The sequence below is a fragment of the Vibrio sp. J2-3(2022) genome, assembly GCF_021725735.1.
Classification (GTDB): domain Bacteria; phylum Pseudomonadota; class Gammaproteobacteria; order Enterobacterales; family Vibrionaceae; genus Vibrio; species Vibrio diabolicus.
The window spans coordinates 1-115,343 of the sequence record NZ_JAKKCK010000002.1 but is presented as its reverse complement, the minus strand read 5'-3'; the positions used below and the strand labels follow the sequence as shown (position 1 = coordinate 115,343).

General features: G+C 43.5%; 121 protein-coding genes and 2 pseudogenes. 34 read left to right on the top strand and 89 right to left on the bottom strand.

Features of this window, described 5'->3' with window-relative positions; all coding sequences use genetic code 11:
• Positions 1 to 113: 113 nt before the first annotated feature.
• From L3V27_RS08735 to L3V27_RS08695, 9 genes are all read right to left on the bottom strand, one after another.
• Positions 114 to 1,445 carry a trypsin-like serine protease gene (locus L3V27_RS08735; protein ID WP_237311635.1) on the bottom strand — a complete coding sequence of 444 codons (1,332 nt, stop codon included), beginning with the start codon at positions 1,443 to 1,445 and terminating at the stop codon, positions 114 to 116.
• Positions 1,446 to 1,639: 194 nt separating this feature from the next.
• On the bottom strand, positions 1,640 to 2,116 hold the full coding sequence (locus L3V27_RS08730; RefSeq protein ID WP_005395063.1) for a GNAT family N-acetyltransferase: 477 nt from the start codon (positions 2,114 to 2,116) through the stop codon (positions 1,640 to 1,642).
• 190 nt (positions 2,117 to 2,306) lie between these two features.
• Entirely contained in the window at positions 2,307 to 4,184 is a 1,878-nt protein-coding gene (locus L3V27_RS08725) for a propionyl-CoA synthetase (protein WP_085343809.1), read from the bottom strand.
• A 57-nt stretch (positions 4,185 to 4,241) separates the two neighbouring features.
• On the bottom strand, positions 4,242 to 5,438 hold the full coding sequence (gene prpF / locus L3V27_RS08720) for a 2-methylaconitate cis-trans isomerase PrpF (protein WP_048626435.1): 1,197 nt from the start codon (positions 5,436 to 5,438) through the stop codon (positions 4,242 to 4,244).
• A gap of 9 nt (positions 5,439 to 5,447) precedes the next feature.
• Complete coding sequence (gene acnD, locus L3V27_RS08715; protein WP_176319609.1) at positions 5,448 to 8,039, bottom strand: Fe/S-dependent 2-methylisocitrate dehydratase AcnD; 2,592 nt, start codon at positions 8,037 to 8,039, stop codon at positions 5,448 to 5,450.
• Between the two features lie 155 nt (positions 8,040 to 8,194).
• Positions 8,195 to 9,337, bottom strand: coding sequence for a 2-methylcitrate synthase (prpC, locus tag L3V27_RS08710; protein WP_012841784.1), 1,143 nt, complete (start codon positions 9,335 to 9,337; stop codon positions 8,195 to 8,197).
• A gap of 130 nt (positions 9,338 to 9,467) precedes the next feature.
• Positions 9,468 to 10,364 carry a methylisocitrate lyase gene (gene prpB / locus L3V27_RS08705; RefSeq protein WP_005395068.1) on the bottom strand — a complete coding sequence of 299 codons (897 nt, stop codon included), beginning with the start codon at positions 10,362 to 10,364 and terminating at the stop codon, positions 9,468 to 9,470.
• A 12-nt stretch (positions 10,365 to 10,376) separates the two neighbouring features.
• Complete coding sequence (locus tag L3V27_RS08700) at positions 10,377 to 11,090, bottom strand: GntR family transcriptional regulator (protein ID WP_005395069.1); 714 nt, start codon at positions 11,088 to 11,090, stop codon at positions 10,377 to 10,379.
• Positions 11,091 to 11,355: 265 nt separating this feature from the next.
• Positions 11,356 to 11,754, bottom strand: a complete 399-nt coding sequence (locus L3V27_RS08695) for a GFA family protein (protein WP_237311633.1) — start codon at positions 11,752 to 11,754, stop codon at positions 11,356 to 11,358.
• A 259-nt stretch (positions 11,755 to 12,013) separates the two neighbouring features.
• Here L3V27_RS08695 and L3V27_RS08690 point away from each other — a divergent pair, with 259 nt between their 5' ends.
• The 5 genes from L3V27_RS08690 to L3V27_RS08670 all read left to right on the top strand — a co-directional run bounded on the left by L3V27_RS08690 (position 12,014) and on the right by L3V27_RS08670 (position 16,910).
• Positions 12,014 to 12,985, top strand: a complete 972-nt coding sequence (locus tag L3V27_RS08690; RefSeq protein WP_005395072.1) for a tripartite tricarboxylate transporter substrate binding protein — start codon at positions 12,014 to 12,016, stop codon at positions 12,983 to 12,985.
• A gap of 239 nt (positions 12,986 to 13,224) precedes the next feature.
• Positions 13,225 to 13,719 (top strand): tripartite tricarboxylate transporter TctB family protein, encoded by a 495-nt coding sequence (locus L3V27_RS08685; RefSeq protein ID WP_048626438.1) that lies wholly within the window; start codon positions 13,225 to 13,227, stop codon positions 13,717 to 13,719.
• Positions 13,720 to 13,738: 19 nt separating this feature from the next.
• Positions 13,739 to 15,265 carry a tripartite tricarboxylate transporter permease gene (locus L3V27_RS08680; RefSeq protein WP_048626439.1) on the top strand — a complete coding sequence of 509 codons (1,527 nt, stop codon included), beginning with the start codon at positions 13,739 to 13,741 and terminating at the stop codon, positions 15,263 to 15,265.
• Between the two features lie 277 nt (positions 15,266 to 15,542).
• A complete protein-coding gene (locus L3V27_RS08675) occupies positions 15,543 to 16,058 on the top strand; it encodes an adenylate kinase (RefSeq protein ID WP_104971761.1) in 516 nt (171 codons plus the stop codon).
• Positions 16,059 to 16,139: 81 nt separating this feature from the next.
• Entirely contained in the window at positions 16,140 to 16,910 is a 771-nt protein-coding gene (locus tag L3V27_RS08670; protein ID WP_237285257.1) for a sulfite exporter TauE/SafE family protein, read from the top strand.
• A 305-nt stretch (positions 16,911 to 17,215) separates the two neighbouring features.
• Here L3V27_RS08670 and L3V27_RS08665 read toward each other — a convergent pair whose 3' ends face one another.
• The 14 genes from L3V27_RS08665 to sctW all read right to left on the bottom strand — a co-directional run bounded on the left by L3V27_RS08665 (position 17,216) and on the right by sctW (position 28,927).
• Positions 17,216 to 18,187: a TAXI family TRAP transporter solute-binding subunit gene (locus L3V27_RS08665; protein WP_006741544.1), complete on the bottom strand. Its 972-nt coding sequence runs from the start codon at positions 18,185 to 18,187 to the stop codon at positions 17,216 to 17,218.
• Positions 18,188 to 18,479: 292 nt separating this feature from the next.
• Complete coding sequence (locus L3V27_RS08660) at positions 18,480 to 18,845, bottom strand: hypothetical protein (RefSeq protein WP_031780445.1); 366 nt, start codon at positions 18,843 to 18,845, stop codon at positions 18,480 to 18,482.
• 401 nt (positions 18,846 to 19,246) lie between these two features.
• Positions 19,247 to 20,251: a type III secretion system translocon subunit VopD gene (gene vopD / locus L3V27_RS08655; protein ID WP_005377262.1), complete on the bottom strand. Its 1,005-nt coding sequence runs from the start codon at positions 20,249 to 20,251 to the stop codon at positions 19,247 to 19,249.
• Positions 20,252 to 20,261: 10 nt separating this feature from the next.
• Positions 20,262 to 21,461, bottom strand: a complete 1,200-nt coding sequence (gene vopB, locus L3V27_RS08650; protein WP_046874932.1) for a type III secretion system translocon subunit VopB — start codon at positions 21,459 to 21,461, stop codon at positions 20,262 to 20,264.
• A gap of 7 nt (positions 21,462 to 21,468) precedes the next feature.
• A complete protein-coding gene (gene vcrH, locus L3V27_RS08645; protein WP_005377258.1) occupies positions 21,469 to 21,954 on the bottom strand; it encodes a SycD/LcrH family type III secretion system chaperone VcrH in 486 nt (161 codons plus the stop codon).
• 12 nt (positions 21,955 to 21,966) lie between these two features.
• On the bottom strand, positions 21,967 to 23,790 hold the full coding sequence (locus L3V27_RS08640; protein ID WP_275949291.1) for a virulence-associated V antigen: 1,824 nt from the start codon (positions 23,788 to 23,790) through the stop codon (positions 21,967 to 21,969).
• A gap of 10 nt (positions 23,791 to 23,800) precedes the next feature.
• The gene (locus L3V27_RS08635) at positions 23,801 to 24,085 is read right to left on the bottom strand and encodes an LcrG family type III secretion system chaperone (protein WP_005395092.1); all 285 of its coding nucleotides are present in this window, start codon (positions 24,083 to 24,085) and stop codon (positions 23,801 to 23,803) included.
• A 60-nt stretch (positions 24,086 to 24,145) separates the two neighbouring features.
• Entirely contained in the window at positions 24,146 to 24,577 is a 432-nt protein-coding gene (locus L3V27_RS08630) for an LcrR family type III secretion system chaperone (RefSeq protein WP_134646553.1), read from the bottom strand.
• Positions 24,577 to 26,703 (bottom strand): SctV family type III secretion system export apparatus subunit VcrD, encoded by a 2,127-nt coding sequence (vcrD, locus tag L3V27_RS08625; RefSeq protein ID WP_104969413.1) that lies wholly within the window; start codon positions 26,701 to 26,703, stop codon positions 24,577 to 24,579. Before vcrD ends, L3V27_RS08630 begins: the two co-directional genes overlap by 1 nt.
• Complete coding sequence (vscY, locus tag L3V27_RS08620; RefSeq protein ID WP_005395110.1) at positions 26,687 to 27,028, bottom strand: type III secretion system chaperone VscY; 342 nt, start codon at positions 27,026 to 27,028, stop codon at positions 26,687 to 26,689. The genes vcrD and vscY overlap by 17 nt, the downstream gene beginning before the upstream one ends.
• 5 nt (positions 27,029 to 27,033) lie before the next feature.
• Complete coding sequence (gene vscX, locus L3V27_RS08615; protein WP_237311629.1) at positions 27,034 to 27,411, bottom strand: type III secretion system protein VscX; 378 nt, start codon at positions 27,409 to 27,411, stop codon at positions 27,034 to 27,036.
• Positions 27,408 to 27,782, bottom strand: coding sequence for a type III secretion chaperone SycN (gene sycN, locus L3V27_RS08610; protein ID WP_237311627.1), 375 nt, complete (start codon positions 27,780 to 27,782; stop codon positions 27,408 to 27,410). Before sycN ends, vscX begins: the two co-directional genes overlap by 4 nt.
• Positions 27,769 to 28,053, bottom strand: coding sequence for a TyeA family type III secretion system gatekeeper subunit (locus tag L3V27_RS08605; RefSeq protein ID WP_012841775.1), 285 nt, complete (start codon positions 28,051 to 28,053; stop codon positions 27,769 to 27,771). The genes sycN and L3V27_RS08605 overlap by 14 nt, the downstream gene beginning before the upstream one ends.
• The gene (gene sctW, locus L3V27_RS08600) at positions 28,034 to 28,927 is read right to left on the bottom strand and encodes a type III secretion system gatekeeper subunit SctW (RefSeq protein WP_048626445.1); all 894 of its coding nucleotides are present in this window, start codon (positions 28,925 to 28,927) and stop codon (positions 28,034 to 28,036) included. Before sctW ends, L3V27_RS08605 begins: the two co-directional genes overlap by 20 nt.
• A 185-nt stretch (positions 28,928 to 29,112) precedes the next feature.
• Between sctW and vscN the strand changes: the two genes are divergently transcribed.
• From vscN to L3V27_RS08555, 9 genes are all read left to right on the top strand, one after another.
• Positions 29,113 to 30,435, top strand: a complete 1,323-nt coding sequence (gene vscN / locus L3V27_RS08595) for a SctN family type III secretion system ATPase VscN (protein ID WP_005395117.1) — start codon at positions 29,113 to 29,115, stop codon at positions 30,433 to 30,435.
• Positions 30,432 to 30,893 carry a type III secretion protein gene (locus tag L3V27_RS08590; RefSeq protein ID WP_152814918.1) on the top strand — a complete coding sequence of 154 codons (462 nt, stop codon included), beginning with the start codon at positions 30,432 to 30,434 and terminating at the stop codon, positions 30,891 to 30,893. Before vscN ends, L3V27_RS08590 begins: the two co-directional genes overlap by 4 nt.
• A gap of 9 nt (positions 30,894 to 30,902) precedes the next feature.
• On the top strand, positions 30,903 to 32,051 hold the full coding sequence (locus L3V27_RS08585) for a type III secretion system needle length determinant (RefSeq protein WP_237311625.1): 1,149 nt from the start codon (positions 30,903 to 30,905) through the stop codon (positions 32,049 to 32,051).
• The gene (sctQ, locus tag L3V27_RS08580; RefSeq protein WP_237311624.1) at positions 32,048 to 33,016 is read left to right on the top strand and encodes a type III secretion system cytoplasmic ring protein SctQ; all 969 of its coding nucleotides are present in this window, start codon (positions 32,048 to 32,050) and stop codon (positions 33,014 to 33,016) included. The genes L3V27_RS08585 and sctQ overlap by 4 nt, the downstream gene beginning before the upstream one ends.
• On the top strand, positions 33,013 to 33,663 hold the full coding sequence (gene vscR / locus L3V27_RS08575; protein WP_005377232.1) for a SctR family type III secretion system export apparatus subunit VscR: 651 nt from the start codon (positions 33,013 to 33,015) through the stop codon (positions 33,661 to 33,663). The genes sctQ and vscR overlap by 4 nt, the downstream gene beginning before the upstream one ends.
• A gap of 13 nt (positions 33,664 to 33,676) precedes the next feature.
• Entirely contained in the window at positions 33,677 to 33,943 is a 267-nt protein-coding gene (gene vscS / locus L3V27_RS08570) for a SctS family type III secretion system export apparatus subunit VscS (RefSeq protein WP_005377227.1), read from the top strand.
• Positions 33,940 to 34,725, top strand: a complete 786-nt coding sequence (gene sctT / locus L3V27_RS08565; protein ID WP_031780447.1) for a type III secretion system export apparatus subunit SctT — start codon at positions 33,940 to 33,942, stop codon at positions 34,723 to 34,725. The genes vscS and sctT overlap by 4 nt, the downstream gene beginning before the upstream one ends.
• Positions 34,726 to 34,740: 15 nt before the next feature.
• Positions 34,741 to 35,796: a SctU family type III secretion system export apparatus subunit VscU gene (gene vscU, locus L3V27_RS08560; RefSeq protein ID WP_048626449.1), complete on the top strand. Its 1,056-nt coding sequence runs from the start codon at positions 34,741 to 34,743 to the stop codon at positions 35,794 to 35,796.
• A gap of 284 nt (positions 35,797 to 36,080) precedes the next feature.
• A complete protein-coding gene (locus L3V27_RS08555; RefSeq protein WP_047009923.1) occupies positions 36,081 to 36,683 on the top strand; it encodes a TetR/AcrR family transcriptional regulator in 603 nt (200 codons plus the stop codon).
• A gap of 51 nt (positions 36,684 to 36,734) precedes the next feature.
• On the opposite strand, the gene L3V27_RS08550 is transcribed toward L3V27_RS08555, so the two are convergent.
• A complete protein-coding gene (locus tag L3V27_RS08550) occupies positions 36,735 to 38,267 on the bottom strand; it encodes an MFS transporter (protein ID WP_237311623.1) in 1,533 nt (510 codons plus the stop codon).
• 5 nt (positions 38,268 to 38,272) lie between these two features.
• The gene (locus L3V27_RS08545) at positions 38,273 to 39,286 is read right to left on the bottom strand and encodes an HlyD family secretion protein (protein WP_104974067.1); all 1,014 of its coding nucleotides are present in this window, start codon (positions 39,284 to 39,286) and stop codon (positions 38,273 to 38,275) included.
• A 446-nt stretch (positions 39,287 to 39,732) separates the two neighbouring features.
• On the opposite strand from L3V27_RS08545, the gene L3V27_RS08540 reads away from it, so the two are divergent.
• The 3 genes from L3V27_RS08540 (at position 39,733) to L3V27_RS08530 (ending at position 41,793) form a co-directional block, all read left to right on the top strand.
• Positions 39,733 to 40,185, top strand: coding sequence for a MarR family transcriptional regulator (locus L3V27_RS08540; protein ID WP_145473964.1), 453 nt, complete (start codon positions 39,733 to 39,735; stop codon positions 40,183 to 40,185).
• Between the two features lie 63 nt (positions 40,186 to 40,248).
• Positions 40,249 to 40,992 (top strand): SDR family oxidoreductase, encoded by a 744-nt coding sequence (locus L3V27_RS08535; protein ID WP_150918792.1) that lies wholly within the window; start codon positions 40,249 to 40,251, stop codon positions 40,990 to 40,992.
• Positions 40,993 to 41,589: 597 nt separating this feature from the next.
• Positions 41,590 to 41,793 (top strand): hypothetical protein, encoded by a 204-nt coding sequence (locus L3V27_RS08530; protein ID WP_005395134.1) that lies wholly within the window; start codon positions 41,590 to 41,592, stop codon positions 41,791 to 41,793.
• A 75-nt stretch (positions 41,794 to 41,868) separates the two neighbouring features.
• Here L3V27_RS08530 and L3V27_RS08525 read toward each other — a convergent pair whose 3' ends face one another.
• From L3V27_RS08525 to L3V27_RS08430, 20 genes are all read right to left on the bottom strand, one after another.
• A complete protein-coding gene (locus L3V27_RS08525) occupies positions 41,869 to 43,347 on the bottom strand; it encodes a CesT family type III secretion system chaperone (protein WP_237311622.1) in 1,479 nt (492 codons plus the stop codon).
• Between the two features lie 9 nt (positions 43,348 to 43,356).
• Positions 43,357 to 43,815: a CesT family type III secretion system chaperone gene (locus L3V27_RS08520; protein ID WP_237311621.1), complete on the bottom strand. Its 459-nt coding sequence runs from the start codon at positions 43,813 to 43,815 to the stop codon at positions 43,357 to 43,359.
• Positions 43,816 to 44,045: 230 nt separating this feature from the next.
• The gene (gene vopR, locus L3V27_RS08515; RefSeq protein WP_193448436.1) at positions 44,046 to 45,020 is read right to left on the bottom strand and encodes a type III secretion system effector VopR; all 975 of its coding nucleotides are present in this window, start codon (positions 45,018 to 45,020) and stop codon (positions 44,046 to 44,048) included.
• A gap of 10 nt (positions 45,021 to 45,030) precedes the next feature.
• Positions 45,031 to 45,477, bottom strand: a complete 447-nt coding sequence (locus tag L3V27_RS08510) for a type III secretion system chaperone (RefSeq protein WP_031780449.1) — start codon at positions 45,475 to 45,477, stop codon at positions 45,031 to 45,033.
• 264 nt (positions 45,478 to 45,741) lie between these two features.
• On the bottom strand, positions 45,742 to 46,905 hold the full coding sequence (locus tag L3V27_RS08505; RefSeq protein WP_237311620.1) for a VopS family T3SS effector adenosine monophosphate-protein transferase: 1,164 nt from the start codon (positions 46,903 to 46,905) through the stop codon (positions 45,742 to 45,744).
• A gap of 3 nt (positions 46,906 to 46,908) precedes the next feature.
• Positions 46,909 to 47,394 carry a CesT family type III secretion system chaperone gene (locus tag L3V27_RS08500; protein ID WP_226421728.1) on the bottom strand — a complete coding sequence of 162 codons (486 nt, stop codon included), beginning with the start codon at positions 47,392 to 47,394 and terminating at the stop codon, positions 46,909 to 46,911.
• A 132-nt stretch (positions 47,395 to 47,526) separates the two neighbouring features.
• A complete protein-coding gene (locus L3V27_RS08495) occupies positions 47,527 to 48,165 on the bottom strand; it encodes an HrpE/YscL family type III secretion apparatus protein (RefSeq protein ID WP_006741524.1) in 639 nt (212 codons plus the stop codon).
• The gene (gene vscK, locus L3V27_RS08490) at positions 48,144 to 48,809 is read right to left on the bottom strand and encodes a SctK family type III secretion system sorting platform protein VscK (protein WP_109170223.1); all 666 of its coding nucleotides are present in this window, start codon (positions 48,807 to 48,809) and stop codon (positions 48,144 to 48,146) included. Before vscK ends, L3V27_RS08495 begins: the two co-directional genes overlap by 22 nt.
• A complete protein-coding gene (gene sctJ / locus L3V27_RS08485) occupies positions 48,802 to 49,548 on the bottom strand; it encodes a type III secretion inner membrane ring lipoprotein SctJ (protein ID WP_118781028.1) in 747 nt (248 codons plus the stop codon). Before sctJ ends, vscK begins: the two co-directional genes overlap by 8 nt.
• Positions 49,548 to 49,892 carry a SctI family type III secretion system inner rod subunit VscI gene (gene vscI / locus L3V27_RS08480; RefSeq protein ID WP_005377202.1) on the bottom strand — a complete coding sequence of 115 codons (345 nt, stop codon included), beginning with the start codon at positions 49,890 to 49,892 and terminating at the stop codon, positions 49,548 to 49,550. The genes sctJ and vscI overlap by 1 nt, the downstream gene beginning before the upstream one ends.
• Before the next feature lie 8 nt (positions 49,893 to 49,900).
• Complete coding sequence (locus L3V27_RS08475; protein WP_237311619.1) at positions 49,901 to 50,536, bottom strand: YopR family T3SS polymerization control protein; 636 nt, start codon at positions 50,534 to 50,536, stop codon at positions 49,901 to 49,903.
• A complete protein-coding gene (locus tag L3V27_RS08470; RefSeq protein WP_237311618.1) occupies positions 50,533 to 50,892 on the bottom strand; it encodes a YscG family type III secretion system chaperone in 360 nt (119 codons plus the stop codon). Before L3V27_RS08470 ends, L3V27_RS08475 begins: the two co-directional genes overlap by 4 nt.
• Positions 50,893 to 50,895: 3 nt before the next feature.
• Complete coding sequence (gene sctF, locus L3V27_RS08465; protein ID WP_047009831.1) at positions 50,896 to 51,144, bottom strand: type III secretion system needle filament subunit SctF; 249 nt, start codon at positions 51,142 to 51,144, stop codon at positions 50,896 to 50,898.
• 17 nt (positions 51,145 to 51,161) lie between these two features.
• A complete protein-coding gene (locus tag L3V27_RS08460; protein ID WP_012841766.1) occupies positions 51,162 to 51,365 on the bottom strand; it encodes an EscE/YscE/SsaE family type III secretion system needle protein co-chaperone in 204 nt (67 codons plus the stop codon).
• Positions 51,352 to 52,653 carry a type III secretion system inner membrane ring subunit SctD gene (gene sctD, locus L3V27_RS08455; RefSeq protein WP_012841765.1) on the bottom strand — a complete coding sequence of 434 codons (1,302 nt, stop codon included), beginning with the start codon at positions 52,651 to 52,653 and terminating at the stop codon, positions 51,352 to 51,354. Before sctD ends, L3V27_RS08460 begins: the two co-directional genes overlap by 14 nt.
• A gap of 5 nt (positions 52,654 to 52,658) precedes the next feature.
• Positions 52,659 to 54,542: a type III secretion system outer membrane ring subunit SctC gene (gene sctC, locus L3V27_RS08450; protein WP_237311616.1), complete on the bottom strand. Its 1,884-nt coding sequence runs from the start codon at positions 54,540 to 54,542 to the stop codon at positions 52,659 to 52,661.
• Entirely contained in the window at positions 54,530 to 54,958 is a 429-nt protein-coding gene (locus tag L3V27_RS08445; RefSeq protein WP_074191269.1) for a YscB family type III secretion system chaperone, read from the bottom strand. The genes sctC and L3V27_RS08445 overlap by 13 nt, the downstream gene beginning before the upstream one ends.
• Before the next feature lie 12 nt (positions 54,959 to 54,970).
• Positions 54,971 to 55,951: a T3SS regulon anti-activator ExsD domain-containing protein gene (locus L3V27_RS08440; RefSeq protein ID WP_006741518.1), complete on the bottom strand. Its 981-nt coding sequence runs from the start codon at positions 55,949 to 55,951 to the stop codon at positions 54,971 to 54,973.
• Between the two features lie 148 nt (positions 55,952 to 56,099).
• Positions 56,100 to 56,960 carry an AraC family transcriptional regulator gene (locus L3V27_RS08435; protein ID WP_006741517.1) on the bottom strand — a complete coding sequence of 287 codons (861 nt, stop codon included), beginning with the start codon at positions 56,958 to 56,960 and terminating at the stop codon, positions 56,100 to 56,102.
• A 615-nt stretch (positions 56,961 to 57,575) separates the two neighbouring features.
• On the bottom strand, positions 57,576 to 57,983 hold the full coding sequence (locus L3V27_RS08430; protein ID WP_237311615.1) for a YscW family type III secretion system pilotin: 408 nt from the start codon (positions 57,981 to 57,983) through the stop codon (positions 57,576 to 57,578).
• Positions 57,984 to 58,370: 387 nt separating this feature from the next.
• On the opposite strand from L3V27_RS08430, the gene exsC reads away from it, so the two are divergent.
• Both exsC and exsE2 read left to right on the top strand, forming a co-directional pair.
• Complete coding sequence (exsC, locus tag L3V27_RS08425; RefSeq protein ID WP_237311614.1) at positions 58,371 to 58,817, top strand: type III secretion system regulatory chaperone ExsC; 447 nt, start codon at positions 58,371 to 58,373, stop codon at positions 58,815 to 58,817.
• Between the two features lie 8 nt (positions 58,818 to 58,825).
• A complete protein-coding gene (exsE2, locus tag L3V27_RS08420; RefSeq protein WP_005397379.1) occupies positions 58,826 to 59,131 on the top strand; it encodes a T3SS regulon translocated regulator ExsE2 in 306 nt (101 codons plus the stop codon).
• A gap of 133 nt (positions 59,132 to 59,264) precedes the next feature.
• Here exsE2 and L3V27_RS08415 read toward each other — a convergent pair whose 3' ends face one another.
• Positions 59,265 to 60,785: an aldehyde dehydrogenase family protein gene (locus tag L3V27_RS08415; RefSeq protein WP_226421737.1), complete on the bottom strand. Its 1,521-nt coding sequence runs from the start codon at positions 60,783 to 60,785 to the stop codon at positions 59,265 to 59,267.
• Positions 60,786 to 61,024: 239 nt separating this feature from the next.
• Between L3V27_RS08415 and L3V27_RS08410 the strand changes: the two genes are divergently transcribed.
• Positions 61,025 to 62,785 carry a sigma-54-dependent Fis family transcriptional regulator gene (locus L3V27_RS08410; RefSeq protein ID WP_237311613.1) on the top strand — a complete coding sequence of 587 codons (1,761 nt, stop codon included), beginning with the start codon at positions 61,025 to 61,027 and terminating at the stop codon, positions 62,783 to 62,785.
• Positions 62,786 to 62,845: 60 nt separating this feature from the next.
• Here the strand turns inward: L3V27_RS08410 and L3V27_RS08405 are convergent, their stop codons facing one another.
• Positions 62,846 to 62,983 (bottom strand): hypothetical protein, encoded by a 138-nt coding sequence (locus L3V27_RS08405; protein ID WP_005464410.1) that lies wholly within the window; start codon positions 62,981 to 62,983, stop codon positions 62,846 to 62,848.
• Between the two features lie 575 nt (positions 62,984 to 63,558).
• Here L3V27_RS08405 and L3V27_RS08400 point away from each other — a divergent pair.
• A complete protein-coding gene (locus L3V27_RS08400; RefSeq protein ID WP_005397371.1) occupies positions 63,559 to 63,762 on the top strand; it encodes a hypothetical protein in 204 nt (67 codons plus the stop codon).
• 10 nt (positions 63,763 to 63,772) lie between these two features.
• Here the strand turns inward: L3V27_RS08400 and L3V27_RS08395 are convergent, their stop codons facing one another.
• From L3V27_RS08395 to zwf, 4 genes are all read right to left on the bottom strand, one after another.
• Positions 63,773 to 64,300, bottom strand: coding sequence for a hypothetical protein (locus L3V27_RS08395; RefSeq protein ID WP_237311612.1), 528 nt, complete (start codon positions 64,298 to 64,300; stop codon positions 63,773 to 63,775).
• Between the two features lie 231 nt (positions 64,301 to 64,531).
• Positions 64,532 to 65,980 carry a decarboxylating NADP(+)-dependent phosphogluconate dehydrogenase gene (gene gnd / locus L3V27_RS08390; protein ID WP_114322279.1) on the bottom strand — a complete coding sequence of 483 codons (1,449 nt, stop codon included), beginning with the start codon at positions 65,978 to 65,980 and terminating at the stop codon, positions 64,532 to 64,534.
• A 37-nt stretch (positions 65,981 to 66,017) separates the two neighbouring features.
• The gene (gene pgl, locus L3V27_RS08385; protein WP_005397368.1) at positions 66,018 to 66,734 is read right to left on the bottom strand and encodes a 6-phosphogluconolactonase; all 717 of its coding nucleotides are present in this window, start codon (positions 66,732 to 66,734) and stop codon (positions 66,018 to 66,020) included.
• Positions 66,731 to 68,233, bottom strand: coding sequence for a glucose-6-phosphate dehydrogenase (zwf, locus tag L3V27_RS08380; protein WP_005397367.1), 1,503 nt, complete (start codon positions 68,231 to 68,233; stop codon positions 66,731 to 66,733). Before zwf ends, pgl begins: the two co-directional genes overlap by 4 nt.
• A 539-nt stretch (positions 68,234 to 68,772) precedes the next feature.
• Between zwf and L3V27_RS08375 the strand changes: the two genes are divergently transcribed.
• Both L3V27_RS08375 and L3V27_RS08370 read left to right on the top strand, forming a co-directional pair.
• Positions 68,773 to 69,705 (top strand): AraC family transcriptional regulator, encoded by a 933-nt coding sequence (locus L3V27_RS08375; RefSeq protein WP_237311611.1) that lies wholly within the window; start codon positions 68,773 to 68,775, stop codon positions 69,703 to 69,705.
• Between the two features lie 117 nt (positions 69,706 to 69,822).
• Positions 69,823 to 71,958 (top strand): TonB-dependent siderophore receptor, encoded by a 2,136-nt coding sequence (locus tag L3V27_RS08370; protein ID WP_237311610.1) that lies wholly within the window; start codon positions 69,823 to 69,825, stop codon positions 71,956 to 71,958.
• Positions 71,959 to 72,049: 91 nt separating this feature from the next.
• On the opposite strand, the gene L3V27_RS08365 is transcribed toward L3V27_RS08370, so the two are convergent.
• Positions 72,050 to 72,736 carry a response regulator gene (locus L3V27_RS08365; RefSeq protein WP_053807992.1) on the bottom strand — a complete coding sequence of 229 codons (687 nt, stop codon included), beginning with the start codon at positions 72,734 to 72,736 and terminating at the stop codon, positions 72,050 to 72,052.
• Positions 72,733 to 74,352, bottom strand: a complete 1,620-nt coding sequence (locus tag L3V27_RS08360; RefSeq protein WP_176320627.1) for a sensor histidine kinase — start codon at positions 74,350 to 74,352, stop codon at positions 72,733 to 72,735. The genes L3V27_RS08365 and L3V27_RS08360 overlap by 4 nt, the downstream gene beginning before the upstream one ends.
• Before the next feature lie 477 nt (positions 74,353 to 74,829).
• On the opposite strand from L3V27_RS08360, the gene L3V27_RS08355 reads away from it, so the two are divergent.
• From L3V27_RS08355 to L3V27_RS08325, 7 genes are all read left to right on the top strand, one after another.
• Entirely contained in the window at positions 74,830 to 75,057 is a 228-nt protein-coding gene (locus L3V27_RS08355; protein ID WP_005377125.1) for a hypothetical protein, read from the top strand.
• Between the two features lie 130 nt (positions 75,058 to 75,187).
• Entirely contained in the window at positions 75,188 to 76,603 is a 1,416-nt protein-coding gene (locus L3V27_RS08350) for a TolC family protein (protein ID WP_048626476.1), read from the top strand.
• Positions 76,604 to 76,606: 3 nt separating this feature from the next.
• The gene (locus tag L3V27_RS08345; RefSeq protein ID WP_005377122.1) at positions 76,607 to 77,587 is read left to right on the top strand and encodes an HlyD family efflux transporter periplasmic adaptor subunit; all 981 of its coding nucleotides are present in this window, start codon (positions 76,607 to 76,609) and stop codon (positions 77,585 to 77,587) included.
• 28 nt (positions 77,588 to 77,615) lie between these two features.
• Complete coding sequence (locus tag L3V27_RS08340) at positions 77,616 to 78,782, top strand: ABC transporter permease (RefSeq protein ID WP_237311957.1); 1,167 nt, start codon at positions 77,616 to 77,618, stop codon at positions 78,780 to 78,782.
• Positions 78,779 to 79,930, top strand: coding sequence for an ABC transporter permease (locus tag L3V27_RS08335; protein ID WP_237311609.1), 1,152 nt, complete (start codon positions 78,779 to 78,781; stop codon positions 79,928 to 79,930). The genes L3V27_RS08340 and L3V27_RS08335 overlap by 4 nt, the downstream gene beginning before the upstream one ends.
• Before the next feature lie 259 nt (positions 79,931 to 80,189).
• Positions 80,190 to 81,254: an HlyD family secretion protein gene (locus L3V27_RS08330; protein WP_104974043.1), complete on the top strand. Its 1,065-nt coding sequence runs from the start codon at positions 80,190 to 80,192 to the stop codon at positions 81,252 to 81,254.
• Positions 81,244 to 82,236: a DUF2955 domain-containing protein gene (locus L3V27_RS08325; RefSeq protein ID WP_237311608.1), complete on the top strand. Its 993-nt coding sequence runs from the start codon at positions 81,244 to 81,246 to the stop codon at positions 82,234 to 82,236. The genes L3V27_RS08330 and L3V27_RS08325 overlap by 11 nt, the downstream gene beginning before the upstream one ends.
• Before the next feature lie 219 nt (positions 82,237 to 82,455).
• Here the strand turns inward: L3V27_RS08325 and L3V27_RS08320 are convergent, their stop codons facing one another.
• Positions 82,456 to 83,373 (bottom strand): LysR family transcriptional regulator, encoded by a 918-nt coding sequence (locus tag L3V27_RS08320; RefSeq protein ID WP_109170209.1) that lies wholly within the window; start codon positions 83,371 to 83,373, stop codon positions 82,456 to 82,458.
• A 302-nt stretch (positions 83,374 to 83,675) separates the two neighbouring features.
• On the opposite strand from L3V27_RS08320, the gene L3V27_RS08315 reads away from it, so the two are divergent.
• From L3V27_RS08315 to L3V27_RS08305, 3 genes are read left to right on the top strand one after another with little or no spacing between them, the layout of a single operon-like run.
• Entirely contained in the window at positions 83,676 to 83,888 is a 213-nt protein-coding gene (locus L3V27_RS08315) for a DUF1656 domain-containing protein (protein ID WP_012841753.1), read from the top strand.
• Between the two features lie 10 nt (positions 83,889 to 83,898).
• The gene (locus L3V27_RS08310; protein WP_237311607.1) at positions 83,899 to 84,762 is read left to right on the top strand and encodes an HlyD family secretion protein; all 864 of its coding nucleotides are present in this window, start codon (positions 83,899 to 83,901) and stop codon (positions 84,760 to 84,762) included.
• Positions 84,763 to 84,776: 14 nt separating this feature from the next.
• On the top strand, positions 84,777 to 86,132 hold the full coding sequence (locus L3V27_RS08305; protein ID WP_237311606.1) for an FUSC family protein: 1,356 nt from the start codon (positions 84,777 to 84,779) through the stop codon (positions 86,130 to 86,132).
• 47 nt (positions 86,133 to 86,179) lie between these two features.
• On the opposite strand, the gene L3V27_RS08300 is transcribed toward L3V27_RS08305, so the two are convergent.
• The 25 genes and pseudogenes from L3V27_RS08300 to L3V27_RS08125 all read right to left on the bottom strand — a co-directional run bounded on the left by L3V27_RS08300 (position 86,180) and on the right by L3V27_RS08125 (position 106,287).
• Positions 86,180 to 86,521 carry a hypothetical protein gene (locus tag L3V27_RS08300; RefSeq protein ID WP_074191397.1) on the bottom strand — a complete coding sequence of 114 codons (342 nt, stop codon included), beginning with the start codon at positions 86,519 to 86,521 and terminating at the stop codon, positions 86,180 to 86,182.
• 151 nt (positions 86,522 to 86,672) lie between these two features.
• Positions 86,673 to 87,137, bottom strand: a complete 465-nt coding sequence (locus L3V27_RS08295) for a DUF2846 domain-containing protein (RefSeq protein WP_005397344.1) — start codon at positions 87,135 to 87,137, stop codon at positions 86,673 to 86,675.
• A gap of 169 nt (positions 87,138 to 87,306) precedes the next feature.
• A complete protein-coding gene (locus L3V27_RS08290; RefSeq protein WP_237311604.1) occupies positions 87,307 to 87,933 on the bottom strand; it encodes a LysE family translocator in 627 nt (208 codons plus the stop codon).
• 298 nt (positions 87,934 to 88,231) lie between these two features.
• The gene (locus L3V27_RS08285) at positions 88,232 to 88,585 is read right to left on the bottom strand and encodes a DUF1428 domain-containing protein (protein WP_237311603.1); all 354 of its coding nucleotides are present in this window, start codon (positions 88,583 to 88,585) and stop codon (positions 88,232 to 88,234) included.
• Between the two features lie 97 nt (positions 88,586 to 88,682).
• The gene (locus tag L3V27_RS08280) at positions 88,683 to 89,288 is read right to left on the bottom strand and encodes a hypothetical protein (RefSeq protein WP_237311602.1); all 606 of its coding nucleotides are present in this window, start codon (positions 89,286 to 89,288) and stop codon (positions 88,683 to 88,685) included.
• 81 nt (positions 89,289 to 89,369) lie between these two features.
• Complete coding sequence (locus tag L3V27_RS08275) at positions 89,370 to 89,666, bottom strand: antibiotic biosynthesis monooxygenase (protein WP_012841749.1); 297 nt, start codon at positions 89,664 to 89,666, stop codon at positions 89,370 to 89,372.
• A gap of 144 nt (positions 89,667 to 89,810) precedes the next feature.
• Complete coding sequence (locus L3V27_RS08270) at positions 89,811 to 90,098, bottom strand: antibiotic biosynthesis monooxygenase (protein WP_237311601.1); 288 nt, start codon at positions 90,096 to 90,098, stop codon at positions 89,811 to 89,813.
• A gap of 143 nt (positions 90,099 to 90,241) precedes the next feature.
• Complete coding sequence (locus L3V27_RS08265) at positions 90,242 to 90,883, bottom strand: alanyl-tRNA editing protein (protein WP_145473932.1); 642 nt, start codon at positions 90,881 to 90,883, stop codon at positions 90,242 to 90,244.
• Between the two features lie 152 nt (positions 90,884 to 91,035).
• Positions 91,036 to 91,137 (bottom strand): annotated as a pseudogene (locus L3V27_RS23420) (GNAT family N-acetyltransferase); the annotation flags it as partial.
• 230 nt (positions 91,138 to 91,367) lie between these two features.
• Positions 91,368 to 91,754: an RDD family protein gene (locus tag L3V27_RS08260; RefSeq protein ID WP_237311600.1), complete on the bottom strand. Its 387-nt coding sequence runs from the start codon at positions 91,752 to 91,754 to the stop codon at positions 91,368 to 91,370.
• A gap of 151 nt (positions 91,755 to 91,905) precedes the next feature.
• Entirely contained in the window at positions 91,906 to 92,514 is a 609-nt protein-coding gene (locus L3V27_RS08255; protein ID WP_237311599.1) for a pyridoxamine 5'-phosphate oxidase family protein, read from the bottom strand.
• A 146-nt stretch (positions 92,515 to 92,660) separates the two neighbouring features.
• Positions 92,661 to 93,062 carry a DUF2007 domain-containing protein gene (locus L3V27_RS08250; RefSeq protein WP_012841744.1) on the bottom strand — a complete coding sequence of 134 codons (402 nt, stop codon included), beginning with the start codon at positions 93,060 to 93,062 and terminating at the stop codon, positions 92,661 to 92,663.
• 104 nt (positions 93,063 to 93,166) lie between these two features.
• Positions 93,167 to 93,688: a GNAT family N-acetyltransferase gene (locus tag L3V27_RS08245; RefSeq protein WP_237311598.1), complete on the bottom strand. Its 522-nt coding sequence runs from the start codon at positions 93,686 to 93,688 to the stop codon at positions 93,167 to 93,169.
• A 146-nt stretch (positions 93,689 to 93,834) separates the two neighbouring features.
• Positions 93,835 to 94,432 (bottom strand): annotated as a pseudogene (locus L3V27_RS23415) (glutathione S-transferase family protein).
• Between the two features lie 159 nt (positions 94,433 to 94,591).
• Positions 94,592 to 95,059 carry an Sbal_3080 family lipoprotein gene (locus L3V27_RS08225; RefSeq protein WP_139059323.1) on the bottom strand — a complete coding sequence of 156 codons (468 nt, stop codon included), beginning with the start codon at positions 95,057 to 95,059 and terminating at the stop codon, positions 94,592 to 94,594.
• A 733-nt stretch (positions 95,060 to 95,792) separates the two neighbouring features.
• Complete coding sequence (locus tag L3V27_RS08215; RefSeq protein WP_267135708.1) at positions 95,793 to 96,191, bottom strand: DUF805 domain-containing protein; 399 nt, start codon at positions 96,189 to 96,191, stop codon at positions 95,793 to 95,795.
• 318 nt (positions 96,192 to 96,509) lie between these two features.
• Positions 96,510 to 96,914 (bottom strand): hypothetical protein, encoded by a 405-nt coding sequence (locus L3V27_RS08210; RefSeq protein ID WP_226977472.1) that lies wholly within the window; start codon positions 96,912 to 96,914, stop codon positions 96,510 to 96,512.
• Positions 96,915 to 97,706: 792 nt separating this feature from the next.
• Complete coding sequence (locus tag L3V27_RS08200) at positions 97,707 to 98,123, bottom strand: lysozyme inhibitor LprI family protein (protein ID WP_237311592.1); 417 nt, start codon at positions 98,121 to 98,123, stop codon at positions 97,707 to 97,709.
• Positions 98,124 to 98,281: 158 nt separating this feature from the next.
• Positions 98,282 to 98,713: a hypothetical protein gene (locus L3V27_RS08195; protein WP_237311590.1), complete on the bottom strand. Its 432-nt coding sequence runs from the start codon at positions 98,711 to 98,713 to the stop codon at positions 98,282 to 98,284.
• Between the two features lie 693 nt (positions 98,714 to 99,406).
• Complete coding sequence (locus L3V27_RS08185; protein ID WP_237311586.1) at positions 99,407 to 99,805, bottom strand: hypothetical protein; 399 nt, start codon at positions 99,803 to 99,805, stop codon at positions 99,407 to 99,409.
• Positions 99,806 to 100,410: 605 nt separating this feature from the next.
• Positions 100,411 to 100,815: a DUF1801 domain-containing protein gene (locus L3V27_RS08175; protein WP_237311583.1), complete on the bottom strand. Its 405-nt coding sequence runs from the start codon at positions 100,813 to 100,815 to the stop codon at positions 100,411 to 100,413.
• Positions 100,816 to 100,950: 135 nt separating this feature from the next.
• Positions 100,951 to 101,529: an ankyrin repeat domain-containing protein gene (locus L3V27_RS08165; RefSeq protein WP_048625632.1), complete on the bottom strand. Its 579-nt coding sequence runs from the start codon at positions 101,527 to 101,529 to the stop codon at positions 100,951 to 100,953.
• Positions 101,530 to 104,414: 2,885 nt separating this feature from the next.
• A complete protein-coding gene (locus tag L3V27_RS08135; RefSeq protein WP_237311582.1) occupies positions 104,415 to 105,194 on the bottom strand; it encodes a DUF2971 domain-containing protein in 780 nt (259 codons plus the stop codon).
• A gap of 143 nt (positions 105,195 to 105,337) precedes the next feature.
• Positions 105,338 to 105,685 carry a hypothetical protein gene (locus L3V27_RS08130; RefSeq protein WP_237311581.1) on the bottom strand — a complete coding sequence of 116 codons (348 nt, stop codon included), beginning with the start codon at positions 105,683 to 105,685 and terminating at the stop codon, positions 105,338 to 105,340.
• Between the two features lie 173 nt (positions 105,686 to 105,858).
• On the bottom strand, positions 105,859 to 106,287 hold the full coding sequence (locus L3V27_RS08125) for a hypothetical protein (protein WP_050933416.1): 429 nt from the start codon (positions 106,285 to 106,287) through the stop codon (positions 105,859 to 105,861).
• Positions 106,288 to 106,569: 282 nt separating this feature from the next.
• On the opposite strand from L3V27_RS08125, the gene L3V27_RS08120 reads away from it, so the two are divergent.
• Positions 106,570 to 107,490 (top strand): hypothetical protein, encoded by a 921-nt coding sequence (locus tag L3V27_RS08120; RefSeq protein ID WP_237311580.1) that lies wholly within the window; start codon positions 106,570 to 106,572, stop codon positions 107,488 to 107,490.
• A 146-nt stretch (positions 107,491 to 107,636) separates the two neighbouring features.
• Here the strand turns inward: L3V27_RS08120 and L3V27_RS08115 are convergent, their stop codons facing one another.
• The 10 genes from L3V27_RS08115 to L3V27_RS08040 form a co-directional block, all read right to left on the bottom strand.
• Positions 107,637 to 107,972 carry a TonB family protein gene (locus tag L3V27_RS08115; RefSeq protein WP_005378535.1) on the bottom strand — a complete coding sequence of 112 codons (336 nt, stop codon included), beginning with the start codon at positions 107,970 to 107,972 and terminating at the stop codon, positions 107,637 to 107,639.
• Positions 107,973 to 108,000: 28 nt separating this feature from the next.
• Positions 108,001 to 108,117, bottom strand: coding sequence for a DUF3265 domain-containing protein (locus tag L3V27_RS08110; protein WP_237311579.1), 117 nt, complete (start codon positions 108,115 to 108,117; stop codon positions 108,001 to 108,003).
• Positions 108,107 to 108,625 (bottom strand): nucleotidyltransferase family protein, encoded by a 519-nt coding sequence (locus L3V27_RS08105; RefSeq protein ID WP_237311578.1) that lies wholly within the window; start codon positions 108,623 to 108,625, stop codon positions 108,107 to 108,109. Before L3V27_RS08105 ends, L3V27_RS08110 begins: the two co-directional genes overlap by 11 nt.
• 140 nt (positions 108,626 to 108,765) lie before the next feature.
• Positions 108,766 to 109,092 carry a hypothetical protein gene (locus L3V27_RS08095; RefSeq protein WP_237311577.1) on the bottom strand — a complete coding sequence of 109 codons (327 nt, stop codon included), beginning with the start codon at positions 109,090 to 109,092 and terminating at the stop codon, positions 108,766 to 108,768.
• A 176-nt stretch (positions 109,093 to 109,268) separates the two neighbouring features.
• Positions 109,269 to 109,781 (bottom strand): GNAT family N-acetyltransferase, encoded by a 513-nt coding sequence (locus tag L3V27_RS08090; RefSeq protein WP_237311576.1) that lies wholly within the window; start codon positions 109,779 to 109,781, stop codon positions 109,269 to 109,271.
• A gap of 148 nt (positions 109,782 to 109,929) precedes the next feature.
• Positions 109,930 to 110,865 (bottom strand): DUF4145 domain-containing protein, encoded by a 936-nt coding sequence (locus L3V27_RS08085; RefSeq protein WP_237311574.1) that lies wholly within the window; start codon positions 110,863 to 110,865, stop codon positions 109,930 to 109,932.
• Positions 110,866 to 111,002: 137 nt separating this feature from the next.
• Positions 111,003 to 111,539, bottom strand: a complete 537-nt coding sequence (locus L3V27_RS08080) for a nucleotidyltransferase family protein (RefSeq protein WP_237311572.1) — start codon at positions 111,537 to 111,539, stop codon at positions 111,003 to 111,005.
• Between the two features lie 103 nt (positions 111,540 to 111,642).
• Positions 111,643 to 112,137, bottom strand: a complete 495-nt coding sequence (locus tag L3V27_RS08075; protein WP_237311571.1) for a GNAT family N-acetyltransferase — start codon at positions 112,135 to 112,137, stop codon at positions 111,643 to 111,645.
• A 191-nt stretch (positions 112,138 to 112,328) separates the two neighbouring features.
• Complete coding sequence (locus tag L3V27_RS08065) at positions 112,329 to 112,562, bottom strand: hypothetical protein (protein WP_005377029.1); 234 nt, start codon at positions 112,560 to 112,562, stop codon at positions 112,329 to 112,331.
• Between the two features lie 1,789 nt (positions 112,563 to 114,351).
• Complete coding sequence (locus L3V27_RS08040; RefSeq protein ID WP_017449629.1) at positions 114,352 to 114,636, bottom strand: MazG nucleotide pyrophosphohydrolase domain-containing protein; 285 nt, start codon at positions 114,634 to 114,636, stop codon at positions 114,352 to 114,354.
• Positions 114,637 to 115,343 lie beyond the last annotated feature (707 nt).

The window sequence follows — 115,343 nt, the reverse complement described above, 5'->3', positions numbered from 1 at the left end:
CTTATTATTCGAAAACAATAAACCCTGCTTATGATAACTATGCGCTGCTCGTTGAAACCAAGAATGAATTCTACCTCAAGTCACCAACGAATCAGCTTTTGAATGCTTGATGGTTAGTTAGACTTGCAATGTGCGTCGCGAACTTCTTGCCAAACACCCCAAGGTCCAGAGTCTGCTGGGTTATCGCCTTGAGTCCACCACTGCGCCTGCCACACTTTGCCATTCCAAGTAACGTTATCCCCTTTGAGATACACCGTACTCGCTTGCCATTCTGCTGCGCAGTTATCTGTTGGAGGCGTTGTCACTGTTTTCGCTTGAGCCGACACTAGCGCCTGATATTGTGTACTGGTCTTATCAACGTTGAAGTTCAAAGCAACTCTTGCTTCTCCCGCCTGAGCTGCTCCAAATTCGACATCGACACGACAGCTTGCATTCATTGCTAACGTCGCCTGAGAACACTGATCATTAGCAATAACGGCAGCATCAGCAACGCCAGAAGCAAGCGCGCGAACGTTTTCTACAGTGAACGTCGTGTTACCTGAATTTTTGATAACAAAACTATGTTGCTGCAACTCGCCAACATTAAATGATGCCAATGTCTGTTCGGTGGTATACCCAACAGAAACATTCTCTTTCGGAGGTGTAGTCTTGCCAATGACACCATTAACAAAATTACGCATGGCGGCGATATCGCTATAAACACCATACATACCCGGACGAGCACAACCTATCCCCCAACTGACCACACCAAGTTGAGTAATTACGCCACCACGATTAATAACGATTGGGCCACCGCTATCTCCCTGACAGGAATCTATCCCACCTTGAGGAATTCCCGCGCAGAAAGACACCTCTCCAACGGTTGTGTAATTACCACCAGCTTGACGACAAGTCGTGTCCGACACGAGCGGAACGTCAACCTCTTGCAATCGAGATGGAGAGCTTCCTCCTTCAGAGGTTCTCCCTAAACCTGCGACTGTAAGCCAATCTCCGATGCTGGCGTATTGCGTTAGACTGCCATCGGCAATTTCAACCGCAGCAACACCTTGAGGTACAGAGTCCAACTTTAATACTGCGAGATCATGAGAAAGCGTTGCTCGGCGATATGCCGGGTGCATGTGGATTTCACTCACGTTAGATCGAACACCGTCAGTGCCATTGTAAACGACGCCACCGATTTTAACCGCAATCTGATTCGGTGAATCACCCTCGACACAGTGGGCCGCAGTCAGGACATAGCCATTCCCAATATAGCTGGCACCACAATATGATCGGTTACCATAACGGCTAACAATTTGGGTGTAGAATCTCCACTCACTAGGATCAGCAGTGATGCCGCCTACGATCTGGGGTTGTATAGTGTGATTTTGCGTCTGTGACAAATCATCAGCACTTGCGAACATTGGCAAAACAGCCAACGCAAGTAACGATTTTGTTAGTTTCAAAATATTGTCCTCTTGTTTTTGTAAGCACGATCCTCGTGCTACTAATAAACAAGCAGACAAAAACGCCAATACCAATGTGGGCGCATATTAATTTACTAACATTGCGAGCAACTTATAGAGAAAAGTCTATTGACGAACTGAATGATTTCAATTCGCTAGAATGTGTATCACAATATTAAAATTAAGCATGGTCATTAGCTCAACGGCTTTCTTAGATAGTGAATATGGTGTGCAAACCCTTGTTTTTCATACAAAGAGATTGCACCCTGGTTAAAGTGCCATACTTCAACAAACATCTGTTTTGCACCGTAATCAGAGAACGTTGACTCAATTTTGTTAATCAATGCCTGAGCTGTGCCTTGTTTCCGAAACTCAGGTAACACATAGAGCTCATCCACACTTCCCATCATAACCGGCTGACTGACGGTAGAAACAAGTTCACAGAAATGACCAGAGATAAAACCAATAATTTCATCTTCTTGTTTTGCTACATAAACAAGACATTCAGGATCATCAATGTATCGAGCAATACTTTTTTCTTGCTCTATCTCCTCTGCAGTTTTGAACAGCTCCGGAGATTGAAGATGATGCTCATCATGCAGCTCAAACATAAGGTCGTTGAGCGACTCAAGGTCGCTAAAACACGCAGATTTAATTACAAACGTGGTCATACAAAGGGTCACTAAAAATTGAATGGCTGTAGTTTGTGAGGAAAATGCCGTATTGGCAAGTCACAAAATTGCCTGCACGAGACGTTTACGCTATCTACAAACAAAAAAGCCCCTGTACTTAATAAGCGTACAGAGGCAGAACCAACCTACAGAGTTCGAGGATCAGGGGTTAGTTAGAATTGAGTTTTAATTAACGTCTTAACACTCGTTCAATTTCGTTCAAGCTACTTGGGTCATCAATCGTTGACGGAACGGTGTATTTTTCACCATCGGCTATTTGACGTATGGTTCGGCGCAGAATTTTACCCGAACGTGTTTTCGGTAAGCGATCTACAACCAATGCATGCTTAAAGCAGGCAACCGCACCGATCTCACTACGTACCTTGCCAACAAGCTCACCTTCAAGATCAAGCTCGTCCACTTTGACACCATCTTTAAGCACAACAAAACCAAGTGGTAACTGCCCTTTTAACTCATCGTGGATACCCACGACTGCACATTCCGCAATCGCCGGATGACCACCGACAATTTCTTCCATTTCGCCTGTCGATAAACGATGCCCCGCGACATTAATCACGTCATCAATACGTCCCATAATGAACAAGTAACCGTCTTCATCCAAATAGCCACCATCACCTGACACATAGTAGCCAGGGAATTGGCTGAGGTAACCAGTTTCAAAACGGTCATGGTTACGCCAAACCGTTGGCAGACAACTCGGTGGCAACGGACGTTTTAATGCGACAAAACCTTGTTGGTTAGGCCCGACCGACTCTCCAAGTTCATTCAGAATCTCGACCTGATAACCCGGAATTGGCTTCGTCGAAGAACCCGCTTTAACTGGCATCATTTCAACACCTGTTGGGTTGCCCGCGATGGCCCAACCCGTTTCCGTTTGCCACCAGTGGTCAATAACGGGTTTGTCTGCTTTGCTCTGAACCCATTCCAGTGTTGGAGGGTCAAGGCGTTCTCCTGCCATAAAGATGGTTTTCAATTTAGAGAGATCATACTGTTTTAAAAACTCACCTTCTGGGTCTTCTTTCTTGATCGCACGGAACGCTGTCGGGGCAGAGAACAACGCATCTACTTTGTATTCGTCACACACTCGCCAGAACGCGCCAGGATCAGGTGTTCGGACGGGCTTGCCTTCGAATAGGATTGTTGTGCAACCGTGAATCAGTGGCGCGTAAACAATGTAAGAGTGCCCTACTACCCAGCCAACATCAGATGCCGCCCAAAATACGCCATCTTGAGGAATGTTGTAGATTGCGCTCATGGAGTACTTCATCGCGACGGCATGGCCACCGTTGTCACGCACAACGCCTTTTGGCTTACCTGTCGTACCCGAAGTATAAAGAATGTAGAGTGGATCGGTTGCCAACACCGGAACACAACCGTGTGGCAACGCTTGGTTGTACTCTTGCTGCCAATCCAGATCTCTTTCTTGGTTTAGATCGGCTTCGCACTCAGGACGCTGGAATATAAATACTTTTTCAGGCTTCCATCGGCTGTCCATAATGGCCTTGTCTACCATTGGCTTATATGGAATAACTTTGTTGATCTCAATCCCACACGACGCCGTCATGATGACTTTCGGCTCTGCATCTTCAATTCGTACAGCAAGCTCATTAGGTGCAAAACCACCGAATACAACGGAGTGAATCGCCCCCAAACGCGCGCAGGCTAGCATCGCCATTGCGGCTTCTGGAATCATCGGCATGTAAATAACGACTCGGTCGCCTTTTTCAACGCCTTGGGCAGACAGCATGCCGGCAATTTTTGCCACTTGGTCACGCAGGTCACTATAGGTATACGTGGTTTTATTGCCGGTTACTGGCGAGTCATAAATGAGTGCCGTATTATCACCGCGTCCTTGCTCGCAATGGTAATCCAATGCTAACCAGCACGTATTCATTACACCATCTGGAAACCAACGTTCTATGCCGTTTTCATCAGATTTCAAGATAGTTTTAGGAGATTCGAACCAATCGATATTCTCCGCTTGAGCGCGCCAAAAACTCTCCGGTTCATTCTTCGCCCATAAATATTCTTTTTCGTATGAAGACATATTGCTTCCTCCAGTATGTCCTGACATTGCTCTCGTTCTATTCAAAGACCGTTCTTTTCACTCAAAGACATCAGAGGGTACACGCACAAATCCCTCCATTAGTATTCTCGCACTTCGGCTCATGATGGCTTTTTGTACCACCCAGCCCTGTTCAGTTTGCTTCGCTTGTGCTCCAACTTTTAACGCTCCTGACGGGTGGCCAAAAGTCACTGACTCTTTTTCGCCTCCACCAGCAGCCAAATTGACTAATGTTCCCGGTACACAGGCCGCCGAAGCAATCGCAACGGCTGCGGTTCCCATCATTGCATGGTGAAGTTTGCCCATCGACAACGCACGAACCAACACGTCTATGTCCGTATCATTTACCGCTTTGCCACTTGAAGACAGGTAACTTTTCGGTTTAGAAACAAACGCAATTTTCGGTGTGTGCTGGCGTGTTTGAGCTTCTTCTAAATCAGAAATCAGGCCCATTTTTAATGCGCCATGCGCACGGATAGATTCGAACATCGCCAATGCGGCATCATCGTTGTTGATATCGTCTTGTAGCTCAGTGCCCTGATAACCAATCGATTCAGCATCAATAAAAATGGTTGGAATGCCCGCATTTATAAATGTGGCGTTAAACGTACCTACGTCCGGTACCACTAAATCATCGACTAAGTTGCCTGTTGGGAACATGCTGCCTTCGCCATCAGAAGGGTCAACGAAATCGACTTGAATCTCGGCGGCCGGAAACGTCACGCCATCGAGCTCAAACTCGCCGGTTTCTTGGACGAAACCATTAACAATTGGAACGTGAATCAAGATGGTTTTGCTGATGTTCACCTGCCAAACACGCACCGTCACAATGCCATTTTCTGGAATGCGATCTTGTGGAATCAGCCCAGCATGAATGGCGAAGGGACCAACTGCCGCAGACAAGTTGCCGCAGTTACCACTCCAATCGACGAATGGTTTGTCGATCGACACTTGTCCAAACAAGTAGTCAACATCGTGATCTGCTCGGCTACTGCGAGAAACAATCACTGTTTTACTGGTGCTGGAGGTCGCACCACCCATGCCATCAATTTGCTTCGCGTAAGGATCCGGGCTGCCGATAACACGTAACAACAGCTTGTCACGCGCGGCTCCAGCCACTTGCGCTTCTTGAGGCAAATCCTCTAGGTTGAAAAAGACACCTTTACTTGTACCGCCACGCATGTACGTCGCCGGCACTTTGATTTGGCTCATTTGATTCGGAGTTTTGCTTTCCATACCCACTCCTTATTGCGCCAAGAAATCTTGCGCAAAACGCTGCAGAACACCGCCCGCGTTGTACACATGAACTTCGTCAGCGGTATCTAGGCGACACGTAACAGGAACGTCGACTTTCTCACCGTTGCTACGTGTAATAACCAAGGCTAAATCTGCACCCGGCTTGATTTCACCAACCACGTCATACAGTTCAGTACCATCCAGTTCTAGCGTATTGCGGTTTACACCTGGCTTAAATTGCAGTGGTAGTACACCCATGCCAACCAAGTTAGTACGGTGAATACGCTCAAAGCCTTCAGCAACAATGGCTTCTACGCCTGCCAAACGAACACCTTTTGCTGCCCAGTCACGAGATGAACCCTGACCATAATCAGCACCCGCGACAACAATCAGTGGCTGTTTGCGGTTCATGTAGGTTTCAATCGCTTCCCACATGCGTACAACCTGGCCTTCTGGTTCGATTCGCGCCAGAGAACCCTGAACCACTTCACCGTTCTCTTTCACCATTTCGTTAAATAGTTTCGGGTTAGCAAAGGTCGCACGTTGCGCCGTTAAGTGATCGCCACGGTGAGTCGCATAAGAGTTGAAGTCCTCTTCCGGAACGCCCATTTTGGCAAGGTATTCACCCGCAGCACTGCTCGCCATGATCGCGTTGGATGGTGACAGGTGGTCAGTCGTGATGTTGTCGCCCAGAATCGCTAATGGACGCATGCCAGACAGTGTTCTTTCACCCGCCAGCGCACCTTCCCAGTAAGGTGGACGGCGAATGTAGGTACTCATCGGACGCCAGTCATAAAGCGGACTAGAGCTTTTCTCTGCGTCATCGAGCTTAAACATCTGGATGTAAACTTGGTTAAACTGCTCTGGCTTAACGTGTTTGCCGACCACAACATCGATCTCTTCGTCGCTTGGCCACAAATCATTTAAGTAAATTGGTTTACCATTTTGGTCAGTACCCAGAGCATCGCGCTCGATATCAAAACGAATGGTTCCTGCTAGCGCATAAGCGACAACTAACGGTGGAGATGCTAAGAAGGCTTGTTTCGCATAAGGGTGAATTCGGCCATCGAAGTTACGGTTACCAGACAGAACGGCTGTCGCATATAAATCACGGTCGATGATCTCTTGTTGGATTTTTGGATCCAACGCACCACTCATACCGTTACAAGTGGTACATGCGTAACCGACGATACCAAAGCCAAGCTTCTCTAACTCAGGTAATAAGCCCGCTTCTTCCAAGTACAGGCGTGCAACTTTAGAACCCGGAGCAAAAGACGATTTCACCCAAGGTTTACGTACAAGGCCGAGCTCATTGGCTTTCTTCGCGACAAGGCCAGCAGCGACGACGTTTCTTGGGTTACTAGTATTAGTACACGATGTGATAGCAGCGATGATCACTGCGCCATCTGGCAACTCACCTTCTTTCTCTTCCCACGCACCAGAAATGCCACGCTGCGCCAACTCCGATGTTGGTAAACGGCGGTGAGGGTTTGACGGGCCAGCCATGTTACGACTTACTGATGATAAATCGAACTCAAGTACTCGCTCATAAACGGCAGTATCTAGATCGTCAGCCCAAAGACCGGTTTGTTTTGCGTATTTTTCTACTAGAGCAACTTGCTCTTCATTTCGACCAGTTAGTTTCAAGTAATTGATGGTCTGCTCATCAATATAAAACATGCCAGCTGTCGCGCCGTATTCTGGTGTCATATTTGAAATAGTTGCGCGGTCTCCGATCGTTAGATCGCGTGCACCTTCACCAAAGAATTCAAGATATGAAGAGACCACACGCTCGTTACGTAGGAACTCAGTAATCGCGAGGACAATATCCGTTGCGGTAATGCCTGGTTGACGTTTCCCCGTTAGTTTTACACCGACAATATCAGGTAAACGCATCATTGATGGTCGGCCAAGCATTACGGTTTCAGCTTCCAGACCACCAACACCGATCGCGATAACACCGAGGGCGTCTACGTGAGGCGTATGACTGTCCGTACCCACACAGGTATCTGGGTAGGCAATACCCTGCTTCGCTTGCACCACAGGAGACATTTTCTCCAAGTTGATTTGGTGCATGATGCCGTTACCCGCAGGAATCACGCTTACGTTTTCAAACGCTGTTTTACACCACTCGATAAAGTGAAATCGGTCTTCATTACGGCGTTCTTCAATCGCGCGGTTTTTATCGAAAGCATCAGGATCAAAGCCCGCATGCTCAACCGCTAAAGAGTGGTCAACGATCAGTTGAGTCTCAACGACAGGGTTCACTTTTGCAGGGTCGCCACCCTGATCCGAAATAGCATCGCGCAGACCCGCTAAATCGACTAGAGCGGTCTGACCAAGAATGTCATGACAAACAACGCGCGCTGGATACCAAGGAAAATCAAGATCTCGTTTGCGTTCAATTAACTGTTTCAGGCTATCCGTCAATGTGTTCGGATCACAGCGACGGACCAGTTGCTCAGCTAGCACGCGGGAGGTGTAAGGGAGTTTTTCATAGGCTCCAGGAGAAATGGCATTGACGGCTTCGCGTGCATCAAAGTAATCCAGTTGAGTTCCCGGAAGCGGCTTACGATATTGGGTATTAATATTTGTGTTCATGGTTTGCTTCCATTCAGTCTGTACATCTTGCCTTCATCAACGTTTTCCATTGCTCCAGAAACATCGTGATGAGAGGGGCTCCTTCCTCTGTAAGAGAGAGGTACAAAGGAAGGAGGTGGTCAATCAAAGCATATGTGCCCTGATTGACCTTCGCGCTAGCGATTCTCGATAGGTACCCATTCTTGATGGTCTGGGCCCGTGTAATCAGCACTTGGGCGAATGATGCGGTTATTAGCACGTTGCTCATAAACGTGTGCAGCCCAACCAGTTAAACGGCTCATCACGAAAATCGGTGTGAACAGCTTGGTCGGAATATCCATAAAGTGGTACGCCGATGCATGGAAGAAGTCCGCATTACAGAACAGACCTTTTTCGCGCTTCATTACTGATTCCACACGCTCAGAAACAGCATATAGATGTGTATCACCGACTTGCTGTGACAGCTCTTTCGACCAGCGCTTAATCAACGCGTTGCGAGGATCACTTTCGCGATAGATGGCATGACCAAAGCCCATGATCTTGTCTTTGTTGGCCAGCATTTTCATGATGTTCGCTTCCGCCTCGTCTGGCGTTTGCCAATCTTCAATCATTTCCATCGCCGCTTCGTTTGCGCCGCCGTGAAGTGGCCCACGAAGTGTACCGATTGCTGCCGTGATACAAGAATGAATGTCTGACAACGTTGATGCACAAACACGCGCTGCAAAAGTTGATGCGTTGAATTCATGCTCAGCGTAAAGGATTAAGGAACAGTGCATCACTTGCTTGTGTAGCGCTGATGGCTCTTTATCTGTAAGCAATCGCAAGAAGTAACCGCCGATGCAGTCTTCGGTTTGATCTTCTGTATCGATACGAACGCCATCGTGACTAAAACGATACCAGTAGCAGATGATAGCTGGGAAAAGCGCCAGCATACGTTCCGTCGAATGCAATTGCTCATCGAAGCTCATTTCCTGCTCTAGGTTTCCTAACACAGAACAACCAGTGCGCATCACATCCATTGGATGAGCAGTAGCAGGAATAAGCTCTAACGCTTGCTTAAGCTCAGTTGGTAAGCCGCGAAGGTTTAAGAGATGTGTCTTGTACGCATCCAGTTCTTTCTGAGTTGGTAAGTGACCGCGTAACAGAAGATGTGCAACTTCTTCAAATTGAGCATTATTGGCAAGGTCAGTAATATCGTAACCGCGATAAGTCAGACCGGTCCCCGTTTTTCCGACAGTACATAAAGCTGTGCTTCCAGCGCTTTGACCGCGTAGGCCTGCACCACCTAACTCTGCTTTCTTTTCTGCAGTTTGAGACATTGTTTGAACTCCTTTTCTGTCTGGCTTTGCCCTCTTTGGAGCGTTTTTTAGCCAGACGAATTTCACGTTATTGAATTAGATAAATTCCGATTATCTTTTCTTGGGCTTCCGTCTATCTTTTCTTTTCCCGCTATTTTCCTTCAGAGAATAGCTGGTCAAGTTTGTCTTCGTAATCGTGGTAGTTCAGGTGCTGATACAACTCTTTGCGTGTTTGCATTGAATCAACCAAAGCTTCCTGATTGCCCACTTCTAGCAAATGCTTGTAAACCGTTTCAGCGGCTTTGTTCATCGCACGGAACGCACTTAATGGGTAAAGCACCATATCGACTTTCGCTTTTGCAAGCTCGTCGCAGCCGTACAGTGGCGTTGCGCCGAACTCGGTAATGTTCGCCAGAATAGGAACGTGCTTTCCAGTTGCTTGCTCAAGTGCGTTTGAGAACTGAAGGTACTGATCCAGCTTGGTCATTGCTTCTGGGAAGATCATATCTGCGCCTGCTTCCACACAGGCAATCGCACGCTCAATTGCACTGTCCATACCTTCAACAGCTAGCGCGTCAGTACGAGCCATAATCACAAAGCTTTCATCATTGCGTGCGTCAACCGCGGCTTTTACGCGATCAACCATCTCTTGCTGGCTCACAATTGCTTTGTTCGGACGATGCCCACAACGTTTCTGTGCGACTTGGTCTTCCATATGAACCGCAGCAGCACCCGCCTTTTCCATTGCTTTGATCGTGCGGGCAATATTAAATGCGCCTCCAAAACCGGTGTCGATGTCGACCAATAGCGGTAAATCACACGCGTTAGTGATGCGGTCAACATCGACCAGTACGTCGTTCAATGTTGTAATACCGAGATCCGGCAATCCGTATGACGCGTTTGCAATACCGCCGCCAGACAAATAAATCGCTTGATGCCCCAAATTTTTCGCCATCATGGCGCAGTAAGGATTAATGGTGCCAACAATTTGTAGCGGATTGTTTTGTTCAATAGCGAGTCTGAACTTCGCTCCCGGTGTTAAGCTCATGACGAATTCCTTCTAGTCTTTGTCTAAACTTTCTGTATGTATAATTTGCGATTGGATGAGCTTTCGACTTCCTGAGATGTGTCTTCTCATCAGCATTTCTGCAAGCTCTTCATCGCGATTACGGATGGCTTCCAGAATGAATTTGTGTTCAGTCAGCGCTTCGTTTGGACGAGATTGCGCGCGCGGTGACTGATAGCGGTACATGCGTAACAAGTGGTAAAGCTCGTCGCACAGCAGAGAAATCAGCTTGCTGTTTCGGCTTGCTTGGATGATGCGATAGTGAAAATCAAAATCTCCATGCTGATGGAAGTAAGAGGCTCCCTCCACTTGATCGATGTGCTTAGAATGTGTCGACAATAGCATTTCCAAGCTCAAGAGCTCTTCTTGCGTAATATGTCGCGCTGCTAACCTTGCCGCCATACCTTCTAGCGCTTCGCGAACCGCATAGAGTTCTATCAGCTTTTCTGGAGAAAAAGTGGTCACTCTAGCCCCGACATGAGGAATACGTTCAATGAGCCCTAGCCCCTCTAAACGCATTAATGCTTCACGCAAAGGGCCACGGCTGACTTGATATTTCTTCGCCAGTTCAGGCTCCGAGATTTTATGACCAGGCTTAACATCGCCATTCACAATGACTTCAATCAGTGTTTCTGTCAGTGTTTCTGACTTGGTGTGTTCTTTCTCAGAACCCAGTACTTTATAACGAGTTTTCAACTCAGAGTTCATACTCAGATACTCACGTTACCGACATCAAAATGTCTACAATTTCTTAACCTGAATATAAAGTAGCCGATCAAAGTGTCGACAATCAAGTAAATTGTCGACAATTTAGACTAAGGTCGTAATTTAAATCGATGAAAATCATCTATTACGAGCTAAATGGAGGGGTAATTGCGAAAGAAAAAGCAAATTGTCGACAACTAAACACCTCTTAATATTATGATATAAAAGAAAAACAATTAAGCTGTCGAACAATTAAGGATACAAAAGGTTATTCTTTAGATGAAAATTGCTCAAAAACTTGCTGCGATGTCATCTTTTGTGAGGTGGGATTGAGGTCATAATACGCGGGCTTTTCATCGGTAAAGATCTCTAATGTGAGTTTGAAATCTGGATTGTCGAACAAACCAGCGGAGAGACTGTACTCGCCTGTCGGTAACAAATGATAGAAAAGGTTTGTGCCGCATTCGCCACAAAAACCTCTCACCGCCCAGTCAGACGATTGATAACGCTTTGGCTCGGCCCCCTTAAACGTTACGTTAGGACCACAATGCACAGCATGGAGTGCTCCACTCGACCATTTTCGACACATCGAGCAGTGGCATAGACTCACTTCATTCTTAGCATCTGCGATCACTTCAATAGCGCCGCACAAACATGTCCCTTTCATTCTCTGTTTCCTTATTCGTTTGATGTCATTCCATTATGACGCAATTGTTAGCACGCACGCGTGATGTGCAACCAATTTTTCAGCGTGAACTTTATGAACAAAATACCCGTTATGCTCAATATTCTCTTTATCGACGTTTTAAAGACATCAATTTAACACTTGATTAACCTTTGACACATCAGCATCCAGTTCGAGTTAAAAGCTGAAACAAAAATAAGACTCATCTAAAAATAGAGTCACCAACATAAGGAACGTGAACATGTTAAAGGTAATCAAACCAACGCTCGCCGCATCGATCATCGCAGCTTCATTTTCATTTAACGCTTTTGCTGCTGATGTAGAAAAAATGCATTTCTTGATCCCTGGAGGTGCCGGTGGCGGCTGGGACATGACCGCACGAGGTACAGGTGATGTGCTACTCAAATCAGACATCGTTGAGACGGTATCTTTCCAAAACCTTTCTGGTGGCGGCGGCGGTAAAGCCATTGCGCACTTGATTGAAACGGCAGATCGCCAAGAAGATACGCTGATGGTGAATTCAACACCGATCGTCGTTCGCTCTCTAACAGGTATTTTCCCTCAATCCTTTAGAGATCTCACTCCCGTTGCAGCCACCATTGCGGATTACGGTGCCATCGTAGCCTCTGTTGATTCGCCATACAATTCTTGGGAAGACGTGGTAAAAGCATTTGAATCTAACCCTCGCAAAGTGAAAATTGCGGGTGGCTCTGCTCGTGGCTCGATGGACCACCTCGTCGTTGCCGCCGCATTTAAAGGCGAAGGATTTGATGCGCGTAAAGTTCGTTACATCGCTTACGATGCGGGCGGTAAAGCCATGGCAGCCCTTCTTTCAGGCGAAACTCAACTGCTCTCTACGGGCCTAGGTGAAGTACTGGAGATGTCAAAATCTGGTCAAGTCAAAGTACTAGCGGTAACTGCACCAAAACGCCTAGAAGCCGCACCAAACATCCCTACGCTAACAGAATATGGTAACGAAACGGTCTTCGCTAACTGGCGTGGATTCTTTGCTGCACCAGGTACTAGCCAAGAAAAGCTGGATGAATGGAATGCAGCATTTACCAAAATGTACAACACTGACGAATGGCAAGTCGTCCGTGACCGCAATGGTTGGATAGACAACTACAAAGCGGACAAAGCGTTCTTCGCGTTCCTTGAAGAGCAAGAGCAGCAAATGGGTGACCTAATGCGCGAGTTAGGCTTCCTAAAGTAACAGTCGAACAGGGTCCCTAAGATTCCAACCTCACCCAATAACGTGAGGTTGGTATTTCCCCAACTGTATTTGCACTCTAAGTTTCACCGTATATGGATATTGTCGACAATCGGCATGCACACTCCTTTGTTTATATACCCAAAGCAGCTCGACTAGCAGCGAAATGCTTAATTGTTAATGGTTTAATTTATTCATTAACGTCCATATGCGGTCTTTTTTATTTTTGTTAGGAGTTGAATATGTCTCGTTCAACCAACTTTTTCACCAAAGAATATTTGCTCTGTCGTGACCGTGTCGGCGCAATGATCTTTCTACTCTTCTGTCTTTGCTACGGTTATCAAACCTCGCAAATTCCATTGTTCCCTGGTGATGAATACGAACCGTTCACCGCACGTACTTTGCCAACCATCCTGACTTACGTTGGTGCAGGCCTTTCTTTGTTATTACTGGTAACAGGACAACCAGATAAACAAAGTGGCGCGGTGCTGACCTTTAATTGGAAGTTACTGATCGCTTTCTTGGTTTTGATGGCGCTGTACGGCGTGGGCCTGACTTACCTAGGCTTTGTTATAGCTACTGGCTTCTTTTTATTGGCTGGCTTCTATCTGCTGGGGGAAAGACGTAAACCCGTTCTGTTCGGCGCGTCGTTTCCATTCGTGATCGCGTTCTATTTATTACTTACTCAAGGTTTGGACATCTACCTCGAACCGGGTTTGATTTTCACCATCTGGTAGTCAAAGAAAGGACTGAATTATGTTAGATGGAATTCTACAAGGTTTATCCACTGCAGTAATGCCAATGAACATCATGATGGTGATCGTTGGTTGCTTCGTCGGTACATTTATCGGCATGTTACCTGGGCTTGGGCCGATCTCAGCCATTGCTTTGATGATCCCAATTACTTATGGCCTAGAGCCCTCCTCTGGCCTTATTTTGATGGCGGGTGTTTATTACGGTGCGGTATTTGGTGGTTCTACATCGTCGATTTTAATTAACGCGCCGGGTTGTTCTTCAACCGTGGTGACAGCATTCGACGGCTACCCAATGGCTCAAAAAGGCCAAGCAGGTAAAGCATTAGCTTTGGCAGCTTATTCTTCTTTCACTGGCGGTACGCTATCTGCCATTATGTTACTTGTCGCAGCACCAGCATTGGCTAGCGTTTCACTTAGCTTCCAATCGTCAGACTATTTTGCGTTGATGCTGCTTGGGTTATCAGCAGTCGCGGCTTTTGCGGGGAAAGGTCAGGTCATCAAAGCATGGATGATGACCATTCTTGGTTTGATGCTATCTACAGTTGGTATCGATAAAGGCGTAGGCGTTGAACGCTTTACCTTCGGTTTAACGGATTTAATGGATGGCTTTAGCTTCTTGTTGCTAGCAATGGCGACATTCGCACTGGGTGAAACATTGATGGGCATTCTTAAACCATCAAAAGACACCAGCGATGAAGAACAGGAAAAGCTGAGTAACATTGGCTCAATGAAAGTGACAAAGGAAGAAATCAAAGACGTCGCGCCTGTTTCAATTCGCTCTTCAATATTAGGTTTCTTCACTGGCGTTCTTCCTGGCGCAGGAGCAACCATTGCGGCTTTTTTAAGCTATGGTATGGAGCGCAACCTCGCACCTAAAGAGAAAAAGGAAGAGTTCGGTAAAGGCAGTATCCGTGGTTTGGTCGCGCCAGAGTCTGCGAACAATGCAGCGTCTAGTGGTTCATTTGTTCCACTGCTAACGCTTGGTATTCCGGGGTCTGGTACGACAGCTATTATGCTCGGCGCGCTGATCGCCTATGGTATTCAACCTGGTCCTCGCCTGTTTGTTGAGCACCCAGACGTGTTCTGGTCGGTGATCATTTCCATGTACTTCGGCAACATCGTACTCGTGATCCTGAACTTACCGTTGATTCCGTACATCTCAAAGCTTTTGGCGGTGCCTAGAACGGTGCTTCTACCGATGATTTTATTCTTCTCAATCACCGGAGTTTATTTGGTCTCATTCAATACCATGGATGTGTTCGTGATGCTGATTGTCGCTATGGCTGCCATTGCACTTCGACTCGCTAACTTCCCACTTGCGCCTTTATTGCTGGGTTTCATCCTTGGGGGATTAATGGAAGAGAACTTACGCCGCGCATTAATGATTTCAGACGGCGAATTGAGTTTCCTATGGGAGCGCCCTATTACCCTTACCTTTACTGTTTTAGCCGTATTGGTACTGGCAAGTCCACTAATCGTAAAGCTGATTCAAAAGTTTAAAGCACAGCCAGTGAGCGTTGAGCAGTAATAGCTGTCTCTTTCAACCTAGATAAAGCCATCCATCGCGATGGCTTTTCTTTCTCCTATCAAATCGTTCACTTATTAAGCAAAACAATATTGACAAGTCATCGCCTATATATAAGAGTAGTTGCATGAATACACACTTAGCGCAACTTAACCAACGAATTATCATCATTCCATAGGAATGGTGGGATATTTGATGCGCTCAATATTTATCGAACCCACCCATAGCGGTGGGTTTTCTGTCTCTACCGTATGGGAAATACTCTTTTGGAGGCGGTCACATGCAAAAAGTAGCGGTTTTTGGTAAGCCCGGCAGCGGAAAATCGACGATAAGTAAAGCAATCGCGTCTGCTACCGATCTCCCTCTTCATCAATTAGATTCCATAGTCTATAAACCAAACGGTGAGCCCGTTGAGCGTAACGTTTTTGATGAAGCACATAGCAATATACTTCACTCAGATCGTTGGATCATAGATGGTCTGGGGCCTATCAGCTCCTTTAATGCTCGTTTAGATGCAGCCGATACTCTCGTTTATATTGATCTACCATACTCCGTAAGCTATTGGTTTGTGACGAAACGTCTCCTTAAAGGACTATTCATTAAACCCGAAGGTTGGCCTGATGGCAGTTCGGTATTGAAAGGGACATTACAAAGCTACAAAGTTCTTCAGCAATGCCCTGCATTCTGGAATGATGACTTTATGTCTCGTCTCGAAGGGTACTCTCAAAGTAAAACCGTTCATGTCATCAAAAACGTCACAGAACTGAACAATTTTGTTTTAGAGCGGGTAAAGTAAACTTCATATCAGAACACTAGAGCATGTGGGATGGGCCATCTAAAGCTCTAACAATGAAAAAGAACATAACAAGGATTGTTTATGCTTTTAGAACTAGCGCTTTTATTCGTTGCCGGCGTAGTTGGTGGGATCATTAACTCCATTGCGGGAGGCGGAAGCTTTATTACTTTTCCGGCCCTATTGGCCGTTGGTGTGCCTCCAATTATGGCCAACGCAACAAATACTTATGCTTCATGTGCAGGGTACATTAGCGGAGCCGTTGGCTTCAGAGAAGAGATCATGAAGAACAAGCAAGAACTGTTGTTCACAGTCTCATTCAGTTTAGTAGGTGGCGCTGTCGGAGCATATCTGCTGCTCAACACACCAGAATCGCTATTTTTGGAAGCCATTCCTTGGCTACTATTGTTTGCCACCGTGCTTTTCCTGACTGGTTCTCGTTTAACAATGCTTATCAAAACTGTCGCGAAAGAGCACAAACACGCAGGAATACTTGGAGCAATCGCTTTGGGCCTATTACTTGTTGGTGTCTCTGTTTACGGTGGTTTTTTTAACGCAGGTTTAGGGGTTATTGTTCTGAGTTATCTGGTAGTAGCGGGTCACCAAGACATTAATTTAATGAACGGTTTGAAATTGCTGGTATCTACGTGTGTTTCACTCATTGCTATCGTGATTTTTGTTGCGAATGGTTCCATTGACTGGCGCACAGGTAGCGTTGTTTTGGTCGGTACGTTGGTGGGTGGTTATCTTGCAGCTCGTGTATCTCGTCAACTTAATCCCAATCATGTTAAAGGGTTTGTTGCTCTTTCTTCTATTCTCATCACTATCTACTTTTTCATTGATGTTTATGCTTAAGTAAAACTTGCACATGTAGATAACACTCCTATAAAAAACGCCATCGCGAATGATTAATGCTGATCGCTGAACGAGGTTTTTGTGTCATTACAGCGAGCCTTGGCGTGACTAGGGATCTAATAGCAGTACGCTGAGCGGCTAATGAAACAATTTTGACCATAAAGGGCTCGGATAGAAGATCCTGTATCACGCTCCTCCGTCGCTGTACAGGATGACGAGAAATAGAAATATGCCACTCGCTGTTAAACGAGTGGCATTAATCGAGAAAGATGGCGTTTTACATCAATAAGAAGAGAAAGTAACGGTTACTTAATCAGCCCTACTTCTTTGTAGTATTTGAGCGCACCTGGGTGAAGAGGCGCAGATAAACCGTCTTTTACCATTTCCTCTTTCTTCAAGTTCGCAAACGCTGGGTGGAGACGGCGGAAATCATCGAAGTTTTCAAATACCGCTTTAACCACGTTATAAACCACATCTTCTGGTACAGCAGTAGAGGAAACAAACGTCGCACCCACACCAAAGGTTTGAACATCACTATCTGTGCCACGATACATACCACCCGGTACATTTGCGACACGATAGAAGCTATTGTCTGCAACCAATTTTTCTACATTAGGTCCAGCTACCGTTACGATATTACTATCACACGACGTAGTGGCTTCTTTAATCGCTCCACTTGGGTGACCAACGGTATAAATCATCGCATCAATTTTGTTATCACAAAGTGCTTTTGATTGCTCTGCTGCTTTTAACTCAGACACAAGCTTAAAGTCATCGTTACTCCAGCCATACTGGCTCATTAACACTTCCATGGTGCCTCGTTGACCAGAGCCAGGGTTACCAATATTGACGCGCTTACCTTTCAAATCATCAAAAGTTTTGATGTTCGCGTCTTTACGTGCAACGACAGTGAACGGTTCTGGATGAACGGAGAATACGGCGCGTAGTTCTTTAAAAGGCCCGCTTTCTTTAAACTTACTGGTTCCTTTGTAAGCATGATACTGCCAGTCTGATTGAGCGATACCGAGATCCAATTCACCAGCACGAATGGTGTTGATGTTATAAATCGATCCCCCGGTACTTTCTACCGAACAACGGATACCGTGATCTTCTCGCGATTTGTTAACCAAGCGACAAATAGCGCCACCAGTCGGATAATAAACCCCTGTTACGCCACCAGTACCAATCGTGACAAACGTTTCTTCCGCAGACGCAGAAAAGCCAGTTGTGAGTGCCGCTAAAGAAGCAGCAAGTGCGATTTGCTTAAACTTAAACATTGAACATCCTTTTTACCTGTGTTGATGACCGTTTAAGTATAGCAACCGTTAACAATTTGATAACGTTTGAGTTCTCATCCTTGCAGATTGGCTTAGCAATCACCATTTTTATCAGCATATTCTGCCATCATACAAGGCTCTATATAAGATGTAAGCGCAACCCGTATCGCATAGAAAATTAAATCTTTTTAAAATTTTTCATTTATGAAATGTTTAGGCAGACATATCTATTCGAAATTATCTATTAAATAGAAACAATCAGGTCAATTACAATAATCTTTTTAAACAACCTTTATTCTATATAAATATGATGAATTATAACTCCAGACAAAAGACATGAGGCACTTGAAATAAACAAGACGAAAGAGAGAACAAATAATCGTTTAATATGCTTTGGAACTTTATCTCTCTTCTCTAGCATTTTATACCGTTTCGCATGAAACTTGCTCAGAAAGACAGTGCCATATTGTAGGACACCTTGACCTGATAAGAATATATTCAGAGTGTAGTATCGGACTCCATTATCAAGAGTATCTTCAAGATACTTCAACCAGTTGGATTTCAAATAAATAACAAACAAAACCCAAGTGAATATACCTAAAATTCCAACCGTAGTCAGATAAATAACTAAATCTGATGCTAAACTGATATCTTCCATCTTCGACTACTTATTAAGTTGAGTTTTATATAATTCTGTTCCCAAATACTCACCAGTCGAACCGCCATATTTTCCTTTTAAGTACTCCCACTACAAAAAACACTTTTTGTGAGTAATAATGACACTCTAACTCAATTTTATGCAACAAAGCCACTATGGAGTGATAACTTTGAGCTGAATTCAACAAAAACAACAACTTCTATGCAAGATAAATCTCTTTTAGCATGATGATCAGATCATTGATGATTACTAAGGAAGCGGGATAGAGTAAATGTTTAACTACGTTATATTGTGTTACAAACCAATTCCTCAGTAAGTATCAATATCTAGTTGTTAGCTTAGATAACTGAAACAAAAAAAGCGTTGTATAAACAACGCTTTGTAGTTAATGAGATGGACGGTTACACCGTTGGGACTGACGCTCGCCACGCTTGGTTCTGACTATCTGAGATAGAACGGAACAAGTCACGTAGCTCTTTCAATAAACCTTCTTGGAAACCAATGTTTTCATCGGCTTTCTGTTTGGCTGCTTGTGCGCGAGTCGCTTGTACTTCATCATCTTTGCTGCGCGCTTGCGCTTTGGTTTGCTCTACATTCGATGCTGAGTTTGCCATCTGGCCCAAAGCTTGAAGAATAGCGTTCTTCGCTTGGTTTGAGCTCATCAACTTATCGAACTTACGGCCACCACTTGTCAGCTGTGCTGTCGTGTCTGCGATATTGTCTTTCGCTAGTGAGTGCGCACGCTTAACCTGATCTTGCTGAGTTTTAGACAAGCTATTGTTATTCAATAACTCTTCTGCTTGATCGAAGCCAGCTTTTTGCGTTTTCAGTACATTATTGCTCGCCATTTCATTCTTGATTTCTTTCCCTGCTTTGAAAGAACCAAGGGCACCAATAATTGCGGTAGCACCCGCTAATACACCCGAAACGACTGCCATCGCGATCATCGCACTTGCCGAGTTGTTTAGTTCTGCCGCTTGGCTTTCTAAACTCGCGACGTTTGCTTCAACAGCAATTTCACGTTGTAGCACTTGCTGCTCACGGCTCAGCTTTGATACTTGATACAACAATGTTAATAGCGTCAACGATTGTGATACCGCATCTGATGGTGACTTGATCACCTCCTCACCGTTAAGCGCTTTCATCGTTGTGCTCATTAATGAGCTCACCGTCGGTGCAAGAGCGCTCATTAGGTTTGCAACAACTTGAGCTTGGTTACTCACTGTAGGAGCTTTAGGCGTCTCTAACTGGTAGCGTGCTGCACCAGAAACACCTGACTCACTTTGGCTTTTAACGGCGCCTGCTTCAAGCTTTGTTTCCGGCGCTTTTTCTGCTTTGTTGGTTTTAATGGTATCGCCTAAACCATACAGTTCGCCGCGTCCCGTTCCGCCTACTTTATCTAGCATAATAAACTCCTTATACCGTTGCAGGACGGCTTAACACCGTTTGCATGGTTTCACTTTTCGCTTGGATCATTTGCATGATGACGCTCATCAGCTCTTGGAAATCTTCCATCAACTTGCCAATTTCTTCTTTAAGCTTGTCGATGACGGCCTGGCTTAAGGTCATTTTGGCGCGAAGGTCCGTGATATCTGCCTGAATCTCAGTTACGTGAGCATTGTTAGCGGCATGAACACTGTCCGTAGCGCCTTTACCTACGTTGACGGCAATATCGACAGTTTCTGCTCCGTAACGAATCGCTTTTGCGGTCGTTGTCGCGGCTTTTGAGCCCATGTCCGCCACTTTCGCCATATTTGCAGCTGTTTTCGTAGCGATTTCTGTGACCTTTTGAGCTATCTTGCCAGCACCTTTTGCTGCAAGTTTCGCGATACCGCCAGCTGCTGCACCACCAAACGTCACAACAGCTCCGATAACCGCGACTGCGATTTCTAATGCCATTACGACTTTGTTTAGCACATCGACATTTACGCCCGCTTCTTTTAGCGCATCTTGAACGGCTGGCTCTTGCAGCGCCATACTCACTGCTCCCATGACGCCACCAGCGATCATAAGAGCACCAGCTGCTGCACCAACACCCGTTGCCACCATTACGGCACCAACAACAATAGAAACCACCGCACTGATCCAACCAAAGATCTTCGCTGCTAAGCCTGATTTTTGGGCTTCTTTTGCAGCGGCTTCCGATTCTTTGATTTTGTCTTGGTTTTCCACCATCTCTTTTTCGTGCTTAGCTTTTGCGACCTTCACTTCCTGAATTTTCAGCTCGTTTTGAGCACTTTTCAGTTTATCCGTGATAGCAGCAAGCTCTACTTCAAAATCATCAGCAGAACCTGCGATGATTTTGACTGCAATCGAACCTGTTTGATCTGCAACTGCATGGAGAGATTTTGCAATGGTATCGACGATCTTTTGCAGCTGTGCCATGGCTTTTAGCGTCAAATCATTCACTTTGTCGCTAACAGCTGCGTTAGGTGCATCTAACTGAACTTTTACTTTTCCGGTGTTCAGTACATCTGCATCTTTACTCTTCACGTTTTCTACCGTCACAGAAGGCGTCGCTGTAGACGCCGTTTTCTGCACGTTATCTAACGTGGCTTGGCCAGATTCAGGGCTATAAACCTGTGTCTGGATGCGGTCAAGTGCAATAGAACTCATAGTCTAATTACTCCTTTTTATTTCTCACCGCTTCTAACATGATGCCTGCACGCTCATGCAAATCTGCATATTGTGATTTTCCGGCAGACATCTCCTTCGCGCTGTAAAACCCACTCTCTGCTTCTGTCAGTTGTTCCAGTTTCAGGTGACATTCAGCAGAGTGAAAAGGTGGACGTGGATCATTTACGTCCACTAGCGCTGCGTAGCTGTAGGCGTCTATTGCCTGCAGATACTCACCCAACTCCTGACGAGCCGCGCCGAGGCCAATGAAAAATCGCGCCTGATAATGATCAAGCATGCTGAGTAATTGAAATACTTTCGCTGCTTGCTCAATCTTTCCCGATTGGAAAAAGTTGTAACCTACGGCATAAATGTGTTCGATGGTGTCCTGAGACACATCGTGCAACATTTTTAGCGTGCCTCCCTCTTCCAGAAAAGACAGCAGCTCTTCTGCTTGCATTTGGGATGGATCGGTCGCGTTTGTTTTAGTCATGGTTGGTTATCCTTAAATGGCTCGTAGGATTTCTTGTAAAATACTGTGGTACTTCTGAACAAATTTGTTCATTGCTTCAACGGTCGAGTTGTATTGGGAACTGGTGTCGTTCAGCTCAGTGGTTTTGATTTGCACTTCATCGTTAAGCAACTTGGATTTAGCACTGACAGAACTAGAAAAATTAGACAGTTTTTTCGACTTCTCTTCGTCTTGGTACGACGCACCATCACCGATAGTAATACCTTGTTTTTGAAGAAAGTCTCGATGGTTTGTTATCTTATTATCCGTCAAATACTTGTACTCAGGTGAAGCTTCAAAATCCGTTTGATTACTGTAGTTAAAGTCACTCGCTTTGAAGTTACTTTCTGGATCTCCCGGTTTATAAACTCCATCAACACTTTGCGTAGAGTGAATTTTCGACTGAACAACACCAAAGATTTTTAGTTGCACGGTTAAATCTTGCAGTGCTTCCTTTTGCTCGTTACGTTTTTCTAAGCGATTTACGCGACGCTCGTTTAAGGCAAACAGCACGCGCTCATCAAAGCGATCACCAATACTAGATTCAACGACAGCCAGCAAATCACGAGCCGTCAAAGAGTGCTCTGCTCTCACCTCGCGATCCGCTTTCTCTTTATCGGTGATATTGAGTAGACGCTCTTTCAATGCCCCTAAGTTCTTGCGCAATGCCTCATACCGCTCGGTAAACGAAGCCCCGGTAGATTCACCTTTTACTATTTTTTCAAACTGTAATCGGATGTCTCGTTCGGTGTTTTCTTTGATTAAATTAACTTGAGCTGCCGTTATTTGTGTCTTTTGGACATCGGCTATCGCGCTATCTTGGTAAAAGTTGTCGATTTCTATCTTTGTTAAACTCACGGCGAAGTTGGCGAACAAGCCAGAAAGCGTCAAAGGTTCGGTTCCACCAATGACAGTGTTAAGTGCCGCTTTAAGATTTTTCGTTCCAGCCGCATCCCCATAAGCTGCGCTATATTGGCCTTTCACTTGAACGGCCATTTCATCTAACGCTTCTTTAAGCTGCTGTTTAGAAATACCAGGAGTCCAGGTAATTCTGTTAGCTAGCGCACTTGCGTCATCGGTGCTTAAAGTAATACCGATGCCTTGAAAACTACTTTTTAATTGAGCTGAGACTTGAAGAGCGAAACTCTCTTTAGTCAACAGGAAATCCGAGCTCTTCAGTTGCGCGAGATTAACGGAACCTAAGCTACTAAAGGCATTGCGAAGAAAAGAAATAGAAGCATCTCTCACTTCACGGGAGCCCATTTGATTAGCAAGCTCTGCAACAAAAAGAGAAATTTCTTTGGTGGCATTAGCCAGTTTTGTCTCGGATAGGTTGGCGATCTGCTCCGCTTGGTTACTCTGAGTCCCCAAATTAAATTGACTAACAAACTCAGTAGATAACGAGCTATCTACGTTTTCCGTCAGTAACTTACTAAACCAAGCCTGAAACTGATTTGATAGCGTTTGGTTTGTTTGAGCATTAAACTCGGCTGTGGTTAATTCGCCATCTGAGTTAGCACTTTGTAGCGACTTTATCCAAACAGATGCGGTGTCGGTCAATGATATACCAGCAAACGCGTTATTTTTCGCTTTTAGGTTTTCAAGTGTATCAACATAAAGCGCGATGCTTTGTGATTCCGTTTGTCCCGAGATAGTTGGCAATGAAGAGATTAGAGAGGCAAGTTGCTGAGTCTCTGCTTCACCCAGTACAGGGGTAAATGCCTCTATCAAGTTTTGTTGGAAAGTGGGTAATGGTGCACTACTCGCAGCTGTGTCTGTTGCTCCTGTCGTAGAGCCAGTCGTTTTCATATTCGTCATTTCCAAACCTCTAAATCATCATGCCGCGCATCACTGTGGGACGCTTTCTGCGTTTACCTGACGTACCTTGTAGCTGATTTTGTTGTTGTCGGCGGCGCTGGACTTCGTCTATTAGCTCTTGCTCTGCACGTTTCATGGTATCTACTGGCGCTTTTATGCCGCCAAGTAAAACATCACCCGCAACAGGACCAACACCTAAGCCTTCCAATAGCTCGTTAAAAATATCGGTTCTGTCTTCAGCTTTTCTAATGGCAAGCTCAGCGTTCTCAATCGCATCGGTAAACGGTTGCTTCATCTTGATTCCTATCTTAAAGCGGGTCATCTCATCGGTGCTGTCAGTAACAGTCGTGAGTTTTTACTTTTTCAACTTTTTCAACTTTTTCAACTTTTTCAAAGGTCTATAATCTGCCAGGCGTAAACAGTACCAGTCGTCTAGCTCATCATGGCTTGCACCGCATGCTTTTAGATAGAACTGGGCTAATCGCTGACTGCTCATATTGCTGCCACGTAACACATCGACGTTTCCGCGAATGACCCAATCGGAGGGATAAAGTTGAACAGCATGCTCAGCTAAGAGAAATAAGCCTGCAAAAGGGTTACTCAACCCTAGGTTTGGATGCACACGTTTCAACAGAACGATGATGATTTCACAGTCCTCCACACGAAAAACGAGCTCTAAACCCTCAACTTCAATTCGATAACCAAGTTGAATTTCACTTTTTTGCCAAAAGTATGGCGTCACTTCGATCCCCGCTTGCGCAAGCGAGAGCATTAGTTTTGTTTTCATTACATCCCCACCCTTCCAAGTGGCTGAATATTGATTTGCTGGGTTAATTCTTGAAATGACAAAACGGGCAGATCGTAGTATTCCGATTCAATAAGCTTTCGCACATATCGGCGTACATCCATAGACACAACTAACACAGGCTTATTCGGCATGCGGCTTAAATCACCAATGGTCTGTTTCACATCACTCACAAATTGTTGAGTTACAGACGGGTCTAACGCCAAGTAGCTCCCTGCTGAGGTTTGACGTATACCGCTGCGGATTGTGTCTTCGAGACTTTGATCCAATAAGTAAGCGGGCAACATGTTTTGTCCACTCGCGTATTTGTAGCAAATGTAACGTTTTAAGCTGGAACGAATGTACTCCGTCAGCTGTACAACATCTTTCTCTTTTTGGCCCCACTCAACCATGGCTTCCAAGATCACGCGAAGGTTTCGGATGGAAATGTCTTCAGAAACCAAGCGTTGCAAGATTTCCGTCATTTTTTGTAACGGGACAATGCGTTGAGCCTCTTTAACAAGCTCCGAATAACTGCCTTCCATCTGCTCCAATAGATAACGCGTCTCCTGAATACCAATAAAGTCTTGTGCGTACTCCTTGAGAACATGAGACAAGTGGTACGTTAAAATTCTGTCGGGTGTGAGAAAGCCGACATGGCTGGTCGTGAGTTTTTGCTCGTAACTTTGTGCCACCCAAATGCTAGAAATACCGGGTAGAAAATCTTCATCTTGCTCATAAGGCACGCCTAATAAGTCGATCTGCTCATTCCCTTCTGTCACCAAGAGTTGGTCTTTTACAATTCGTCCTCGTGCAACCGGAACTTCTTGTAACTGAATTAAATATTCGCCATTTTGCATCCCCTCGTTAAAACGCAGGTGGATACCCGGGAAAGGCACGCCGAGGTCGAGATATAGTGCGCGCCTAACCCTTGCTAGCTCTTCATTCAATGCGACCGCTTCCAAGCTTTCCTGAAGGCTCGCGTCAAGATCGATCAAGAGTGGGACCGTCATAGCGAACTCTTCTTGCTCACCTAATTTTCCTTTACTGTTTCTAGATGGGGTTGGTTTGCTTGGCTTCGCTGCTGGTGAACCCGCCCCTTGCGAAACAAAGCTTGATAAGTCGGTAGTATCTGATTCAGCCTGTTTTTTCTGTTGATAGAAAAGGAAGAAACCACCACCACCAACCACTGTGGCCAAGACCAGAAAAGTAATTTTTGGAAAACCAGGAATAAGTGCGAACAGCACCAAAAGCACACCGCCAATAAGAAGCGCACGTGGCTGAGCAATGACCTGCCCACCAATGTCAGAGCCGAGATCAGAAGAATCTTCATGAGATACACGCGTCACGATAATACCGGCCGTAATCGCGATAAACAGCGCCGGAATTTGCGATACCAAACCATCACCAACGGTCAAAATCGCAAACAACTCAAGTGCTTCAGAAGCACTCATGCCTTTTTGCGTTACCCCGATCGTGACGCCACCTAAGATGTTGACCACAATGATGACCAGACCGGCAATGGAGTCGCCTTTAACGAACTTCATCGCGCCATCCATCGAGCCATACATTTGGCTTTCTTTCTCAATCAGTGATCGTCGGTGTCGAGCTTCGTGTACGTCAATCACCCCAGCGCGCATGTCACCGTCAATACTCATCTGCTTACCAGGCATCGCATCAAGTGAGAATCGAGCACTAACTTCTGCAACCCTCTCCGAGCCTTTGGTGATCACCATAAACTGGACAATAGTAATGATCAGGAAAACAACAATACCGACCACTAAGTTACCGCCCACGACAAAGTTACCGAAGGTATAAACGATTTGACCTGCATCGCCTTGCAGCAAGATCAAACGGGTTGTCGTGATGGATAAAGACAAACGAAACAATGTCGTGATCAGTAGCACTGCGGGAAACGCAGAGAACTCAAGCGGCGTGGTGATGTAAATCGCTAACATAAGCAGCACCACCGCAATGCTCATGTTGGTGCCAATCAGCACATCCACCAGCGCGGTAGGCAGTGGCAATATCATCATAAAGACGATCGCGAGCAACATCACAGCAAGCATAATGTCTTTACGTTGCCCTACCTTGTTTAAAATATCGATCAACTTATTCATGTGATTCACTATTTAAAGATTGCAGATAGCGTCGGTGCGCTTGGCGTGCCCCATCGACGTCATTTTGTTTCCAACGCGCTTGGCTTAAGCAAAACCAGAGTCCTGCTGAATCAGGTTTAAGGTCGGATTTTAATAAGTGCTCACATACCTCAACAGCACGGGCATATCGACCACTTTGTAAACACGCGACTGCGAGCGTTTGCATCGCCTCTTTGTGTTGCGGGTCTATCTCTAAAACCGCGTCGAGAATAGAGATGGCATGCTCTGGCTTTTGGTATTGAACTTGTAGTGCAGCGTGAACAAGCAACAGTTCAATGTCTTTGGATCTCAACATGTTGGTTAGACCTGGATAAGAAGATTGAGCGCCATGGTGAGGTAGCGCTGATCCAGTTGCGTGCTTTGTAACGTTTCGGATGCTTTGATAAAAGAAGCGGAGCCTGAATCCTGTGCAAGAACTTGCAACTGAGCCAACGTTTCATCAAATTGTTGACGGTATTTTTCTGGACGCAGCAACTCTGAGTGCAACAATTTTGGCTTGGTTAACGCGATTAGGTATTGGTCTGAAGGCCTGAGGTCATAGAGCTTCTCTAAATGCGTAGCGACCGCCTGTCCATCCGGAAGTAATTGAAACCGTTCAGGGAAATCGACCTTAACCTCACTATGAGTAACATGCGTGAAGGCTTCTATGCCTACGTTTAAAGTGCTTACTCGAGTCATGAGCTTGCCACATCGTTATGTAGACGAACCAAAAGCGTAAACGCTTGTTCTAATGTCGGAAGTGTGACCTCTTCTCCGTTTAACCGCGCGGAAAAAACCAAAGTTAGCTCATCTAACAAACCAGTTTTAATTTCGAAAGGCCAGCCTTGATCGGCATGACACAAACTGAGTGCGCTTTGAATGATGTCACTGGTTTGATGCCAAGATAACGCTTGAGACAACATCAAGAATAGCTGTTCTCCGTGTCGCTCAATATGTAGTGTACCGCTTTGCTCAAAATCCAGCTGCACCCGTCCAGCTGATGAGAAATCGACGGCATCGAGCCCCATTCCTCGGCAAAATTCATTGACGGATGCATCAATCCAACTCATCTTCCCACGCTTCCTCTTCTTCTATATCAATGGCTTCGTCTAGCGCCTTTTGTACCGCTTGTATTAAATTCTGTCGTTGTTCTTCATCGGCAAATACGTCAATTGGGATTGCGCGGACTAACTTGTGGAACTCTCGAAAAAAATCGATTTTTTGTTGTACCGCCGTCAATTCCATTGCGTTAGCGACTTTCCAAATCTCATCACTGCTTACCCATCGCTGCTCTACCAACGCAATCACATCAGCCATCAAATTAGAAACTTGATAAGCCATAACTCGTCCTTTCCGGTTTAAACATTTGGAACAACTGACTCACGCGATCTTGCAACGTATTCAGAGTTTTGAGTTTTTGCATATCGGACATCAACCACTGCAACTTAACCGAGTCGATACTGCTGCCTTGAACACTAAGATCTGCACTCATGCCTTGCAGCATAAAGTCAACAGCGGTCGATACCTCCTGCTCACCAAAGCGCGCCACTACGTCTTGATAAGCGGCTCCGAGCCCTTGATAACTATGAACGGTATCGCGATAGAAACCGCGCAGCTGGTGTAATGAGCTAAACTCTTGCTCTTGGCTGTACTCATCAGCAAAATTTGAGACGCGAATTTCCGTATCAATTTGAGCCCAAGAATCTGGGTTTTGCTCGATTCTCAGAATCGCTTGGTCAATCAGCGCTAGTAGATGTTTACTTTCTGGGCTCGCACTCAAAAACTTTTTAACGGCTTTTAACGCAAGGTATTGATGGCTTTTCTCCTCTGAAAATCCATTCAAATAAGCTTGCAATTGAGCGATGGTCGAGATATTTCCTCCCGCCATTTTTGCAGCCAGATCTTTGATCTTTTGGTTCTTTTCAAGATCAGGGACTTTTCGCAGATAGTCAGAAACGAGTTCGTGCGCTTCATTAACTCGAACGCCACTGTCTTTCACTTTACGCTTGGTCAAATCTTTTTCTGCTTTTTCGGAACCGAGTGAAGTGAGCTCTTCCATCGCATCAAAAAGTGATTGTGTGGCATTGTGAACACGGACCGTTTCACCGCGGTAATTGCCTTTTCGTGAAGCGTCGGTACGAGACGATTCCAACCCGTTTTGGATAGACGCATCAAACTTTGGGTTTGTTGCGATATGATTGTTGATAATACTCATTCACTTGCACTCCTTCCGTACAATACAGGCGAATTATAGGAAGTGCGCTTTCTCGAAGCTGTCAAAATCAGACGTGTTTTTTTAGTGCGTTTTCAGTTTTCTAAAAACTCCCGACTGATATTCACTATAAATACCCCCTCATCCTTTCTATCCTCCCAACATCAATCATTGCGCATATTTTTACCTTGAACGATTTCTCATACATCACTGATATCCAACAATCTGCGATCAGGCAAACTCGTCTGATCCAAATTCGCGGGCGCGTTACACAAGTCACCGGCACCATTATCAAAGCTGTCGTCCCTGGCGTTCGTGTAGGTGAACTGTGTGAGTTGCGTAATCCCGATCAAACTCTGTCTTTGTTAGCGGAAGTGGTTGGCTTCCAGCAGCATCACGCTTTGCTCACCCCGTTAGGAAATATGTTTGGGATTTCCTCAAATACAGAAGTAAGCCCAATGGGTAAAATGCACGAAGTGGGTGTTGGCGACCACCTGTTAGGTACAACGCTTGACGGGCTTGGGCGTCCTTTCGATGGCACGCAAAGTCAGGAACCAAGTGCTTGGTATCCTGTTTATCGCGATGCACCACCACCAATGCAACGTAAACTGATTGAAAAGCCAATCTCTCTTGGCGTTCGATCCATTGATGGGCTACTGACCTGTGGTGAAGGTCAGCGCATGGGTATTTTTGCAGCGGCTGGCGGGGGTAAAAGTACCCTACTGGCAAAACTGATTCGATCCGCAGACGTCGACGTGACCGTTCTCGCCTTGATTGGTGAACGCGGACGCGAAGTACGAGAGTTTATTGAGCATGACTTGGGCGAAGAAGGAATGGCCAAATCGGTTTTAGTGGTCGCGACATCCGATCGCCCGGCCATGGAACGTGCCAAAGCCGCTTTTGTTGCCACTTCTATTGCTGAATATTTTCGTGACCAAGGTAAACGCGTGTTACTGCTGATGGATTCTGTAACGCGTTTCGCCCGCGCACAGAGAGAAATTGGACTAGCCGCAGGCGAGCCACCAACACGACGTGGCTATCCGCCTTCCGTTTTTGCCGCTTTGCCAAAGCTGATGGAACGAGCCGGCCAATCTGACAAAGGGTCAATTACAGCGCTGTACACCGTGTTGGTTGAAGGCGACGACATGACAGAACCTGTCGCCGATGAAACTCGCTCCATTTTAGATGGGCACATCATTCTCTCGCGCAAACTTGCGGCAATGAACCATTATCCCGCCATTGATGTACTCCGATCAGCAAGCCGCGTGATGAATCAAATCGTTGAACCTGATCATCAGGCGTCTGCTGCTCACCTTCGCGAAATGTTAGCCAAGTACGAAGAAGTTGAGCTACTGATAAAAATTGGCGAGTACCAGCATGGGGCAGATAGCCGAGCAGATATGGCGATTGCACAAAGTGATGATATACGCGCCTTTTTACGTCAAGGAACGCATGAGCCAAGTGATCTTGATGGTGCTATCGCTCAACTAAAAGGGATGGCGAACCAATGATCGAACGGTTATTAGAAATCAAACAAATTCGAGCTGAACGTGCGGATAAAGCCGTTAAGCGCCAAGAATACCGAGTATCAAATTCGGCAGCACAGGTTCAAAAGGCCGAACGTTCCGTCGAGGACTATCACGTTTGGCGTCAGGAAGAAGAAGAACGACGTTTTGCCAAAGCAAAGCAACAAACACTCGTTCTCAAAGAGTTGGAAACATTGAGACAAGAAATCGCGTTGTTGAGAGAGCGAGAAGCCGAGCTTAAACAGCGCGTTGCCGAAGCAAAAAAAGCGCTTGAGCACGAACGCTCGGTACTTAAAGAAAAACAAAAAGAGGCACGGCAAGCCCATAAAACCAAAGAAAAATTCGTTCAGTTGCAACAACAAGAACTCGCGGAACAGTCGCGAGAAAGACAATACCAAGAAGAACTCGAACAAGAAGAGTTTCGCACTGTCGATATTATCTAAAGGTTCATTATGCGCATTACTCCAACAGAAGAAACACCGAATACGCTGTACAAATCAACGCCAGAAAAAAAGCCCCTGGAACGAGAGGTTGAGCTTCAATCACAGTTCGAGCGTGCAATGACGGAGAAACCTCGCAAGGAAGAAGAATCTACCGTTGCGAGCAAAAAAGACACTCAGAGCAGAGACGAGAGCCTTCCGTTAAGACATGAAGCATCTCAAAGCCTAGACAAACAATCGAAACTTTCTAACCAAGAAACCAGCACTTATAGAAATACCGCTACATTAAAAGACAAAAGTGACGCTGTGACCAAAAATAATGTAGAGAAGCATGAAAGCTCTTCACTAAATAGCGAAGAAAGCCTAATTGAAAACAGTAAATTGCATGAGAAAGATAAGAAACTTGAGAGCGTTCAGGCTCCAAGCTCATCTTCGATTGAGCGCGTTGGTCCCCATTCTCAAGCACAAGCTTCTCTCGACGGTTCTCTCCCTATAAAGACCATGGAGAAATCGCTCGTTCAAGATGCAATTAACCATGCTAACTTCACGACGAAACTAACCGACACGACACACAATAAACGTGCAACGCAGCGGCTACAAGACACTGGCAAGCTGTCAGACAAAACCGATGGTCGTTCTGAAACTAAATCGCTTGAGAAAATCGAGACGAAAAGCGCACTAGTGGCCGGTAAAGCGGATGACGAAAAAGCAGATCCTCAACACCTTGCGAGCGCGGCAACACAAGGCGATGTCATTTTAAAGAGTGTCGCTTCACAGGCTCAGCCGGCCCCTGTACGAGAAGTAAACACGTTACTCCAACAATTGGTGGACAAAATCTATGTTTCGCTGCCAACCGCATCGGACAACAAAGAGGTTCGGCTGTTTCTAAGTGAAGGACAATTAAAAGGTGGTGAAATCCACATCAAGTTGGACACGCAAGGTTATAGCGTGACGATTCGACAAGAGCATGCTCTTTCCATTATTAGCCAACAAGCTAGACAAGATCTTGCCGAACGCCTAAATCGATTTGGCGGTGATCAGCCACTTCGTCTAGCGATCAGCGAACAAACTCAACAGCTCGATCAACAACAACATGAACAACAACACTCACGCCAGAAACGTAGCGTGTATGAAGAATGGCAAGCGGAGAATGACCTATGACGCCGTTAACGATACCCAAAGTCGATTCAGACAGTATTGCGCTCAGTAATCAACTTTGTGCAAAGCAATGCCATTTCCAAGGGGCTGATGGTCAGAGCGTATCGATTACTGTTTCTCAAATCCCTTCATTTGAAGGATTCCGTTTAACCACGTTGATTGGAGGGCAAACGATCCAAGTGGATTTTTGTCGTGCGCAACTCCAGAAATGGCTTGAGTCTACTCTGAATGCCACTGCATTCGAGTCACTGCCCAACTCGCTCCAGTTAGCACTTTTGAGTTCTCAGATTGAACCGCATAGTGAGGCATTCAAAGCACTATTTGGTCAGTTGCCCATTCTTAGCCAGTTACAACCGTTAGAGTCGAGCCAAGTTCAAGAGCATACCTTGATGTTAACCCTCAATAAACCTAACGGCTCTCTTTGTTTGTGGGTTAGCGAAGGAGCAAACGTGCTGTTGGATGCACTACCAAACAGCGCTTCTCTTCAGGCGCGACATCTCGCTTTACCTGTGTGGTTAAGCCTTGGAAAGACCCATTTAATGTTAAGCGAATTTAATTCGCTCGAACTGGGAGATGTGATCTTTTTTGACGATTGTTATATCGCCCAACAACAAGCCATTTTTCAAGTATCTAACCAGAATCTCTGGCGCTGCCAACTGAATGACCAAATTCTTCACATTATTGAAAAAGAAACCAATATGAATGACGTAAACACTTCAGAAATGTTAACCGACCACCAGCAACTGCCCGTGGAACTCACGTTTGATATCGGCCATCAAACCATCACTCTAGAACAGCTTAACCAGCTTCAGCCTGGGTACGTATTCGAGCTAAACCAACCTGTATCTAAGCCGGTAACATTGCGTGCCAACGGCAAAATCGTCGGTGAGTGTGAACTGGTTAATGTTAATGAGCATTTAGGTGTGCGCGTACTGGAACTGTTTGGTGGCACGAAGGAGCCAGCATGATCCAGTTACCTGACGAGCTCAATCTCATTGTCAGCTTAGCACTGCTGGCACTGATCCCATTTATCGCGATGATGGCGACGTCGTTTGTAAAACTCGCCGTTGTATTCTCACTGCTGCGTAACGCTCTCGGTGTACAGCAAATTCCACCGAACATGGCGCTGTACGGATTGGCGATCATTTTGTCTATTTTCATCATGGCTCCCGTCGGTTTTGAAACCTACGACTACGTAAAGCAGCATGATATCTCCCTCGAAGATTCTGCAAGTGTAGAAGGCCTCATTGAAAGCGGTTTACAGCCTTATCGAGAGTTTTTGAAAAAACATATTCGGGAAACCGAAGCCATATTCTTTACCGATGCTGCGCGCACATTATGGCCTCAAAAGTACGTGGACCGTTTAGAGTCAGATAGCTTGTTGCTGTTGCTGCCAGCGTTTACGGTCAGTGAGCTTACCCGTGCTTTTGAAATTGGCTTTCTATTGTACTTACCGTTCATCGCTATCGACCTAATTGTATCGAATATCTTGCTCGCCATGGGCATGATGATGGTATCGCCAATGACGATTTCCCTCCCGTTCAAATTGTTACTCTTTGTCTTGCTTGACGGCTGGACGAAACTCACCCACGGCTTAGTGCTGAGTTACGGTTAATCACGGAGAAAGTATGCATTCTGCTGAAATCATTCATTTCACAACTCAAGCATTAACCCTAGTTTTGTACTTGTCGTTACCGCCGATTTTAGTCGCAGCATTGGTTGGCACATTGGTGTCGCTTATTCAGGCGTTAACTCAGGTCCAAGAACAAACGTTAGGCTTTGTGGTCAAGCTTATCGCGGTCATTATTACGCTGTTCGTCACAACGCAGTGGCTAGGGGCAGAGCTCCACGCCTTCGCCTCGCTTGCCATGGATAAAATTCCTCAAATACGATGAGTTATCACGACTTACACCAGGCTTTATTTTTGTATAGCCTGACGTTACCTCGGTTAATGGCATGCTTCATCTTTTTGCCTATTTTGAGCAAGCAAATGCTAGGCGGCACCATGGTGAGAAATGGTGTGCTTTGCTCACTCGCACTGTTTATATTTCCGATGATTAATCAGCAAAGCTTGCCCGCAGAAACCGACGGTATTTGGCTGATAGTGATTTTGGGTAAAGAGGTATTAATTGGGCTATTGATCGGGTTTGTTGCTGCTATCCCCTTTTGGGCAATAGAAGCGGCTGGCTTTCTGGTCGACAACCAACGTGGTGCTGCCATGGCAAGTATGTTTAACCCAACGCTAGGCTCGCAATCGACGCCAACCGCAGTGTTGCTGACCCAAACGTTGATTACCCTGTTCTTCTCTGGCGGGGGCTTTGTCACTTTTATCTATGCGTTATTCAAAAGCTACACATCTTGGCCGATCGTGGACTTTTTCCCAACCGTTAGTGATGCATGGGTGAGCTTCTTCTACGCACAATTTGAACAGCTTATGTGGCTTGGTGTGCTGATGTCTGCCCCATTAGTGTTGGCAATGTTTCTTGCTGAGTTTGGTCTGGCGCTTATCAGTCGTTTTGCACCGCAATTGAATGTTTTTTTCCTTGCCATGCCAATAAAAAGTGCCATCGCGAGTGTTTTACTGATCGTGTATCTCGGGCTAATGATGGATCACTTTGAAGTGCAATTTTATGGCATTACCCGATTCGCAGAACAACTCAATACCATTTGGCAATAACGCTTAGGATTCTTTATGAGCGCAGAAAAAACAGAGCAACCCACCGCAAAAAAGTTACGCGATGCCAGGCAGAAAGGTCAGGTAGCCAAAAGCCAAGAAATCGTATCGTCTGCATTAATTTTGGCGCTCATAATTGTACTGTTTGCGTTCGCCGATTATTACATGTCGCACATCTCAGCGCTTATTCTCCTACCAAGTAAGCTTGCTTATCAGGGCTTCCAAGATGCGCTAGTCGATGTCGCTATTGCCATCGCAAAAGAAATTGCCTATCTACTCGCCCCGATTATTCTGGTTGCTGCACTCGTCGCCATCTTTTCCAATATGGGGCAGTTCGGCTTCCTATTTAGTGGTGAATCCGTTAAACCCGACATCAAAAAGATCAATCCCGTCGAAGGTGCCAAACGCATTTTTTCCCTCAAGAGTGTGATTGAGTTTATCAAGTCGATACTTAAAGTCTCTCTTCTTTCCTGCATTATCTGGGTGACATTACGCGGTAACATCAACGCTTTAATGCAAATTCCAACTTGTGGGTTAGAATGTGTCCCGACCATTACTGGCGTCATGATTAAACAATTAATGATTATCTCTTCGGTAGGTTTCATCGTCATCGCTGCCGCAGATTTTGCGTACCAAAAGTTTGATCACACGAAGAAGCTCAAAATGAGCAAGGACGAAGTGAAGCGCGAATACAAAGAGATGGAAGGCAGCCCAGAAATCAAAAGTAAACGTCGTCAGCTACACCAAGAGCTACAGGCCTCCAATCAACGTGAAAATGTTAAACGCTCCAATGTGTTGGTAACAAACCCAACGCATATTGCGGTTGGTCTGTACTACAAAAAAGGCGAAACGCCCCTGCCCGTCATCACCTTGATGGAAACCGATGCGGTAGCCAAACGTATGATCGCAATCGCCAAAGAGGAAGGTGTGCCTGTGATGCAAAAAGTCCCTCTTGCTCGCGCACTATACGCGGACGGCAACGTCGACCAGTACATCCCAAGTGATCTTATTGAGGCAACCGCCGAAGTGCTTCGTTGGTTGGCATCATTGGAGTCCGATAAGACGCTGAATTAACATGATTTCGAGAGTAAAGGCTATCGTACGAAGAACGGTTATCACTTTTCTATACGTAATGAGATTTTTAAATGAGTCATCCTTCGCTATAGGTTTCAGCATATCGAATTTGCCTACTTTTGCTTGTCTCAATGAAGCACTTGGTTCATGAAAAGTCGTGTTTACTAACGTCAATAGTGGTACTGTACTGGACAGTTTTACTTTCATCTCTAAACCACCTAGAGCTCGGTAAGAAACCACGCCAGCCACAACAAAGGTGGATTTTTGCTTAGGTTGATTTATTTATGCGCATATCTACCGAAAAGAAACGAACTCGAATCATCAAAGTTGCCACTGACCTTTTTATAAAGCAAGGTTACAAAGACACATCACTCGATCAAATCGTCGCGATTTGTGGAGGCTCAAAGCAGACGTTATATCGCTATTTTTCGAACAAAGAAGGGTTATTTGTTGAAGTTTTAGCATACAATACCAAAACCAGCTTAGAGTCCGTCTTCCAGCTTGCCGACAAGCAATCGGAGCCTTTACAAGAAACATTGAATGACTTCGCCAAGAAGTACCTAAAAGGTGTATGCTCCAATCCTATGCTATCACTTTATCGGATCGTTTCGGCTGACTTCAACAAACATGATTCCGTACCAAATCAATTCTGGCAGACAGGGCCGCATCGCATTCATCAATACCTCATCGACTTTTTAAAGAGTGAAACTGTCAGCTCACAACTCGATGTTGAAAATGCCGACCTCGCTTGTGAGCAACTACTTGCATTAATTAAACTTGATTACCAGAACATGGCACTAATTGGCTTCGATTTTCCGACAGATGAAGAGTTAGATGCACATACAAAAAAAGCGGTCACCGCCTTCCTAAATCTATACCAAAGATAAACTCACTGAATATAAAAGGGAGCATCATCGCTCCCTTGTTGTTTCTATGGCTTAGTGAATCTCTCGCTTCGCCGCCAGTTTTTTACCGATTATTAAGATTGGCGCGAGAGCAAAGACCGAGATAATAAACATCAATAATGAATTACTCAGTGCGAGAGTGGTCGCCTGCTCTTTGACAACAGAACTAATTTGGCTCATTCCTAATGCCGAATTTGGCAAGTGTCCATGAGTCAGAATCGTACTGCTCAACGCATTTTTATAAACACCAAAAGCATGATTCACATCATCTAGCGTTCGGCCAATCTCTCCAGCAGCTTGTGCACTATGGCTTTGCATTACCCGTGAGAACACGGCACCAGCGATCACACCACCAATGGTACGAAAGAGGTAGAAATTGGCGATGCCTTCTAAACGCTGCCCGACCTGGAAGTACATCAAGACTGCAATGGTCACAGACACATTCAATAAGCCGACACCAAACCCACGCAACATCATCGGAACGGACAAAGATTCCGTACCAGCAAAGCTAGGTAACTGACTAAACTTATGTACCGAAAATATAATCATCACCACACCAAACGGGACGACTGCATCCGCTAATGGACGGCGGAAGTAATACACCAGCACACTGACTAGCATACCACCTAACATGGCATAAAATGCCGGCAATTGGGCATATCCAGCATTAAGGTTGTTGTACTGCAACGCCATTTTCAAAAAGCTAGTAAACAACACATTGCTCGCCATAACAGCAAAACCTGCCAAAAAAGCGTTGTACATAAAAACATTAGTTTTCAACTTACTATGCAGCTGTATTGATGCTGTATTTAAAGGACTGGTTTTCACAAAGTAATACACCACTAATAAAGTCAGAGCCGCGGCTATCGAAGAGGCTTTAACAAACCATTCCGAGTCAAACCAGTTGTAATAACTGCCTCTCATCAATAGAAATACAACGATACTTATTGTCAGGGCAAAAACTAAATAAAACCAACAGCCCGACTTGGCTTCGGCCTCGATTTGAATCGACTTAGGATTGTAGATGCATGCAATTACCAAGGCAGAGAAGTACAGCCAAGCCGACACGACACACAACAGTGACCAATCAAAGATTTCGACAATATTGGCCACTACCCAAGGGTAAGCGCCGATCGGTAGCAAGGTTGAAAATACTAGCGTTAAAGCAATAATGGCAGGTAGCCAACGCTGTTCAAAGAAGTGGAGCAAGTAAAGGTTTAATACCACCATTAACATGCTCATAAAAAAGCCACTCGAGAGCCAAGTCAGAGTGAACACCAGTTCTTGCTGTCCGCCCCAGTAAAGTACAAGATTGCTCGCTAGACCTACCAATAAAATGGCATGTAAGAGAATTAACGTACCCAATCTACGCACCAATATTGGTGTGAATATAAAACCTAATACCTGGGTAATCATAAAGCCGACTTTAACCAGAGCAACTTCATCGACAGATAAGCCTGACGTTGCCGCCATCTCATACGATAACTCGGTAAACATCACGGAGTTAATACCAAAAGCAGCAATCGCAAAAAGCGTCAAAATCAGCAGCGGTGAACGTTTTTCCATTGCAGTTAACCTTGTGCCGCGGTCTCGATCGTTACTTCTGCAGACAACCCCGGATAGACTCGTTGACTCAACTCTTGAGGGATCTCTAGCTCAATACGTACTGGTACACGTTGTACTACTTTTACGAAATTGCCTGTCGCATTTTGAGGTGGCAATAAACTAAACTGTGCACCAGTCGCCGGGGTTATCGAAGAAACACGGCCATGCAATGGATGGTTTGGAAACATATCCAATACTACTTCAACCTCTTGCCCAGGCACAACGTTCTCAAGTTGTGTTTCTTTAAAGTTTGCCTCTATCCAAACATAATCTGGCACCATCACGATGAGCCCCATTCCTGGTTGTACAAACTTGCCGACTTGCACTTGTCTATCTGCCACATAGCCATCGAATGGTGCACGCACCGTGGTTCTTTCCAGTGAAATATTAGCTAGTCGTAAGTTTGCTTCTGCTTTTTTACGCTGTGCTGTCAGTTGCAACTTCTCAGTCATCAATGTGTCGAGCTGTTTTTGCTCAGCAGCTAAGCCCAATTTAGCGGTTTCAAGATTACTGCTTGCTTCAATAGATCGCGTTTTTTGTGCTTCAAACTGATTTTTGCTCACAGATTGCTTTTGTACCAAACGAGAAAGACGTTGAAACTCCGCCGCTTGGTGTTCGGCATTTGCACTCGCGCGGCGAATACCTTGCTTCGCCTGCTCAATTTTCATTAACTGCATATCCGTTTTGATTTGATTTGCAGTAAGCTCAGATTTCGCAACATCTAGTGCTGCTCGAGCAATTTCTTGGTTGGCAATAAAGTCTTCATCATCAATGACAAACAAAGGAGTTCCTTCTCTTACCCACTGGTTATCTTTGACAAAGATTTCGCTTACTTGCCCCCCAACCTCAGGTGAAATGGCCGTAACGTCTGAATGAACATATGCGTTATCCGTCATTACAGTATTCGGCTGGTATAAGGCACAGCCAGCAGCAAATAACGAACCAACAACAAGCGACAAGGCGATAACTTTCTTCTTCATGTTTGAAACCCATTTTATGATTTTCACAAACTGTACTGTACCGTACAGTTTTAGTAAAGACACATTTGATCATTGCCAATCAAAAAGATCAATCTCATTGATTTATCATGAACTTCTTGAGAAAAGTGTTTCGAATGAAAAGAATTAAAATCTAACCATTTGTAATGTAAACAAAAAACACATTTAAACTGAATAAGTAAAGAGAGGACTGCAACTCCCCTACCTTTAATGAAGCTTGCTCCCCAACTCGGTGCATCAGGCGCAAACATTTGACTGGCCGAAGTTTTCGAAGCTACCTCACCAATTTTCATTAGCACCTCAATCTGACACATCAACCCAACGATAAGCACAAGCTAGTAGCATTTTCTTCAAACGAATTTGACATCGCCCAATATAGTTGTGTATACAACCATATTGTTCGTTCATGTTATTTGGTGAAATTTTCCATGTCCCAATACAACCATCATCAGTCTCTCGGTCACCTTACGGGGCTTGCTAGTCGTCTGTTTAACCGATTACTCACTACCCGTTTCAAAGATGCTGGTATTGATATGACAGCAGAACAATGGGGTGTCGTGTTGCTGTTACGAAACAACGGTGCCCTTTCTCAAAGTCAGATTTGTGAACTGTTGTACTTAGAAAAATCGAGCGTCAGTCGATCAATTGATGGGCTTGAAAAGCGCGGTTGGACAGAGAGGAAACCTTCGCCAACGGATAGTCGAAGTAAGTTAGTCGTGCTAACAGAAAAATCTTTAGACACCGTTGATACATGTGCAAATATCGCTTCGCTAGTACTGCAAGAAGCCCAACAGAACCTTGCTGATGCCGACCTAGACAACAGCAAACAGCAACTTTCTAACGTGGTAGCGAACTTACGCAAGCTTAACGGACAAATTTAACTTATCAGCGTACGTTGCGACAGAAGCTGGTTTAACAGTCAGGCTCAACCTTGGAGAAATACGATGACAAAACGCAATGCTTTAATTACAGGTGGCGCTCGTGGAATTGGTGCAGCAACAGCAAAAGCACTCGCGGCAGATGGTTACCGAGTTTTTATCAACTACGTAAATAGTGCTGCGGTCGCGGAAGCGTTAGCTCAAGAAATTCAAAACGCCGGTGGTGAGGCGTACACTTTAAAAGCTGACGTTCGAGATGACGCACAAATACAAGGGATGTTCGACAGCATCGCAAATGAACATGGTGGCGTTGATGTTCTTGTCTCAAACGCAAACATGAGCTTTACCGCTAAACCTTTCACTGAGCAGTCGTGGGAAGAGTTTGCACAAAAGCTAAATGACGAAATGCACGCTGCATATCAAACGGCAAAATTGGCGGTAGAAAACATGAAAGCCAACCAGTTTGGTCGCTTAATTTTTATCTCTAGCACCTTATCAGAAGCTCCTGCACCAAGCTTTATTGCTCATGGTAGTGCAAAAGGTGCACTTGATAGCTTTAGTAAATACCTCGCTCAAGAACTTGGTCCTTTCGGGATTACGTCTAATGTCGTTGCTCCGGGCCTTGTAGAAACAGACGCAACAAAAGGTGCTCCTGAAGAGTTTAAAGAAACCATTCGAATGTTCACACCAACGCAGAAAATTGCCACACCTGAAGACGTAGCAAACACCGTGAGCTACTTGGCAAGTGAAAAAAGCGGACATATCACGGGCACATACAATCCAGTATGTGGCGGCGCCTACCTACCATAGCGCCAAGTGTGCTAGGCACAAATACAAAGGCATGTACCCATGCCTTTGTATCTTTAGGTATTGCTTTGCAACGCGCAAGCTTCCTTCATGGGCGGTTTTGTCTGAAGAAAAATAGAAAGTCCTATCTATTTCTTATAATCGGTGTATAGTGAGCTCAGCTCCTAACCGTGAGCTATTGATGAAATATTTAGTTCGAGTCTCTTCTTAGTTTTCTTTCGAGTCATTTCGTTACTCAACTCCTGTAGCAACTTATTCTTTATCTTCCATTAAATAGCCTCAGTTTTGATTTAAATACGAACGAGAGTTAGCTCTCTTAGCATGGTTATCACAACGCGCTGTCTTTACATCGATAGGTTTATAAGGAATTTAACCTTATAAAAACAATCATTAAGCGTCAAAATAAGACATAACGCTGCATAGCCACTTCGTGTATATATCATCACTATTTAGGAATAGTCATTAGCGGTGAAATATATTAATCAGCGCGATGACAATGGAATATTTAGACTTAATTTAAACCATTTTGACTTCGTTATTCCTATAAAAGTAGAGGTTAATTAGATTAACCTTTAATAAACACGCTCTAGAGGAATAAAAATGAGAAAAAAACGAGATAGCTTTCAAAAAAAGAATAAAAAAAGCAATTATGAAGACAAATTTGAGTTGATGGTAAAAGAATACCACAGCGCAAAAGAAGTATTAGACGCAATGCCAGAAGGTTCGGCTGACTACGACAAGCAGAAAAAGCACTGTGAATCTCTATTTGCTAATGCCGAGCGCTTTTTTAAGCGAAATCAGTAGGCCAATTTAACGCCTAGATAAACATCCGGCAAAACACCATATACGGTAAGGGAGCATCTGCTCCCTTACTTTCAATTAAACCCAACCTTCCGCTAAGTACATCAGTCGCAATTGACTTGGTGAGCCCAGTTTATCTAATGCATCCAACTGAGCGTCACTCAGGTTTGGGCATTTATCAAGGTATACTCGTCCATTTTCGGCATCAAGTGGCAGTTTGTAAGTCAGCTTTTCATTGATTTGACTCGCCTCACCTTTATCGATCGCTCGAACTGCAGGCATGAGCCAATCCCAATCTTCGCCCAATAGCTTTTTAAACGCACTATGAGCAGTTGCCTCAGTTTCACTTGGCGCATCTTCTGGACTTAGCTTCAAGATAGAATCAACGTCAGGGACTAAGTGTTCACCTGGCTCTGATCCCAACATCTTTTTCAACGTTAAGCGAGCAGCTTCCATCTCTTGTGCTTCTTTAGGCGCTTGAGGTGATGTCATCGCCGTGTTCTCTTTAGGGCCAAGGTACGCCATCAATGCGCGTACAGAAGCTGGATCTTGCATGCTGAAGGTAAAGTCTCCTTTGGCATTAGAAACTTCAAGCCTTGGTAAAACACCAGACATCTCACCTTGCATGAGTTGCTCTTTGACTTCCGTATTTAACCCGTATGCTCCAGCTTGGTTCGCAACAAAGCCACCACCACTGATGATGCCAGTCGTGGCAGCCGAACCAATGGCTTCTTTTGCTATCGGCGTAACACCCGCTGTCGCTACGGAGCTCACACCAAAAGTACCCAAACTACCTGTCGCCATGCCCAATGTCGCCCCAACTGCGCCTTCAGCTGATAACATTGCATGACCTTGGGCTAATGTTTGTTGCATCGGCATAGAGAGACGTTGGTCTCGCCCTGGAAGCTGCGAAATTTGCTCCAGCTGATGGTGGTAAGCTTCAGCATCGCCATTGACTGCCGCTTTGTGCAGCTCACGTCCTGTTGAAATTAATAGCCCTACGCCAGGCAAAGCTAGGTTGATGACAGCATTAACGCCAGAACCTTTCAGTTTTTCTTTGCCCATCTGTAACAGTTCGGCGCCAAAACCATCCATTTTCCCCGGGTACTGAGCCTCTAAACTCACCTGCATACGCGGATCTTTGCTGATCGCGTCAAACGTATTTTTAAGCTGCTGGTACGTATCGCTGCTCACCTTGACTTCATCCAACAAGCTGACAACTTCTAAGATTTTGCGCTCAGTAAGCGGCTCACCGCGATAACCAGAAGGGCTAACCAATGAGTAAGCTAGCAAGGCAACCTCAGGCTTTTCTTGTTTAAGTAGTGCCTGTTTCAAATCAAGGTGAGTTTTGATGTTTTCTTGGAAAAACTTAGTGTATTTGCTTCTCAACACGCCTTCGTGGATAGAAGCAAACTTGTGACCTTTGTGGAACGTTGAAGGTTCTTTTACCTCACCTCTTTTACTGATCACTCGGTCATCTTTTTGCGCAGCGACTGCACGAAACTGTTCTAGATCAGGTACTGGGCTTTGGCTGGTTTTTTGCGTTGTATTGACCATTTTTCTCTCCTACACACGAAGTGATTGAACATGAGCTTGTTCATGATTAGGGGTGGTTGGAATCGCTTGATCCAACATTGCAAAACGCGCTTGCCACAATTCAGTCTGTTCAATAACCTCATGAAACCAAGCAGTAAGATTCGTCGTGTTTAGGTGCTCAACGGGTTTACGTCCCGCTAAGACAAGCTGTCGACCATTTGGGGCTAAAGCAAGTGCAAGGCTGCCACTACCGATGCCCTGATAATTAGCATGAGCAAGAAGCTCTAAACCTTTGAGTCTTTGTTCGCCCGACTTTTCTAATCCTCCGAAAGTCACGGACAACATTAAATCATCCGTATCTGTCGCGATGAAATACAGCATGTAGCGATCATCGACCAGTAGCTGACAACGTTCATTGTCTTCAAAACTCAGTTCGGGTAACTCATTGAGTTGGCAAAACTCCAAGAGCAGTTGTTGAATCGTGTTCATAACTTTTTCCTTTTGTTTCAATAACTCTATTGAACAACGATTGCAGATTGAACGATGTCGGTAATGGCTTTATTTTTATCACTTTCTCGTCTTCATTGTGAGGTTTTCCGCAGAAATCTCGCTGTGAAAATGAGTTGCCAGAGTAATAAAAAAGAGCAGCTCAGGGCTGCTCTTTCAATAAAGGTTAGAAGATTAGTATTATGTGTTTGCTCACTTCTTTTGCAGAGTGACTAACCCAGTTTATGGCTATCAAAAATGACTTCTGTTGGCGGGAACATATTCGAAACAGGTGGTCGTTGCGCATCTCCAAACATTGGTGCACCGAATGCGGATGTGGCCCAAGGGTCAACAATTTTCACATCCTTACTCCATGTTGATGGATCTTTGATATCACTCCCCTCTTGTCGACCAACCAGTACATAAAGGTGTGTACCTGAATGACCCTTTTTAAACGCAACCACTTCTACTTTAGGTTCACCTTCAGGTGTGCCTGACATGCCTTGAATCATCTCCGCAGCGGCAGCAAAGGCAAATGTAGTACAGCAGCCGGCTTTCGCGTTTTGTACTGCCTTAGCAATGTTCTGTAGAGTGCTTAATTGCGGTGCGGTTCCTCTTTGTGCTGCAGCTTGAACTCCGTTTGCGGACATAGTAGCTCGTTGATCTTGCATGATTCGCGCTTGATTCGCGTGAAGCGCTTCTAGTCTAGGCTTTCCTTTGGTTTCATAAAACTGCGAACCCTTTACACCAAATGTATTTAAGTCTGTACAGGCAAAATCACCAAGCTTTTGAAGGTTAGTTTTATGTTCGTTGATCAGCGCTACACTCGATGAGGTTTTATTCGCTTTGGAAGAAGAGGCCGTTTGTGCGGCTGGCCAATGTGAGCTAGGACCAGACGACAATCTCTCAAGATTTTTCAGACTACCAAGCGTTAACTTGTTTTCACCGTTCAACACATTTTGCAGCATCAGCTTCGCAACGTCTTTAGGAATGCCCTGCTTCGTGAGCAGATTCACCACAATGTCTTTCGCTTTATTCTGGTGGCTAATACGCGCGCTGACGCTTTTGTTTTTGGGTGCCCCTTCTTTAACAAAAATATCTTTGCCATTATGCGCTCTAACCTCTTTATCGTCAGATTGATTTTGTGTCGCCAAATGGGACGTTAACTGACTCAACGAATGCATGTGTGATGTATTAATATTGACCATGTTTGATGCCTTAAACCTGAATAAATGCGTGTACGTCTGTTTGGCTAAAATCTACGACCGTATTGTTCTGAAATAACTGAGCCCAAGTATCCACTAGCTCATTCAGTTGAATCATCAAATTAGCGATGTTGGTGAGTTCACTTTCGGCCGCAATGGCAACCTGAAGAACCACATCTTTAGTGGTTGGATTAACGCAAAACTGCACACCGCCGGTTTCTCGATATAAGAAGTTGTATTCAAGTAAAACTTGAAGTTTGTCTAACGTAATATCCTCTTGTTCTATGTGCAGGTTTTTAGAAATCAACAACTCGCCTTTTTCTTCCACGAGCAGAACATCGACACTGTTATTTTCAGCAAAATGCAGTGACCACATTTGGTCGTCATACGCTGTCACGCGCTCAAGGTTCAGCACTTCTCCCAGTTCAGAGAGAAGCATATTAATCTTTCCTGTATCCATGTTGTGTCCTGTCTAATTTAATATACCTAAGTAGCCTCGAAATATCTGATGCAGCGAGACGACTTGGGTATAACGGCTTATTTAAATAAGCTCATAAGGATAAGAGCGATTTTATGGCGTGATAGACACAAGAGCTTTATTTAAACGTCTCAATTTTATTGCTATTAGCCGTTTTAGCGAGGTAGAAAAATGAAGAATAAGTTGGATAAAGAAATAAGAAAAGAGCGGCAATCGCCGCTCTAAAATTGGAATAGAAGAGAAAAATCACTTGATGCCGTGAAGGCTGTTCTCTGCGCTCATAGCCAAAGGATTGAATGAGTCGTTACGAAGTTCTGCTATCGCGTATAGCATGCGTCCCATGCGACCGTTTCCATCGGTGAACCCGTGATACCCAATGACTCCTGCAAACAAGTGTTTACCCAGATCTTTATCCGCCACTGGGTTTTCTTTCAAAAATCCTTCAATGTGCTGCTTTAGCATCCCCTCACCGCCAATACTTGAAGGCAAAGTACCACCCGAAATATTTGGCCCTCGGTAGTCACGTTCAACATCAGGTACCAATCGAGCGTGTAGCTCTTTTAAGTTGTCTATATTCAATAAGTTTTTACCATTAGACGCGTATTCTTTAAGTAAAGACGTAATGTTTTCGGCATCGTTTCCTTTAGAGTTAGAAGCATTAATGATCCACGCCGCAGCTCGTTCGACATTATCGGTGATGCCACTTTTGTTAAACGCGTCCTCTGCCAGTCCTTCAGCGTATACACCTTGGCTTAGATCGGTGCTTGCTAGACCTTCGATATGGCGTTGCGCCGATTTAAGATGCATCACCTCCATATCAAACACCGCTTGCATTTGATTGATGCTACCTGCTGGATTTTTTTGCGCTGCAGACACACCACCGCCATAGTCTTTTACTACACGTCCAGCAAGCGACTTCGCTGCACTTTCGCCAATCAGTGATGTGAGGTTTTTACCAGAATCGGTTTCTAGCATTGATTCTGTCATTGCTCGCTCCGCTAACTGGTTTAGCTCAGCAGAGTGCGATTGGACCGTTTTGCTATCCAATTTTGCGAATGCATTTAATACATCTGATGCGGTTTTTATGTTTCCATCTTTGAAGAACATTTGTCCATGCTCAACAGAAGAAGCTGCTCGTAAACGCTGAGCTTGGCCTTGCTCATTATCAAATACTGCTTTTGTAAGGGCTTTCGCAACCGATTGTGGGCTGCCTTCGCGAAACAGTTTTCCTGTCGCTTCAAAAAATCGTGCTACCGCACCATTAGTAGGATTGGCACGAGTAAATTCTTGGGTCGCTGCGTTGATTTGGTATTCTTTGCCACCAATACTCAGCTTGCCTTCGTTTAGTATCTCGTTGCGAGCTTGCGGCATGGCAGCCTGCAATGCGCTAACACTTCCAAAACTGATCATGTTTTAAACCCTTAATGTGGAAAAATGAGTAGTACTCGTTACCGGGACTTCGGTTGTTTTATTGGTTACTTTTTGCGTGTTCGCACTTTTTAGCCATTCGATGAAATTCGCTAATGATTCATCAAGAAAAGAAGCAGTTAACAGTTGCTGGTGCAGGTGTATGAAACCGATGTATCCCGTTTCTGCCTCCCAGAATACCGCTGGAGAGCCTTGCGTTAAGGCATCTTTCATATGTTGATGCAAAGCATCATCACTCGGCTTATCGCCTGAAATCAGCCCAATAAGTGTCAGGCGATCTTCTTGTGCGCGAATTGTGATTGCTGTGTTTTGGTCAATGAGTAGATGACAACAATCATCCTCATCAAAAACCAGCGACTCCAGTTGGCAGCGGCTGGCAAAATCTGTCAGTAAAGAAGTTATAAATCCATTAGCCATTCGACTAAATAATCCTATTTTTGTTGTTTTAGAGGCGCTGCTTGGTTGCAACACTTATCACCTAAGCAGCTTTCTTAGGTGTATTCTTAAGGATTTATGGCAGTGAATATTTTAGAAATGGTCGGATTTTTTTTGTTTAAAGGCATTAAAATGAAAAAACTCAGCAAGTACTGAGTTTTTTAAGATTTATTCATGAATCGTAATTTTACGCTCGCTGAGTTGCTTCACCATCGCTTGCTTTAATGCATGCAGCTGTCCATCAATACTGGCGTCGATGATCCCGACTTCAGTTTCCAGAATGCAGCCTCCATTTTTCAAGCGAGCGTCTGCTACCACGTCAACGTAACCGACTTCAGGGTAATCACTCAATACACCAGCCACCTTCTCCCTCACATCAACAACCTGCTCTGGATGGACATGTAAAATGACCTGCTTTTGGTTGCTCACCAGTTGCAACGCTTCTCGCACGACACTCACCGTGGTATCGACATCATCGAAGGTATCGATGATCTTACGCACCGCTTCTAACACCACACCTGTCATTTTTTCTTCGACTTGCTGATAGTAGTCATTACAACGTGCTAAGGTTTCAACCATCGTTTGCGCATTTTCAATCTTAGCTTGTGCAAGGCCATCTTGATAACCACGTTGTTTTTCAGTTTCGTAGGCTTGTTGGGCATTAGCAATTATGCTTTCAGCTTTGGAGTTCGCGGCTTCAACTAAGTGTTGCGAATCAAGATAACTGGCATAATCTTTCGCTTTCAGCACCTTTAAGCCAGGTGCCAGCTGCAAGTTGTCTGTTTTTATTTCAACAAATGAAACCATTGGGGAATAACCTGTTTTGCGATTTTTTTTGTGAGTCGATACGCCAAATCTCGCTGATCTTTTGCCAACCAGCTAGCCATTTCCGTACTCTCGCTGAGCTGCTGTTCTAGTTTGAATTGCCAACGCAGAACAATGTCTTCTGGCGAGTTAACTAAAACAAACCTTATCCAGGAGTACCCAAGCGCTTGTATTTTTGCTTCAACAGACCGCTCATCCAATGATTCTGGCAACGGATGTTGCCAACCTTGCGGCCAACTGGATAACAACATCGGCCCGTTTTGAATCAAGAACCGAGCGCCTTCCAATCCAAAGACGTTGTTCAGAACCTGTTTCGGATGTTTTAAAACAACGCCTCGCATTGCCACACAATGTAAAGCTCCGCCCACCATCAATACGAGTTGATTCAACGCATCCGCTGGGAGCAACGCCAAGCTATGGCAAGGTTTGTTAAAAGCCGTCTCTGGAACTGGAGATAACGCCCACTCATTTATGCACCATTGGTTAAACATGGGGTTATCTCTCCAACCTTCAATATTTAATAACCAAGGCTGTTTCTGTTCTATCCAACTTTTATGGATGTATTGGCAAGGCGCGTAGTTAAATTGATGTTGTACCTGCGCGAGTGGTGTTTCTGGTTTAACCACGCTTTGTGTTCCTGCGGCACCAAGTAAAAGTAGCGATATTTGAACCGATAAGCGCAGCTACCAAGAACACCAGGATGGCGACAAAATTATTCGCCGTCTCTTTGGTGACCTGAACCGACAAAATGCTTTTAAATTGATTGTTTTGAGTAGCAACTCGTACCTCTGATGAGGGTACCATCACTACGCTGATTCGATCGTAATTCAACCCCTCAATACTGTTGTTCACCAATAATTTGATCTGCGGAACATACGAGTCAAGCGCAATATCCGCCGCATGTTTAATAAACACAGAGGCAGATGCAGGCGTTGGACGCTCTCCTGGACGTAGATCTTGATCTTCCAAAACAACATGAACACGTGCCACCAGCACGCCATCAATTTGAGATAAGGTTGAAGAAAGTTCTTGAGATTTCGCGTACACCAAACGTGCTCGTTCTGCTAATGGCGACGAGATCAAATCGTCTTTGGGAAACACCTCTTTCAATGTAGAAAACTGCTCTCTTGGATACCCTTTTCGCTTCAGCGCGTCTACAGCGAAGGCGATTTGAGAACTGTCTACCATTAACTTGACGGTGTTGTCTTTGTCAGGTTCTTTTGTTGCAACGACACCTTCGGATAATAAGATCGACAACATCTCATTCCCCTCTTTCTGAGTTACGTTGGTGTACAGCTCGGTCTGACAACCCACCAGAAACAACGTGAGCATGATGAAAGCCGCTCTCATTTTATTCATCATCACTATTGTGCCTTCAATAAGGTTTCTACGTTTTGTGTGGTTTTACCCACGGTTTTTGCGATCAGCTCTTCTTGAAAAGTAATGCGCGTCAGTGCCCACTGCATTTGCAGTAATTGGGCCGGATCATCACCCACCATCTTCATGTTGTCTTGCAGGTTACTTTTCGCGTTATCGATAGTATTTTTTAACTCGCTGATGTTTTCGAGCAAACCGCCCTCCAAGCCATTATTCGCCTCGGGAACCGACATGGCTTGTTCGAAACGTTCACTTAAACCGTCCTCGACTTGTGCATCCTGCAACTTATCAATGTTGGTTTGCATCACCTCGGTGTACTGCGTGTTTATCATATGTACTCCTAAGACAAATCTAACTTGTGACTATGAGTCACGATGTTTTTCACCATCGCATTTTTTTGAATCATGAAGCTAAGCTCATCACGAACCATGTCCAGTGTTGATGCCATATCAGGTAACGACTTCAACTCAGCCCAGCAGTGCCACAAGGCTTGTTCTTTCTGGGCACCAAGTGGAAAATGCTGCGCCAACATTTCTTTAAGTGCTGCTTTATCAGCAGGAGGTTCGGCAATAAGCTGGCCCGAAAAATCCCCTAGCAACTCCTGCTTCAACACCTTTAATAAATCGGCTTGCGGGTGTTCGGTGCCCTTTGCGCTCTTCGCCTCATAAAAGGCGTACCACATTGCCTCTCGTTTAACTTGAGGATCGGAGAACGCTTCATTCAACGACGATAAGACGCTTTGTTTACTGACAACGTCTGCGTCTTTTAGTGATTCATACCACGCTTTGATGTCCGCCAGTTTCGCTTCTGTTTTCTCTAACGTCTCTTTTGGAGAGGCGTGTGAAGCTTCCGCTTGTTTGGCATTATGCTCCATGAGCACACTCATCTTATCTTCATCGCTCCGCTCATAATGGCGCGACTCCGATTGGCGCAGAGGTTGAGGCTGAAGAGTTAGATTACTTGAATCAACGATCATCCAAGGTTCCTAATGTCCTGAGAAAAGCTTGCAGCAAATGCTTGGCTTTCTTCGCTTCCCTGTGATGCGAGTTCTACCCAACTTTCCGCTTTGCTCAATAAACCAGCTTTGGCGGAAGCAAGGGCTGCTAAACTGATCAGATCTGGATAGGCGTTGCAAAGTGGTTCGAGCAATTGATGAGCCTCTTCGTAAAAGCCTTTATTCATAAGGCTCATTGCACGAATCATCACCACGGTCTCTTCAGAACCGGAGCTTGCTTCAAGGCCGTCCGCAATCGTGTTAGCTTCTTGATGACGATGCATACCGGTTGCCATCAGCGCGATTTCAGCCAGCAATTGGCGCATTTCTCGTTCCATGCTTTATACCTTCTGGAGAATCGACTGCATCACATCTTTAATCGCACGAGTGGTGGTCGCATTGATGTTGTAAACAACAGACCATTTGTTGATCGCGTGCTGAAGTTCAGCCAGCTTAGATGGGTCATCGGCGTTTGTTTCTAGGTTCTTGATGGCAGTCGTCACTTCTGTGTTGGCATCTTTCGCTTGTTTTTCTAACTTAGTTTTAACATCATCAAGGTTTACACTGTTACTAGCATCGTAAAATGACATAAGACTTCCTCGTATTTTTAGTTCGCTTCGTATGATTCAACGACTGCATGTGCGGCGGTGTAAGCTTCATACTGTTTGAGTAGCAATTGGTACTGCTGTGGTGAGCACCCTAAATCCAACTGACGTTTCACCACCGCTTGTGCTTCTAAGAGCTTGCTCTTAATCTTGTGCACTTCCGCACCGTTTTTGTCGTTATTTAAAATTTGTTCAAGATTTGTCATTGTTCGTCTCGCCCTCGTATCCGAGTTCTATTGTTATCACCCGCCCGCCTTTGACCAGCTCAATGCCAGCAGGCGTAACACTGGATATGCGGTAGCCTTGAGGCGTTCTTGCACCAACCATGTAACGAACGTTATCAGTCAGAATCACATATGGAACCTGACCAAAGTTAACGCTACGAAACGGGAAATCGATGTTGGTGCCTTTACTCACCTTAGGTATGGATTTCAAAACTAAATACGGTTTTTCACCATATTGTTCTCGGAAGTCTCGAGTCACACCGTAAAATCGAGTCGTTTCGATATCATCAAGTTCCCCGCGTACTTCGATGCGATCACCGCTGGTAACCAACTGGACTTTTTTCAGTAGCTCCGCATCCGTCAATAAGGCCTTTAGCGTATCCATGTAGGCACCCGCTCTTTGCAGTTCGACCTTCCACGCTACGAGGCCCGGTACGTCTCGCTCTAAAATTTGCTCAACTTGGTTCCAGCGGCTTGCATCATCGATATAACCCGTCAGTAACAGTGTGCCCGTCTCATCCCCATTTTCGACTTTCACCTGGTGATAGCCGAGGTTTCGTAAAATAAATCGAACCCCGCGACGGATTTCTTCCATCGTTCTTAAGTCACTTTTGTAATTGATACCTAATACATCAATTCGACCAAGCAGATCGAGTTTCTGAGTTCGATCTTCAACATAGCCTTCCAAAACCGCTTGGCGTGCGGCGGCATTCCATTCCACACGAACGTCGCTAAGTTTGAGCTCGCCTAAGATGTTGCGCACCAAAACAATGGGTTCTGCTTCTGTGACAGTCTCGTTGTTGTTTCCGTTAGCTTGGCTGTACCACATACCAGCAAAAATGACACTCGGGACAAAACTACAAAGCAAGGCGATGAGCGTTGTTTTTTTCCAGCTAGAGCGTTGTACAGCAACAACAGGTGTATCCTGTTCGCTAGATTCGTCGCTGACGTTACTCACGATTAACGCATCTTCTGCGTACCCCAGAGCGAACTTCACAACGCCTACAGAGACAACGGCATGGCGTGACAACTCGATCCCATCATCTTCAACAGAGATGTTTTCACCGTTAATATTTGCCTCTTTGCAGCCTCGTAAAATGACCGAGTCTTGCTGGCAAACCAACGTGAAATGGTTAGCTTCGACCCCAGCATCAGACAGCACGAGATCTGCGATAAAGTCGTCACTGCCAAGCACAAGAGCGCCCTCAGGTAAGGTGACTTCAACTCCGGAATGCACGCCTGATAAAATACGAATTTTCCATTGCTGCATCGCGGTTAAGGCTCCTCTGATGGAAGCACACACTCACTTTGTGAGTCATCGCATTCCAATACTTTTACACGCCAACCCTTTTGCCCTGTCGGCAATTGGCACTGCGTCAATTGAGACGACTGTTGCTGTGACAATAAGTCTTGCTGATAGCGCTCTGCTTGAGTCTTTGATGTGCAGCTATACACTTCGACGACCGATTTAAATTCAGCACTGTTGTTGGAAATGTTGTTGAGCTTGCCAATGCTTGGTCGCAGATCGTACTCATTACCAATCAACACACTATCGCCAATACCATCCACAACGATTCGCGGTTCTAGAATAAACATGCGCACCGTGCGGCGTTTAGTGTTGGTATTACTTCTAAACAACGCACCTAAATATGGGATGTCTCCCAACAGTGGTACTTTACGTAACTGATGACTCACTTCATCTCGATAAACACCACCGATGAGCAAGCTCTGTCCTTGCTTCACCGTCGCCAAGGTACTGATTTCAGTTTTACGAACGGAAGGAAGGTCGTCGACACCACCATCGGTAATCTTTGCCCCGTCTTCGAGATGAAGGCTCAGATTGATTTCTGGTCGTGCAGCAAACCTGTCACCAACGATACGCGGGACAATTCTCAGTAACGTGCCATACGTGACCTCTTCCAGTGCTGCAGTCTCTTTACCAACCAGCTTGACGTAAAACGTGCTGCTGTTGTTCAGTACCGCTTCGACATTTTCTTGGGTTAGCAGTGTTGGTCTTGAAACCACTTGAGCACTGCCTTGAGATTCCAATAATCGGATTTGAGCCAATAGGTAATTCAGATTGGTTGAATCAAGCAAAGACTTAAAATTTTGTCCGCTGCCGAGAGTCACATCACCCGAACTCACATCCCCTGTTGTTTTGATATCAACAATTCGATTATTTCCGACAGACACTCCCGCTCGCCAATCCACGCCTAACTGACTTAAATCGTTGGCACTGATGTCGACAATCGATAATGCAACTTCAATTCTTGATTGCGGTTGGTCCAATTGAGCGACCAGTTTGCGATAGAGCGGTAATCGCGCTTGAGTATCACGAACAATAATCGCATTAAGGCCCGGCTCTGCTTCAACCGTTGCTCCGCCATGAACTGAGGCGGTTTTATTGCTTTTTACAGGCTTATCTGAACTGGTAACTTCTTTGTTCGACGCGCTCGTGACTTGAGTTTGAACACCAGACACGACACGCTTTAAAACCGATGCGATACCCGGAACCGTAATGGTCTGATCTCGATATGCAATTTCTCTATCCGTTGCAGAAGCGTACTTCAAAGGAATTATTTCAACGAATAACTCGTCGGTTGAATTCGATTTCTGCAGCAGGCGCGTTTCTAATGCTTCGGCCGTTTGTACAACTAAGTCGACATAACGTGGAGGACCTGCAAGATAAACCAACCCTTTACTCTCAGCGGCCCTCCACCCATAGCGCGAATCCCACACTCCAGTGGAAATTAACGTGCTTCGTAGCTCTCTGGCGGTCAATAATTCTAATTGGAGTAAACGTGAGCGCGTTTCTGTCGCCTTATAGACATGCAAGACGGCACCATCGAAATACCACATCAAGTTATAGACTTGCGATAAGTAGTCGAGGAACTCAGCCGGATCATCAGGAGTAAAACGTCCACTCACTCGATCATTAACTTTGTCACTCACAGAAACCGAAACGCGATAGTTTGCGCCAAAGTTATTCAACAACTCTTTTAATGAGTCGTTATCTGCATAGTATCGGAATGGTTGTTCGGGCCAGTGTAAGTCTGTTTCTTGTGCGAATCCCAACGGAGCAAAGCTCACAGCACACAACAGTATCTTTGTGGCAGCACGTCTGATGTTCGGAAAGACTTTTCGCATCATGGCAACCACACATTATGATTAATCGTGTGGTTCACGCGCTCTTGCTCCAATAATGCCATATAACGCTCACATAGATTAACGTGCTTAGAAAGCAAAGAAGAGAACAGCTCAATCGAACAGTCCTCGATCCTCACTTTGCTTTGTAAAATCAGCTGCTGATCATCATTCGCTGTTAGTACGCAGCCATCTTCACGGATTGTTTTTAATGAGAGCTGCATGCAACGTTGTAACGCTTGTTCTTGTTGATAATCTAGATGCTCTTTAAACTGGAAGGGTAAAGCCGCTTCCCATAAAAACCATGATGCGTGTTGTTTGATGGTCAGTGACAACTGATCAACCTCGATGTTGTAAGAGCCATTTTCTGAGGCAATAAAATCCCCTACCTTTAGCGTTTCCGCTAAAGATTTCATCATCTTATCTAACATTTAACGCCCTATTTAAATCTGGCTGAGGTGATTGCAAGCCTGGCCGCACTGGCCGCTTTGAGTGTCAAAATAGTAGTGATCAATATCGCCAACAATTTGCATGCTCTTGAACCACTGCCATACTTTCGCAACCGCATTTTGGTCGTTGTAAACCACATCACATGCATCCCAGACTTCGTTCAGCTCAGGAGCTTCAAGTCGAACTTCCGAACACCACTTTTTCCACTCAGAGATAAACTGAGCAGTCGTAGAAGTGTACTCTGCGAACCCTTTAAGCTCGTCTAGGGACGGTTGCCACTTCTCAATTAACGAACGATGACATTCAATCACTTGCATCTGTTGTTCGCTCAACGTCCCGAGTTGATCTTTCAACTGGTGTTGTTGGCGCTCAATTAAATCGAGCTGCTGTTGCACAAACACCGCACTGGTGTCCTCTCCCGATAGTTTCGACCAATATTCCTTTTGAATATCGAGCTGATTGATAAGCTGTTCCACTTTAATGGAGGCATGCAAAGCGCTTTGATCAACTTGACGGTTAATCCACTCGTTTAGCGATAAATGAAAACAAAGCATCAACGTTTTTGGTACCGCTAAATTGAAGCGAAAACCAAGACGCGCGTTGATGTATTCCAGTCTTTGTTCAAAGGTCACGAGTGTGCGGCTATCACTGAGCTGCGACCCAATTTCCAAAAATAAACGCATGGCGAATCGGTCAAGCGACGCACCGAGCTTTTGATACGTTTTCACCAACTGGCTTGCGCACAGGCTGTCGACGACGCTTCTATCCAACAAGCGCTGAAGTAAAGATAACTGTTCATAATTAATGACGCCTTCACTCAACAATTGTCGGTGATTGACGTGCACAACATTGAAATCCTGCGTTGATCTAGAAGCACTTTCATATCGAGCTCCTCTCTGCAAAACAGTCACTTTCCGTTGTGTCACAATGCTGTCTGGAAAAAGCGAACGGCGTCGCCAATGCTGCTTTTTCATTTATGTTCGTCTCCGCACCCCTCTCGAACGATCCAGAAAGAAAGAGGTGTAATAATTTTTAATCGTTCGTTGTTACATGACGCATAATAGAATTTACGCTGATGAGTGACTTTCAAAATTAGTCAGAAAATTTTAGTCCCAAGTCATTTCATTTCGCGATAGCTACTTGATCGTCTCCCGAACGTACACGGCTTGGCGTCGTTCCAAAACGACGGCGGTAACTCTGCGTAAAGTAAGACTGACTAGAAAACCCAGCCTCCATCGCCACATCCACGATGCTCATCTTGCTCGTCAACAGGAGTTTATGAGCGTGCAACAATCGACGCTCACTGATCCAAGCTCTTGGAGAAATGCCATAGTGCTCATTAAATAGCTCTTTAAAAGTCGTTAAGCTAGCACCAAACTCTTGCGCATAGTCAGTCAACTTCCACTCTTTGAGGTAGTGTTGTTCCATAAATCGACGTAACCGTTCCGATGTTCGGTTCGTTTGTTGTGAAAGCAACGCATAGAGTGATTCTCCCCCTTTGCCGTGCAGCAAAAGAATGAGTAACTCTTCATATTTTAGGCACATAATCGCATCTGGATACGCCTGTTGCTCAAGCGTCTGCATGCTGGAAAGCACTTGCTCTACGAGTATGTTCAAACCAAAAGTAAACAAGCCAGAACAAACTTTATCTACCTTGGGCAGCATCATCAAAAGATCACTGTGCTTTTGTAATAGCTGGCTAACGAGTTCGTTGTCGTAGGTTATAATCGACGCTTTGTATGCCCCGTCTAAGGGCGAGTACTCGAATAAGTAATCCCCTTGGGATAGAAACACCCCGTTTTCTGCCGCAACATCGATTGTGCAATCACCTGTTTGAACTCGAAGCTGACCATTGTGAACGACAACAATGTGAGATTGGTCTGAGTGAAATACTTCGTCAGATTTTTCATAGCGGGAAAAACTACGAATTTTTCGCGAGCTCGAGCCGACCTTTTCTGTGTTTAGTTGGCCTGACACATCCATTTTCTACCCTTCATTATTTTGAGTTTCTCAGTACGAGTGTTGAGAAACTTTCAAAGCAATACTTTGATTGTTGTTATTTCTAAGTACTGCTATATCAATTAAAGAAGCAAAGAAAAGAGCATAGAAGTTCATATCACTTACCATACCCCCCGAATAATTAGCGAATATCCTAAGCATTACCCTTACCTAAAGGTAAAAGTTTATCTTAGTAAACTCTGCTGTCCGTCTTTATTATTTTTATCAGATAGCGTTTATTATTAGCCAAAACTTAAATATCATTTCGTTATTAAAGTTTAGGATTTTTGTTATACATTAGAATAAAATTAAATAGATTATGGTATCGTTTATCGAACAAACTGAAATTTCCAAAATCTTAAAATTGTATGTTTTATAGCCTAAAACGCCAAGCCAACGTGTTCAAGGAGCGAGATATAATCATAAAGAATGCTATTTTTGCAACAAGTATAAGTCTAAAAAACAACTGACCCGATGACTTAAACCATGTGATTAATGTTTGTAAAAAACAACAAAACCTTCACAACAGGAAAGAGCAAATCTTTATTTTTAATAATTTAGTAAGGTCTAATTAAATGTAACCGATTACTTTTCATCTGGTTATTTTTTTGGCACGAGTATCAAGTTTTCCTGTTTTCCCTCCACTGAAAATAAATAGTTCTTTTCTTTTTCCGCTACAAGTTCCCCATTCGAGTATAGCTTTCCAATTATCTTCATGTTTCCGTCACCAGCTTGAATCGGTGCAATTAAAAATGAATACTGTACGGGTAATTGAACGCCTTGGTAGTGCTGCGACGCAGACCTAAGGCACTGATTTTCAATTACTTTACATATTTCCACATCAAGAGACGTAATCGAAGGTGGAAAGTATCCATCGACAGAAACCCAACCATAGAGTGCCGCCTGACTCTTTGTGTCAAAGCTACCTTCCCTTACAATCGGCACAGACTGACTACACCCACTTAGTAGGAATAGTCCGACAAAACCAGCCCACATAGAATTGTTCATTATGACACCATAAACTTATTTTATAGACTTAGTTCATTTTAATTTCACACAATTCTTTATGTAAAAATATAAAAGATCAACTTATATTTATACTACAAGCGGACAGTAAATCGCATTCTTCAACAACACATATTTAACATTAGATTTAATTTAACTCATCGTGACTGCACCTTAATACACTTTCAATTAGGCGGGTATATTAGAGAACAAAGATATTTAAATATCTAAGAAGCACCACAATATGCATCAGAGCACATTTGTTATCGCTGTTCTATTTAGCTCACCGAAATTAAAAACCAAAATATAATAACAACCGACCAATATTGATAAACACGAAGAGATACATCTAATATTTTCCTTGATAAAATTTCAAAAGGGACTATTCCTATGTCAGCACGCCAAACTATCGATGAGATTTTGCTAAAGTTTGCTCATCAAATAGGCTTGCCTGCACTGAATCTAACGGAAAATGAAGTAAGCTTAGCGTTTGATGATAATCTAAGAGTGCATATCATCTTTCATCCTGAATCGACAACCCTCCAGCTCGAAGCTGAGATTGTTGGTCTTCAAATCGTTAATTCCGATCTCTATCGTTCTTTCCTAGCCTTTAATTATCACTGGCCTGAGCATCAATTATTCTTTAGTTTAGATAATCATCGACATGTACTCTGTTTAAACCGACTCATTAACATTAAGCGACTGGATTATGAGTATTTTGAAACTGCTTTGGCGGAATTGTTGACGCAAAGTGAGTCGTGGGAGTCGTTATTGTCTGCTCATGTCGCCACTGCTGAGGTAGCTCCGATGCCACAAACTTTAGACTTAAGAGTTTAGGTGTCTCTATGTCCAACGACATCCAATCTAAATACACTAACTTACCGGTTCATGAAGTAAAGCAAGCACAGCAAAGTGATGCTCTGCCACAAGGAACGTTTCATGGCCGCAAAGTGACCCTACTCTCTTCATCAGAAAGCAGTTTGGCTCGAATGAGCTCTAAAAGAGAACTTAGCGAATGTTTAAACCAGTTTGCGAGTCTTGAGTCTTGTAATCGCGTCTTGGATTTTGATCAGCAGTTTAGTCTTGAAAAGCAAAACACCGCGGTCGAAAAACTACTTGAACGAAAAGTGACCGTAATTCAACGTTCCTGAGCACGCAATATAGATGGGTTCAAAATATAAATTTCACGTATATACACCCTCCCACCCGCAAGCCCATGCAATAAAAAACCCCGAAGGCTCGGGGTTTTGGTTAGTACTGCTTTTTCTTTGTTAACTACTTCATTTAGAAGAAGCCTAGTGGATCAACACTGTAGCTAATCAATAGGTTTTTCGTATTTTGGTAGTGATCCAGCATCATCTTATGTGTCTCACGTCCAATACCTGACTTTTTATAGCCACCGAACGCAGCGTGTGCAGGGTAAGCGTGGTAACAGTTAATCCAGATTCGACCAGCTTCGATATTACGGCCCATACGATATGCGACGTTCGCATCACGCGTCCAAACGCCTGCGCCTAAGCCATATTCGGTGTCGTTCGCGATTTCTAATGCTTCCGCTTCATCTTTAAACTTAGTGATAGCAATCACTGGGCCAAAGATCTCTTCTTGGAAAATACGCATCTTATTGTGGCCTTCCAACATCGTTGGCTGAATGTAGTAACCCTTATTGATTGACTCTGGCTGTTCAGATACGCCACCACCAAAGACCACTTTTGCGCCTTCTTCACGGCCGATTTCGAGGTAACTTAAAATCTTATCAAACTGTTCTTGAGAAGCCTGAGCACCAACTTGAGTATCGGTATCGAGCGGATTACCTTGCTTGATTAACTGCGCACGTTCCGTCAATTTCTCTACGAACTTATCGTAAATCGCTTCATGAACCAGCACGCGAGATGGACAGGTACAAACTTCGCCTTGGTTGAAGAAACCAAGTAACGTACCTTCAATACACTTGTCGAGATACTCATCTTCATAGTCGAAAATATCTGAGAAGTAGATGTTTGGAGATTTACCACCTAGCTCAACTGTCGATGGGATTAAGTTGTCTGCTGCACATTTTAGAATGTGATTGCCAACTTGTGTTGAACCGGTAAACGCTAACTTCGCAATGCGGTTGCTGGTTGCAAGCGCTTGGCCTGCTTCTGAACCAAAACCATTCACAACGTTAATAACACCCGGTGGCAGTAGATCACCGATCTTTTCCATAAGAACCAGAATCGACGTTGGCGTTTGTTCTGCTGGCTTCAATACCACGCAACAACCCGCCGCAAGTGCCGGTGCCAGTTTCCAAGCCGCCATCAACATAGGGAAGTTCCAAGGGATGATTTGACCAACTACGCCAATCGGCTCTGGGAAGTGATAGCTTGCCGTGTGCTCATCCAGCTCCGCCGCACTGCCTTCTTGTGCGCGAATACAGCCAGCAAAGTAACGGAAATGATCTACCACTAAAGGTAAATCTGCCGCCAAGGTTTCGCGAACTGGTTTGCCGTTTTCCCAAGTTTCGGCAACTGCCAACTCTTCTAAATGCTGCTCAATACGATCAGCAATTTTCAGCAAGATGTTCGAGCGTTCAGTCACACTGGTTTTTGCCCATTTAGTTCTGATGTTGTGTGCCGCATCCAATGCTAAGTTGATATCCGCCTCGCCAGAACGAGCAACTTTACAATACGCTTGTCCGTTGATTGGTGAGATATTGTCAAAATACTCACCATCCGTTGGTTTTACCCATTCCCCACCGATAAAGTTATCGTAATGCGATTTAAAGTTAACAATGGCATTTTCACTACCTGGCTGTGCATAGATCATAACTCTTCCTTTTGTTTCTCGTTCAATGTGTTATTGCAGTGTCGTATCGCACTGTTCACAAAGAGCATTACGCAAGTCACACGCCAACTACACCACACTTGTTGTTAATTAAATGTAAAACTATGATTACCAAGCGATAACAAACCAAGTGAGCGATGTTTGAGCGGATGTATGGTGTGAACACCAATGTTCAAGTGTTCCAAAATGGCACACCCTCACTGTGACAAAATGGTACAGTCATGGAACTTCAACACATTAGCGATAACAATTGGCTTTCAACTTCATGGATCCGAAGTGAACAGGCGGGTTTAAAACAGCGTCGACGCCCTGAAGATATTCGAGTGACACCAGCGACACTTCAAGATAGGCGTCACCAACTCAACTTCTTATTGGAAACCGTCACCCAGTTTGCTCTCCCGCTGTTCAATCAGCTTTTTGCTCATAGTGACAGCCGCTTAATTCTGACGGATGCCGACGGCGTCATCATCGGCAGTTGGGGACAACCTAAGTTCCGCGAGAAGTTGACCGAAATTGCGCTAAGCTCTGGTGCGTGCTGGCAAGAAAAGGTCAAAGGCACCAACGCGATTGGGACTGCGATAGTTGAAGCAAAACCGGTCTCAGTCATCGGCGATCAACACTTCATCCAACATCATCGTTTTATTAGCTGCTCGGCCAATCCTATTTTCGATCATCTTGGTCATTTGATTGGCGTGCTAGATATCACCAGCGAACAAAAGAAACATGATTTCTCAACGCAAGTGCTGGTACAGAACATGGTTCAGCAAGTTGAAAATCAATTGCTTAACTTGATTCCACAAGGGCATATTCGTGTGGATTTGGCGTGTGAAAAAGGCTTACTAAACAGTGGATGGCAAGGCATTATCATCGCTAATGAAGATGGACAGATTCTCGCGCACAACCAAGTTGCTTCTCAGCTCCTCGCGCAACAAAACGTCATCGGGCAATCGCTCGACGACATTCTTTCTATCCAAAATGCCGACCATCCTTTCGTGTTCAAAACAAAGCCGTTGACCGACAAAAAAGTGAAGTCTCGTTCCGTTACCGCTTCCAATGATCTGCATTACGGCGATTCTACTGTCGAACATTGCTGGCAACAAGCCAATCGCGTTATCGATAAAGACATCAGCTTACTGATTCTCGGAGAAACTGGGGTTGGTAAAAATGAGTTTGTGAAAGCACTACATAAAAACAGCCAGAGAAAAACGGGGCCGTTGGTTTCCGTCAACTGTGGCGCACTACCGAAAGATTTGGTTGAGTCCGAATTGTTTGGCTACGTAGCTGGTGCATTTACTGGCGCAAACAGCAAAGGCTATCAGGGAAAAATTCGCCAAGCGCACAAGGGGATTTTGTTTCTGGATGAAATCGCAGATTTACCCTTGGAAGCTCAAAGCCGCTTGCTGCATGTATTGCAAGATAAAACCGTGCTTCCTGTGGGTTCAAACCAAAGTGTTCAAGTCGATACGCAAATCATTGCGGCCACACATAAAGATCTCGAGAACTTGGTTAGCGAAGGATTGTTCCGTCAAGACTTATACTATCGCCTCAATGGTTTGATCATCGAATTGCCTCGCTTCGAAGAGCGAGATGATAAGCAACAACTGATCGAGAATATTCATCGACGTCACGCTGAATCTGAACAACAACTCTGTCCTCACCTATTTTCTCTGCTGCTTTCTTACTCTTGGCCAGGAAACTTGCGTGAACTCGATAGTTTAATCAAAGTATCCGCGTTAATGGCGCAAGGTGAAGAAACGTTAGAGCTCGCTCACGTACCGACTCACTTGAGTAAGAAACTCAGCCAAGCTCAAGACGTAACAACCTCTGCCGAACCCACGTTAGAACTGCGTGCAACCGTCGAAGACAAACTGCTCAAAACATATCAAGCCAATCAGGGGAACATCAGCAAAACATCTCGCATGCTTGGCGTCAGTCGAAATACGATTTATAGAAAGCTGAAAAGCCTCGGCATATTGGGTTAATCCATAACCTCAGATACAAAAAGAGCACCTTTGCGGTGCTCTTTCTATTTGAAACCTAGCTTACAGGCCGCCTTGTTGTTGAGCCTGTTTTACTAATGCCTGACGTTGAGTTTCCTTCTCAGAGATCACTTGGTTGTCCTTGTGTATTTCCTGATCCAATTCTGCCGGAATGAAAACAAAGTACTTGTTAAGAGTCATCTTAGAACCTCAATTTGTTGTGTTAATCACCTTCTTGGTCAACGTAAACAACACCAGAAAAACACGTTTTACTGGATCCTTGTTGCTGGTTTCAAAAAATAGAGGATGTTCATTTATTAAACATCCTCCATGTGGGCGCTAATTATAGGCGTAGTTCAAAGGCTTACCTAGCACTCTTTTTCGCCTTTCTTGCAACCTTAGTTTCATTCTCAAATCTGATGCAATCACACATATTCAATAAAGTATTGTTAAGCAAAGAAAAGTGATTTTCATCGTGACTGATAATGAGGATGAGCTTCCCGGAATTATTGACTTGAAATTACGCCTAGTAAACTCGAAGGCTGCAATAATAGCGTTAAAAGGCCTTAATCCGCACAGCAAAAACTTTGAAGTGATAGACAAATGCATTCATATATTTGTAAATCCGTTTATGGATTTGTCTACCAGTTCAATATTTCACCTTTTTTGAGAAATCTTTAGCCGCTTTTTTGTGTGAAACGCCAAAAAAGAACAGACAATCAAAGCGTGGTATATGACCACACTTGTCTATCCCCACTCAGCTTTGGGAGGCGTTTATGAAAAGTAGCAAACTTGGCCATGTGATGTCTTTCAGCAGAATGTTTTCCTTCATTGCGTTTTTGACGGCTACATTCGCATGGATTCTCAGCATGTATGCCCTATTTACTGTTTCTGTAGTAGCTCTTGTGGTCAGCGCAATTCTCTACCTCAAAGACAGGTTTTATCAAAACAAGAAAACGACCACTGAAAAGAGCGCCTAGGCGCTCTTTTCTATTGAATGTAATTTTCCTGTGACTTGATATAGTTATCAATCCGTTCGAGTTCGTGAAAATAGCCATACACCGCAATGCGATTAATCTCAGCATCCAAGCAAAGCCTCTCATCTTTCACCATAGCTTCAATCGACAACCCACTGGACGCGATTGTGAAAGGTAGGCACGCTGAGTAACCATTATTTTCTGCAATATACTTCAATCGCCCAAATTCCAAAATTTGAACTGGAATAGCAACGATAAGGGACAAGACAACTGTTATGGTTATCACTTTAATCGGCACTTTGACTAACTGTGTCGTTCGATCAAATAAAATATAAACCAATAATGTAGGACACAAGAGTAAGCTTGCGATACTTAAAACATATGACGCATCAATGTAGACCACTTGAAAGCCACTACTGAGCTGAAGCGGTAGAGATTCGAAAGCGAAATGATGATAAAGGCGATAAATGGAGTAAATGATCAGTAATATGAAAATAAGCAACACGAAAGCTGTGTAAAATGGGGGCTTCTGTTGTGTCATTTCTATTACCTTGACCTTGTAGTTGAGGAGATGCAAGAGAGCGGCTTGGCTTCATCTTCGAAAAGAAATATTAAACTGCTAGCAAAAGCATGCTTTCCCATTTCTGAGAAGTACGTAACGAGTCAAGGTTTGATGTAACTTTCAAATCTACCAATATCTCAATATCTTACGGACACAAAAAAGGATGCCAATTGGGCACCCTTTTGCTTTTATCCGTTTACTGACTGCGGATTACACGTCGTAAGTTGTAGACGCTGTGTCGCCGCCTGTACCAGTCCAGTTCGTGTGGAAGAATTCACCACGCTCACGGTCGATACGCTCGTAAGTGTGAGCACCGAAGTAGTCACGTTGAGCTTGCAGTAGGTTCGCAGGTAGACGAGCTGTTGTGTAACCGTCTAGGAACGTTAGTGCAGAAGTCGTACATGGCATTGGGATGCCTGCTTCTAGAGACTTAGCCGCCACTTTACGCCATGCTACTAGGCTGTTTTGTAGGATACCTTTGAAGTAATCATCAGAGCCTAGGAATGCTAGTTCTGGATTCGCTTCGTATGCATCACGGATGTTGCCTAGGAACGCGCTGCGGATGATACAACCACCACGCCACATAAGAGCAACGTTACCGTAGTTTAGGTCCCAGCCATTCTCGTTTGATGCTTCGCGCATTAGCATAAAGCCTTGAGCGTAAGAGATGATCTTAGACGCTAGAAGCGCTTGACGTAGTGCGTCAACCCACTCTTGCTTATCACCTTCAACTGGTGTGATTGTCTTACCGAACAGTTTCTCAGCTTCAACACGTTGATCTTTCAATGCAGATAGACAGCGAGAGAATACAGACTCAGAGATTAGCGTTAGAGGAATACCTAGGTCTAGAGCGTTGATACCCGTCCATTTACCTGTACCTTTTTGGCCAGCAGTGTCTAGGATTTTCTCAACTAGAGGCTCACCGTCTTCATCTTTGTAGCCAAGGATGTCAGCCGTAATTTCAACAAGGTAGCTGTTTAGCTCAGTGTTGTTCCACTCAGCGAATACCGCTTGCATCTCGTCTGCAGACATACCAAGACCGTCTTTCATGAACTGGTAAGCTTCTGTGATCAGCTGCATGTCGCCGTATTCGATGCCGTTGTGAACCATCTTAACGAAGTGGCCCGCACCATCGTTACCAACCCAATCACAACAAGGCTCGCCTGCATCAGTTTTCGCAGAAATACCTTGGAAGATAGGCTTAACCGCTTCCCAAGCTTCTGGAGCGCCGCCAGGCATGATAGATGGACCGAAGCGCGCACCTTCTTCACCACCAGATACACCAGTACCGATGAAGTGGATACCTTTTTCACGTAGTGCAGCAACACGACGGTTTGTATCTGGGTAGTTAGTGTTACCACCGTCAATAATGATGTCGCCTTTGTCTAGCAGAGGTACTAGCGCTTCGATGAACTTGTCTACAACGTCACCTGCGCGAACCATTAGCATCACTTTACGTGGTGTTTCTAGCTTCTCTACTAGTTCTTCTAGAGAGTATGCACCGATGATGTTCGTGCCTTTCGCTGGACCTTCCAGGAACTCGTCTACTTTAGCAGCAGTACGGTTGTGAGCGACCACTTTGAAGCCGTGATCGTTCATGTTTAGGATAAGGTTTTGACCCATTACCGCTAGGCCAATTACACCGATATCACCTTTCATTGTTTCTCTCCAATTTTGTTTCATTGACGAGCAGCGTTTAAGCAATTTTTGCTGCTGCGTCCAAATCTAAATACCATTCCGTCAGACCAGATTTCGCTTGAATCTTAGCCGCTGGGTATGGCAGTGCGTGTGCAGGTGAACTGTTGATCTCTTCAACGATGTCCGCTTTTCCTGCACCAAGCACTAAGTAACTGATGCGTTTTGCTGCTTCTAAAACGCGTGCCGTTTTTGACACACGAAGCTGGCCCGACTCAGGATGAGACGCCACAAGAGATAGGTTCGCATCATCATAATTCGTTTGACCAGGGAACAGAGAAGCTGTGTGACCATCTGCACCAACACCTAATAAGATCCAGTCAAACACAGGGGTTCCGTTTTCAGTCGGAATCACCTCTGACATCTCTTTCGCAAAGCGTTCCGCTTCCACTTTAGGGTCATCTTCACCGCGTATACGGTGGATGTTTTCTGTTGGAATGTTTACTTGGCTAAACAGTAGCGCGTTCGCTTCTCCGTAGTTGCTTTCCGCATCGTCAGGTGCGACACAACGTTCGTCACCCCACCAGAAGTGGAGATTTTGCCACTGAATAGAGGTTGCGTAAGCCTCTGAAGCCAACAGTTTGAACAGCATTTTAGGAGTGCTGCCGCCAGAAAGAGAGATGTGAACAGGTCGGCCCATTTCGCTGAACGCTTTCATGTCGTTAGCTAGGCTTTCAACTACCTGCTCTGCTGTTTGGTAGATCTTATGGTTGATCATAGTTCACAGTAATCCGTATCTGTTAAGTTTTTACATGGGAAGCGCCAAGCGCGACCATCACGCTGTAGCAGGTCGTCTGACTCTTTAGGACCCCATGTGCCGCATGCGTACCCGAAGAGGGATTGTGGATCTTGTTTAAAATCTAAAATTGGCTGTACGTACTGCCAACACGCTTCCACCGCATCACTACGTGCAAATAGCGTAGCATCACCATTCAAAGCATCAAGTAGAAGACGCTCATACGCAGTTAGCATTTGCGTTTCTTGTAGGTCAGCGTAATGGAAGTTCATTTTCACTTCTTTCGCTTCAAAACCTGCGCCTGGCTCTTTCAAGCCAAAGCTCATTTGAATGCCTTCGTCTGGCTGAATGCGAATGATCAGCTTGTTTTCTGGTGCGTTTTGACCAAACACTGGGTGCGGTGTTTGTTTAAAGTGGATAACCACTTCAGTCACGCGTGTTGGAAGACGCTTACCAGTACGCACGTAGAATGGCACGCCATTCCAACGCCAGTTGTTAATGTATGCTTTCAAACCGATGTAAGTTTCGGTACGTGAGTCGTCTGCAACCCCCGGCTCTTCACGGTAGCCACGTAAACTTTGTCCACGAACTTCAGAAGCGGTGTATTGACCTAATACTAGATCGTTACGCAGAGCGTTTTCGTCCAAAGGTTTTAGACACTGGAGTACTTTAACGACTTCATCACGCATCGAATCTGCATTGATCTGTGCAGGTGGCTCCATACCCACCATCGCCAATACTTGTAGCAGGTGGTTTTGGAACATATCGCGCACGGCACCCGAGTTGTCGTAGTAACCACCACGCTCCTCTACGCCGAGGAATTCTGCGCCCGTGATTTCAACATAATCAATGAAGTTACGGTTCCAAAGCGGCTCAAACATCGCGTTTGAGAAACGAAGTACAAGAAGGTTTTGTACCGTCTCTTTACCTAAGTAATGGTCAATTCGGTAGATTTGATGCTCTTGGAAGTGCTCGTGAATTTCTTTATCCAGAATACGCGCTGATTCAAGGTCATAACCGAATGGTTTCTCAATAATCAGGCGTTTCCAACCATCTTCTTCTTTGTTTAGGCCGTGTGCTGCAAGACTTGCAGGAATCACACTGTATAAACTTGGTGGGGTTGCTAAGTAGAAAAGCGTATTGCGCTGATCGAAACGATATTCGTCAGCAAGTTGGTCTAAACGAGAAGATAGCTTACTGTAATCTTGTGTGTCAGAAGTATTGATAGCTTGGTAGTGCAGATGGTTAATAAATGCATCAAGCGTTTCTGGCTCAGTCTTTTCCATTTCCTGAAGCGATTTTTTCAGCTTCGCGCGGTAAGACTCATCACTGTATTCAGTGCGACTTACACCCAGAATGGCAAAATTTTCTGGAAGCTGCTTGTTCGCATAGAGGTGGTATAAAGCAGGAATGAGCTTACGGTATGTAAGGTCACCTGAAGCACCAAAAATAACGATGCTGCTGTTTTCTGGTATTACCATCATCTTTCCCTTAAAAACGAGGTACTTATTGTGTGCCCGGATACGGCTAAAGGATGAGCCAACCCTATCAATGGCACCTCAAAATAGAAAATTGGTCTTACCTATTACGTTGATAGGTAAAGTCTATAGGCCCAAAGAACCTCAAGAAGTAGCACTCCCAAATCTGTTGGAAACACGACGTATTAAGGTCATTTAGGTCACTTATGTCTCAAAAGTACACACTGTACTCGCTGGAGGAGAGTCCGACACGGTGCAGTATTGTCTACGACTATTTGATTTACATCAACACTTGCCAGTGCAAACGTTTAAATAAGTTGCACAAAACATCATAAATATTTGTATTTTATGGATAAAAAAAGTTGCACTAACGTAAGACAAAAATTAAGCAAAAACTCTAATATGGACAATCCTTATCCATCCTTGCAATCCATTACAATTTTATTGTGATCTATGTGGCCTGAATTTTATCCTCTCACTCTATTGATAATGATACTCAATTAAAGATAATGAGGATACTATTAATGCGAAAGTAGAATGTCATGAAACCAAGCACAAAGAATCTGCACCCGATAAACCGAATACACTCTGTGCTTGATTACATTCACAACAATCTAGATATCGCACTTAGTTTGGATGAAATCTCGAAAGCAAGCTGCTGGTCACGTTGGCAACTGCAACGCGTTTTCCAGCAACACACTGGCGTGTCCGTCGCTCACTATATTAGGGAGCTTAAACTAAGCCTTGCAGCTGAACGCTTAATCCATACATCAGACCGTTCGTTAGATATTGCGATAGAAATGGGGTTTGCTTCTGAACATGCATTCAGTCGAGCTTTCAAAAATATGTTTTCAAAGAGTCCTCGAGATTATCGTAAAGCTCAGCAACTAACGGGCTTGAGGCAACCTTTAACGTTGCGCGATACACCAGAAGACGAAAATAGACATAAGTGCTTTATCGAAGTTCGAATTGAAACAAAACCTGCTTTTGTGCTTGCTGGTTATCATGAACCTATTTATGGATTGTTTTCCGCAACGCCCAACTTCCAATCCAAAGTGCCCTCATTATGGTCACAGCTCTATTCATCTGAAAACCATACTCATCTGGAAAGAAACTATCTTGGTGTGATTGACGTAACAAAAGCGTATTCAAGCAACCAGCAACTCGAGTATTGGGCTGGTTATGAGTACAACTCAGCGTCAAGAACTTCAATATCCAAAGGCTCTACGCAAGAACCTAATCTTCTGGTTGTTCCTGAGCAAACCTACGCAGTGATTACGCACATAGGTAAAGCATCAAATCTAGCGGCGACGCTTGAGTGGTTCATTTTGCACTGGCTCCCCTATTCCAATTATCACGGTATTGATGGCTACGAGTTAGAAGTTTATCCAGAAGACTATGATGTTGAGAGCGAGAATGCCCAAATGCATTACTGGATACCTGTCAAACCGAACGAAGCCATGCCCATTAGATAGAAGCCTAAGCACTTAGGTTCTGGCTTTGCACCAAATTGTTAACTTTTCCTATTTCTTTCGCTATAGAATGCAAACAACAATCATTATCAACAAATAAAAGTAGTGGAATTAATAAATATGGAAAGTCCGAATCGATTTCATCGTTCTGCGGTTGCAGTCGTGGTATCCGCGCTTATTGCTGGTCACGCCAGTGCCACTGAGAGCACTTCTCAGCACGAAACTATCACAGTACTTGGCGAAACATACCGAAACACCGCAACTAAAACCGTTTTAGAACCGGAAGAAACGCCGCAAGCGATCACGGTAATCACTAAAGATGACATGGACCTACGCGGCGTAAACTCAGTGAGCGAAGCATTGCGTTACGCGCCTGGCGTAAATACAGAGCTGCGTGGCGGTGCCGTTTCTCGCCTTGACCTATTCAATATTCGTGGTTTTATTAACTACACCAACTTTTATGATGGTCTTCCTTTGCTGTACAACGGCTGGAACCTCCAACCTCAGGTCGATTCCGTTGCCCTTGAACAAATCGAGGTTTTTAAAGGGCCAACGTCTGTTCTTTACGGCAATATTCCACCAGGAGGCATGGTCAATATTATCGCCAAGGCGCCTCAGTCAACACCTTCGCACTCTGTCTCGATTAGTACTGGGACTAACAGCCTAAAAGAACTGACGTTCGACACCACAGGACAAATTGGTGATTCTAATGTTGATTACCGTATTATCGGCCTCGCAAAACAGCGAGATGGTCAAGCCGATACGTCTGAAGACGAACGTTATGTCCTCGCTCCATCTTTCAATTGGCAAGCGACAGAAAGCACCTTAGTCAACGTGAATGTTTACTATCAAAATGATCCATCAGCAGGTATCTACACGACCGTGCCAGCGTCTGGCTCAGTGATTGACAACCCACTTGGCTCGATGTCACCAAGCACTTATTTGGGGGATGAGGACTGGAACACTTACGAACGCGAAGTTCTGATGATGGGTTACAAAGTCCAACACGACTTTAACAACAATTGGCAATTTCTACAGAATACCCGCTACATGACCGCCGATGCCTATCAGGAAAACACATATAACAGTGCACTTGAAGCGGATAACCGTACCGTTGGTCGAAATGCTTATTTAACCGATGAAAAGTCCAAATCCTTTGTGATTGACAACCAACTATCTGGCTACGTTAAAACAGGAAATTTTGAACATAACTTATTGTTCGGGCTTGATTATCAGTATCTAGATTCAGATGTAAAATACAAAGACACGCTTGGGTATTCGCTAACTCAGGACATTTTTAATCCTGACCACAACAGCATTGATCGTAATGCACTGAATTTCCAATACAAACAAAACTTAGATGTCAAAACGAAGCAGATTGGCGTTTATTTCCAAGATCAAGTTCGTTACGACCAACTTGTAATGATTGCGGGTCTTCGTTGGGATAAATACGATTCAAATACAGACGCCGTGAGCGATTACCTAGGAGCAATATCCAACAGCAAGGAAGAGTTAGACGACACCAACGTATCTTTCCGAGTCGGCGGTTTGTATGAACTCGACTTCGGCCTATCCCCATACCTTACTTACTCCGAGAGTTTTGAGCCGATTGCGGGTGCAGATGCCACAGGCAAAGCGTTTGAACCATCAACCGGGCATCAGTGGGAACTCGGTTTTAAGTACGCGCCATTGTCTGGCGATATTTCGGGTAATTTAGCGTTCTTCCATATTACGAAGAAAAACGCGATCTTGACCGACCCGAATAATCCTTATGCACCGAACTATCAAGCGGGCGAAGTGGTATCACAGGGTGTTGAACTAGAGGCAAAGTGGCAAGCCACAGCACAAGCTGATTTCACTCTAGGCTACACGTATACCGATATGGAGATTACCGAAGACAGTTATTACAACCAAGAAGGTAAAACGCCGGTTTGGGTGCCTGAGCAAACGGCCTCTCTATGGGCCAATTACTTCTTTGAAGGAAATCTTTCAGGCCTTCGTACCAGTGCTGGCGTTCGCTATGTCGGAGAAGCACAAATTGATGCACAGAATAGTCAAAAAGTACCGGACTACACCTTGTTTGATTTGGCAGCAAGTTACGATTTTTCAACAGTATCTGAATCAATGAAAGGGGCTAGCGTCACCCTTTCTGCAAGCAATCTATTCGATAAAGAATACTATTCTTGTTACGACAAAAATAACTGTTGGTTTGGCGCTGAGCGCTCTATCGAAGCGAAGTTAGAATACAACTTCTAACCTCTTAGAGCGGAACAGCAGTAATTTGTAAAGCGATGGTTTCTACAATAAGCCATCGCTTTTTATTTTGCATAGAGCATCAATATAAACGCTACCGTGTCACTTTTTTATAGCACCTTTCTGGCCTACCAACAGAGCCATAGTTTAAATCAGCCTCTAGTTCACCAGTGCTGATCAGATACTCCAAATAGCGCCTTGCCGTTGTTCGGCTCGCACCAATCTTTTCGCCTGCCTCATCAGCGGTCAGCACACTACCATTTGGGAACAACTCTCTGATCTTATCTAGGGTTACACCATCAATCCCTTTCGGTAATCGGTTCGGCAAGTTGTCTTGATTGGCGTGAGACTGCAGCATTTTATCAACGAGGTTCTGATCCAAACTCTCTACGATGTCTAGTTGTTGGCGTTGGGACACATACTTTTTCAGTGCGGCATCTAAGCGTGGAAACATCACTGGTTTTAGCAGGTAATCAACGACTCCCCCTCTCATTGCCTGTTGTAGCGTATCGACATCCCTTGCCGCGGTAATCAAAATGACATCACACGTTTGGTTGTTCGCACGTAATGTATTGAGTATCTCAAGCCCTGTTCCATCAGGAAGGTATACATCCATCAACAAGAGGTCTGGCTTAAGAATATCGAGTTGCATTTCCGCTTCAATTCTCGTGGTCGCAATGCCGACCACTTCCAAGCCTGCCAATTGGCTTAAGTATTTGTGGTGCAGCTCAGCAATAGCCAGATCATCTTCAATGATCATTACGCGAGTCGCCATACTCATAATTGTTCTTCCTTGGGTAAATACACCGTTATTCTTGTTCCATAATTTGTGTTGGGCATCATCTCAACATGGCCGTGATATCGAGTAGCCAACTGGTTGACAAGATGCAATCCTACCCCCCGATTTTGACGAGATTTCGTCGACACCCCTTTTTTAAATAGCACCTGCGGCTCTATATCGCTTGGTAAACCACAACCTTGATCTATCACCTCAAGTATCACTTCATTTCCGTAATCACTCACTGACACATCGATATTTCTGCGCTCCGATGCGACATTCGATTCATCACGAATCGAGGTTAACGTTGCGTCGAAAGCGTTATCAATTAAGTTGCCCAGAATGGTGACAAGGTCTTCCGAATTTAACCACTCAGGCAGAGGCTCCAAACGACTGCCTTCTTCAACCACCAGCTGTAAGCCTAACTCGCGAGCACGTTCTGTTTTTCCAAGCAACATACCAGCAATTAACGGGTCTTTAACGGTGTCTCTTAAAAATTCGATCATCGCTTGATAGTGTGCGGTTTCTTGCCCAATTAACTTTTGTACGGCATCCAGCTCACCCATCTGAACTAACCCGCTAATGGTGTTTAGCTTATTTCGATGCTCATGGGTTTGCGAACGTAATAAATCTGCATATTCTTTGGTTTGTGATAACTGCTCGGTTAGGTCGTTGATTTCATCCCTTAAACGGAAACTCGATACTGCCCCCACTATTTTTCCATCCACATAAATTGGCGAACGGTTTGCGATCAGACGTTTATGATTAAGGAATATCTCAATATCATGATCTTCCTGTCCGGTTTCTAGCACCGTATATAAGTCACTATCGCGTAACGTCTCAGTCAACGGTTTATTAAGAGCTGCCTCTCTATCAATACCGAGAATCTGACAGGCGCTACGATTGATCGAGCGAAGTATCCCTTGGGCATCAATACTTAACACGCCTTCTTTAATGGTACTCATCGTCACTTCTAATTCGCCGTACAACCGCCCTATCTCTTCAGGCTCGAACCCCAAAATGGCGCGCTGAAACTTTCTCGACGCATAATTGGATACAATGGCATTAGCGACAACAACTACGATGACCATTAAAATCAAAAAGGCCAAAAATGGCTCGATGCGGTCTTGCAGCCGGTCAAGCAAATAGCCAACCGAAACCACACCAATGATGTTCCCTTGCTCGTCAAAAATCGCAGCTTTACCACGAACTGAATAACCTAACGAGCCCTGTGCCGTCGAAACATAAGACAATCCCTGCTCTAGCGCTCGACGATTGTCGCCACCTCTCATTGGCTTGCCCAACCGCTCATCAACAGGGTGGATTAAGCGTACTCCCTTATGGTCGCCAATAACGATGAATGCAGCACCGATGGCTTCGGTTAATTCTCGGAAACGAAGTTGGTATGGCTGAGGATTTTGGGTTGCGACCATTTCGCGAACAACGGCGGAGTCTGCTAAAAAGCGGGCAACACCCAGTGCTTTTTCTCCCATTTCTTGCTCTTGATTGATTTTGAGATAAGTGAATCCTGCAGCGACAAGCAATAAAAGCTCTATCAACCCCGACAGCGTCATAATAATGAGCATTCGCTTACGAAAGCTGATCGTTTTCCAACTCATTGATACATCCTTATGATTCACTCCCAAGCGATTACGTTAACACTCAGTTAACAGCATGGCTTTGTTGCGGTGATAAATCTGTGAGGAAAACAAGCAAACCGCAGAGTTTACGGTTAATTAATCGACGAGCTGAAACATAAAATTACAACCATTCACCAAATTCAGCATTCCTCTCTGATACTCAATTCCATACATAAATTGCCCTTTAAAACATGATCGTGATCACATCGATTTTAGCGGTTTTTGAGGCGTTTTTAGACTTTCCAACGTATAATTTTTAATCAACGAAACCATTGAGAGTTTCGGTTAGAAAGCAGTGAAGCTGGAAGTCTATTAAAAGCTCAACATTAATGTCAGTGATTTGGACACAAATAAAACAAAACACAAATACTGACTATATGACAAACACTTAGACACCATCTGAAAACTGGAAAACTATAAACAGAGGTGCATTTATAGTTAGAAGGAACACCAAACATGGAACGCGATACCTTTGGAATATGCCTGAATAAGGCCATGCTGTCAGAGAATATGTATTCAACGTTTACACACGTCAGGGCTTATGAAAAAAACGGAGGCGGTACTTCTGATCTCAAGGTCCTGTTATCGTTCCCTCAAATGAGTGGAAAAGACCTATTGAATACGATGCGAGGTTCTCGTCAGCTTGAGTGGAGAGCAGAGTTTCACTGTCCATATACGAAGTAAACTTGTAACATCTCCCGCGCCCAGCACAAACATAACTGGGCGCATACTACTGCCCAATTTTCCCTCCTACTTAACACGCAGTTACGAATCCTTTATATTAGAGCTAATACTCTACGACAAAGCAGCCATTATGAAAAAAACAGGAAAGTTTTGGATATTGGGCTTACTTAGCAGCTCGATTTCCCTTGCCTGTCATGCGGCACCGATCACTTTTGATACCGCATGGCAGCTATTGCTAGAAAACAACTATTCTCTTAAAGCTCAACGCTCAAACGTCGAGAACTACCAATACCAAGAGAGTGCCACCAGCAATCTCAACTTACCTCAAGTTACCATTGGCGCGAATTACACGCGTTTAGATACCGATATCACGCTTTCAGGAAAACAGATCCTAGACAGCACAGGAGCACACATTAACGTACCTCCTGCTTTTCAGCCTATTTTTGGTGCCTTAGCTAATACCACTTCGACCATAACCGAGCGCGATATTTTCTCTTCGTCTATTCGTGCGATTTGGCCAATTTTTACTGGTGGTCGAATTTCTGCGGCTCAATCAGCAGCAGAAGGCAAAACGGATGAGGCGAAAAGTCAGCTTCTAATGGAACAACAAGCGCGTTTTGAAGATTTATCGAAGTACTACTTTTCTGTCGTGCTGGCAAAGGAAGTACTCGCAACGCGGCAAGCGGTTGAAGCAGGGCTAAAAAAGCATCGAGATTTTGCCATTAAGCTTGAAGAGCAAGGACAAATCGCGCACGTTGAGCGCCTGCAAGCCGAGGCTTCTTTAGATAAAGCATCTGTAGAAACACGTAAAGCTGCCAGCGATTTGAGTATCGCTCAGGCTGCATTAGGTAAATTACTCGCGCAAGATGATGCCGTAGAGCCCGCTGAATCTTTGTTTATCAACGACAGTCTTCCCCCTCTTACTGCTTTTGTCGATCAAACGCTGCTTACCTATCCGGGGTTAGACCTTCTGAGCGCTAAACACAAACAAGCCTCTAGCTTAATCAAAGCAGAAAAAGGGAAATACTATCCTGAAGTTTACCTTTACGGCGACTACAGCTTGTATGAAGACGACTCTCTCGCAAGCCAAATGAAGCCTGACTGGTTAGTTGGTGTCGGTGTGAGCATTCCACTGATTGAATCAACAGGGCGAAGCGAAAAAGTCAAAGCAGCTCAAAGCGTCGTCTCGCAGGTCGATTCATTAAAGTCCCAAGCCAAACAAGATTTATCGCTGCTAGTACAAAAGACATACTTGGAGGCTCAGCAAGCCATTGATGAAGTACAAGGGCTCGAATCTAGCATTGAACTCGCGAACGAAAACCTGCGCTTGCGTGAAAAAGCATTTACTCAGGGTCTGTCGTCTTCTCTGGATGTTGTGGATGCTCAGCTTTATGTCGCTAGTATAGAAACACAACGTTCAGCGGCGCGTTTCCGCTATTTAATATCTTTAACCAAGCTACTCGCATTGAGCAGTGAAATGAACAGCTTCGAACAATATCAAAATACCGCTTATATCCCTGCTTCAACATCCAAAGAGGTGAAATAAATCATGGCAGCTAAATCACTAAAACCCGTTTTACTCTCACTTTGTGCTTTGGGTGTTGCCTCTTGGGTTGGGTACCAATTTTACCAAGCCTATCAGCCAGAACCGATCCGCTTACAGGGATTGATTGAAGCCCAGCAATACAGCATTTCCTCAAAAGTTCCAGGGCGTATTGATGAGGTCATGGTCCGTAAAGGCGACGATGTAGAGAAAGGCCAGCTTATTTTTACCCTTCATAGTCCTGAAATTGAAGCGAAGTTAGAACAAGCAAAAGCAGGTGAAAAAGCGGCGGACGCCTTAGCTCAAGAAGCTGAGAAAGGCGCACGTGAGCAACAAATCCAAGCAGCAAAAGATCAGTGGATGAAAGCTAAAGCCGCTGCGAATTTAATGGAAAAAACCTACAATCGTGTGAATAACCTTTATAACGATGGCGTGGTTGCAGAACAAAAGCGCGATGAAGCTTTAACTCAGTGGCAAGCAGCGAAATACACAGAAAGTGCCGCGTTTCAAATGTACGAAATGGCAAAAGAAGGCGCGAGAAGTGAAACCAAAGTGGCAGCGGCGGAAAAAGCGCGCATGGCATCAGGTGCCGTAGCCGAAGTAGAAGCGTATGCGAAAGATACTCAGATCTACAGCTGGTTTGACGGCGAAGTATCTCAAGTTCTACTTCAAAGTGGTGAATTAGCACCTCAGGGCTTCCCGGTTGTCACTGTGATAGATACAGAAGATGCCTGGGCGACACTTAATGTGCGTGAAGATTACCTTCAACATTTTAAAAAAGGAGCAACCTTTGATGCCTATTTGCCTGCCTTAAATAAAAATGTCGAGTTCAAAGTAACGCATGTTGCCGTTATGGGTGACTTTGCAACGTGGAGAGCAACCGATGCTTCTCAAGGTTTTGATCTTCGTACCTTTGAAGTAGAAGCTCGTCCAGCTCAGCCCGAACCTGAACTGCGTATGGGAATGAGTGTTGTCGTTGAACTTTAATCACAACCACTAGGTTAATGCTATGACGATGACGATTAAGATTTCACAGCGGCATATCTTACGACGAGATAAGTGGTTGCTTTCGTGCCTTACTTGGATACCGATTTTGCTCGCGATGATGATTTGGGGAGTGTTCTCTGTGGGCATTGCCCGGGATCTGCCAATCGGTGTGGTTGATCTACAACATTCCCAACTTTCTCGAAAGCTTATTCAATCTTTGGATGCGTCGTCGAGTCTGGCTGTTAATTATCACTACACCAGTGCAAGCGAAGCAAAAAATGCGATGATTGAAGGCGATATCTACGCTTACGCGGTCATCCCATCTAAGTTCGATCAAGATATTCTCCAGCACCGCCAACCTCAACTTTCTGTCTTTTACAACAGTCAGTACATTTTGGTAGCGAAATTGATCAACTCTGCCGTTGCGCAAGCACAAGGCTATTTCGACGCTCAGGTTGAAGTAATGAGCAACTTGGCTAAGGGTAACACCACAACGTTAGCGGCGGCTGGTCAGGCTGTACCGGTGTCGACACAAATAACCGCATTATTTAACCGTAACAATAACTACGCACAATTTTTGGTAACGGCTATCGTGCCAGCCATTTGGCAAATATGTATTGTAGTAAGCACTATTTTGATTCTTACCGCGCACTTTCGCATTTATGGTGGAAAGAATGGCTTTGCATTTTTGGGCAAAAAGCCATACGCCAAGCTCACTTCCCTATTAAGTCAGTACATTCCGGTCTTTATGGCGCAAGGTGCGTTGTTCTTGTATTGGTTTTATTCCGTGCTTGATTGGCCAATGGAAGGCAGTTTTGTGGTTATGCTACTAGCACAATTGGTGACGGTTATCGCCTGTATCATTATGGGAGCGTTGTTCTTCTTCTTGTCGATGGATCCTGCACGTGCGATGAGTTTTGCTGGCGCGTTTACAGCTCCAAGTTTCGCGTTCATGGGAATTACATTCCCAGTTTCTGACATGAACACGCTCGCTTATGCATGGCGTTCATTATTGCCGATTACCCATTACATTGAAGTACAAGTGAGTCAAGCAAGCTATGGAGCATCGGCCGCACAATCTTTAAGCTCGCTATGGCCTATGATTGGCTACGTTGTGCCCCTGCTCATTACCGCAGCCTTTATGGGTAAACATCGAACAGCTTCATCAACACGCCAAGCTAAGGAGGCGGTATGACATTGTGGCAACTGATTAAATCGGAATTTAAGGCCATTCTAACCAATCCAGTCGTTACGTTGACCGTGTTTGGTGGTGTCGTATTTTACTCGTTTTTATACCCTTTGCCTTATGCACAACAAACGCCTCGTGAACAACCAATCGCGATTGTTAATTTAGATGGTAGTCAGACGAGTTTAAAGCTGGAACGTATGGTTGATGCCACCCCACAAGTCAACGTAGTCACTCGACTTCATACGATTGCCGATGCAAAGCAAGCATTTTTACAACGAGAGATCACCGGTTTTTTAGTCATACCGGAACACTTTTACAAAGACCTAATGCTAGGTAAAAGCCCGACTCTAGCCTACGCTGCGGACGCCTCGTATTTTCTCGTGTACGGAACCGTGGTAGAAGGATTGGCCCAAGCTGGAGGCACATTAGGGGCCCAAGTGAAAGTCAGTAAAATGGTGATAGATGGTGTGCCCATGAGTATGGCTAGCCATAATTACTCTGCTATTAAGCTTAATATGAAACCGACGTTCAACCCAACCATGGGTTACATCGAATACGTAGTGCCGGCAGTATTTGTTCTGATTTTACAACAAACGTTGATCATGGCGGTTGGATTACAAACGGGAACACAGCGTCATGGTCGTGGCTATTGGTCACAAGTATCAACGGGATCGCTGCTGCTTGTGAGAACGTTAGTATTTGTGGCAATTTATTATTTACTCGGCGCCTATTATTTTGGTTTTAGCTTCGAACGCTTAAACGTAAACCATATCGCCAACACGGGCGAATTGCTAGCTATGTTGTTCCCGTTCTTTTTAGGTTGTTGCGGACTAGGCTTCTGGCTAGGCTACTTATTACCTCGGCGTGAACTTGTCACCTTAGTCGTCTTAGTGAGCTCTATGCCGCTCATTTTCTTGGCGGGTTTTATTTGGCCGATTGAAGCCATTCCTGCTCCCCTACTATGGATTGCTGATTTAAGCCCAAGTACATGGGCGATCAAAGCTTTCTTAGCGCTAAACCAAATGGGGGCAACCTGGCAACAAGTCGCTCCACATTGGACGGCACTTTGGGCACTCACCGTGCTTTGGGGTAGCGTTGCGTACTGGATTGCTAAGCGCAATAACAAGCCAGTTGTAACAGAAAGTCTAAGTTGATTTCTCTCTACAGCTCAAAGATATAATCACAAATCAAAAACCTGATGGACGATCTGAGGGGCGAAGTATCGCCCCTTTTTTATTGGCGACGTTAGCCAACGTGATTGGAAAGTTCGTTTAGCATGCTTCAGCCTCTCTAAATGGCACCTTCGGAACGATCCCATGACCTTATCGACAAATAGTTGATTTTTTGGAAGCATTGTTTATGTCACATGTTGTAACATTGCTTACCTAACGTATTGTAACAAGAGAGAATTGGATGTCTAAAGCGGAATCATCTTCCAGAAAGTTAAGCTTTATTATTATTGGCCTCGTTTTTGTGGTTTGGCTATATAGCTTGTGGGCTGATCGAGTAACACCAATCACTGGCACCGCTCGGATTCATTCTTATCTTGTCCGTATTACTCCAGAGGTTTCGGGGAACCTAACTGAAATCCATGTTCGTAATAATCAAGTCGTTAATGCTGGTGATGTGCTTTTCGAAATTGATCCAAGAGATTATCAAATTAATCTGCGTTCAGCCGAAGCAAACTTAGCCATTGCTGGCCAAAACATTGGAGCCAACACAGCGGCTGTTGAAGTGGCACAAGCTAAGGTCATTGAATCACTCGCAGCTCGTGACAACGCAAGAGAACAAGCAGCTCGCGTAACCGAGCTCGCCGCAAAAGGGGTATTGAGTAAATCTGAGCTAGACAACGCCATCGAAGCCAAAGCACGAGCTCAAGCCACATTAGAGGCAGCAGAAGCGTCCTTAGCTCAAGCCAAGCATAATCTTGGTCCCGAAGGGCAAGATAATCCCCAGATTCTCGCAGCTATAGCAAATCTAGAAAAAGCGCAACTCGACTTACAACGAACGAAAGTGATTGCTCCATCAAAGGGGATCGTTTCTAACTTACAACTCACTGTTGGGCAAAAAGCGACGACTGGCTCACCTCTTGTCACTTTCATTGATCCGAGAGGCGTGTGGGTATCAGCGCTTGTTCGCGAAAACTCACTCGAGCATGTTCGTGCGGGACAAAAAACAAAGATTGTGTTGGATGCTTTACCTGGCAGAGTGTTTCAAGGGCGAGTAGAAAGCATTGGTTGGGGTACTGGTGGCAGTAACGACGTCGATCCGACAACTGGCTTTTTGGTTGCAGACAATAATTCCTTAAACGCACAGCGCTATCCTGTAAATATTGTTTTTGAAGGCGGAGATATTCCCGAAAACGTACGTTATGGTTCGAAAGCTACGGTCGCTTTTTTAACTGAGCAAAGCACCTTTGGAGAGTGGCTGGCCTCTTTCTGGATGAGAGTGTTGAGTATCTGGACTTATGTTTCATAGTTCAGCAAACCCAATCATTAGATTGGTTTTCACTCCGATTCTTTTACTGTTTTACTTACAGTATTCAGGTGCACCTACTCCCTTTATCGCGCCAATATTCGTTGTGATTTTTCTAACACTGATGCCATCTAAACCCCCGTTCAACATGATGTTGAAATTGCTGGTAATACTCTCACTTCTCAGCTTTGGCATCGTAACTTTAGCAGGAGCGCTCATGAGCTCTCCTAGTGGCTTCTTACTGTTTACTTGGTCACTTCTCTGTTGGAGTTATTACCGAAGTCATCGCGATCCAAAAGACATCGTTTCAACACTCACTTTGATTGTTGTATTGATTATCGTGGTCACAAGCCAACAAATGGGGTTGTCGCTTGAGGGGTTGCCATGGGTCTTATTTACTAGCTTCATTGTTGCGTTGGTTGCCACATATATTAGCTTTTGGTTATTCCCTGGGGACGAAAAAGATATACAACCAGACCAAACCACTCTTGATGGTGCAAACGAACATATCGGGCTTATCGTCTTTAAAGCAACCGCATTGTGTGTTGTTTTGTACGCGCTAATATCATCTGGAAGCTCTCAAACGCTATTGATCGCAATAACATTTGGCAGCATGATTAAGCACCCAGTTAATCAAGACAGTCATTCCTTTGGGCGGTATCGAATTATCACTACAAGCCTAGGGATCTTGTTTACTATTCCATGCATGCTTGCAGTAGCCACAAGTGCACCTACTTACGTTGTACTTGGCGTTACCATCTTTTGTGGCCTGCAACTAGCGTGTTTTGCAATACGTCGACAGACACACTTAACCATCTATCAATTGCTTTTTACTAACTTCACTGTGCTGACTTACCAGATTATTAACAATACGGGCATCGAATCATTTTCTGCTCAAATGACTCGATTCGTCTCTATTTCTATCGCTATAGTTCTAGGGGTACTGGTTCTCAATTTATTTAGATCAGAGCAAGAGGTAAAATAACTGCAGCCTCTCTTTCTTAAACTAACAGCGGCTGAGCGATATGAGCTTTCTCATTGAACGAAGCTTGAATAAGTAAAAAAGCATCGATTTTATAATCACATACAGAAGATTACTCCCTCCCAATAAACATTAACGTCCAATCAGAAGAGAAGAATTTTTCAAGTAAAAAACAAGACTCGAATTGAGTCTTGTTTATAAATGTGGTCTGGATGAATACGGTTATGGCGTCGCTTTAAAATCGCGGATTAGCTTCTCCCGATACGCCGTAACAACCCTCATGATAGAGTCTTTTACATCCCCTATTTGCTTAGAGGGTTGACACCAAAGGCCAAAACCAAACTTAAAGCCTTCTAGTAATTCACAGACTTCAACGGGCTCTATATCATTATTAGAAAATTCCGAATGAGCCAGCGTTCTAGGAAGAACTGCCCACCCTAGCCCTGCTTCAACCATTTTTACAACAAGAGCCAACTGATCGACTTCTTCATGATTCGAACTGACGATAACTTTTTCACCCATTCCTTCTTCAATGAAAGATCGCAACACAAATTGCTTGCTATTCCTCAACGCAGTTAACACTCGGTCGGGTGCCATAGAAGCCAGTTCACCACCTTTCTGGACAAAGGGAACAAATTCGAAGTGACCTAAAAACGTCGAGTCTAGACTGTGTATTGCACGGCTATCATGCACATTGACAATACCGAACTGGTACTCACCAGTCGCTAAACCTTCTTTGATCTCGTTACGGTTACGAACAAAAAAGTTAACTCGCATCATCGGAAAATCTGCCGCTAATTGAACACGAAGTAACACCAGCAAACGATGTGGGATGGCACTAGAATAGGCAATGCTGACACTCTCTAAGCCACCATGAGCAAGGCTCAATGCAACTTTGTCGAACGTACGGGCTTGTTCAATTGTTTGCTTTGCATAGTGGTAAAGAAGGCGAGCATCTTCAGTGGGTTCTACGGAACGGCCAACCCGATTAAACAAGCTCACAGCAAGTAAATCTTCTAAATTCGTAATAACCTGCCCGATGGTTGTTCTGTGCTTATTCAATTTTACAGCAGCCTTGCTAAACGAAAGCTCCTCGTAAACAGCAACGAATGCCAATAGTTGTTCAAGACTAAAATTCATAGGTTTTCTTATATCTTAGGGCTACATGGCTAAACTATCACAAGTTATTGAGAATGCTAGCTCGGAAGAGCGACTGTTGACCCGAGGCTTTTATCTTCATCATTAGATACGTATTTATTCCGCACGTAAATGCGAAAACTTATCGCACTCACACTCCCCTTAAAGCACGTTCGACATTAGACGTAACTCATTACGAACTCTCTAAAAAAATACATTGATGGATTTGATCCTACAAAAGCGATTATTACATTTGTAGGATTTCTCTTATCTTTGCATTCATCAAATAAATAGAGAAAAGCACTATGAACTCAATGCCACATGAGCTTGTGTGGGGTGAAGTTTACTTCCCACCCTTGTTGCTGGTTATTGCATTGGCTTACATTCTCACCATTTTGGTTGGAACCGTTGCAACAAAATTAGGGGTACACAAATACGTTGCGTTTCCAGCACTTGCTGAGCTGAGCCTAATTGTGATTTTTACTGGCGTTATTGGTCGATTCATAACCATCTTTTGAGGCAAATTCCGTGATAAAACGTTATCTAATCACATTTTTATTACTGTGTTCCGCTAGCACTGTGATTTTCAGTTACTACCAATCATACTCAAACAATCCTTGGACTAGAGATGGTCATGTCAGCGCGTACATTGTGTCTATAACGCCCCGTGTAACCGGGCAAGTCATCAAGGTATATGTTGAAGACAACTCCCAAGTTAATGCGGGCGACTTACTGTTTGAGATTGACCCAAGCATTTATAAAGCGTCTTACCACAAAGCCCAGGCGGCTCAAAAGCAAGCCATTGCGTTGTTAGCGAAAGCCAAAAATGAAGAACAACGTGCACTGGAACTAGAAAAGCGTACACCTGGCGCGGTACCTGTGCTGACGTTGAACAATTTGAACAACGCCGTAGAGACAGCAATCGCAAACGTGGAGCTGGCAAAAGCAAACGTCGAAGAAGCAAAACTGAACCTTGATTACACCAAGGTGTACGCTCCAACGAATGGTTACATCACCAATTTTAATCTGCGCACCGGCTCCCAAGTTGTCGCAAACTCACCAGTTGTAGCATTAATTGATGAAGACAGCTTTTGGATCGAAGGCTATTTCAAAGAAACGGATTTAGTTGGTGTTGATCCACAAGATATAGCATACGTGACCTTAATGATGCACGACGAAATGGTGCTGGAAGGTAAAATCAAGAGCATTGGTTACGGCATCGCGAAGCAAGACGGCAGTACAGGTAACGACCTTCTGCCTAATGTGAACCCTAACTTTCAGTGGATACGCTTAGCTCAACGCATTCCAATTAAAGTGAAATTAGACAACTTACCAAAAGATTTTCAACTACGCGTCGGTATGACGGCATCCATCAAAATCATCAAACAATAAATGCGGTGAAATGTATGTTTAATGCCTCAACCAAAGAAGCAATTAAAGCTGCACTGTCTATCGTTATCGCAATCTGTCTCGCCTTATGGTTTCAATGGGAGAAACCTTATTGGGCAGCGATCGCCGTCGCGGTAATGGCATTAAATGAAAGCTTCGCTCACTCGATAAACAAAGGTCATAATCGCCTAGTAGGAACCCTACTGGGCATTGGCTATGCCTTTTTCCTCATCACAGCATTTTCTCAAGATCGCTTTTTGTTCCTGACTTTTTTTACCCTATTTTTAGGCGTATGCATTTTCATGTCGAGCGACGAAAAGTACGGTTATGTGTTCTCCATAGGCTTTGCAGTGTGCTCTATCATCGCTTGTATGGGAGGGTTTGATAGTCAAGTGACGTTCCATTTCGCAGTACTTCGAATGCAGGAAACTATCCTTGGCATCATTACCTTCTCCGTTGTTTATCGTTTGGTTTGGCCAGTGAATACTGAAGAGAATTTCATTCAACGCTTTGAGAACAGCCGTGAGGTGTTGCTTAAAGCTATAGACAAACCAAATGACATTGATATTGATGCCCTTGAAACCAACACAGCAAACATTGAGAAGATGTGCCAACTACTGGGATTACCGCTCACGGGCAGTTACCACCTCAAAGAACATCGAAAGCTGTGGCATCAGCGCCTCGAAGAGATGAAACGTATTCAAGAACGATTACTTGAACAAGTGGAAAAGCCCCACTGTGATGATATTGACTGGAAACCTGTGGCTCAAAACCTGACGCTATTTGATATCGCTCAGCCAACCACGCATCTAATTGGTCGTACCTTATTGACTGAACAAGTGAACCAGAAAACATCTTGGCATCGTGAACACCGGACTTTCATACAGCACTTGAAAGAAGACCGCAGAAAGGTTTTACAAGGAATATCGATGTTTATCACCTCGTTATTGGTTTGGATTTATCTCCCTGTACCAGGTGGGTTTATATTCCCCATGTTGGCCGGTGTCTTTTCATCAATAGTACCTACAATGCCTCCTAGCGTTGTTAAAGATGCCTTCTTTGGCGTTTTGGGAACAGGTTCAGTGATACTGCTGCAATACATCTTCTTGATGCCAATGATGACTGAGCTATGGCAACTAGGGTTATTTTATTTCATCAATATTATTTTGATTTGGGAGGTATTTTCTACACCACAGCTGATGATCCATAGAGTCTTAGGCGTCAATTTGTTGGTGGTATTAACCTCAGGCGCACTTAACTTGACCCCGGAGTATCGTATCGAAACACCTTTACTCATGCTGGTAAACATCATGCTCATTTTGATGATCGCCAAGTTATTTAATGACCTGTTTCATCCCCGCGTAACCGCTTAAACAAGCAATTAAACTTAATAAGGAAATGCTTTGAACAATGGGTTAGATCAAATTACGTAATGGCAAATAACACTGCCCGAAAAGGTAAAAATTAACGACCAAACCAACACACTTTGAACAGGAAACATATGAAATATCAGCAGTGGGAATACTTTAATATCACGAAGTGAGAATAATATTTGAGGTTGAAGATCCCAACATGTAGCTAAAGATGCGCCTCTTTTGAGCCGAGGATGCTTGATCAAATACTCAGCATAGGATGAATAAACCGTCCACAACCCTAACAGCCCAAATAACTCGATGATAGAAATAACTTCCAGACTAAATGGCAATAGTGAAGGCCCACCAATGAGCAAGATAATTGCGAAGATCCACATCTTATTTTTCATTACACATCCTTGTTGCTGATTTACGCTTATGTATTACCAATAACAAGTAAAAGCTGTTGGCCATAAAAACGCAACCCAACGTTGAACTTTTCATGTCAAGCGCTGAGTTGTGTTTTTTAAGTACTTTTAAATGTAAAATCAGTCAGTTAAACTAGATCGAAGGACAGTTTCCTTTTTCTGCCATGTCTACTTTTAGTACTTCTGCTTTACCTTTGCTTTCGTCCACGAGTTCTACGCCCGCACCACCAACAAATACACCCATTTTAATGTATTGATTAACGAAATAATTACGGCCCTCTTCCGTTAAGATAGTTAAGTGATTTTCAGAAAACTCAGACTCTGTACTTACTTGATGTTCTTTATTGCCTTCGACCTCATGGTAGAAAAACACACCAGGAGCGGTTTCACCAATACATTCTCCATCGACGTAAACATACTTTTTAAGTGCTGCTCCGACAAAAGCATCTTCTCGGTAAATGTAAATCCCTGCGTTCCCCTTTTGAGGTGCTTCAAATGATTTCATTTGATTTGATACTGTCGAATCAACAGTAGGTACAGAAGCACAACCTGATAAACCCAAAAGGAATGCGGAACAAAGAATTACTTTATTTTTCATGTTATTAACCTAGCTACGATAAAATCGCGCCAACCATACTATAAACAAATACATTCACTTATTGGTATTTTTGAAATTTGTGATTCAACCTATGCAATAGCACTCATTTAACGTATAGATTGAGCAAACATTAGCCATATAATAATCACGAGAATAAAATGCCCTGTATCTAACGATCACTAAATGCCACTTTACTCGCTAGACTGATAAGTAGAATACCTGAAACACCTTCAAGAGTTCTTGAATAACGCTGAGAGTGTGGACGACTAAATACCCAATTACCCACAGATGCGTACAAAACGTTACATGTCGTCGCAAGTACGCTGAACAGCAAGCCAAGTAGTAATAATTGCATTGATGTTGAGCTTGCAGACGTATCAATAAATTGAGGCAGAAACGAGAGAAAGAATAGCGCTACTTTTGGATTCAAGACGCTGACGATAACCCCCTGAACAAACAAATTTTTATTATTATCAACATTTTTGTTTTCAACGATTTTACTTTCTCCACGCCACATGGACAGTAATGACTGAACACCTAAATAAACTAGGTAAGCGGCCCCTAACCATTTAACAACGCTAAAAGCCAAAGATGAACTCAGAATTATTGCTGACAAGCCTAAACATGCCGCTAGTGTATGAAAAAAGTAACCAACACCAAGCCCCAGAGCCGCTTTCAGCCCAGCAGATAATTTACCTTTCATTGTATTGGAAACAATATAAATTACATCAGGTCCAGGAATCATGTTGATAGCGAGACAAGCGACAACAAATAATAATAGTGAGTTTGAATCCATTCTTTTCTCCAAATTAACGTCTTGCGGGATAACATCTCATCGAACTATAAGTAATGCAACGTCTAGGTTTCCTTTGGTTATCAAGGCGTTGACCGTAGTTCATTAACGTGCCTGCCATCGCAGGCTCGGGGCTAGCTATAGCTGATACGACAATCAGTGAATAATTTATCCCTTCCATTTTTACTCTAAGCCTCCACATGGAGTTTTATCAACGCTTATCGCGGAATAATGTACATCAGAAGCGTAATCCTGATTAACGCGCCAAGTGTCACGAATCAAGCTGGGACTCTCTGGTATTTTACTGCTCCAAAATAACATCAAATCCACCATAAATGAGACGCTTTCCATCAAAGGGCATTGGGTTATTCTCAGGACTCATTCGAGGATCACCCATGATCCGCTGCCACCCTGAGTCCCGAACTTCTTTTGAAGGCCAGACTACCCACGAAAACACAACGGTTTCGTTGCTTTCAGCTTTAACTGCCATGGGAAATGATGTGATCTCACCATCTGGTACTTCACTTCCCCACGTCTCAATAACCTTTAAGGCCCCAAACTCCCTGAACATTTCTGCTGCAATTTTTGCGTGTGCGATATACTTTTCTTTATTCGCTTTCGGTACTGCAGCGACAAACCCATCAATGTATGACATAAGTAAACTCCTTTCATTGGAGTTATAACCATAGCTCAATAAAAAGTATGCACATGATGCCAAATCATAGAAGCAGGTACGTAATACAGCTTGAGAGCTACATTCCTAGCTTGGACTTTATATGCATATTTGAAAGGTATGTGTTTGGATCAAGCTTGGTTAGCATATTTATAATCTCCAAAACACTCGAATACTCAATACGTTCCTCTTCAGTATGCCCGATCCCACCTATTGTAAAGTGAGTAAAGCGGTAATCACGATAAACGTTTTGCAGCTGGCTAGAAATATCTTTGAGTAATCTTTTACTGAGGGCGAATGCAGGGTATTCACTACTTTCTGAAAGCTCTGCTGTAGAGCCAATAGATACAATATTGCATTTATCGTTAAGTGAACCTAAAGCGTTAAGTTCATTGACTAAATTAAGATACCCAATCGGGCCAACATGCATAAACTCAATCAGTTCGTTTGTTGTCAATTTTGAAGACTCTCCCCACATCGACGCCAAATAAACTATGATGTCAAACTTAACACCTTTGAAGCACGTGTAATCTGGTTTTTTCTCCGGACTAACATCAAGACGAACAGAAGCTACTCCATCCTCAACTAGCTTTGATCTAGAAATAGTATAAGTTTCTGTACCCTGTAAGTTCGTAGCCAAGAACCTTCCTAGACCCTTGCTACCTCCAACAATTAAAATCTGCATAACCCTATTCCTTGGTTAAAGTTGTCTTTCATATTGTCCGCCAAACTGTGCATTAGGCATCACTTTAACGTTTCTATTGCCCTACTTAGTTCTATCTTCAATTTCATCGAATGGTTCAACTGAAATACGCTCTGCAATTTCACTCATCTTCTTCATTTTTTCTGGGTTACTAGTTCCCCAAAACCGCTCCCAGTCTTCGCGTGTTCGCCACTTCGCAATAGTTAAAACCTTTTCCGGTACATCGTAAGAACGAAGCATAAAACTACCAAACGCCCCATCTACTGACTGATGAATTGAATCTGTCGTCGTACGCCATATATTTTGAAACTCATCCATTTTTTCACTTGGCACACGCCATTCATACACAACTCTAAACATAACACTTCCATTAAAATTTCTAGATTTAATACGGCAAAGTATCAAGAACACTAAGCCAGGTGAATAGATGAATAAAGCAACATAGTAGAGCGTAGAGCAACCTAAAAAAACAAAGCGTAAACGCTCTAAATCACTCCGATTCGATTAGTCATGCACACATTCAAAGATTTCGTATTGCCGTTTAATATTGGCTGTTACTTTTCCCCAATGTGAGGCTTGAACTCTTTCCTGATGTTGTTTAAAAGAGGCTTTGTCGACGAACTCCTCATAGACATCAAAACGAAAAGGATTAGTCGAGCTTTGAGTCACAAGAAAAGTAAGACAGCCCGGCTCTTCTAACGTGAGCCTTTTGTGAGTTATTAACTCATGCTTTACTAATTCTAAATCCTTTTCCGGAACTAGAATAACGCCTTTCAATGCTACCTTCGACATATCATCCTCCCGCTCCTATCGTGTAGCGTTTCGTTAAGAAGTAGCCAACACGCCCTCAATCTCAATCATCATATCGCAAATGTGAATCTCACCATGAACTAAAATGCCACGTGTTAGGAATCTATTTCGAATGCCCTATCGACTTACGAGCATAAGGTTATCTCAACCCTTTCTTTGCCTTTACCGATGTTCTTGCGTTTTAGTTGAATTTGGCCGACTTCTGATGTGCGCTTTAAATGAGTGCCACCGCAAGGTACTTGCGCAAACCCATCCACTCTCCAATACCTTCTTTCACTCTCTTGATCGGAAAAGTCACTAATAATAACTGAATCAGAGTTAATCAAATCTTGCACATCAGTTTCAATTGCTTTCAATAACGGACCAATACTTTCAGACCACTCGAAATCTATGCGGCTCTTATTTTCAGAAATATGCGCGCCTATCTTAACAATGCCTTCTCGACGCTGATAAAACATCTCGAGCACCACTTCGGCAGCAAAGTGTAGCTTCATTAAGGCGTATCTACGCTTCCAATCAATACACGTAGTTACATTGTCACCAAGAGTAAAATTTGGAGAGGATTCCAATGTGTAAATAAGTCGAACACCTAACTTTTGAGCAATCAAAACCGGAATACCATTAATCGTTCCTTTATCACTCTCTTGGCCTCCAGACTCCGCAAAGAAGATAGTCTGGTCCAATTCAACTTTATTTCCGTCTACATTGGTCACTCTTGAGTTAAGTTCTGTTTGGTAGGGATTAACCCAGAATAATTTTTCGCTCATGCTGCTATCCTTGCAGTAAGTCCTGTCCTTGATAGTACATTTAGTGTCTACCAAGTCAATCCGAGAAACCTCAACGTCAAGTGTAAAGCTGGGTATAGAGCACGAGCAGGCCATATTCATGCGTACCTATTAGATGCTTTTAAGGCTGGATATTAAGCGCTATCCAGAGGGTTAGCTAACAACCCATAAATTGCGGAATCTGATACGACTCCATTCACTTCCCACCGCTGCCATACTCGTCTAGATTTGATAAACTTGAAACCGCTCAAGGCTAAAATCTTATCAATCTCCAAAATGAAAGCTTCGGAATGCTCTTTATTCATAATTACGTACTGATTCTGATTGCCTAACACCGAATTGAGGTGTGAGCAACGCCACCACCTAAGCGAAGCTGTTCCACCCTGAAAACAAAGCCCGACTTGAACCCAAACCCCCAGCGCTGTCAATTTTTAAACAAGCTAGTGAACTACCATCACTGTTCTCACTAACTTATCACCGAGCCGTTGCCTTTTTTACCAAGAATGAAAATTGAGTCAATAAAACCGAAGAATGGAGTAATAATATTTCTAAAAAGTGACTGAAAAATATTGCACCTTTTACCCATTCTTGCACTTATAACTGCAATGCCCAAAAGTTTTTTGCCCACACTTTGACCATTTGGGAAACTATCAGAAAAAAGGTAATACGATACAGCCGCTGTTACTGCTGTAGCGCGAACAAGTTCCTTTTCAATACCGATTTCTAAGCCGCCCCACAAAACGAGTGTAAAAATGCTAAAACTGACAAAAAAGTCAATCATTTGTCCAACACACCTAATTCCCGGACCAGCCAAAACGTAATTTTCTAGAGTAAAGTTTTCTACATTTTTCATTTTAAAATTTGGACTAACAATTGTTTATTTGTGGACTAACGTTATGGGTTGAATAACATCCCCACCAAACCTAATCCATAGTGCCGTAAACCAGGTCAAACCTAAAGAGCCAAGCATTTTTCTCCCTTTTAAAGACTTTACTACACTCGCTCTAAAGGCTGGATTGGTAATATTTCAACATCTCTTCGTGATTAAGCGCTTTATTTTCTAACTTTTGTTGATCTTTAAAGATTTGAGCTAATGAAGGGAGAATTGAGCGATTGACTTTATAGTCATCAGACCAAAGTTTCCCTCTCATCACCGCTTTCGCACAATGAAAGTACATACTCTCGATGACTATTTTGATAACAACCTTAGGATCTTTACTTCCATCGGGGCAAGCAGATATCAATTTGGAGTCTGTGTGAATACTTGCAATTCCTTTAATACGCAGTACTTCATCAATACCATTTACCATCAATAACAACCCAACTTTGGGGTTACTAATGATATTTTTTAGACTATCTATACGATTATTCCCCGAGCTATCAGGGAGCAACAATGTTGATTCATCTAAAACTTTTACGAAGCCAGGCTCCCCTCCTTTCGGAGAGAGATCGATATAGCCTTGAGTATCGGCGGTACTTAAAACTGCAAAATGGCAATTATTAATTAATGTCATCGCATGAACATCCAGGGCAGGCAACGCTTTATTTTTAGCTCTCGCACTTGGCTCTGCGTAAATCTCTTTTAACTGCTCTATTGTTTTAATTTCACTCATTCAATGTTGTCCCTTCACTATCGTATAATGCTTTTCTTGGAAGTAAGCAGAACTCTGACTTCTGCATAGCCACTCAACCTAACGCAAAGTAAAAATGCTACGCGTGCAAATTATCTCTTCAACGCTTTGTTATCTAACGACTTAAATTAAAGCCTTTCACTGAATTCCCCACACTGCTTACACTTGTAACCATGCTTGTAAAAGAACAATGGAAAACCCAGTAAAATAAAGACTAAGAAAGCTGGACGCTTACCTTTTGTAAATGTATATAGCTCTTTACTACCACAGTTAGGGCAAACATCTTTTCCTACATCAACGGCAAGTTCATTTTCTAATGATTCTGAGAAATCACTGCTAAGTATTTGTTTCGCGTCTTCTGCATCACTTTCGGCCACCATCAGACGAACGCCACCCATTGCATTTGAATAAAGCCACTGAGTATTCACCGTGTGCTCGTCAGCAATGTGGCTTTCTATTCCGACACTATCTAGGCTTGCTCTCGCAATATGAGCTTCATGAGGAAAAGAAAACCTTGCTACTACAATCACATATTACTCCTTGTGGAAAAACGCTCTCGTAAGGTATAAGCTACGCGAATTGAAAGTGCCACGTATAGCGTTTCTTTTCAAACAGTTTATTAACCCACTACAGACTAGTACATATACCCTAACCAATCTATATGACCAACAGCCCAAATTTTTCCGCTGATAGGTTTAACATATAAATCATCGACTTGCTCTACAGCAACACCGTAATTTTTATGTTCATGAACTCGCAACCAAGAACTTAGAGAGTTAAGGCGCACATAACCATTCGCCACATAAAAACGATCCAAATCGGAGACTAAAATGATGAAGTCGACATCTTTAGTTGACGCATACTCGCTGAGTTGAGACAACATTGTTGTGCCAATACCTTGCCTTTGAAGTGTGCTCTCGACACAAAAGTCACTCACACCTAATACTTTATAAATTTCATCACCAACGCGAACAGCTCTGTAGTCTAATCCCATATAACCAACTAACTGGTCACCTTCGTACTTCAGAACTCTCATATGCGGGAGTTGCTTATAGTAAGAACGAGCAACCTGATGTTCAGGAAACGACTTGTTTCTCAGAGCCTCAATTGCATTATGCTGCGCTTTAGATAACTCGATTTCTGGGTAAATATCCATATTTGACCTTTGAGGGCTAATGACCCGTTAAAGGGTGATCAACACAATACCGAAACTCCCGCATACCGCCTTAATCACTGAGCTCAACGCATAGTTAAAATGCCACGCATTGCGAATCTATCTTAAACGCTATGTTATGCGCGTGGTTAATACATACCTACATAACCGTCCAACTTGCGAATTACCCCAATCCAACGCTCGATATTTGGGTAAGTTTCTAGGTTAAAACCACCCTCATCTGCGACATGGGTATAAGCATACAGTGCGATATCAGCAATAGAAATATTATCACCAACTAAGAACTTAGTTTTTGACAGCTGTAGTTCCATGATTTGTAATGCTTTATGGCCGCCTGATTGTAGTGATTTATATTCTTCTAGACGGTGCTCCGGCATACCTTGATACTTCTGAATAAAACGCGCTACTGCAATATAAGGCTCATGTGAGTATTGCTCAAAAAAAAAGCCATTCGTACATTTTTGCTTTTTGATAACTGTCCTTAGATAGATAAGGCGTATCTTCTGCAAAGTACCCCAATATTGCATTGGACTCACAGAGTACTCGACCGTCATCTAAAACGACTGTCGGGATTTTACCATTTGGATTGAGGGCTAAAAATTCTGTTGTTTTAGTCTCGTTATCTAAGATATTAACGTGTTTCCATTGGTGCTCAATGCCAAGGAATGACAATAGTAATTTTACTTTTAAGCAGTTACCTGACTGCAAATCTCCATATACAACCATTACACTCTCCATGTTTCAATTCGTAAAGCGTATAACGCGCAGTTAAGGCATGAACTACGCTACCACCCAAACTAAACGATTGTGCCTAAAACACTAAACCCAACCTTGAACTGAAAATGCCAAGCGTTGGGAATCACTCTTGAACAATTTGTTACGTCGCTACATTTCGCCCGATTTAATTTTGTACTGAGCTTCATTAACCGACTGTTTCCCAAACAGTAAATCCATCATCGCGATGATTCTTTTATTGTCATTTCCCCACTTATCTGAATTGGCACTATTTGGCGCTTTGAACTCTACTTCGCCAACTTTTTCACTGTTTTTATATGCCTTAACTTGGGCATCTGCAATAAACGTTCTAAAGTCCCAACTCCAGCGCGATACATAAGTCAACGTAAGTTCAGAGCTCTTAGGAAGAGTTCCGTCACTTACAACCGTACATTTATGTGCTGTATCCAAACACCATTCTTGTACCGAGTCCAAGAAAACATCTCGTGTGGCGTCATCTTTTACAATAGTAATTTCCTTGCTCTGGTTCTCTTCCGAAATAGCTTCAACTGTATATTTTGGCGCTGCGCATGCCGCCAGTAGAATAGGCAAGCTAAGAATGATTAGTTTCTTGTACATTTTACATCTCTTTTAATAAATCTATAATTGTAAATGAATTTCAAGTGGCTGCATAACGCCGCGTTAAGGGGTGAACAACGCCCCCTAAACTAAGCTACTGTGCCGTAAACACTAAAGCTGATTCAAACCAAAACGGCCAAGCATTGTTAATCCCTCGTGAATACTTTGTTAGTTGCCAAACCTAAAGCTTTGATGTGATGTTGATTGCCGCTTTGCCAACACTGGCTTTATGCGCTTTGAAAGACTCAAATCAGGTGCATTTTCAAAGCACTTGTCACTGAAACCACTTGGAACTCAAAACGCCTTAGAAAACGGAATAACAACACAAAAAAGTTCTTTTAGACAGACGGTGTTACAGAGCTGACTTTCGACAAACAAAGCGGCTTCTGAAACAGAAGATCCAAACCACACAAGAAACCAAAGCACGATTTTCACAACCTCAAATAACTAGAAATGGAAATAAGAAAGCCTAGCAAATACACACGGACTTTAGCCCTAAACATTCTTCTTTAGGTACATTTTTCTTCGTTGGCAACTAACGCCCTGTTAAGGGGGAGCAACGCAATACCAAAGCTGCCGCATACCACCCTAAACACTAAATCCAACGCATAGTGAAAATGCCACGTGTTGCGAATCACTCTTGAACAGTTTGTTATATGACGACATCAACCGTACAGGATGATACCAAAAATTGACAAAGCCACAGGGACAATTATGGGTGAAGCGTAGACCACTATTTTTTACCTAATGCAGCTTCACCAGAAGGTAAACCATAATTATTTTCTCCTTTAGTTCCTTTCCAAAAGCAAAGTAATAAGTTGATTACAGGGAGACCTAACACTATAGATAATGCAGGATTCCAACCAATATCCTTTAATCGACCATGAGCATAAATTATAGAAATTGGAATCTGAATCATCCAGAGGTTCATTGCGTTGTAAATTCCACTATAGCCACTACCCACGCGCACAACTTCCAATGGTTGAAAACTATCTAGCACAAGAATTAAGTCCTTTGACAAAAGTTGATGGGTAATTGGATAGTTCAAGAACTTAAATATTATGAACTGTGTGAGAACTGGTAAGAACAACCAAACGACTATCATGTAGAAAGTAAACTCTACTCTTCCCAATCTGGGACTTTTACGCGTGAGTTCACTTTTTTATTGATAGGCAATTTATTTCGTATATTCTTCGGTGATAGAGCGTCATCCAACAAAGATGAAAAACAACCTTTACAAAATAAGGACTCCTCAACTTGTTTGAGCTCTTTAATATCGAAATAATTATTGCATTTATTACACTTCATCAGAATCAATCCTAATTAGTCACATAACGCCGCATTAAGGTGTGAGCAACGCTACCACGAAACGTAACCTTACCGCCGTAAACACAAAACCCAACTTTGAAATGAAAATGCCAAGGGTTGGGAATCACTCTTAAATGCTTTGTTATAAAACAATTGGTCCCTTCATCTGAAAGCAGTCTGCATATGTTTCAAATGATTTATATACTTCTTGAGTCAAATTCGTTTGACCTGTGAGGATAGAACCAAATACGGCAACTAAGCCGTTAACACCATTCGATGCTTTCAAAACCTGTTCTAGCATAGCAACTGGATACCCTTTGCTATGTCTATCAACAGCATGTAAGCCTCCATGAACGTATGAGCTTAGCGGTTTCCAAGAATACTCTTTGAACTCGAGAATAGGATCTACTGCATTTTTGGGAGCCTTCTTCTCCAACTGGCTAATCATTTCGCTCAACATCGGCAAGTTGTTAGCTCTTCTTTGATTTTCTTCATTTAACTCTGCAGTTAGTTTGCTTACTGCTACGTCACTTGCAGCATACAACACCCACATTCCCCGGACTAGACTCTCGAACTGAAGCCTCAAGAGTCCAAGAGCAGATGTGAAGTTTCTTGTCGCGAGCAGAATCTTTAAACTTTCAGCATGCTCCAAGGATACGCTGCACATTATTTTGCTTACTCGAATCCTATCAGAACTATCATACAGCGGTTGCCTTAGTATATAGTCAACATAGTTCTCGTATTCAGCTGACCTTGCGAGTAAAATATCGATGGTCTACTCCTTGTTTTATAACGCGTTGCGAATCCCTCTAGAGCAGTTTGTTAGTCGCGAGGCACCGAGCGACAATTTTAAGCCGAACTAAACTTTGCGAACAACAAACTTTATGTGCTTTGATGCATTTAAGTCAGGCGTAGTCTCAAAGCGGCTACTCAATGAAGCCACTTGGAACAAACAACGCCGTAGAAAACGGACTGACAACACCAGAGAAAACGTCATTTCAGCGAGTACATCGGCTTTTGTACCCAACAAACTCACCGAGCGGAGTTGCAACCAAAAACAGACTCTCGATTGCCCTGCTCTGTCAGCACCAATAGACAAAACAACCGCTAGGACAGTTACAAAACTAACCTGTGAACCGAACAATCAGCAGCCAAGTTTTGAGCTTAGAAACATGATTTTGATTGCTAGCTTTTTCTGGCGACTAACGCCCTGTTAAGGGGTGAGCAACGAAATACCGAAGCCACCGCATACCACCGTAAACACTAAAACCAACGCATAGTAAAAATGCCACGAGTTGCGAATCCCTCTTGAACAGTTTGTTATGTGCGTGGTTGAAACCTACTCTACACTTGGCTCTGGTAAAACTGGTGGTGTACTGTCCATATAAGTTAAAAAGTTTTCCCATAACTCGTGCGTTCTTTGTTTAGTTAACTTAGTTTTGCACGATATCGCCATAATTCCGCGAATAGTTCCGTCACGCCATTGCGCATAAACCGAATCACAGTGGGACGATATATATGCTTGCCAATCCTGTTGAGCAAGCTTAATTGCTGCGATCAGTTCTGGGTCATGAGAGTTGTGCTCAAAGCTAGTGCTTAGATATTTATCTAATTTAACTTGTGCTGACTCTAATTCAATAGCGGCACATTGATTTATCTCGATTGTGGTCATCGCGTTATTACAGTCAATGGACTCCTCTTTAGCAAGAGCACCAAACGAAAGACTAGCTAATATAATGATTAGACACTTATTCATCGTTTTCTCCGAAAGCACATAACGCCCGCTTAAGTGGTGAGCAACGCAGCCACTTAACCTAAACCATTGCACCGTAAACACGAAACCCTACCTTGAACTGAAAATGCCAAGCGTTGGGAATCACTCTTAAATGCTTTGTTGTGTTTTTAAGAAATTAGTTACAACAACCCAACTAATTTCTTAAAATCTTTTAGGCTATTGCATACCAGTCCAATACCGAAGTCACCATTGTCTGCATGGTAAACTTTCCCGCTGTGTACTCCCGACAGGGAAATTAAGTATAAAGAATCATACGATAAAGCAACCGGGTATAAATGTTGTGCTTCTACAAAATCTTTGCTTATTTCAAAGTGCACCACATAATCTTCCAAGAAACCGAGATATTGATGAATCTCGATAACTTCGCGACTACTGCATATCTTTTCAAGAGATTCTTGCTGAGTGATCTTTCCGTAGTAATTGACTGTAAGTTCAATTTCTAATTCGGATAATTCACTACCAGCATAAGCAGTAAAAAACTCTATAAGCTCATCAGAAAGCTGATTGCCGTATAGGTGATGAATATCGAGAAGGCTACTTTCAAAATCCATAACTTCAACCTGGGAAGAAAAACATAACGCCGCGTTAAGTGGTGAACAACGCTAACCACTGAACCTAACCCATTGCACCTTAAACACTAAATTCACTTTAAACTGAGATCGCCAAGCGTTGTGAATCCGCCTTAAACGCCTTGTTAGGCGAAGTTTCCCACCAGGGTTTAAGGCTGTTTGAAAACAGATTACCCGAAACCGAATAAGCAACCAAACACCCACTGACTTTTTGTGATTCAAGAACCACAAATATCACTATGTTTCAGCCAAGATTCCAACGACCACGGAATGCAGGCCTTCAGCAACAAAGTAGGTTTTGAGCCCGAAAAAACCAAAACTGCAAACTTAAAGCGAGAGCGAAAGCCTCGATTAACCTGCCCTTATCACACTTTGAGCCAGTGAGATTTACAACTAACCGATTGTGAAAACCAATGAGGCAACCCGCGAACCTTTGCATATTTTACGGCCAGAGAGATTCAAGAATTGGAGCCGACAATGTTGAATTGCCTACTTAGAAAAACGAATGCTCAAAGAGAACTAAGAAGATGAGAACAAAGAACTTTCCTGCCCGTCGCCTAATGCCTTGTTAAGGGGTGAGCGACGCAATGCCTAAGCTGCCGCATACCACCTTAATCACTAAAACCAACGCATAGTAAAAAAGCCACGCGTGCCGAATCACTCTTGAACAATTTGTTATACGAATTTCTTCAGTGCCAACACTTGCTGTTCAAATAACTCACAATCTGACTTTGAGTATGACTTAGCAACATTAACCCATTGAACGCCCGTTTCATCTATGTGGCGAAACTCGACTTGAAGTGCATATTTAGAACAACGAAAAAGAGCAAAGACCAAACCTACGACGGTCAGACTAAGAACTAAAACTAGTAGCCATTGTGGTACCTCTTCCAACCTTGGAATAACTAACCAAACTGCCCCTGAAAAAACACACACCCAGAATAAAACTTGACCTAAATTATCAAGAAAACTTAACTTTTTAACCCTAGCATTGTTTATCTTAGACAAAGGATATGAGTCTTTCTTAAACCTGAACTCTTTTGAATCCAAGCTAAAATCAGTACTCTTGTACATAAATTCCCTCTATTCGTATAACGCCTTGTTAAGGAGTGAGCAACGCAATACCGATGCCACCGCGTACCCCCTTAAACACTAAAACCAACGCATAGTAAAAATGCCACGCGTTGCGAATCCCTCTTGAACAATTTGTTATGTGTATGTTTGATACTTAAGCTCGCCTTTCAAGATAAAGTAGCTTATGAAACCACCCACTAAAGGGAGTCCCAAAGACAACAAAATTACCAGTACTCGATGTCTAATTTGTTTGGCACGGAACGCGACGACCGCTGGTGCAAACCAAAGGCCAAGCATGCCTAAACACAATAGCGTTACTACCACCCAAGAAACCCACTCGTGTCGCCCAATAGTCTCCGGAAAGATAACATGAGTAATTAGTTGGAAAGCAAACACACTAATATAAATTAAGATCGAGAGTTTTATGAATTTCAATTTAACCTCTTTGAATAGCTCTGGGTTACTCGGAAACATAACGCCGCGTTAAGGGGTGAACAACGCAGACCACCCAACCTAAACCATTGTGCCGTAATCACTAAAGCTGAATCAAACCCAAAATACCGAGCGTTGGGAATCCCTCTTGAACGCTTTGTTATGTGAATTTTTCACACGCCTAAAAGATGTAAATGTTTCCGCTGTTGATAGGTTAAAGTTAACTCTAAACAGGACTTGATTGCTGTTTCTGGTAACACTTGCGATAAGGACAGAACTATTGCTCTGTTTCCCTGAAACACTAGTTCTTCACCATACAATTCTCTAAATGTATCGACTAACTTAGTTTGGCAATTAAAGAACAGGTAATAATTATTAGGAGATTTCAGCTTCCAGTCCATTCTTAGCGGGCTGCCTGTTTTTACACTGTAGCTAGGTTCTCCCCACTTTAGAGTTTCATCGACTTCACCCAGCTCCAAATCAGATGCGATTTGAAAGACTAGATTTCGTAGCTCCTCTAGCCTAATACGAGCATTTTCCGGATATTCATCGAAGCGTTCTTTGACTACCTTGTTCACTGGAACCTCCTATTCACATAACGCCCTGTTAAGGGGTGAGCAACGCAATACCGATGCCTCTGCAAACCACCTTAATCGCTAAGACCAACGCATAGTAAAAATGCCACGCGTTGCGAATCCCTCTTGAACAGTTTGTTAGGTGGGATTTTCGCACGCCATAAGCAATGCTTTCAGCTCTAAATTCAATGAAGCCTCACCAATTTTTCTTGCTGAATTTCCCAATTGATTGCGGTAATTACAATCGGCTCCCGCCTCTAATAATAACCTAACACCTTCAATATTCTCATTGATTGCAGCAATCATTAATGGTGAGTTGTAAACATACTCCTGAGTAAGAAGTAAATTGGGATCACCTCCATTATCAAGAAGTAGCTTTAATATTTTGTTATTGGAGAAGTTAGCAGATGCAAAAACTGGGCTATTCCCTTCATAATTCTGTATGTTGGGGAGCGCACCACTTGATAGTAAAGTTTTTACCAGTTCATGGTCACCAAGAAATGACGCCATGAGTAATAGTGACGCTCCACATGAATTGACTGTATTAACGTCCATTCCCTTCTTCAACAAACGTTGAGCATACGAGCTGCTTTTTCCCTCAATCATCTGATAAATTGCGATATTTATAGGACTACTAGGGTCGTTTCTGCTTTTGCAAGAACTTGAATCACTTGTCAAAAACACTATGGATAAAGCTGCTAGTAAAAATCGCTTCAAAATAATCCCTCCTAACGCCTTGCTAAGGTGTGAGTAACGCAATACAAAAGCTACCGCACAGCGCCTTAATCACCATAAGCCACCGCAAAGTAAAAATGCCACGCGTTACGAATCACTCTTAAGAAATTTGTTAGTACATGCGCTACTTCTATTTATTCACTCCAAGATATTGAAAAGTGGCATGATATGAAAGGTTTTGAACACTGAAGTGAGACGGGCAGCTACAAAACTTTACCTCGATTGAAAGATAAAAGTTGGCTAGAAGAAAAACGCACTGAACTGCCCTACTTTCACTAGCTTTAACTTAGAAAAGGATTCGTTCCTCGTACTTCAACAGCCACACCAAAAGTAATCAAGGTTCTCTTAAAAACCACCACGAAAATGAAAAAGCGCCAAAGAAATAGGCTAAGAGTTAGAAGCCGTAAACGTTGAAATCAAAGCGAACACTCCACACATAGTGCCACCGGAAAGAACGTGAAAGGTACAAACTGAAAGGTGTAAAGACGAGCACCAAAACAGATAAACACCAAAACTTATGACCTTTGATGTCAAACCCGTACTAACGCCGCATTAAGGGGTGAGCAACGCAACACAAAAGTTACCGCACACCACCTTAATCACTTAAACCAACGCATAGTGAAAATGCCACGCGTTGCGAATCCCTCTTGAGCAGTTTGTTAATTTGCAAACACAAAGAGTTGATTTTAAGTCATTTTAAACTTTGCAAACAATAAACTTTATGTGTTTTGATGCACTTAAGTCAGGCGTAGTCTAAAAGCGGCTAGTCAATGAAACCACGTGGAACAAACAACGCCGCAGAAAACGAATTCACAACACCAAAAAGCGCTTTTGGAAAGCCAACCTCACAATACGGACTTTCAACAAAGCCACTGAAACCACATGAACTTACCACAACAGAGAAACGCCATTTCAGCGAGTAGATCGTCTTTTATACCAACAAACTCAACGAGCAGAGTTTCAGCAAAAACTTCGACTCAGTTAACCCCAAAGTCACCGCACCAAAGAACAAATCAACCGTTGAAACGATGCCAATTTTGGATTTTAACCACGCTAGTTAACACTGAAATTAAACGCGATACGACAATTTCGACTTTGAGCTTTTACCACTAGATCTTGCGATATAGCTGCGTTTTTCCTCTTGCAAACTAACGCCGCATTAAGGGGTGAGCAACGCCACCACCCAACCTAAGCTATTGTGCCGTAAACACTAAAGCTGATTCAAACCAAAACTGCCAAGCGTTGTAAATCCCTCTTAAATGCTTTGTTAGTTGCCAGACCTGACGCTTTTATCTGAAGTTAATTACCGCTTTGCCAACACTGACTTTACGTGTTTTGAAAAACTGAAACCAGGCGCAGTTTCAAAGCGCCTATCACTGAAACCACGTGGAATTTACAACGCCGTAGAAAACAGGCTTTGAACACCAAACAAACCTTTTGGAACGGCAAAGCAGCAGAGCAGACTTTCAACTAATAAAGCGGCTTCTGAAGCAGAAAACCCAAACCAAGAAAGAAACCAAAGCACGATTTTCACAAACCCCATAACTAGAAATTGAAATACGAAAACCTAGCCAAAAACACACGGACATTAGCCCTAAATATTCTGCTTTAGGTATGTTTTTTCTCGTTGGCAACTAACGCCCTGTTAAGGGGTGAGCAACGCAATACAAAAGCCACCGCATACAACCTTAATCATTTAAAACAACGCATAGCGAAAATGCCACGCGTTGCGAATCCCTCTTAAACAGTTTGTTAACTGAGCGCCTTTTAGTTTTCGCCGATCTTTCAGCTACTTTCGCCAAAGCTCGTTTTGCTAATTAATGATTAGCAAAGCTAACTCAAATATGTATTTAACCAAAAAATTACCGTTTATCTTTAGTTTGAAATGCGTATCACAACACCATACTTCGGCGATGTAAGTGCGCCGAACTAATCGCGAATGCCTTATATTATTAGAAGGTTTTGTGCCGCCTTTCACATCAGTAAACTTAAGTACCAAACTGAAATTAGTCGCATTACCTCAGCTAAGGAGACCGACCGAACACGCTAAACCTCTGAACCGAGAAACCGTATCAATATGCTTTCGTATTTTCTGCGCCAGTTAACGCCTTGCTAAGTTGTGAGTAACGCAATACAAAAGCTACCGCACAGCGCCTTAATCACCATAAGCCACCGCATAGTAAAAATGCCACGCGTTACGAATCACTCTTAAGCAATTTGTTAGTACATGCGCTACTTCTATTTATGCGCTCCAAGATATTGAAAAGTGGCATGATATGAAAGGCTTTGAGCACTGAAGTGAGACGGGCAGCTACAAAACTTTACCTCGATTGGAAGACGAAAGTTGGCTAGAAGAAAAACGCACTAAACTGCCCTACTTTCACTAGCTTCAAATTAGAAAAGGATTCTTTCCTCGTACTTCAACAGCCACACCAAAAGTAATCAAGGTTCTCTCAAAAGCCACCACGACAATGAAGAAGCGCCAAAGAAATAGGCTAAGAGTTAGAAACCGTAAACGGTGAAATCAAAGCAAACACTCCGCATATAGTGCCACCGGAAAGAACGTGAGAGGCACAAACTGAAAGGTGTAAAAACGAGCACTAAACAGATAAACACCAAAACTCATGACATTTGATGTCAAACCCGTACTAACGCCCTGTTAAGGTGTGAGCAACGCAATACCAAAGCCGCTGCATACCACCTTAAACACTAAGACCAACGCATAGTAAAAATGCCACGCGTTGCGAATCACTCTTAAACAGTTTGTTATGCCTATTTAGTTTTACCGATCTGTTCTCTTTCTATCCCAAAAGTTTTAGCGTTAATGGAAGCCCTAAATATAGGACAATCAATACCAGTATTTCCTCTTAAGACACTTTGCAACGCGTAGTAAACTTACTTTCTGGCATTTTAAAGCCGACAGTCACTGACAAAATGCATTTGGGGTTAAATTGTACCATATTCATGTTTTCGACCTGTAAGCGAAACTCCTTCTCATACGCCCACTCAGAAGACTTCGTTGTCACAAGATCTCCGATACCAATACCACTTTTCTTGCCAAACATCCCTAAAACAGTTTGATGCAAAATTGAATGATGAGACTGTTTTACCAGATTTCCATACAGCATATCTGTATAGCCAACTAAATCGCCAATGCTATCGTGAATACTCTTAATCAAAGCTGAACGGTCGAACTCTATGCAGTAACCTCGCATACCATTTCCATAATGAGACCACATAAGCTTATTTTGTAACGCAGGGGCTTCGGCTTCGATGTCGTCTTTTGCAAAACAACAAAGCCTCGAATTTTCTACATAATCAGCAAAAATGCTTTTTGCATGATCAATTGTTGACGACAACACGTACTCATATTTGGCTCTGAGTTCTCCTTGTAACGCTAATTGGGTCAAAGATTGTTCTATCTGAATAGGACTAGCACTTCCTTGATTAGCTAACTTCAATAACTCAATATCTTCCGATTCGTTATACGGAGGTATTTCAGTATCAAGTACATTGTCAATGAATACATCTTCAAAAGGGTCATTAAAGTCAGAAAACCGGCTAAACCACAAATAGTTGTTTGCCAATGTATCTAGATCGTGAGGGTTATATGGAAAAAACTTATAAATAGAATTTTGATTAATCATTATCTGAACTGAACAACTTAAAATTAAAGATATCGATAATTTGGACAAATAGGCATAACGCCGCATTAAGGTGTGAGCGACGCTTGGCTATACTTGAGCGAAGCGAAACCGCCAAGCGTTGCGAATCACTCTTAAATGCTTTGTTAGGGCGATACTAAAAATTGCCTCAAATCGACTTTCTTAGGGCCGATTACGTCTTTGTATGACGTAATATCAATTTCAAAGCACATATTATTTTTATCATGCCGTACTCGAAAAGAGTCCGCTGAATCACGCAAAAACTCAGTTGGTATATCTAACACCGCAATTGAGGATTCTTGCTGTAAGAGGAAATACAACCTAGGCACTTTCATCTTTTTTATTTTGTCCAACGAGACTTCCAGCCACCAAACGTCTTTACGAGAATTAACTTTAGAGTAATGTGCATTCTGATACGTGGCATTAATACCAAATTTACTTTGAGCAATCTCGATAGCTTCTGATTTATCCATCACCAACTCCTATATTCACCACTATGAGTATAGAGTCAAAGGAGTGAACAAGCCCTAACGCCGCGTTAAGTGGTGAACAACGCGACCACCTAGCCTAAACCATTGTGCCGTAAACACTTAAGCTGATTCAAACTAAAGCTGCCAAGCGTTGTGAATCCGTCTTAAACGCTTTGTTAGGCAATTTCTTGCGCATTGGCAGTTAAATAACAATAAAGCATCAGCATAATCCCACCTAGCTTGCCAGCAGAGCAGTAGTTATCATAGTCAGTATGAGCAAGAGCTAAGCGGCTTTGTGATGTCAATGTCGAATATAACTCGGTGACTTCCTTTTCTGTAACACATTTGTCCATATCATGCGCATACTGGTTACGTAGTTTGTTTATAGCGAGAAAAGTACCTTTCATATCTTTGTCGATTGCTTTTAACGCAACACCTAACTCAACTTTTTGACGAAAATTCAAACTAGCTATATTTAGCTCATTCTTTAATGGCAGATGTTGCTCAATTTTTTGAATCAAATAGTGTTCGACAATAAGATGACATCTAATAGCTATAGATAGCTCATCTCCGCTGTTTACTAAATCAAGTACTTTTTGTTCCATGCCCCCTCCAATTGCCTAACGCCGCATTAAGGGGTGAACAACGCTACCACCCAACCTAAACCATTGTGCCGTAAACCCTTAAGCTAATTCAAACCAAAACTGCCAAGCGTTGTGAATCCCTCTTAAATTGCTTGTTATACGTTCGGATTTCCATCTTACCTGTAACAAATTTGTACTGAGCATATCTTCGGATTATCAATAATGAAACATCGGTTGAATTAGAGTCCACAAAAGTGAATATTATATTAAACTTAACTCAATTAGACCAATGTGCCCCATGTTATGAATGAGAAATCTAACAACATACACGGAAATACTAAAAACTATGAAGTCATGATTTCTACAGCTGCACTATTGGTTGCTATCGTTGCTGCTTACTATTCGTATAGTGTAGGAGTGAAACAAATAAATGACGGTAAACTAAACCAACTTAAAAGTTGTATAAGTGACATTTATAAAATCCAGTTAGATATCTCACAATTAAACTACGATTTTCGATTTACTAGTATACAACTAGGAACATCACCTTTGAGACCAGTAGGGCCTGATTACGGGGACCAGCTTAAACAATTTCAAGCCCTAAACTCTCTGGAAAAAGTTAAAAGTAAACAATGTGTTAATTTGATAAAAAATATTCCTTGGAAATTGATAGAAATAGAAGACGTTAATGCAATAAGTAAAAGCCTAAATGATACAATGTTGTTTGTTGAATTAAATAACATGCTAGATAAAACTTTGAACTCTGATATCAACATCAATAGGGAACAACTCTTAAAAATTAAAATAGACAGGGCAGCAGCGATGATTCTATCCGGAAACCTTAAATCTGGAAGAATAGAGTTTGAATCAACATTAAACCAACATAATGAAAAAAACTTAGAACAAAAGATTAGAGTTACTGAAGGATACTTAATATGGGCAGAATCAGAAAGTCGATTGGAGCAAAAATTCAGAATTAATGATAGTCCGAATAAAAGGAAAATTTTGTACATCTTGAATAATTATCTTAGCCCAAGGCTTAAAGACATAGAAAATAACTTCAGAAACATATCAACCTTTAATAAGGATGTGGATACTCAGGATACTAATTTTGTAGGATACCTTGAATTATCGAATTCATATCAAAATATTAAAACACGTTTTACCACGCTATCTGACTATTACATTAAAAACAAACGATATTCACCTTTGCTACTAAAGTAACGATCAGGCTATTCAACGTATAACGCCGCATTAAGGTGTGAGCAACGCTACCACAAAACTTAACCGTACCACCGTAAACACAAAACCAAACGATGGAATGAAAAATGCCACGCGTTGCGAATCCCTCTTGAGCAGTTTGTTATGTGTCAAATTTTAAACTCGAACTTAGCTTTTTTAGGGCCAGTTTCCCCTTTTTCGGAAGGCGCATACTTCCGTTTTGATAATATTCGCACTGCTTCAGCATCGAACACTCCTTTAGGCACAGAATCAGTAACCATTATGTCAATCACATCACCCTGACTACTAATATTAAACGTGAGTACAACAGTACCGACTAATTTGTTTTTCCTTGAACCTTTATGATTCCTAGGCGATACACTGTCCCGAGCTTTGTGTTCTTGATAATTTGGGGAACTAGCACTTTCAATTAAACCAGCGCAACCAGACAATAATGTCGCTATAAATACTATTAAAATCTTCATACTTAATCTTTGACAACATAACGCCCAGTTAAGGGGTGAAGCACGCAATACCGATGTTACTGCATAGCACTTCAACACCGAAACCAACGCATACCAAAAATGCCACGCGTGCTGAATCCCTCTTGAACTGTTTGTTATGGCGCAATTTCTAATGATGACCACCGTTGTAGCCACCCTTTGGAATTTACACGATTTTCAAAGGATTCTCGCGACCTTTTAGGGTTATGTGTGACGTAGAAATTGAACAATGATTTAAACCCAAAAGCAGCAATACATTCATACTTATCTTGAGCGGTTTGACGAATAGCAATAGCTGTTTCTTTTTCTTCCAAAGAACTTGTATACGGAGAGTCTCCATTACGTATATGCATTTGCGCCTGATTACGCACTTGCCAGTTAAGCTGAGGCATGCAACTTTTTAGCTGCGCTTCATAAAGCAAATAGGAATCTGGGTTAGACTCGTCAGGGTCAAAATAGATAACGTCCACATCATTCAGGGGAGTATGCACATCAAAGTTATGTAATGAATCCCAAACCAAGTTACGAACAAAACCTGCCGCAATATAGCATTGCGGCAAAGCCAGTTGAGATACAACTTTCAATGCCTCCACTCTGATCGGATCTTGCTTTATTAGTTCTACGATCTTGTCCATTTTCGCCCTGCGCCATAACGCCCAATTAAGGTGTGAGGCACGCAATACCTAAGCCGCTGCATACCACCTTAACCGCTAAAGCCAATGCAAACCCAAAATGCCACGCGTGCCGAATCACTCTTAAATTGTTTGTTAGGCAGCTATCCGTCGATTTCCGAAGAGCACTTATTGCATTTATAAGTTTTCCTAGCTTTGTCTATCTGTTCACCCACTTTATTGCCCACTGCGGCACCTGCCGCACCGCCAGTCAAGGCGCCTATTAACCCTCCGGCAGCAGCCCCAATTGCGGTGCCCAGCCCCGGAAAGAATGAACCAATCGCAGCTCCTGCTGCCGCACCACTTGCAGCTCCGCCATAACCTGCTGCAGCTCCTGCCGCTGCTCCTGTAGCTGTTCCGACGACTTCACCTGTATTAACCAATACAACGTATTCGGAAGTTTCACATTTTGGACATTTAGGTAATGTCATAATGTATCCTCTATTTATATATTTCCACTTGATGCCTAACGCCGCGTTAAGGGGTGAACAACATCACCACTGAACCTAACCCATTGTGCCTTAAACACTAAAGCTGATTCAAACCAAAACTGCCAAGCGTTGTTAATCCCTCTTGAACGCTTTGTTATGTGAATTTTTCAGAGTGTTCAATACACACAACCATTAAATTCAATGACTTGATCGCTTAAAGTATGACTGCCATTGTAAGACTTAACCATACCTCCACGGTAGACAAACTGATTCCAATTTTTCTGCTGCACGTCGAAGTAATGGATAGGCAAAACTAACTCCGAATACCCTGAGCTTCGATAAACATCTGGCTCATAAGCGAAGAGAAAAGAATGAGTTACCCCAAAAGACACTAAGCATCGATCGAGTTCTTTCACGATGACTTTAGCTAAGCCCAAACCACGCTTACTTGGTGTAATGGCAATACCACCAATTATGCCTCCTTTGAAGCTTATTGAGCCCTGCTCCATTAAACGACCATAAGCAAAACCAGTAGCGATAATCTGATTATCGTCTTCAATGAGAATTGCACAGACGAACTCACGATTGAAAATGAACATGGAATCTTGGCCAAAAACGGAGTTTAGATGAGCATTAAGTTCAGCTTCGTAAGCCCCAATCTGACCACTTTTGACAACTGATATTTTCAAGGTTGACTCCATTCACATAACGCCGCATTAAGGTGTGAGCAACGCTACCATCAAACCGTAACCTATACCACCGTAAACACAAAACCCAACGATGGAATAAAAAATGCCAAGCGTTGGGAATCACTCTTAAATGCCTTGTTAGATTATTTTAGAATGGTATATCAAAGTCTTCATCATCTTCATCTTTTTCAGAATCAGGGAGTTCGATTTTTTTATACCATTGTGTAGGTTGCTCTCCGTCAACATTTTCACCTTCAACTAGAATAACATTCTCAAACTCTTGATTCCTTACAAGCTCGATCAAGTCGGCTTCTATTTCATCAATCTTTTCCAAAATACGCCTCTTAGAAGAGCCTAACCATTTAGAAAAAGTAAATGAAGAATTGTCTTCGATATTATTCAAATTTAGCTTCAAAGTCGGAATCGCGTCCTTCGCACTAGAAATAGGTTTTTCCAAATGTTTATTAACTTCTTCTTCAAATACATAAATTGAGATTAAAATGTGCTCTACGATTTTTAATGCTACTAACACAGACGTTTTGTTAGCTTTCTTTATTTCATGAGCAGCATCATTACCCATAAATCTGATTGCGTGCAATCTGTCTACATCCGCTTTTGAAGCAATGCCATTACGGTGCATATTATTAATTCGAACCTGCAAGTTCCTACCAGTAATGTTCCTTTCGTTACAAATTGCTTCAATCGTAGCTCTTAAACCTAAACCTGCTAATGTATAAGCTCCTTCCTGAATCGCTATCAGGGACTCTTTATATATACTTTCGACAATTCTTGGGACGTAATAAATTGATTCAATAGGATTATGTCCAGCAATAAAATGTGGGAAGATCTCAACACTGACGTCATGTTCGTAGTCATCTGGACCTACTTGTACAATGGACTCGTAGTCATGCTCTTCTTGTCTAAATGATATTGTTTCACACCCTTTACATTCGATTAAGTAATACTTCGTCTCACTATGATAAAAATCAGGATCTGTTTCTTTACTTTTTAAGCCTAGTACTTCGTGTTTAGTTGAACGTTTGCAACTCCTACAACGACTCCAAACAAATTCATTCTTACTCATAAATGTTACCTAAATTATCTAACGCCGCGTTAAGTGGTGAACAACGCGACCACTTAACCTAAATCATTGTGCCGTAAACACTTAAGCTGATACAAACCAAAAATGCCAAGCGTTGTGAATCCGTCTTAAACGCTTTGTTATGGCGCAATTCTCAACGATGGCCACCGAACTAACCACGATTTTGAATTTACGCGATTTTCAAATGTTTCTCGTAACCTTTTAGGGTTATGTGTGACCCAGTAACTAAATAGCGATTCAAACCCAAAAGCAGCAACACATTCATATTGGTTTAGCCCAATTTGGCGAATTGCTACCGCTGTTTCTTTTTCAGGCCAGTAACTCATTGCATCCACAGAACTTTTATAAGGATTGTCACTATTCCGCTCATGCATTTTCGCCTGATTACGGACTTGCCAACGAAGTTGAGGCATACGATCTCGTAGCTGTGATTCATACGCCAAATATGCATTGGGGTTAGGCTCGGCTGGATCAAAGTAAATTACATCCACATCATTTAAGGGAGTGAAGACTTTAAAGTCGTGCAACGCATCCCAAACTAAATTTCGGACGAAGCCGGCTGCGATGTAGCACTGCGGCAATCCCAACTCAGAAACGCAGTTAAGTGCCTCGACTCGGATTGGATCTTGTTTTATGAGTTCTACGATTTTGTCCATTTTCGCCCTGCGCCATAACGCCGCATTAAGGTGTGAGCTTCGCTTGGCTATACTTGAGCGAAGCGAAACTGCCAAGCGTTGCGAATCACTCTTGAATGCTTTGTTATGTGCGTGCTAAACGGTAGCGCCTTACCGTACCCTCACTCTCATCTGTGTAGTTACCGAGGTATTCACCACCACAGTTTTCGATGACCTTTTGAGATGCGGGATTGTCAATTGAGCAAGTAACAATTACTGAATCAGTGACAACATGGTCTCGCACCCAAGCAAGCAGAAATGAGGCTACACCCTTACCACGAGCTGACGGTCTAGTTTCGTAGCCAACATGACCAATGATATTTTCTACGTTGGCGTTAGTACCTTTGCGAACTCGGATTGCACCTAAAATTTCGGAGTTCGATACACAGTAGTAAGTTGTGCTAGGTAAATATCCCTTTGGTAACTCGGAGATTGCCTTTGAGCGTTCGACCAAACCTGACAAATAAGCTGTAGGATCTTGCTCCACACCCGAATATTTTGGAATACCCGATTCTAGGCATTCTTTCGCATAACTCGCTAATATTGGCGCCAAATCAGGGTTGGCCTCTACCACTTCCATGTCAATTTTCCTCATAAGCACATAACGCCCTGTTAAGGTGTGAGCAACGCAATACCGATGCCGCCGCATACCACCTTAATCACTTACACCAACGCATGATGAAAATGCCACGCGTTGCGAATCACTCTTGAACAGTTTGTTAGTATTCAGACCCAACCTGTTACACCGAGCTTAGAAAGAAGTCTTACTTATCAGTTCTCTATCGTCTTGATACCACAGTTTTCACAGATCGTATGTCGAGAAAACTCATCCATAGAAGCTAAAAATGGGCCAACTGCCCAACCTTTGATTAACCCTGCAATAAACTCTTTACGCTTTTGATGTTTTACACCAGCAAAAGGACTAGGGTTCCTAATCAATACGGTGATATGTTTGGATTTAATGTTGCAAGCAGAACACTGATATTTGTCTATCTGATGAAGCACTAATTTTCCTCCTGAATACTAACGCCTTGCTAAGGTGTGAGTAACGCAATACAAAAGCTACCGCACAGCACCTTAATCACATAAGCCACCGCAAAGTAAAAATGCCACGCGTTACGAATCACTCTTAAGCAATTTGTTAGTACATGCGCTACTTCTATTTATGCGCTCCAAAATATTGAAAAGTAGCATGATATGAAAGGCTTTGAACACTGAAGTGAGACGGGCAGCTACAAAACTTTACCGCCATTGAGAAACGTGAGTTGGCTAGAAGAAAAACGTACTAAACTCCCCTACTTTTACTGACTTCAAATTAGAAAAGGATTCGGTCCTCGCACTTCAACAGCAACACCAAAGAAAGACAATGCTGACTTAGTAAAAGCCACGAAAAAGAAGAAGCACCAAAGAAATAGGTTAAGAGTTAGAAACCGTAAACGGTGAAATCAAAGCAAACACTCCGCATATAGTGCCACCGGAAAGAACGTGAAAGGTACAAACTGAAAGGTGTAAAGACGAGCGCAAAAACAGATAAACACCAAACTTATGACCTTTGATGTCAAACCCGTACTAACGCCGCGTTAAGGGGCGCAGGCACGCAATGCAACAGTTGCCGCATAACACCTTAACCACTAAACAAACTGCAAACCAAAAATGCCACGCGTGCCAAGTCCCTCTTGAACGCTTTGTTATGCTTAAGCTTCAATAACTTACGTTTTGCCTGAACCAAGATTAACTCGACTTTGATTCAGAAACAAAAGCAAAAACTTAGAAAACCGAAATGAATCATAGTTTTGATATTCAGGCTCGGAATTTTGGCAAATCTAGTTTGAAGCTTGAAAACCTAGAAATGGATTTCTGATTGAGTCAACTGCCCTAACCTCGCGCTTGCCCGAAAATTGATTGAGGCAACTCTCAGAATTTTTAGCGCCCAAGAATGGATGTCCAGAAAATAGCGCTCACAAAAGCCAACTTGCCGACAAACACAAAACCAACCAGCCGAGGGAGTAAAGAAAAACATAAACCACTGATTTTACGTAATTAAGCATAACGCCCTGCTAAGGGGTGAGCAACGCAATACCGATGCCGCCGCACACCACCTTAATCACTAAATTCAACGCATAGTAAAAATGCCACGCGTTGCGAATCCCTCTTGAGCAGTTTGTTAGTCGCGAGGCACCGAGCGACAATTTTAAGCCGAACTAAACTTTGCGAACAACAAACTTTATGTGCTTTGATGCACTTAAGTCAGGCGTAGTCGCAAAGCCGCTATTCAATGAAACCACTTGGAACAAACAACGCCATAGAAAACGGACTGACAACACCAAAAAGCGTTTTTGGAAAGCCAATCTCACAGTGCGGACTTTCAACAAAGTCACTGAAACCACGTGGAACTTACAACACCAGAGAAAACGTCCTTTCAGCAAGTAAATAAGCTTTTAAACCAACAAACTCACCGAGCAGATTCGCAACCAAAAACAGATTTTCGATTGCCCCGCCCTATCACCACCAAAGAACGAAACAACCGCTTGGAAAATAGCAATGCATTGACTTAGAACCGATGAAACTGAGCTTTGACCGTCGAAGATGGAACTATGAATCAAACAACCAGTAGCCAAGTTTTGAGCTTAGAAACATGATTTTGACTGCTAGCTTTTTCTGGCGACTAACGCCTTGTTAAGGGGTGAAGCACGCAACACCGATGCTACCGCATACCGCCTTAATACCTAAAACCAACGCATAGTAAAAATGCCACGCGTGCAGAATCCCTCTTGAACAATTTGTTATACGCGTCCTATCGGTTGTACTTAACCTTATTCAAAACTTCTTTTAGTTCATGCGTTTTCTCAAGGTTTACATCGTGAATATTGGCTAAAGCACAAACATAGTACAAGACGTCATATAACTCTTCTGCGATTGAACCTTTGAGTTCATCTAGCGTTGGTTGCCCACGTTTACCTTTGCGAATTGATTCCGATAATTCGCCAACTTCTTCGATTAGTTTTAAAAAATAGTGTTCAGATTGCTCTGGCGCATAATCGAATTCTTTTATATGACTTTGTAACTCAGATAACTTCATAACGTCCTTTTGTATTATTTTCCATAAAGCGTATAACGCCTTGCTAAGGTGTGAGTAACGCAATACAAAAGCTACCGCACAGCGCCTTAATCACATAAGCCACCGCAAAGTAAAAATGCCACGCGTTACGAATCACTCTTAAGCAATTTGTTAGTACATGCGCTACTTCTATTTATGCGCTCCAAGATATTGAAAACTAGCATGATATGAAAGGCTTTGAACACTGAAGTGAGACGGGCAGCTACAAAACTTAATTCCAGTTGAAAGACGAAAGTTGGCTAGAAGAAAAACGCACTTAACTCCCCTACTTTTACTGGCTTCAAATTAGAAAAGGATTCGATCCTCGCACTTTGATGGCAACACCCAACGAACGACAAGATTAATTCAGGAAGTACAACGAAAACGAAGAAGCGCCAAAGAAATAGGCTAAGAGTTAGAGACCGTAAACGGTGAAATCAAAGCAAACACTCCGCATATAGTGCCACCGGAAAGAACGTGAAAGGCACAAACTGAAAGGTGTAAAGACAAGCGCCAAAACAGATAAACACCAAAACTTATGACCTTTGATGTCAAACCCGTACTAACGCCCTGCTAAGGGGTGAGCAACGCAATACCGAAGCCGCCGCATACCACCTTAATCACTAAATTCAACGCATAGTAAAAATGCCACGCGTTGCGAATCCCTCTTGAGCAGTTTGTTAGTCGCG

Coding starts and splice junctions, on each gene's coding strand:
- L3V27_RS08730 (WP_005395063.1), bottom strand. CDS start 2,116: ATGACCACGTTTGTAATTAAATCTGCGTGTTTTAGCGACCTTGAGTCG.
- L3V27_RS08725 (WP_085343809.1), bottom strand. CDS start 4,184: ATGTCTTCATACGAAAAAGAATATTTATGGGCGAAGAATGAACCGGAG.
- prpF (WP_048626435.1), bottom strand. CDS start 5,438: ATGGAAAGCAAAACTCCGAATCAAATGAGCCAAATCAAAGTGCCGGCG.
- acnD (WP_176319609.1), bottom strand. CDS start 8,039: ATGAACACAAATATTAATACCCAATATCGTAAGCCGCTTCCGGGAACT.
- prpC (WP_012841784.1), bottom strand. CDS start 9,337: ATGTCTCAAACTGCAGAAAAGAAAGCAGAGTTAGGTGGTGCAGGCCTA.
- prpB (WP_005395068.1), bottom strand. CDS start 10,364: ATGAGCTTAACACCGGGAGCGAAGTTCAGACTCGCTATTGAACAAAAC.
- L3V27_RS08700 (WP_005395069.1), bottom strand. CDS start 11,090: ATGAACTCTGAGTTGAAAACTCGTTATAAAGTACTGGGTTCTGAGAAA.
- L3V27_RS08695 (WP_237311633.1), bottom strand. CDS start 11,754: ATGAAAGGGACATGTTTGTGCGGCGCTATTGAAGTGATCGCAGATGCT.
- L3V27_RS08690 (WP_005395072.1), top strand. CDS start 12,014: ATGTTAAAGGTAATCAAACCAACGCTCGCCGCATCGATCATCGCAGCT.
- L3V27_RS08685 (WP_048626438.1), top strand. CDS start 13,225: ATGTCTCGTTCAACCAACTTTTTCACCAAAGAATATTTGCTCTGTCGT.
- L3V27_RS08680 (WP_048626439.1), top strand. CDS start 13,739: ATGTTAGATGGAATTCTACAAGGTTTATCCACTGCAGTAATGCCAATG.
- L3V27_RS08675 (WP_104971761.1), top strand. CDS start 15,543: ATGCAAAAAGTAGCGGTTTTTGGTAAGCCCGGCAGCGGAAAATCGACG.
- L3V27_RS08670 (WP_237285257.1), top strand. CDS start 16,140: ATGCTTTTAGAACTAGCGCTTTTATTCGTTGCCGGCGTAGTTGGTGGG.
- L3V27_RS08665 (WP_006741544.1), bottom strand. CDS start 18,187: ATGTTTAAGTTTAAGCAAATCGCACTTGCTGCTTCTTTAGCGGCACTC.
- L3V27_RS08660 (WP_031780445.1), bottom strand. CDS start 18,845: ATGGAAGATATCAGTTTAGCATCAGATTTAGTTATTTATCTGACTACG.
- vopD (WP_005377262.1), bottom strand. CDS start 20,251: ATGCTAGATAAAGTAGGCGGAACGGGACGCGGCGAACTGTATGGTTTA.
- vopB (WP_046874932.1), bottom strand. CDS start 21,461: ATGAGTTCTATTGCACTTGACCGCATCCAGACACAGGTTTATAGCCCT.
- vcrH (WP_005377258.1), bottom strand. CDS start 21,954: ATGACTAAAACAAACGCGACCGATCCATCCCAAATGCAAGCAGAAGAG.
- L3V27_RS08640 (WP_275949291.1), bottom strand. CDS start 23,790: ATGACGAATATGAAAACGACTGGCTCTACGACAGGAGCAACAGACACA.
- L3V27_RS08635 (WP_005395092.1), bottom strand. CDS start 24,085: ATGAAGCAACCGTTTACCGATGCGATTGAGAACGCTGAGCTTGCCATT.
- L3V27_RS08630 (WP_134646553.1), bottom strand. CDS start 24,577: ATGAAAACAAAACTAATGCTCTCGCTTGCGCAAGCGGGGATCGAAGTG.
- vscY (WP_005395110.1), bottom strand. CDS start 27,028: ATGTTGAGATCCAAAGACATTGAACTGTTGCTTGTTCACGCTGCACTA.
- vscX (WP_237311629.1), bottom strand. CDS start 27,411: ATGACTCGAGTAAGCACTTTAAACGTAGGCATAGAAGCCTTCACGCAT.
- sycN (WP_237311627.1), bottom strand. CDS start 27,782: ATGAGTTGGATTGATGCATCCGTCAATGAATTTTGCCGAGGAATGGGG.
- L3V27_RS08605 (WP_012841775.1), bottom strand. CDS start 28,053: ATGGCTTATCAAGTTTCTAATTTGATGGCTGATGTGATTGCGTTGGTA.
- sctW (WP_048626445.1), bottom strand. CDS start 28,927: ATGAGTATTATCAACAATCATATCGCAACAAACCCAAAGTTTGATGCG.
- L3V27_RS08590 (WP_152814918.1), top strand. CDS start 30,432: ATGATCGAACGGTTATTAGAAATCAAACAAATTCGAGCTGAACGTGCG.
- L3V27_RS08585 (WP_237311625.1), top strand. CDS start 30,903: ATGCGCATTACTCCAACAGAAGAAACACCGAATACGCTGTACAAATCA.
- sctQ (WP_237311624.1), top strand. CDS start 32,048: ATGACGCCGTTAACGATACCCAAAGTCGATTCAGACAGTATTGCGCTC.
- vscR (WP_005377232.1), top strand. CDS start 33,013: ATGATCCAGTTACCTGACGAGCTCAATCTCATTGTCAGCTTAGCACTG.
- vscS (WP_005377227.1), top strand. CDS start 33,677: ATGCATTCTGCTGAAATCATTCATTTCACAACTCAAGCATTAACCCTA.
- sctT (WP_031780447.1), top strand. CDS start 33,940: ATGAGTTATCACGACTTACACCAGGCTTTATTTTTGTATAGCCTGACG.
- vscU (WP_048626449.1), top strand. CDS start 34,741: ATGAGCGCAGAAAAAACAGAGCAACCCACCGCAAAAAAGTTACGCGAT.
- L3V27_RS08555 (WP_047009923.1), top strand. CDS start 36,081: ATGCGCATATCTACCGAAAAGAAACGAACTCGAATCATCAAAGTTGCC.
- L3V27_RS08550 (WP_237311623.1), bottom strand. CDS start 38,267: ATGGAAAAACGTTCACCGCTGCTGATTTTGACGCTTTTTGCGATTGCT.
- L3V27_RS08545 (WP_104974067.1), bottom strand. CDS start 39,286: ATGAAGAAGAAAGTTATCGCCTTGTCGCTTGTTGTTGGTTCGTTATTT.
- L3V27_RS08540 (WP_145473964.1), top strand. CDS start 39,733: ATGTCCCAATACAACCATCATCAGTCTCTCGGTCACCTTACGGGGCTT.
- L3V27_RS08535 (WP_150918792.1), top strand. CDS start 40,249: ATGACAAAACGCAATGCTTTAATTACAGGTGGCGCTCGTGGAATTGGT.
- L3V27_RS08530 (WP_005395134.1), top strand. CDS start 41,590: ATGAGAAAAAAACGAGATAGCTTTCAAAAAAAGAATAAAAAAAGCAAT.
- L3V27_RS08525 (WP_237311622.1), bottom strand. CDS start 43,347: ATGGTCAATACAACGCAAAAAACCAGCCAAAGCCCAGTACCTGATCTA.
- L3V27_RS08520 (WP_237311621.1), bottom strand. CDS start 43,815: ATGAACACGATTCAACAACTGCTCTTGGAGTTTTGCCAACTCAATGAG.
- vopR (WP_193448436.1), bottom strand. CDS start 45,020: ATGGTCAATATTAATACATCACACATGCATTCGTTGAGTCAGTTAACG.
- L3V27_RS08510 (WP_031780449.1), bottom strand. CDS start 45,477: ATGGATACAGGAAAGATTAATATGCTTCTCTCTGAACTGGGAGAAGTG.
- L3V27_RS08505 (WP_237311620.1), bottom strand. CDS start 46,905: ATGATCAGTTTTGGAAGTGTTAGCGCATTGCAGGCTGCCATGCCGCAA.
- L3V27_RS08495 (WP_006741524.1), bottom strand. CDS start 48,165: ATGGTTTCATTTGTTGAAATAAAAACAGACAACTTGCAGCTGGCACCT.
- vscI (WP_005377202.1), bottom strand. CDS start 49,892: ATGATAAACACGCAGTACACCGAGGTGATGCAAACCAACATTGATAAG.
- L3V27_RS08475 (WP_237311619.1), bottom strand. CDS start 50,536: ATGATCGTTGATTCAAGTAATCTAACTCTTCAGCCTCAACCTCTGCGC.
- L3V27_RS08470 (WP_237311618.1), bottom strand. CDS start 50,892: ATGGAACGAGAAATGCGCCAATTGCTGGCTGAAATCGCGCTGATGGCA.
- sctF (WP_047009831.1), bottom strand. CDS start 51,144: ATGTCATTTTACGATGCTAGTAACAGTGTAAACCTTGATGATGTTAAA.
- L3V27_RS08460 (WP_012841766.1), bottom strand. CDS start 51,365: ATGACAAATCTTGAACAAATTTTAAATAACGACAAAAACGGTGCGGAA.
- sctD (WP_012841765.1), bottom strand. CDS start 52,653: ATGCAGCAATGGAAAATTCGTATTTTATCAGGCGTGCATTCCGGAGTT.
- L3V27_RS08445 (WP_074191269.1), bottom strand. CDS start 54,958: ATGTTAGATAAGATGATGAAATCTTTAGCGGAAACGCTAAAGGTAGGG.
- L3V27_RS08440 (WP_006741518.1), bottom strand. CDS start 55,951: ATGAAAAAGCAGCATTGGCGACGCCGTTCGCTTTTTCCAGACAGCATT.
- L3V27_RS08435 (WP_006741517.1), bottom strand. CDS start 56,960: ATGGATGTGTCAGGCCAACTAAACACAGAAAAGGTCGGCTCGAGCTCG.
- L3V27_RS08430 (WP_237311615.1), bottom strand. CDS start 57,983: ATGAACAATTCTATGTGGGCTGGTTTTGTCGGACTATTCCTACTAAGT.
- exsC (WP_237311614.1), top strand. CDS start 58,371: ATGTCAGCACGCCAAACTATCGATGAGATTTTGCTAAAGTTTGCTCAT.
- exsE2 (WP_005397379.1), top strand. CDS start 58,826: ATGTCCAACGACATCCAATCTAAATACACTAACTTACCGGTTCATGAA.
- L3V27_RS08415 (WP_226421737.1), bottom strand. CDS start 60,785: ATGATCTATGCACAGCCAGGTAGTGAAAATGCCATTGTTAACTTTAAA.
- L3V27_RS08410 (WP_237311613.1), top strand. CDS start 61,025: ATGGAACTTCAACACATTAGCGATAACAATTGGCTTTCAACTTCATGG.
- L3V27_RS08405 (WP_005464410.1), bottom strand. CDS start 62,983: ATGACTCTTAACAAGTACTTTGTTTTCATTCCGGCAGAATTGGATCAG.
- L3V27_RS08400 (WP_005397371.1), top strand. CDS start 63,559: ATGAAAAGTAGCAAACTTGGCCATGTGATGTCTTTCAGCAGAATGTTT.
- L3V27_RS08395 (WP_237311612.1), bottom strand. CDS start 64,300: ATGACACAACAGAAGCCCCCATTTTACACAGCTTTCGTGTTGCTTATT.
- gnd (WP_114322279.1), bottom strand. CDS start 65,980: ATGAAAGGTGATATCGGTGTAATTGGCCTAGCGGTAATGGGTCAAAAC.
- pgl (WP_005397368.1), bottom strand. CDS start 66,734: ATGATCAACCATAAGATCTACCAAACAGCAGAGCAGGTAGTTGAAAGC.
- zwf (WP_005397367.1), bottom strand. CDS start 68,233: ATGGTAATACCAGAAAACAGCAGCATCGTTATTTTTGGTGCTTCAGGT.
- L3V27_RS08375 (WP_237311611.1), top strand. CDS start 68,773: ATGAAACCAAGCACAAAGAATCTGCACCCGATAAACCGAATACACTCT.
- L3V27_RS08370 (WP_237311610.1), top strand. CDS start 69,823: ATGGAAAGTCCGAATCGATTTCATCGTTCTGCGGTTGCAGTCGTGGTA.
- L3V27_RS08365 (WP_053807992.1), bottom strand. CDS start 72,736: ATGAGTATGGCGACTCGCGTAATGATCATTGAAGATGATCTGGCTATT.
- L3V27_RS08360 (WP_176320627.1), bottom strand. CDS start 74,352: ATGAGTTGGAAAACGATCAGCTTTCGTAAGCGAATGCTCATTATTATG.
- L3V27_RS08355 (WP_005377125.1), top strand. CDS start 74,830: ATGGAACGCGATACCTTTGGAATATGCCTGAATAAGGCCATGCTGTCA.
- L3V27_RS08350 (WP_048626476.1), top strand. CDS start 75,188: ATGAAAAAAACAGGAAAGTTTTGGATATTGGGCTTACTTAGCAGCTCG.
- L3V27_RS08345 (WP_005377122.1), top strand. CDS start 76,607: ATGGCAGCTAAATCACTAAAACCCGTTTTACTCTCACTTTGTGCTTTG.
- L3V27_RS08340 (WP_237311957.1), top strand. CDS start 77,616: ATGACGATTAAGATTTCACAGCGGCATATCTTACGACGAGATAAGTGG.
- L3V27_RS08335 (WP_237311609.1), top strand. CDS start 78,779: ATGACATTGTGGCAACTGATTAAATCGGAATTTAAGGCCATTCTAACC.
- L3V27_RS08330 (WP_104974043.1), top strand. CDS start 80,190: ATGTCTAAAGCGGAATCATCTTCCAGAAAGTTAAGCTTTATTATTATT.
- L3V27_RS08325 (WP_237311608.1), top strand. CDS start 81,244: ATGTTTCATAGTTCAGCAAACCCAATCATTAGATTGGTTTTCACTCCG.
- L3V27_RS08320 (WP_109170209.1), bottom strand. CDS start 83,373: ATGAATTTTAGTCTTGAACAACTATTGGCATTCGTTGCTGTTTACGAG.
- L3V27_RS08315 (WP_012841753.1), top strand. CDS start 83,676: ATGAACTCAATGCCACATGAGCTTGTGTGGGGTGAAGTTTACTTCCCA.
- L3V27_RS08305 (WP_237311606.1), top strand. CDS start 84,777: ATGTTTAATGCCTCAACCAAAGAAGCAATTAAAGCTGCACTGTCTATC.
- L3V27_RS08300 (WP_074191397.1), bottom strand. CDS start 86,521: ATGAAAAATAAGATGTGGATCTTCGCAATTATCTTGCTCATTGGTGGG.
- L3V27_RS08295 (WP_005397344.1), bottom strand. CDS start 87,137: ATGAAAAATAAAGTAATTCTTTGTTCCGCATTCCTTTTGGGTTTATCA.
- L3V27_RS08290 (WP_237311604.1), bottom strand. CDS start 87,933: ATGGATTCAAACTCACTATTATTATTTGTTGTCGCTTGTCTCGCTATC.
- L3V27_RS08285 (WP_237311603.1), bottom strand. CDS start 88,585: ATGTCATACATTGATGGGTTTGTCGCTGCAGTACCGAAAGCGAATAAA.
- L3V27_RS08280 (WP_237311602.1), bottom strand. CDS start 89,288: ATGCAGATTTTAATTGTTGGAGGTAGCAAGGGTCTAGGAAGGTTCTTG.
- L3V27_RS08275 (WP_012841749.1), bottom strand. CDS start 89,666: ATGTTTAGAGTTGTGTATGAATGGCGTGTGCCAAGTGAAAAAATGGAT.
- L3V27_RS08270 (WP_237311601.1), bottom strand. CDS start 90,098: ATGTCGAAGGTAGCATTGAAAGGCGTTATTCTAGTTCCGGAAAAGGAT.
- L3V27_RS08265 (WP_145473932.1), bottom strand. CDS start 90,883: ATGAGCGAAAAATTATTCTGGGTTAATCCCTACCAAACAGAACTTAAC.
- L3V27_RS08260 (WP_237311600.1), bottom strand. CDS start 91,754: ATGAAAAATGTAGAAAACTTTACTCTAGAAAATTACGTTTTGGCTGGT.
- L3V27_RS08255 (WP_237311599.1), bottom strand. CDS start 92,514: ATGAGTGAAATTAAAACAATAGAGCAGTTAAAAGAGATTTACGCAGAG.
- L3V27_RS08245 (WP_237311598.1), bottom strand. CDS start 93,688: ATGGATATTTACCCAGAAATCGAGTTATCTAAAGCGCAGCATAATGCA.
- L3V27_RS08225 (WP_139059323.1), bottom strand. CDS start 95,059: ATGTACAAGAAACTAATCATTCTTAGCTTGCCTATTCTACTGGCGGCA.
- L3V27_RS08200 (WP_237311592.1), bottom strand. CDS start 98,123: ATGAATAAGTGTCTAATCATTATATTAGCTAGTCTTTCGTTTGGTGCT.
- L3V27_RS08195 (WP_237311590.1), bottom strand. CDS start 98,713: ATGGATTTTGAAAGTAGCCTTCTCGATATTCATCACCTATACGGCAAT.
- L3V27_RS08185 (WP_237311586.1), bottom strand. CDS start 99,805: ATGTACAAGAGTACTGATTTTAGCTTGGATTCAAAAGAGTTCAGGTTT.
- L3V27_RS08135 (WP_237311582.1), bottom strand. CDS start 105,194: ATGATTAATCAAAATTCTATTTATAAGTTTTTTCCATATAACCCTCAC.
- L3V27_RS08130 (WP_237311581.1), bottom strand. CDS start 105,685: ATGGATAAATCAGAAGCTATCGAGATTGCTCAAAGTAAATTTGGTATT.
- L3V27_RS08125 (WP_050933416.1), bottom strand. CDS start 106,287: ATGGAACAAAAAGTACTTGATTTAGTAAACAGCGGAGATGAGCTATCT.
- L3V27_RS08120 (WP_237311580.1), top strand. CDS start 106,570: ATGAATGAGAAATCTAACAACATACACGGAAATACTAAAAACTATGAA.
- L3V27_RS08115 (WP_005378535.1), bottom strand. CDS start 107,972: ATGAAGATTTTAATAGTATTTATAGCGACATTATTGTCTGGTTGCGCT.
- L3V27_RS08105 (WP_237311578.1), bottom strand. CDS start 108,625: ATGGACAAGATCGTAGAACTAATAAAGCAAGATCCGATCAGAGTGGAG.
- L3V27_RS08095 (WP_237311577.1), bottom strand. CDS start 109,092: ATGACATTACCTAAATGTCCAAAATGTGAAACTTCCGAATACGTTGTA.
- L3V27_RS08085 (WP_237311574.1), bottom strand. CDS start 110,865: ATGAGTAAGAATGAATTTGTTTGGAGTCGTTGTAGGAGTTGCAAACGT.
- L3V27_RS08080 (WP_237311572.1), bottom strand. CDS start 111,539: ATGGACAAAATCGTAGAACTCATAAAACAAGATCCAATCCGAGTCGAG.
- L3V27_RS08075 (WP_237311571.1), bottom strand. CDS start 112,137: ATGGAAGTGGTAGAGGCCAACCCTGATTTGGCGCCAATATTAGCGAGT.
- L3V27_RS08040 (WP_017449629.1), bottom strand. CDS start 114,636: ATGAAGTTATCTGAGTTACAAAGTCATATAAAAGAATTCGATTATGCG.